At 69.3% G+C, this 113,505-nt stretch carries 107 protein-coding genes, 4 tRNA genes and 1 pseudogene (1 of these 112 only partly in view); 30 read left to right on the forward strand and 82 right to left on the reverse strand.

What is annotated here, in order from left to right:
- Window positions 1-157: 157 nt before the first annotated feature.
- The 14 genes from tuf to ACIBBB_RS19900 form a co-directional block, all read right to left on the reverse strand.
- Complete coding sequence (gene tuf, locus ACIBBB_RS19835; RefSeq protein ID WP_069627353.1) at window positions 158-1,351, reverse strand: elongation factor Tu; 1,194 nt, start codon at window positions 1,349-1,351, stop codon at window positions 158-160.
- Window positions 1,352-1,516: 165 nt separating this feature from the next.
- A complete protein-coding gene (gene fusA, locus ACIBBB_RS19840) occupies window positions 1,517-3,646 on the reverse strand; it encodes an elongation factor G (protein WP_398983648.1) in 2,130 nt (709 codons plus the stop codon).
- A gap of 38 nt (window positions 3,647-3,684) precedes the next feature.
- On the reverse strand, window positions 3,685-4,155 hold the full coding sequence (rpsG, locus tag ACIBBB_RS19845; RefSeq protein ID WP_023539364.1) for a 30S ribosomal protein S7: 471 nt from the start codon (window positions 4,153-4,155) through the stop codon (window positions 3,685-3,687).
- A gap of 3 nt (window positions 4,156-4,158) precedes the next feature.
- A complete protein-coding gene (gene rpsL / locus ACIBBB_RS19850; protein ID WP_003948652.1) occupies window positions 4,159-4,530 on the reverse strand; it encodes a 30S ribosomal protein S12 in 372 nt (123 codons plus the stop codon).
- Between the two features lie 318 nt (window positions 4,531-4,848).
- Window positions 4,849-8,754, reverse strand: coding sequence for a DNA-directed RNA polymerase subunit beta' (locus ACIBBB_RS19855; protein ID WP_398983651.1), 3,906 nt, complete (start codon window positions 8,752-8,754; stop codon window positions 4,849-4,851).
- 134 nt (window positions 8,755-8,888) lie between these two features.
- A complete protein-coding gene (gene rpoB, locus ACIBBB_RS19860; RefSeq protein WP_398983653.1) occupies window positions 8,889-12,371 on the reverse strand; it encodes a DNA-directed RNA polymerase subunit beta in 3,483 nt (1,160 codons plus the stop codon).
- Window positions 12,372-13,080: 709 nt separating this feature from the next.
- Window positions 13,081-13,464 carry a 50S ribosomal protein L7/L12 gene (rplL, locus tag ACIBBB_RS19865; protein WP_398983655.1) on the reverse strand — a complete coding sequence of 128 codons (384 nt, stop codon included), beginning with the start codon at window positions 13,462-13,464 and terminating at the stop codon, window positions 13,081-13,083.
- 84 nt (window positions 13,465-13,548) lie between these two features.
- A complete protein-coding gene (rplJ, locus tag ACIBBB_RS19870) occupies window positions 13,549-14,112 on the reverse strand; it encodes a 50S ribosomal protein L10 (RefSeq protein WP_330174163.1) in 564 nt (187 codons plus the stop codon).
- Window positions 14,113-14,427: 315 nt separating this feature from the next.
- Entirely contained in the window at window positions 14,428-15,378 is a 951-nt protein-coding gene (locus tag ACIBBB_RS19875) for a hypothetical protein (RefSeq protein WP_398983657.1), read from the reverse strand.
- Between the two features lie 142 nt (window positions 15,379-15,520).
- Complete coding sequence (gene rplA / locus ACIBBB_RS19880) at window positions 15,521-16,243, reverse strand: 50S ribosomal protein L1 (RefSeq protein ID WP_189107671.1); 723 nt, start codon at window positions 16,241-16,243, stop codon at window positions 15,521-15,523.
- A 97-nt stretch (window positions 16,244-16,340) separates the two neighbouring features.
- Window positions 16,341-16,775, reverse strand: a complete 435-nt coding sequence (rplK, locus tag ACIBBB_RS19885; protein ID WP_078075574.1) for a 50S ribosomal protein L11 — start codon at window positions 16,773-16,775, stop codon at window positions 16,341-16,343.
- 200 nt (window positions 16,776-16,975) lie between these two features.
- Window positions 16,976-17,899 carry a transcription termination/antitermination protein NusG gene (nusG, locus tag ACIBBB_RS19890; protein ID WP_398983660.1) on the reverse strand — a complete coding sequence of 308 codons (924 nt, stop codon included), beginning with the start codon at window positions 17,897-17,899 and terminating at the stop codon, window positions 16,976-16,978.
- An 80-nt stretch (window positions 17,900-17,979) separates the two neighbouring features.
- Window positions 17,980-18,267 carry a preprotein translocase subunit SecE gene (gene secE, locus ACIBBB_RS19895; RefSeq protein WP_398983662.1) on the reverse strand — a complete coding sequence of 96 codons (288 nt, stop codon included), beginning with the start codon at window positions 18,265-18,267 and terminating at the stop codon, window positions 17,980-17,982.
- Between the two features lie 108 nt (window positions 18,268-18,375).
- Window positions 18,376-18,448, reverse strand: a tRNA-Trp gene (locus ACIBBB_RS19900).
- 226 nt (window positions 18,449-18,674) lie between these two features.
- Between ACIBBB_RS19900 and ACIBBB_RS19905 the strand changes: the two genes are divergently transcribed.
- Together ACIBBB_RS19905 and ACIBBB_RS19910 are read left to right on the forward strand one after the other, a co-directional pair.
- The gene (locus ACIBBB_RS19905) at window positions 18,675-19,901 is read left to right on the forward strand and encodes a pyridoxal phosphate-dependent aminotransferase (protein ID WP_398983664.1); all 1,227 of its coding nucleotides are present in this window, start codon (window positions 18,675-18,677) and stop codon (window positions 19,899-19,901) included.
- A 127-nt stretch (window positions 19,902-20,028) separates the two neighbouring features.
- On the forward strand, window positions 20,029-21,078 hold the full coding sequence (locus ACIBBB_RS19910) for an adenosine deaminase (RefSeq protein WP_398983666.1): 1,050 nt from the start codon (window positions 20,029-20,031) through the stop codon (window positions 21,076-21,078).
- A gap of 22 nt (window positions 21,079-21,100) precedes the next feature.
- Here ACIBBB_RS19910 and ACIBBB_RS19915 read toward each other — a convergent pair whose 3' ends face one another.
- Complete coding sequence (locus ACIBBB_RS19915; RefSeq protein ID WP_398983668.1) at window positions 21,101-21,703, reverse strand: TetR/AcrR family transcriptional regulator; 603 nt, start codon at window positions 21,701-21,703, stop codon at window positions 21,101-21,103.
- Between the two features lie 113 nt (window positions 21,704-21,816).
- Here ACIBBB_RS19915 and ACIBBB_RS19920 point away from each other — a divergent pair, with 113 nt between their 5' ends.
- Window positions 21,817-22,452, forward strand: coding sequence for an NAD(P)-dependent oxidoreductase (locus ACIBBB_RS19920; RefSeq protein WP_398983670.1), 636 nt, complete (start codon window positions 21,817-21,819; stop codon window positions 22,450-22,452).
- Window positions 22,453-22,528: 76 nt separating this feature from the next.
- On the opposite strand, the gene ACIBBB_RS19925 is transcribed toward ACIBBB_RS19920, so the two are convergent.
- The 8 genes from ACIBBB_RS19925 to ACIBBB_RS19960 form a co-directional block, all read right to left on the reverse strand.
- Window positions 22,529-23,584, reverse strand: coding sequence for a UDP-N-acetylmuramate dehydrogenase (locus ACIBBB_RS19925; protein ID WP_398983672.1), 1,056 nt, complete (start codon window positions 23,582-23,584; stop codon window positions 22,529-22,531).
- An 82-nt stretch (window positions 23,585-23,666) separates the two neighbouring features.
- Window positions 23,667-25,118, reverse strand: coding sequence for an MFS transporter (locus ACIBBB_RS19930; protein WP_398983674.1), 1,452 nt, complete (start codon window positions 25,116-25,118; stop codon window positions 23,667-23,669).
- Between the two features lie 81 nt (window positions 25,119-25,199).
- Entirely contained in the window at window positions 25,200-25,853 is a 654-nt protein-coding gene (locus ACIBBB_RS19935; protein ID WP_398983676.1) for a TetR/AcrR family transcriptional regulator, read from the reverse strand.
- Between the two features lie 123 nt (window positions 25,854-25,976).
- The gene (locus ACIBBB_RS19940; protein ID WP_398983678.1) at window positions 25,977-26,405 is read right to left on the reverse strand and encodes a MaoC family dehydratase; all 429 of its coding nucleotides are present in this window, start codon (window positions 26,403-26,405) and stop codon (window positions 25,977-25,979) included.
- 5 nt (window positions 26,406-26,410) lie between these two features.
- The gene (locus ACIBBB_RS19945; RefSeq protein WP_398983680.1) at window positions 26,411-26,863 is read right to left on the reverse strand and encodes a MaoC family dehydratase N-terminal domain-containing protein; all 453 of its coding nucleotides are present in this window, start codon (window positions 26,861-26,863) and stop codon (window positions 26,411-26,413) included.
- Between the two features lie 130 nt (window positions 26,864-26,993).
- Window positions 26,994-27,158 carry a 50S ribosomal protein L33 gene (gene rpmG / locus ACIBBB_RS19950; RefSeq protein ID WP_003956487.1) on the reverse strand — a complete coding sequence of 55 codons (165 nt, stop codon included), beginning with the start codon at window positions 27,156-27,158 and terminating at the stop codon, window positions 26,994-26,996.
- 89 nt (window positions 27,159-27,247) lie between these two features.
- Window positions 27,248-27,320 (reverse strand) — tRNA-Met (locus ACIBBB_RS19955).
- Window positions 27,321-27,367: 47 nt separating this feature from the next.
- Window positions 27,368-27,440 (reverse strand) — tRNA-Thr (locus ACIBBB_RS19960).
- Window positions 27,441-27,755: 315 nt separating this feature from the next.
- Between ACIBBB_RS19960 and ACIBBB_RS19965 the strand changes: the two genes are divergently transcribed.
- Together ACIBBB_RS19965 and ACIBBB_RS19970 are read left to right on the forward strand one after the other, a co-directional pair.
- Window positions 27,756-29,000, forward strand: a complete 1,245-nt coding sequence (locus tag ACIBBB_RS19965) for an amidohydrolase family protein (RefSeq protein WP_398983682.1) — start codon at window positions 27,756-27,758, stop codon at window positions 28,998-29,000.
- A gap of 104 nt (window positions 29,001-29,104) precedes the next feature.
- The gene (locus tag ACIBBB_RS19970; protein ID WP_398983684.1) at window positions 29,105-29,764 is read left to right on the forward strand and encodes an NAD(P)H-binding protein; all 660 of its coding nucleotides are present in this window, start codon (window positions 29,105-29,107) and stop codon (window positions 29,762-29,764) included.
- A 60-nt stretch (window positions 29,765-29,824) separates the two neighbouring features.
- On the opposite strand, the gene ACIBBB_RS19975 is transcribed toward ACIBBB_RS19970, so the two are convergent.
- Window positions 29,825-29,906: transfer RNA gene (locus tag ACIBBB_RS19975), tRNA-Tyr, on the reverse strand.
- A 226-nt stretch (window positions 29,907-30,132) separates the two neighbouring features.
- Here ACIBBB_RS19975 and ACIBBB_RS19980 point away from each other — a divergent pair.
- A complete protein-coding gene (locus ACIBBB_RS19980) occupies window positions 30,133-30,621 on the forward strand; it encodes a YajQ family cyclic di-GMP-binding protein (RefSeq protein WP_398983686.1) in 489 nt (162 codons plus the stop codon).
- A gap of 124 nt (window positions 30,622-30,745) precedes the next feature.
- Complete coding sequence (locus tag ACIBBB_RS19985; protein WP_398983688.1) at window positions 30,746-31,405, forward strand: alpha-ketoglutarate-dependent dioxygenase AlkB family protein; 660 nt, start codon at window positions 30,746-30,748, stop codon at window positions 31,403-31,405.
- Between the two features lie 6 nt (window positions 31,406-31,411).
- On the opposite strand, the gene ACIBBB_RS19990 is transcribed toward ACIBBB_RS19985, so the two are convergent.
- Entirely contained in the window at window positions 31,412-31,681 is a 270-nt protein-coding gene (locus ACIBBB_RS19990; protein WP_398983690.1) for a GlsB/YeaQ/YmgE family stress response membrane protein, read from the reverse strand.
- A gap of 86 nt (window positions 31,682-31,767) precedes the next feature.
- On the opposite strand from ACIBBB_RS19990, the gene ACIBBB_RS19995 reads away from it, so the two are divergent.
- Window positions 31,768-33,015: an APC family permease gene (locus tag ACIBBB_RS19995; RefSeq protein ID WP_398983692.1), complete on the forward strand. Its 1,248-nt coding sequence runs from the start codon at window positions 31,768-31,770 to the stop codon at window positions 33,013-33,015.
- Window positions 33,016-33,017: 2 nt separating this feature from the next.
- Here ACIBBB_RS19995 and ACIBBB_RS20000 read toward each other — a convergent pair whose 3' ends face one another.
- From ACIBBB_RS20000 to ACIBBB_RS20055, 12 genes are all read right to left on the reverse strand, one after another.
- The gene (locus ACIBBB_RS20000; protein WP_398983694.1) at window positions 33,018-33,410 is read right to left on the reverse strand and encodes a YccF domain-containing protein; all 393 of its coding nucleotides are present in this window, start codon (window positions 33,408-33,410) and stop codon (window positions 33,018-33,020) included.
- Window positions 33,407-34,270: a zinc metalloprotease HtpX gene (htpX, locus tag ACIBBB_RS20005; protein WP_398983696.1), complete on the reverse strand. Its 864-nt coding sequence runs from the start codon at window positions 34,268-34,270 to the stop codon at window positions 33,407-33,409. The genes ACIBBB_RS20000 and htpX overlap by 4 nt, the downstream gene beginning before the upstream one ends.
- Window positions 34,271-34,457: 187 nt before the next feature.
- On the reverse strand, window positions 34,458-36,059 hold the full coding sequence (locus tag ACIBBB_RS20010; protein WP_398983698.1) for an NADH-quinone oxidoreductase subunit N: 1,602 nt from the start codon (window positions 36,057-36,059) through the stop codon (window positions 34,458-34,460).
- A complete protein-coding gene (locus ACIBBB_RS20015; protein ID WP_398983700.1) occupies window positions 36,056-37,651 on the reverse strand; it encodes a NuoM family protein in 1,596 nt (531 codons plus the stop codon). Before ACIBBB_RS20015 ends, ACIBBB_RS20010 begins: the two co-directional genes overlap by 4 nt.
- 3 nt (window positions 37,652-37,654) lie before the next feature.
- A complete protein-coding gene (locus ACIBBB_RS20020) occupies window positions 37,655-39,661 on the reverse strand; it encodes an NADH-quinone oxidoreductase subunit L (RefSeq protein ID WP_398983702.1) in 2,007 nt (668 codons plus the stop codon).
- Entirely contained in the window at window positions 39,658-40,068 is a 411-nt protein-coding gene (gene nuoK, locus ACIBBB_RS20025) for an NADH-quinone oxidoreductase subunit NuoK (protein WP_398983704.1), read from the reverse strand. Before nuoK (ACIBBB_RS20025) ends, ACIBBB_RS20020 begins: the two co-directional genes overlap by 4 nt.
- Window positions 40,068-40,616 carry an NADH-quinone oxidoreductase subunit J gene (locus ACIBBB_RS20030; protein ID WP_398983706.1) on the reverse strand — a complete coding sequence of 183 codons (549 nt, stop codon included), beginning with the start codon at window positions 40,614-40,616 and terminating at the stop codon, window positions 40,068-40,070. Before ACIBBB_RS20030 ends, nuoK (ACIBBB_RS20025) begins: the two co-directional genes overlap by 1 nt.
- Window positions 40,613-41,200, reverse strand: coding sequence for a NuoI/complex I 23 kDa subunit family protein (locus tag ACIBBB_RS20035; protein WP_398983708.1), 588 nt, complete (start codon window positions 41,198-41,200; stop codon window positions 40,613-40,615). The genes ACIBBB_RS20030 and ACIBBB_RS20035 overlap by 4 nt, the downstream gene beginning before the upstream one ends.
- Window positions 41,201-42,169, reverse strand: coding sequence for an NADH-quinone oxidoreductase subunit H (locus ACIBBB_RS20040; RefSeq protein WP_398983710.1), 969 nt, complete (start codon window positions 42,167-42,169; stop codon window positions 41,201-41,203).
- Window positions 42,166-43,104 (reverse strand): NADH-quinone oxidoreductase subunit C, encoded by a 939-nt coding sequence (locus ACIBBB_RS20045; protein ID WP_398983712.1) that lies wholly within the window; start codon window positions 43,102-43,104, stop codon window positions 42,166-42,168. Before ACIBBB_RS20045 ends, ACIBBB_RS20040 begins: the two co-directional genes overlap by 4 nt.
- Complete coding sequence (locus ACIBBB_RS20050; protein WP_398983714.1) at window positions 43,104-43,706, reverse strand: NADH-quinone oxidoreductase subunit B; 603 nt, start codon at window positions 43,704-43,706, stop codon at window positions 43,104-43,106. Before ACIBBB_RS20050 ends, ACIBBB_RS20045 begins: the two co-directional genes overlap by 1 nt.
- Window positions 43,697-44,098 (reverse strand): NADH-quinone oxidoreductase subunit A, encoded by a 402-nt coding sequence (locus ACIBBB_RS20055; RefSeq protein WP_398983716.1) that lies wholly within the window; start codon window positions 44,096-44,098, stop codon window positions 43,697-43,699. Before ACIBBB_RS20055 ends, ACIBBB_RS20050 begins: the two co-directional genes overlap by 10 nt.
- Before the next feature lie 256 nt (window positions 44,099-44,354).
- Here ACIBBB_RS20055 and ACIBBB_RS20060 point away from each other — a divergent pair, with 256 nt between their 5' ends.
- The 6 genes from ACIBBB_RS20060 to rarD all read left to right on the forward strand — a co-directional run bounded on the left by ACIBBB_RS20060 (window position 44,355) and on the right by rarD (window position 52,552).
- The gene (locus tag ACIBBB_RS20060; RefSeq protein WP_398983718.1) at window positions 44,355-45,560 is read left to right on the forward strand and encodes a sensor histidine kinase; all 1,206 of its coding nucleotides are present in this window, start codon (window positions 44,355-44,357) and stop codon (window positions 45,558-45,560) included.
- Between the two features lie 183 nt (window positions 45,561-45,743).
- Window positions 45,744-47,060: a sensor histidine kinase gene (locus tag ACIBBB_RS20065; RefSeq protein ID WP_398983949.1), complete on the forward strand. Its 1,317-nt coding sequence runs from the start codon at window positions 45,744-45,746 to the stop codon at window positions 47,058-47,060.
- 283 nt (window positions 47,061-47,343) lie between these two features.
- Window positions 47,344-48,015 (forward strand): response regulator transcription factor, encoded by a 672-nt coding sequence (locus tag ACIBBB_RS20070; protein WP_078075602.1) that lies wholly within the window; start codon window positions 47,344-47,346, stop codon window positions 48,013-48,015.
- Window positions 48,016-48,288: 273 nt separating this feature from the next.
- A complete protein-coding gene (locus ACIBBB_RS20075) occupies window positions 48,289-50,253 on the forward strand; it encodes a 2-oxoacid:acceptor oxidoreductase subunit alpha (protein WP_398983721.1) in 1,965 nt (654 codons plus the stop codon).
- Window positions 50,246-51,304, forward strand: coding sequence for a 2-oxoacid:ferredoxin oxidoreductase subunit beta (locus tag ACIBBB_RS20080; RefSeq protein WP_398983723.1), 1,059 nt, complete (start codon window positions 50,246-50,248; stop codon window positions 51,302-51,304). Before ACIBBB_RS20075 ends, ACIBBB_RS20080 begins: the two co-directional genes overlap by 8 nt.
- A 186-nt stretch (window positions 51,305-51,490) precedes the next feature.
- The gene (gene rarD / locus ACIBBB_RS20085) at window positions 51,491-52,552 is read left to right on the forward strand and encodes an EamA family transporter RarD (RefSeq protein WP_398983725.1); all 1,062 of its coding nucleotides are present in this window, start codon (window positions 51,491-51,493) and stop codon (window positions 52,550-52,552) included.
- 169 nt (window positions 52,553-52,721) lie between these two features.
- Here the strand turns inward: rarD and ACIBBB_RS20090 are convergent, their stop codons facing one another.
- Window positions 52,722-53,345: a CGNR zinc finger domain-containing protein gene (locus ACIBBB_RS20090; protein WP_398983727.1), complete on the reverse strand. Its 624-nt coding sequence runs from the start codon at window positions 53,343-53,345 to the stop codon at window positions 52,722-52,724.
- A gap of 21 nt (window positions 53,346-53,366) precedes the next feature.
- On the opposite strand from ACIBBB_RS20090, the gene ACIBBB_RS20095 reads away from it, so the two are divergent.
- Window positions 53,367-53,816 carry a VOC family protein gene (locus ACIBBB_RS20095; RefSeq protein ID WP_398983729.1) on the forward strand — a complete coding sequence of 150 codons (450 nt, stop codon included), beginning with the start codon at window positions 53,367-53,369 and terminating at the stop codon, window positions 53,814-53,816.
- Between the two features lie 43 nt (window positions 53,817-53,859).
- Here the strand turns inward: ACIBBB_RS20095 and ACIBBB_RS20100 are convergent, their stop codons facing one another.
- Window positions 53,860-54,354 (reverse strand): tyrosine protein phosphatase, encoded by a 495-nt coding sequence (locus ACIBBB_RS20100; protein WP_398983731.1) that lies wholly within the window; start codon window positions 54,352-54,354, stop codon window positions 53,860-53,862.
- Between the two features lie 140 nt (window positions 54,355-54,494).
- Between ACIBBB_RS20100 and ACIBBB_RS20105 the strand changes: the two are divergent.
- Window positions 54,495-55,460 (forward strand): annotated as a pseudogene (locus tag ACIBBB_RS20105) (M28 family metallopeptidase); the annotation flags it as partial.
- A gap of 33 nt (window positions 55,461-55,493) precedes the next feature.
- On the opposite strand, the gene ACIBBB_RS20110 reads toward ACIBBB_RS20105, so the two are convergent.
- From ACIBBB_RS20110 to ACIBBB_RS20125, 4 genes are all read right to left on the reverse strand, one after another.
- The gene (locus tag ACIBBB_RS20110; protein WP_398983733.1) at window positions 55,494-56,447 is read right to left on the reverse strand and encodes an ABC transporter permease; all 954 of its coding nucleotides are present in this window, start codon (window positions 56,445-56,447) and stop codon (window positions 55,494-55,496) included.
- Window positions 56,434-57,384 (reverse strand): ATP-binding cassette domain-containing protein, encoded by a 951-nt coding sequence (locus tag ACIBBB_RS20115; protein WP_398983735.1) that lies wholly within the window; start codon window positions 57,382-57,384, stop codon window positions 56,434-56,436. Before ACIBBB_RS20115 ends, ACIBBB_RS20110 begins: the two co-directional genes overlap by 14 nt.
- A gap of 176 nt (window positions 57,385-57,560) precedes the next feature.
- A complete protein-coding gene (locus tag ACIBBB_RS20120; protein WP_398983737.1) occupies window positions 57,561-58,847 on the reverse strand; it encodes an outer membrane lipoprotein carrier protein LolA in 1,287 nt (428 codons plus the stop codon).
- 237 nt (window positions 58,848-59,084) lie between these two features.
- Window positions 59,085-60,095, reverse strand: coding sequence for a polyprenyl synthetase family protein (locus ACIBBB_RS20125; RefSeq protein ID WP_398983739.1), 1,011 nt, complete (start codon window positions 60,093-60,095; stop codon window positions 59,085-59,087).
- 318 nt (window positions 60,096-60,413) lie between these two features.
- Between ACIBBB_RS20125 and fahA the strand changes: the two genes are divergently transcribed.
- Window positions 60,414-61,637 (forward strand): fumarylacetoacetase, encoded by a 1,224-nt coding sequence (gene fahA / locus ACIBBB_RS20130; protein WP_398983741.1) that lies wholly within the window; start codon window positions 60,414-60,416, stop codon window positions 61,635-61,637.
- Window positions 61,634-61,933, forward strand: coding sequence for a hypothetical protein (locus ACIBBB_RS20135; protein WP_398983743.1), 300 nt, complete (start codon window positions 61,634-61,636; stop codon window positions 61,931-61,933). The genes fahA and ACIBBB_RS20135 overlap by 4 nt, the downstream gene beginning before the upstream one ends.
- Window positions 61,934-62,001: 68 nt before the next feature.
- Here the strand turns inward: ACIBBB_RS20135 and nuoN are convergent, their stop codons facing one another.
- The 14 genes from nuoN to ACIBBB_RS20205 are packed head-to-tail and all read right to left on the reverse strand — an operon-like array spanning window position 62,002 to window position 78,041.
- The gene (gene nuoN, locus ACIBBB_RS20140; RefSeq protein ID WP_398983745.1) at window positions 62,002-63,654 is read right to left on the reverse strand and encodes an NADH-quinone oxidoreductase subunit NuoN; all 1,653 of its coding nucleotides are present in this window, start codon (window positions 63,652-63,654) and stop codon (window positions 62,002-62,004) included.
- On the reverse strand, window positions 63,651-65,246 hold the full coding sequence (locus ACIBBB_RS20145) for an NADH-quinone oxidoreductase subunit M (RefSeq protein WP_398983747.1): 1,596 nt from the start codon (window positions 65,244-65,246) through the stop codon (window positions 63,651-63,653). The genes nuoN and ACIBBB_RS20145 overlap by 4 nt, the downstream gene beginning before the upstream one ends.
- A 4-nt stretch (window positions 65,247-65,250) precedes the next feature.
- Complete coding sequence (nuoL, locus tag ACIBBB_RS20150; RefSeq protein WP_398983749.1) at window positions 65,251-67,146, reverse strand: NADH-quinone oxidoreductase subunit L; 1,896 nt, start codon at window positions 67,144-67,146, stop codon at window positions 65,251-65,253.
- A gap of 14 nt (window positions 67,147-67,160) precedes the next feature.
- Window positions 67,161-67,460 (reverse strand): NADH-quinone oxidoreductase subunit NuoK, encoded by a 300-nt coding sequence (gene nuoK / locus ACIBBB_RS20155; protein WP_023539425.1) that lies wholly within the window; start codon window positions 67,458-67,460, stop codon window positions 67,161-67,163.
- Entirely contained in the window at window positions 67,457-68,281 is an 825-nt protein-coding gene (locus tag ACIBBB_RS20160) for an NADH-quinone oxidoreductase subunit J (protein WP_398983751.1), read from the reverse strand. Before ACIBBB_RS20160 ends, nuoK (ACIBBB_RS20155) begins: the two co-directional genes overlap by 4 nt.
- The gene (nuoI, locus tag ACIBBB_RS20165; protein WP_398983753.1) at window positions 68,278-68,955 is read right to left on the reverse strand and encodes an NADH-quinone oxidoreductase subunit NuoI; all 678 of its coding nucleotides are present in this window, start codon (window positions 68,953-68,955) and stop codon (window positions 68,278-68,280) included. Before nuoI ends, ACIBBB_RS20160 begins: the two co-directional genes overlap by 4 nt.
- Window positions 68,930-70,318, reverse strand: coding sequence for an NADH-quinone oxidoreductase subunit NuoH (gene nuoH / locus ACIBBB_RS20170; RefSeq protein ID WP_398983755.1), 1,389 nt, complete (start codon window positions 70,316-70,318; stop codon window positions 68,930-68,932). The genes nuoI and nuoH overlap by 26 nt, the downstream gene beginning before the upstream one ends.
- A complete protein-coding gene (locus ACIBBB_RS20175) occupies window positions 70,315-72,837 on the reverse strand; it encodes an NADH-quinone oxidoreductase subunit G (RefSeq protein ID WP_398983757.1) in 2,523 nt (840 codons plus the stop codon). Before ACIBBB_RS20175 ends, nuoH begins: the two co-directional genes overlap by 4 nt.
- On the reverse strand, window positions 72,834-74,189 hold the full coding sequence (nuoF, locus tag ACIBBB_RS20180) for an NADH-quinone oxidoreductase subunit NuoF (RefSeq protein ID WP_398983759.1): 1,356 nt from the start codon (window positions 74,187-74,189) through the stop codon (window positions 72,834-72,836). The genes ACIBBB_RS20175 and nuoF overlap by 4 nt, the downstream gene beginning before the upstream one ends.
- Window positions 74,189-75,004 carry an NADH-quinone oxidoreductase subunit NuoE gene (gene nuoE / locus ACIBBB_RS20185; protein WP_398983951.1) on the reverse strand — a complete coding sequence of 272 codons (816 nt, stop codon included), beginning with the start codon at window positions 75,002-75,004 and terminating at the stop codon, window positions 74,189-74,191. Before nuoE ends, nuoF begins: the two co-directional genes overlap by 1 nt.
- 32 nt (window positions 75,005-75,036) lie before the next feature.
- Window positions 75,037-76,359 carry an NADH-quinone oxidoreductase subunit D gene (locus ACIBBB_RS20190; protein WP_398983761.1) on the reverse strand — a complete coding sequence of 441 codons (1,323 nt, stop codon included), beginning with the start codon at window positions 76,357-76,359 and terminating at the stop codon, window positions 75,037-75,039.
- Window positions 76,356-77,051, reverse strand: a complete 696-nt coding sequence (locus ACIBBB_RS20195; protein WP_398983953.1) for an NADH-quinone oxidoreductase subunit C — start codon at window positions 77,049-77,051, stop codon at window positions 76,356-76,358. Before ACIBBB_RS20195 ends, ACIBBB_RS20190 begins: the two co-directional genes overlap by 4 nt.
- A 56-nt stretch (window positions 77,052-77,107) precedes the next feature.
- Complete coding sequence (locus ACIBBB_RS20200; RefSeq protein ID WP_006133126.1) at window positions 77,108-77,662, reverse strand: NADH-quinone oxidoreductase subunit B family protein; 555 nt, start codon at window positions 77,660-77,662, stop codon at window positions 77,108-77,110.
- A gap of 19 nt (window positions 77,663-77,681) precedes the next feature.
- The gene (locus ACIBBB_RS20205) at window positions 77,682-78,041 is read right to left on the reverse strand and encodes an NADH-quinone oxidoreductase subunit A (protein WP_023539436.1); all 360 of its coding nucleotides are present in this window, start codon (window positions 78,039-78,041) and stop codon (window positions 77,682-77,684) included.
- A gap of 759 nt (window positions 78,042-78,800) precedes the next feature.
- Here ACIBBB_RS20205 and ACIBBB_RS20210 point away from each other — a divergent pair.
- Together ACIBBB_RS20210 and ACIBBB_RS20215 are read left to right on the forward strand one after the other, a co-directional pair.
- A complete protein-coding gene (locus tag ACIBBB_RS20210; protein WP_398983764.1) occupies window positions 78,801-79,622 on the forward strand; it encodes a C40 family peptidase in 822 nt (273 codons plus the stop codon).
- Window positions 79,623-79,860: 238 nt separating this feature from the next.
- Window positions 79,861-80,421 carry a glycoside hydrolase family 25 protein gene (locus tag ACIBBB_RS20215; protein ID WP_398983766.1) on the forward strand — a complete coding sequence of 187 codons (561 nt, stop codon included), beginning with the start codon at window positions 79,861-79,863 and terminating at the stop codon, window positions 80,419-80,421.
- A 43-nt stretch (window positions 80,422-80,464) separates the two neighbouring features.
- On the opposite strand, the gene ACIBBB_RS20220 is transcribed toward ACIBBB_RS20215, so the two are convergent.
- The gene (locus ACIBBB_RS20220; RefSeq protein WP_398983768.1) at window positions 80,465-81,748 is read right to left on the reverse strand and encodes a geranylgeranyl reductase family protein; all 1,284 of its coding nucleotides are present in this window, start codon (window positions 81,746-81,748) and stop codon (window positions 80,465-80,467) included.
- Window positions 81,749-81,893: 145 nt separating this feature from the next.
- Between ACIBBB_RS20220 and ACIBBB_RS20225 the strand changes: the two genes are divergently transcribed.
- Entirely contained in the window at window positions 81,894-82,415 is a 522-nt protein-coding gene (locus tag ACIBBB_RS20225; RefSeq protein ID WP_398983955.1) for a GNAT family N-acetyltransferase, read from the forward strand.
- Here ACIBBB_RS20225 and ACIBBB_RS20230 read toward each other — a convergent pair.
- From ACIBBB_RS20230 to ACIBBB_RS20250, 5 genes are all read right to left on the reverse strand, one after another.
- Window positions 82,390-83,097: a demethylmenaquinone methyltransferase gene (locus ACIBBB_RS20230; RefSeq protein WP_398983770.1), complete on the reverse strand. Its 708-nt coding sequence runs from the start codon at window positions 83,095-83,097 to the stop codon at window positions 82,390-82,392. The two genes, ACIBBB_RS20225 and ACIBBB_RS20230, sit on opposite strands and share 26 nt — an antisense overlap.
- 34 nt (window positions 83,098-83,131) lie before the next feature.
- Complete coding sequence (locus tag ACIBBB_RS20235; protein ID WP_398983957.1) at window positions 83,132-83,788, reverse strand: hypothetical protein; 657 nt, start codon at window positions 83,786-83,788, stop codon at window positions 83,132-83,134.
- 10 nt (window positions 83,789-83,798) lie between these two features.
- Complete coding sequence (gene mqnC, locus ACIBBB_RS20240) at window positions 83,799-84,998, reverse strand: cyclic dehypoxanthinyl futalosine synthase (protein WP_398983772.1); 1,200 nt, start codon at window positions 84,996-84,998, stop codon at window positions 83,799-83,801.
- 92 nt (window positions 84,999-85,090) lie between these two features.
- Entirely contained in the window at window positions 85,091-86,845 is a 1,755-nt protein-coding gene (locus ACIBBB_RS20245) for a serine/threonine-protein kinase (RefSeq protein ID WP_398983775.1), read from the reverse strand.
- A 117-nt stretch (window positions 86,846-86,962) separates the two neighbouring features.
- A complete protein-coding gene (locus ACIBBB_RS20250) occupies window positions 86,963-87,856 on the reverse strand; it encodes a menaquinone biosynthetic enzyme MqnA/MqnD family protein (RefSeq protein ID WP_398983777.1) in 894 nt (297 codons plus the stop codon).
- A gap of 319 nt (window positions 87,857-88,175) precedes the next feature.
- Between ACIBBB_RS20250 and ACIBBB_RS20255 the strand changes: the two genes are divergently transcribed.
- Complete coding sequence (locus tag ACIBBB_RS20255; protein ID WP_017948713.1) at window positions 88,176-88,379, forward strand: cold-shock protein; 204 nt, start codon at window positions 88,176-88,178, stop codon at window positions 88,377-88,379.
- Window positions 88,380-88,501: 122 nt separating this feature from the next.
- On the opposite strand, the gene ACIBBB_RS20260 is transcribed toward ACIBBB_RS20255, so the two are convergent.
- The 8 genes from ACIBBB_RS20260 to ACIBBB_RS20295 form a co-directional block, all read right to left on the reverse strand.
- On the reverse strand, window positions 88,502-90,451 hold the full coding sequence (locus ACIBBB_RS20260; RefSeq protein ID WP_398983959.1) for an AMP-dependent synthetase/ligase: 1,950 nt from the start codon (window positions 90,449-90,451) through the stop codon (window positions 88,502-88,504).
- Window positions 90,452-90,663: 212 nt separating this feature from the next.
- Window positions 90,664-91,311 carry a TetR/AcrR family transcriptional regulator gene (locus ACIBBB_RS20265; RefSeq protein WP_398983961.1) on the reverse strand — a complete coding sequence of 216 codons (648 nt, stop codon included), beginning with the start codon at window positions 91,309-91,311 and terminating at the stop codon, window positions 90,664-90,666.
- Window positions 91,312-91,544: 233 nt separating this feature from the next.
- Window positions 91,545-92,912, reverse strand: a complete 1,368-nt coding sequence (locus tag ACIBBB_RS20270; RefSeq protein ID WP_398983780.1) for a dicarboxylate/amino acid:cation symporter — start codon at window positions 92,910-92,912, stop codon at window positions 91,545-91,547.
- Between the two features lie 370 nt (window positions 92,913-93,282).
- The gene (locus ACIBBB_RS20275; RefSeq protein WP_398983782.1) at window positions 93,283-93,573 is read right to left on the reverse strand and encodes a DUF4229 domain-containing protein; all 291 of its coding nucleotides are present in this window, start codon (window positions 93,571-93,573) and stop codon (window positions 93,283-93,285) included.
- 148 nt (window positions 93,574-93,721) lie between these two features.
- Window positions 93,722-94,246, reverse strand: a complete 525-nt coding sequence (locus ACIBBB_RS20280) for a GNAT family N-acetyltransferase (protein ID WP_398983784.1) — start codon at window positions 94,244-94,246, stop codon at window positions 93,722-93,724.
- Between the two features lie 106 nt (window positions 94,247-94,352).
- Window positions 94,353-95,516: an aminofutalosine synthase MqnE gene (gene mqnE, locus ACIBBB_RS20285; RefSeq protein ID WP_398983963.1), complete on the reverse strand. Its 1,164-nt coding sequence runs from the start codon at window positions 95,514-95,516 to the stop codon at window positions 94,353-94,355.
- A gap of 100 nt (window positions 95,517-95,616) precedes the next feature.
- Window positions 95,617-96,072, reverse strand: coding sequence for an Lrp/AsnC family transcriptional regulator (locus ACIBBB_RS20290; protein ID WP_023539462.1), 456 nt, complete (start codon window positions 96,070-96,072; stop codon window positions 95,617-95,619).
- Between the two features lie 78 nt (window positions 96,073-96,150).
- Window positions 96,151-96,855: a UbiX family flavin prenyltransferase gene (locus tag ACIBBB_RS20295; RefSeq protein ID WP_398983965.1), complete on the reverse strand. Its 705-nt coding sequence runs from the start codon at window positions 96,853-96,855 to the stop codon at window positions 96,151-96,153.
- 144 nt (window positions 96,856-96,999) lie between these two features.
- Between ACIBBB_RS20295 and ACIBBB_RS20300 the strand changes: the two genes are divergently transcribed.
- Window positions 97,000-97,605: a rhomboid family protein gene (locus ACIBBB_RS20300; RefSeq protein WP_398983786.1), complete on the forward strand. Its 606-nt coding sequence runs from the start codon at window positions 97,000-97,002 to the stop codon at window positions 97,603-97,605.
- A 49-nt stretch (window positions 97,606-97,654) separates the two neighbouring features.
- Here ACIBBB_RS20300 and mqnP read toward each other — a convergent pair whose 3' ends face one another.
- Window positions 97,655-98,608 carry a menaquinone biosynthesis prenyltransferase MqnP gene (mqnP, locus tag ACIBBB_RS20305; RefSeq protein WP_398983788.1) on the reverse strand — a complete coding sequence of 318 codons (954 nt, stop codon included), beginning with the start codon at window positions 98,606-98,608 and terminating at the stop codon, window positions 97,655-97,657.
- On the reverse strand, window positions 98,605-100,062 hold the full coding sequence (locus ACIBBB_RS20310; protein WP_398983790.1) for a menaquinone biosynthesis decarboxylase: 1,458 nt from the start codon (window positions 100,060-100,062) through the stop codon (window positions 98,605-98,607). The genes mqnP and ACIBBB_RS20310 overlap by 4 nt, the downstream gene beginning before the upstream one ends.
- Window positions 100,063-100,149: 87 nt before the next feature.
- Here ACIBBB_RS20310 and ACIBBB_RS20315 point away from each other — a divergent pair, with 87 nt between their 5' ends.
- The gene (locus ACIBBB_RS20315) at window positions 100,150-100,593 is read left to right on the forward strand and encodes a PLD nuclease N-terminal domain-containing protein (RefSeq protein WP_398983792.1); all 444 of its coding nucleotides are present in this window, start codon (window positions 100,150-100,152) and stop codon (window positions 100,591-100,593) included.
- Between the two features lie 81 nt (window positions 100,594-100,674).
- Here the strand turns inward: ACIBBB_RS20315 and ccsB are convergent, their stop codons facing one another.
- The 7 genes from ccsB to hemL all read right to left on the reverse strand — a co-directional run bounded on the left by ccsB (window position 100,675) and on the right by hemL (window position 108,595).
- A complete protein-coding gene (gene ccsB / locus ACIBBB_RS20320) occupies window positions 100,675-101,766 on the reverse strand; it encodes a c-type cytochrome biogenesis protein CcsB (RefSeq protein WP_398983794.1) in 1,092 nt (363 codons plus the stop codon).
- Window positions 101,763-103,640, reverse strand: a complete 1,878-nt coding sequence (locus ACIBBB_RS20325; RefSeq protein WP_398983796.1) for a cytochrome c biogenesis protein ResB — start codon at window positions 103,638-103,640, stop codon at window positions 101,763-101,765. The genes ccsB and ACIBBB_RS20325 overlap by 4 nt, the downstream gene beginning before the upstream one ends.
- Before the next feature lie 4 nt (window positions 103,641-103,644).
- On the reverse strand, window positions 103,645-104,382 hold the full coding sequence (locus ACIBBB_RS20330) for a cytochrome c biogenesis CcdA family protein (protein ID WP_398983798.1): 738 nt from the start codon (window positions 104,380-104,382) through the stop codon (window positions 103,645-103,647).
- Between the two features lie 31 nt (window positions 104,383-104,413).
- Window positions 104,414-105,043, reverse strand: a complete 630-nt coding sequence (locus ACIBBB_RS20335) for a TlpA family protein disulfide reductase (RefSeq protein ID WP_398983800.1) — start codon at window positions 105,041-105,043, stop codon at window positions 104,414-104,416.
- Window positions 105,044-105,183: 140 nt separating this feature from the next.
- Window positions 105,184-106,437, reverse strand: a complete 1,254-nt coding sequence (locus ACIBBB_RS20340; protein WP_398983802.1) for a hypothetical protein — start codon at window positions 106,435-106,437, stop codon at window positions 105,184-105,186.
- 158 nt (window positions 106,438-106,595) lie between these two features.
- Window positions 106,596-107,273 carry a histidine phosphatase family protein gene (locus ACIBBB_RS20345; RefSeq protein WP_398983804.1) on the reverse strand — a complete coding sequence of 226 codons (678 nt, stop codon included), beginning with the start codon at window positions 107,271-107,273 and terminating at the stop codon, window positions 106,596-106,598.
- A complete protein-coding gene (gene hemL / locus ACIBBB_RS20350; RefSeq protein WP_398983806.1) occupies window positions 107,270-108,595 on the reverse strand; it encodes a glutamate-1-semialdehyde 2,1-aminomutase in 1,326 nt (441 codons plus the stop codon). The genes ACIBBB_RS20345 and hemL overlap by 4 nt, the downstream gene beginning before the upstream one ends.
- A gap of 271 nt (window positions 108,596-108,866) precedes the next feature.
- Here hemL and ACIBBB_RS20355 point away from each other — a divergent pair, with 271 nt between their 5' ends.
- A complete protein-coding gene (locus tag ACIBBB_RS20355) occupies window positions 108,867-109,460 on the forward strand; it encodes a hypothetical protein (RefSeq protein WP_398983967.1) in 594 nt (197 codons plus the stop codon).
- A gap of 215 nt (window positions 109,461-109,675) precedes the next feature.
- Window positions 109,676-110,218, forward strand: coding sequence for an NUDIX domain-containing protein (locus tag ACIBBB_RS20360; protein WP_398983808.1), 543 nt, complete (start codon window positions 109,676-109,678; stop codon window positions 110,216-110,218).
- On the opposite strand, the gene ACIBBB_RS20365 is transcribed toward ACIBBB_RS20360, so the two are convergent.
- On the reverse strand, window positions 110,215-111,000 hold the full coding sequence (locus tag ACIBBB_RS20365; RefSeq protein ID WP_398983810.1) for a hypothetical protein: 786 nt from the start codon (window positions 110,998-111,000) through the stop codon (window positions 110,215-110,217). The two genes, ACIBBB_RS20360 and ACIBBB_RS20365, sit on opposite strands and share 4 nt — an antisense overlap.
- Window positions 111,001-111,073: 73 nt before the next feature.
- Window positions 111,074-111,598 (reverse strand): helix-turn-helix domain-containing protein, encoded by a 525-nt coding sequence (locus ACIBBB_RS20370; RefSeq protein WP_398983812.1) that lies wholly within the window; start codon window positions 111,596-111,598, stop codon window positions 111,074-111,076.
- A 273-nt stretch (window positions 111,599-111,871) separates the two neighbouring features.
- On the opposite strand from ACIBBB_RS20370, the gene ACIBBB_RS20375 reads away from it, so the two are divergent.
- From ACIBBB_RS20375 to ACIBBB_RS20390, 4 genes are all read left to right on the forward strand, one after another.
- Complete coding sequence (locus tag ACIBBB_RS20375; protein WP_398983814.1) at window positions 111,872-112,261, forward strand: ATP-binding protein; 390 nt, start codon at window positions 111,872-111,874, stop codon at window positions 112,259-112,261.
- Between the two features lie 184 nt (window positions 112,262-112,445).
- The gene (locus ACIBBB_RS20380; RefSeq protein WP_398983816.1) at window positions 112,446-112,655 is read left to right on the forward strand and encodes a hypothetical protein; all 210 of its coding nucleotides are present in this window, start codon (window positions 112,446-112,448) and stop codon (window positions 112,653-112,655) included.
- A 53-nt stretch (window positions 112,656-112,708) separates the two neighbouring features.
- Complete coding sequence (locus tag ACIBBB_RS20385) at window positions 112,709-113,170, forward strand: hypothetical protein (protein ID WP_398983818.1); 462 nt, start codon at window positions 112,709-112,711, stop codon at window positions 113,168-113,170.
- Window positions 113,171-113,180: 10 nt separating this feature from the next.
- Window positions 113,181-113,505, forward strand: partial view of a hypothetical protein gene (locus ACIBBB_RS20390; RefSeq protein WP_398983820.1) — the start only. It continues 479 nt past the right edge of the window; 325 of the gene's 804 nt are visible here — the first part of the coding sequence; it begins with the start codon at window positions 113,181-113,183; its stop codon lies off the right edge, out of view.

The raw sequence follows: 113,505 nt of genomic DNA on the forward strand, positions 1-113,505 counted from the left end.
ACCACGCCCTCCCGCCCCCCGGGCCGCCCGCCCCCCCCCCCCCCCCCCCCCCCCCCCCCCCCCCCCCCCCACCCCCCCCCGGCCCCCCCCCCCCCCGGGGGGGGGGGCCCCCCACTTCTTGGTTGCTCGTGTGGGAGCTACCAGGTCAGATCGGCGATTACTTGCTGATCTTGGTGACCTGGCCGGCGCCCACGGTCCGGCCACCCTCGCGGATGGCGAACTTCAGGCCCTCCTCCATGGCGACCGGCTGAATCAGCGAGACCGTCATGAGGGTGTTGTCGCCCGGCATGACCATCTCGGTGCCCTCGGGGAGGGTCACGACGCCGGTCACGTCAGTCGTACGGAAGTAGAACTGCGGGCGGTAGTTGTTGAAGAAGGGGGTGTGACGACCACCCTCGTCCTTCGACAGGATGTAGGACTGGGCCTCGAACTCGGTGTGCGGCGTGACCGAACCGGGCTTGATGATGACCTGGCCGCGCTCGACATCCTCGCGCTTGATGCCACGGAGAAGCAGACCGACGTTCTCACCGGCCTGGCCCTCGTCGAGCAGCTTGCGGAACATCTCGATGCCGGTGACCGTGGTGGTGGTCTTCTCGGTCTTGATACCGACGATGTCGACGGTCTCGTTGACCTTGAGCACACCACGCTCGATACGACCGGTGACGACCGTGCCACGGCCGGTGATCGTGAAGACGTCCTCGATGGGCATGAGGAACGGCTTCTCGACGTCACGCTCGGGCTGCGGGATCGACTCGTCGACGGCCTTCATCAGGTCGAGGACGGTCTGGCCCCACTCCTTGTCGCCTTCGAGCGCCTTGAGCGCCGAGACCTTGACGACCGGCAGGTCGTCGCCCGGGAACTCGTACTCGGAGAGGAGCTCACGGACCTCGAGCTCGACGAGCTCAAGGATCTCCTCGTCGTCCACCATGTCGGCCTTGTTCAGCGCGACGACGATGTACGGCACGCCGACCTGGCGGGCCAGGAGCACGTGCTCCTTGGTCTGCGGCATCGGGCCGTCGGTCGCGGCGACAACGAGGATGGCGCCGTCCATCTGCGCCGCACCCGTGATCATGTTCTTGATGTAGTCCGCGTGACCGGGGCAGTCGACGTGCGCGTAGTGACGCGACTCCGTCTGGTACTCGACGTGCGCGATGGAGATGGTGATACCGCGCTGGCGCTCCTCAGGAGCCTTGTCGATCTGGTCGAAGGCCGAGGCCTCGTTCAGGTCCGGGTACGCGTCATGCAGCACCTTGGTAATGGCGGCCGTGAGGGTCGTCTTACCGTGGTCGATGTGACCGATGGTGCCGATGTTGACGTGCGGCTTAGTCCGCTCGAACTTCGCCTTCGCCACTGGGGTCCTCCTGGAGTGGTTCTGTACGCCTTACTCATCGGCGCCAGGTGATCTTTGCTGGGATGCCGGGGCCCGGGGCACCGGACACTCGCACGGTCTCCCGTACGCGTTGTCCGGCGGCCCCAGGGCTTGCCGGTGACAAGCCTAAAGCGTGCTCGGGACGAGCTACTCGCCCTTGGCCTTCGCGATGATCTCCTCAGCGACGTTCCGGGGAACCTCGGCGTAGGAGTCGAACTGCATCGAGTAGCTTGCGCGACCCGAAGTCTTGCTGCGGAGGTCTCCGACGTAGCCGAACATCTCCGAGAGGGGCACGAGGCCCTTCACGACGCGAGCGCCGCTGCGCTCCTCCATGGCCTGGATCTGGCCACGGCGGGAGTTGAGGTCGCCGATGACATCGCCCATGTAGTCCTCGGGCGTGGTGACCTCGACGGCCATCATCGGTTCGAGAAGTACGGGCGATGCCCGGCGGGCGCCGTCCTTGAACGCCTGCGAACCGGCGATCTTGAAGGCGAGTTCCGAGGAGTCGACCTCGTGGTAGCCACCGTCGAGAAGGGTGACGCGTACGCCCACCATCTCGTAACCGGCCAGGATGCCGAACTGCATGGCCTCCTGCGCACCCGCGTCCACCGAGGGGATGTACTCACGGGGGATACGGCCACCGGTCACCTTGTTCACGAACTCGTAGGTCGCGTCGCCGCCCTCGATGGGCTCCAACGCGATCTGCACCTTCGCGAACTGGCCGGTACCACCGGTCTGCTTCTTGTGCGTGTAGTCGATACGCTCGACGGCCTTGCGGATCGTCTCACGGTAAGCGACCTGCGGCTTACCGACATTCGCCTCCACGCGGAACTCGCGCTTCATGCGGTCGACAAGCACTTCGAGGTGAAGCTCGCCCATACCACCGATGATGGTCTGGCCGGTCTCCTCGTCCGAGTGAACCTGGAAGGAGGGGTCCTCCTCCGCGAGGCGCTGGATGGCGACACCCAGACGCTCCTGGTCACCCTTGGACTTGGGCTCGATCGCGACCTGGATCACCGGCGCCGGGAAGTCCATGGACTCCAGGATCACCGGGTTCTTGTCGTCGCTCAGCGTCTCACCGGTGGTGGTCTGCTTCAGGCCCATGACGGCGACGATGTCACCGGCGCCCACCGACTCGATCTCCTCACGCTTGTTCGCGTGCATACGGTAGATCTTGCCGATGCGCTCCTTCTTGCCCTTCACGGAGTTCAGCACCGCGGTGCCGGCCGTGAGGCGACCGGAGTAGATCCGGACGAAGGTGAGCTTGCCCAGGTGCGGGTCGCTCGCGATCTTGAAGGCGAGGCCGGCGAACGGCTCGTCGTCGGAGGGCTTGCGCCTGACGACCTTCTCCGGGTCCTTGACGTCGTGGCCTTCGATGGCGTCGACGTCGAGGGGAGAGGGGAGGTAGCGCACGACCGCGTCGAGCAGGGGCTGAACGCCCTTGTTCTTGAACGCGGTACCGCAGAAGACGGGCGTGACGGTGATGGAGTCGGCCGCGCCCTTGGAGGCGAGCGTGATACGGCGGATCGCCGTGTGCAGCTGCTCCTCGGTGGGCTCCTGGCCCTCCAGGTACAGCTCCATCATCTCGTCGTCGTTCTCGGACACGACCTCAAGGAGCTTGCCGCGCCATTCCTCGGCGGCCTCGGTGTGCGTGTCCGGGATGTCGACGACGTCGTACATCTCGCCCTTGGTGGCCTCGGCGGACCAGACGAAGGCCTTCATCGACACGAGGTCGACGACGCCCTTGAAGTCCGCCTCGGCACCGATCGGAAGCTGCATCACGATCGGGACCGCGCCAAGGCGGTCCGAGATCATGTCGACGCAGCGGTGGAACTCCGCACCGGTCCGGTCGAGCTTGTTGACGAAGCAGATACGCGGCACGCCGTAGCGGTCCGCCTGACGCCAGACGGTCTCGGACTGCGGCTCAACGCCCGCCACACCGTCGAACACGGTGACAGCGCCGTCGAGGACGCGGAGCGAACGCTCCACCTCGACGGTGAAGTCGACGTGACCCGGGGTGTCGATGATGTTGATCGTGTGATCGACATCATCGAGCGGCCAGTGACAGGTCGTCGCGGCAGACGTGATCGTGATGCCGCGCTCCTGCTCCTGCTCCATCCAGTCCATCGTGGCAGCGCCGTCGTGGACTTCACCGATCTTGTAGCTCACACCGGTGTAGAACAGGATCCGCTCGGTGGTGGTCGTCTTGCCCGCGTCGATGTGGGCCATGATCCCGATGTTGCGGACCTTGGCCAGGTCAAGCGAAGTGGTGGCCATAAGGCTCAATCTTCTCTCGGTCTCGATGTGGGCGCTGACTACCAGCGGTAGTGCGCGAAGGCCTTGTTGGACTCGGCCATCTTGTGCGTGTCCTCACGCTTCTTGACCGAAGCGCCGAGGCCGTTGGAGGCGTCGAGCAGTTCGTTCATGAGGCGCTCGGTCATGGTCTTCTCGCGACGGGCGCGGGAGTAACCGACCAGCCAGCGCAGCGCGAGGGTGGAGGCGCGACCGGGCTTGACCTCGATCGGCACCTGGTAGGTGGCGCCGCCGACGCGGCGGGACTTGACCTCAAGAGACGGCTTGACGTTCTCAAGCGCGCGCTTCAGCGTGATGACCGGGTCATTGCCGGTCTTCTCGCGGAGGCCTTCCATGGCGCCGTAGACGATCCGCTCGGCGGTGGAACGCTTGCCGTTGAGCAGAAGCTTGTTGATCAGCGACGTGACAAGAGGAGAACCGTAGACCGGGTCGATGATGACCGGGCGCTTCGGGGCAGGGCCCTTACGAGGCATTGTTTACTTCTCCTTCTTGGCGCCGTAGCGGCTGCGGGCCTGCTTGCGGTTCTTGACACCCTGGGTGTCCAGGGAACCGCGGATGATCTTGTAGCGAACACCCGGCAGGTCCTTCACACGGCCACCACGCACGAGCACGATGGAGTGCTCCTGCAGGTTGTGTCCCTCACCCGGAATGTAAGCCGTGACCTCGATACCGGAGGTCAGCCGCACACGCGCGACCTTCCGCAGGGCGGAGTTGGGCTTCTTCGGGGTGGTCGTGAACACACGCGTGCAGACGCCGCGGCGCTGAGGGGAACCCTCGAGGGCAGGCGTCTTGTTCTTCTCGACCTTGTCCTGCCGGCCCTTCCGGACCAGCTGCTGGATCGTAGGCACTACTTCTCCGGTTTCTGTGTGCCGTCGGTAAAACTAACCTGGAACATTCGCCGACCCACGCGGTCGGGTGTGTCGAATACTGCAAGATCCCGCTGGAGGCGAGGAAAGCGCAGATCGCGGTGGCCTTTGTCCGAACTCACCATGCGGCTGAGGACACGCACAGGAGCCCAGGCACACCCCAGGCACAAGGTCTGAGCGTACCTACCTCATCGACTCCGGTCAAAAAAGATGCGCCGCACCTGGTTTCGAACGCCTCACGCACGGCCGATGGGCGGCCACCCCCACCGGGATGACCGCCCATCGGACCGCACTCACGTCTTACTGGTTGTACGGACCGTAGTCGTAGTCCTCCAGCGGAACGGCCTGGCCGGAGCCCGTACCGAACGGTGAGTAGTCGATGTCGTCGTAGCCGACGGCCGAGTACATCGCGGCCTTGGCCTCCTCGGTCGGCTCCACCCGGATGTTGCGGTAGCGGGAGAGACCCGTACCCGCCGGGATGAGCTTTCCGATGATGACGTTCTCCTTGAGGCCGATCAGGGAGTCCGACTTGGCGTTGATCGCCGCGTCGGTCAGGACCCTGGTCGTCTCCTGGAAGGACGCCGCCGACAGCCACGACTCCGTGGCCAGCGAGGCCTTGGTGATACCCATCAGCTGCGGACGGCCGGAGGCCGGGTGGCCGCCTTCCGTGACCACGCGACGGTTCTCGGTCTCGAACTTCGAGCGCTCGACGAGCTCGCCCGGCAGCAGTTCCGCGTCGCCGGACTCGATGATCGTCACGCGGCGCAGCATCTGCCGGATGATGATCTCGATGTGCTTGTCGTGGATCGACACACCCTGCGAGTTGTAGACCTTCTGGACCTCGCCGACCAGGTGGACCTGGACCGCGCGCTGACCGAGGATCCGCAGCACGTCGTGCGGGTTGGTGGCACCGACGGTGAGCTTCTGGCCCACCTCGACACGGTCACCGTCGCCCACGAGCAGCCGGGCGCGCTTGGAGATCGGGAACGGCGTCTCCTCGCTACCGTCGTCCGGGGTGACGACGAGCTTCTTCGTCTTCTCGGTCTCCTCGATGCGGACGGAGCCCGCGGCCTCGGAGATCGGCGCGACGCCCTTGGGCGTACGGGCCTCGAAGAGCTCGACGACACGCGGCAGACCCTGCGTGATGTCGTCGCCCGCCACACCACCGGTGTGGAAGGTACGCATCGTCAGCTGGGTGCCGGGCTCACCGATGGACTGGGCGGCGATGATGCCGACCGCCTCACCGATGTCGACCAGCTTGCCGGTGGCCAGCGAACGGCCGTAGCAGAAGGCACAGGTGCCCACCGCGGACTCACAGGTCAGGACCGAGCGGGTCTTGACCTCCTCCACGCCGGCCGCCACGACCGCGTCGATCAGGACATCGCCCAGGTCGACGTTGGCCGGTGCGATGACCTTGCCGTCCACGACGACGTCCTCGGCGAGCATCCGCGCGTACACGGACGTCTCGACGTCCTCCGCCTTGCGCAGGACACCGTCCTCGCCGCGCTCCGCGATCCGCAGCTTGAGGCCGCGGTCGGTGCCGCAGTCCTCCTCGCGGATGATGACGTCCTGCGAGACGTCCACCAGACGACGGGTCAGGTAACCCGAGTCGGCGGTACGCAGGGCGGTGTCGGCCAGACCCTTACGGGCACCGTGCGTGGAGATGAAGTACTCCAGCACGGACAGGCCTTCACGGAACGACGCCTTGATGGGACGGGGAATCGTCTCGTTCTTGGCGTTGGACACCAGACCACGCATACCGGCGATCTGACGCATCTGCATCATGTTTCCACGAGCACCCGAGTTCACCATCATGAAGATGGGGTTGGTCTTCGGGAAGTTCGCGTTCATCGCCTCGGCGACCTCGTTGGTCGCCTTGGTCCAGATCGCGATGAGCTCCTGGGTGCGCTCGTCCTTGGTGATCAGACCGCGCTCGTACTGCTTCTGGACCTTCTCGTCCTGGACCTCGTAACCCTGGACGATCGCCTTCTTCGCCTCGGGCACGACGACATCGGAGATGGCGACGGTGACACCGGAGCGGGTCGCCCAGAAGAAGCCGGCCGCCTTCAGGTTGTCGAGCGTCGCCGCCACGATGACCTTGGGGTAGCGCTCGGCGAGGTCGTTGACGATCTCGGAGAGCTGCTTCTTGCCCACCGAGTAGTCGACGAAGGGGTAGTCCTCGGGCAGCAGCTCGTTGAAGAGCGCGCGGCCCAGGGTCGTACGCAGCCGGAACGGGTCGCCCTGCTGCCACTCGGGGTTCGTCTCGCCGTCCTCGCCGACCGGCGGGGTCCAGCCGCGCGGCGGGATGGTGCCCACCGGGAAGCGGATGTCGACCTTCGCCTGGAGCGAGAGCTCGCGGTTGTCGAACGCCATCGTGGCCTCGGCGCTGGAGCCGAAGGACCGGCCCTCGCCGATGACCTCGCGCTCCTCCTCGTCCGTGGTGAGGAAGAAGAGGCCGAGCACCATGTCCTGGGTGGGCATGGTGACGGGACGGCCGTCGGCCGGCTTGAGGATGTTGTTCGAGGACAGCATCAGGATGCGGGCCTCGGCCTGCGCCTCCGCGGAGAGCGGCAGGTGGACGGCCATCTGGTCACCGTCGAAGTCCGCGTTGAACGCGGTGCAGACGAGCGGGTGGATCTGGATGGCCTTGCCCTCGACCAGCTGGGGCTCGAAGGCCTGGATGCCGAGGCGGTGCAGGGTCGGAGCACGGTTCAGCAGCACCGGGTGTTCGGCGATGACCTCTTCGAGGACGTCGTACACGACGGTGCGGCCACGCTCGACCATGCGCTTGGCCGACTTGATGTTCTGCGCGTGGTTCAGGTCCACCAGGCGCTTCATCACGAACGGCTTGAAGAGCTCCAGCGCCATGGCCTTCGGCAGACCGCACTGGTGCAGCTTGAGCTGCGGTCCGACGACGATCACGGAACGGGCCGAGTAGTCGACCCGCTTGCCGAGCAGGTTCTGGCGGAAACGGCCCTGCTTGCCCTTCAGCATGTCGCTGAGGGACTTCAGGGGCCGGTTGCCGGGACCGGTGACCGGGCGACCGCGGCGGCCGTTGTCGAACAGCGCGTCGACGGCCTCCTGCAGCATCCGCTTCTCGTTGTTCACGATGATCTCGGGGGCACCGAGGTCAAGGAGACGCTTGAGGCGGTTGTTGCGGTTGATCACACGGCGGTACAGGTCGTTCAGGTCGGAGGTCGCGAAGCGGCCACCGTCCAGCTGCACCATCGGACGCAGGTCCGGCGGGATCACCGGCACGCAGTCCAGCACCATGCCCTTGGGGCTGTTGCTGGTCTGCAGGAACGCGGAGACGACCTTGAGGCGCTTGAGCGCACGGGTCTTCTTCTGGCCCTTGCCGGTACGGATGATCTCGCGGAGCCGCTCGGCCTCTTCGTTCAGGTCGAAGGACTCCAGGCGCTTCTGCAGAGCGGCCGCGCCCATGGAACCGTCGAAGTACGTGCCGAAGCGGTCACGCAGCTCGCGGTAGAGCAGCTCGTCGCCCTCCAGGTCCTGGACCTTGAGGTTCTTGAAACGGCTCCACACCTCGTCGAGCCGGTCGATCTCGCGCTGCGCACGGTCGCGCAGCTGCTTCATCTCACGCTCAGCACCTTCGCGCACCTTGCGGCGCACGTCGGCCTTGGCGCCCTCGGCCTCCAGCTCGGCCAGGTCGGTCTCGAGCTTCTTGGCGCGGGCTTCGAGGTCGGAGTCGCGACGGTTCTCGACCTGCTGACGCTCGACGGAGACATGCGCCTCCAGCGACGGCAGGTCACGCGTACGGCGCTCCTCGTCCACGAACGTGATCATGTACGCGGCGAAGTAGATGACCTTCTCAAGGTCCTTCGGCGCGAGGTCGAGCAGGTACCCCAGCCGGGACGGAACTCCCTTGAAGTACCAGATGTGGGTGACGGGCGCGGCAAGCTCGATGTGGCCCATCCGCTCACGGCGCACCTTGGCGCGCGTGACTTCGACGCCACAGCGCTCACAGATGATGCCCTTGAAGCGGACACGCTTGTACTTGCCGCAGTAGCACTCCCAGTCCCGGGTCGGACCGAAGATCTTCTCGCAGAAGAGTCCGTCCTTCTCGGGCTTGAGCGTGCGGTAGTTGATGGTCTCCGGCTTCTTCACTTCGCCGTGGGACCAGGTCCGGATGTCGTCCGCGGTGGCGAGGCCGATCCGCAGCTCGTCGAAGAAGTTGACGTCGAGCACTTGTCGTCAATCCCTCTTTCGGGGTCGAGTCTCAATCAATGGTCTGAAGGGGGTCCCGCCCGAGCCCACCAGGGCGCGAGGGGAGGGTCCGGGAGGAGCCGGCCGCCCCGAGACAGGAGCGGCCGGACAACCCGTCAGACCTCTTCGACGCTGCTCGGCTCTCGCCGGGACAGGTCGATACCGAGCTCCTCCGCCGCGCGGAAGACGTCCTCGTCCGTGTCGCGCATCTCGATGGACATACCGTCCGAGGACAGCACCTCCACGTTGAGACAGAGCGACTGCATTTCCTTGATGAGCACCTTGAAGGACTCGGGAATGCCGGGCTCGGGGATGTTCTCGCCCTTGACGATGGCCTCGTAGACCTTCACGCGGCCGGTCACGTCGTCGGACTTGATGGTCAGGAGCTCCTGGAGGGCGTAAGCGGCGCCGTAAGCCTCCAGCGCCCACACCTCCATCTCACCGAAGCGCTGACCGCCGAACTGGGCCTTACCACCCAGCGGCTGCTGGGTGATCATCGAGTACGGACCGGTCGAGCGGGCGTGGAGCTTGTCGTCGACCAGGTGGTGGAGCTTCAGGATGTACATGTAGCCGATGGAGACCGGCTCGGGGAACGGCTCACCGGAGCGGCCGTCGAACAGGCTGGCCTTGCCGGAGGCCTTGACCATCCGCTCGCCGTCGCGGTTCGGGATCGTGGCCTCGAAGAGGCCGGAGATCTCGTCCTCGCGCGCACCGTCGAAGACGGGTGTCGCGACGTTGGTACCGGCGGCGACCTCGTCGGCGCCGATGGCCTTCAGCCGCTCCATCCACTCCTCGCTGCCCTCGACCTTCCAGCCCTGGCTGGCGAGCCAGCCGAGGTGGATCTCCAGGACCTGTCCCGGGTTCATCCGGGACGGGACGCCGAGGGGGTTGAGGATGATGTCGACCGGGGTGCCGTCCTCCAGGAACGGCATGTCCTCGATCGGCAGGATCTTGGAGATGACGCCCTTGTTGCCGTGCCGGCCGGCGAGCTTGTCACCGTCGGTGATCTTGCGCTTCTGGGCGACGTAGACGCGGACCAGCTGGTTCACGCCCGGAGGAAGCTCGTCGCCCTCCTCACGGTCGAAGACGCGGACACCGATGATCTTGCCGGTCTCGCCGTGCGGCACCTTCAGCGAGGTGTCGCGGACTTCACGGGCCTTCTCACCGAAGATCGCGCGGAGCAGACGCTCCTCCGGCGTCAGCTCGGTCTCACCCTTGGGCGTGACCTTGCCGACGAGGATGTCCCCGGCCGTGACCTCGGCACCGATACGGATGATGCCGCGCTCGTCGAGGTCCGCGAGGACCTCTTCGGAGACGTTCGGAATGTCCCGGGTGATCTCCTCCGGGCCAAGCTTGGTGTCACGGGCGTCGACCTCGTGCTCCTCGATGTGGATCGAGGAGAGGACGTCGTCCTGCACCAGCCGCTGGCTGAGGATGATCGCGTCTTCGTAGTTGTGGCCCTCCCACGGCATGAACGCCACGAGGAGGTTCTTGCCGAGCGCCATCTCGCCACGCTCGGTGGCGGGACCGTCGGCGAGCACCTGGTTCTCGACGACCCGGTCACCCTCGGAGACGATGACCTTCTGGTTGACGGAGGTGCCCTGGTTGGAGCGGGAGAACTTGGCGATGCGGTACGTGGTGTACGTGCCGTCGTCGTTGGCGATGGTGATGTAGTCCGCGGAGACCTCCTGGACCACACCCTCCTTGTCCGCCTTGATGACGTCACCGGCGTCGACCGCGCAGCGGTACTCCATGCCGGTGCCGACGAGCGGCGCCTCGGAGGTGATCAGCGGCACGGCCTGGCGCATCATGTTCGCGCCCATGAGGGCGCGGTTGGCGTCGTCGTGCTCCAGGAACGGGATCATCGCGGTCGCGACCGACACCATCTGGCGCGGCGAGACGTCCATGTAGTCGACGTCGTCACCGGGGATGTAGTCGACCTCGCCGCCACGACGGCGGACCAGGACGCGCGGCTCGGTGAACCGCATCTCCTCGGACAGCGTCGCGTTGGCCTGCGCGATGACGAAGCGGTCCTCCTCGTCGGCGGTCAGGTAGTCGACGTCGTCGGTGACGACACCGCCGACGACCTTGCGGTACGGCGTCTCGACGAAACCGAACGCGTTGACCCGGCCGTACGACGCGAGCGAGCCGATCAGGCCGATGTTCGGGCCTTCGGGGGTCTCGATCGGGCACATGCGGCCGTAGTGCGAGGGGTGCACGTCACGGACTTCGAAGCCGGCCCGCTCACGGGACAGACCACCGGGGCCGAGCGCGTTGAGCCGGCGCTTGTGGGTCAGACCCGACAGCGGGTTGTTCTGGTCCATGAACTGCGACAGCTGGCTGGTGCCGAAGAACTCCTTGATGGAGGCGACGACCGGCCGGATGTTGATCAGGGTCTGCGGCGTGATCGCCTCGACGTCCTGGGTCGTCATGCGCTCACGTACGACGCGCTCCATCCTCGCCAGACCCGTACGGACCTGGTTCTGGATGAGCTCGCCCACGTTGCGCAGACGGCGGTTGCCGAAGTGGTCGATGTCGTCGGTCTCGACCAGGATCTGGGTGCCGCTCTCGCCGACCGTCTCGGTCTCACCGGCGTGCAGCTTCACCAGGTACTTGATCGTGGCGATGATGTCGTCGGTGGTGAGCACACCGGCGTCCAGCGGCTCCGCCGCGCCGAGCTTCTTGTTCACCTTGTAGCGGCCGACCTTCGCGAGGTCGTAGCGCTTGGGGTTGAAGTAGAGGTTCTCGAGCAGCGTCTGGGCCGCCTCGCGCGTCGGGGGCTCGCCCGGACGCAGCTTGCGGTAGATGTCGAGCAGCGCGTCGTCCTGGCCCTGGGTGTGGTCCTTCTCCAGGGTGGCGCGCATCGACTCGTACTCGCCGAACTCCTCCAGGATCTGCTCGGTCGTCCAGCCGAGAGCCTTGAGCAGAACGGTCACGGACTGCTTGCGCTTACGGTCGATACGGACACCGACCATGTCGCGCTTGTCGATCTCCATCTCCAGCCAGGCACCCCGGGACGGGATGATCTTGGAAGAGAAGATGTCCTTGTCGGACGTCTTGTCGATCGAGGAATCGAAGTACACACCCGGCGAGCGGACGAGCTGGGTCACCACGACACGCTCGGTGCCGTTGATGACGAAGGTGCCCTTGTCCGTCATGAGCGGGAAGTCGCCCATGAAGACCGTCTGGGACTTGATCTCGCCGGTCTCGTTGTTGGTGAACTCGGCGGTGACGAAGAGCGGGGCCGCGTACGTGAAGTCGCGCTCCTTGCACTCGTCGATCGAGTTCTTGGGCGGCTCGAAGCGGTGGTCGCGGAAAGTCAGCGACATCGACCCGGAGAAGTCCTCGATCGGAGAGATCTCCTCGAAGATCTCCTCCAGCCCCGACTTCCTGGGGACGTCCTGGCCGCTCTCAAGAGCTGCCTCGACACGCGCCTTCCAGATGGCATTGCCGAGCAGCCAGTCGAAGCTCTCGGTCTGCAGCGCGAGAAGGTTCGGAACCTCGAGGGGCTCCTTGATCTTTGCAAAGGAGATGCGCAGCGGGGCGGTGCTGGCGCCGTTGTTCGTATTCGTGGTCGAGGCGTTGCGCGAGGCGGCCAAGAGGGGGTCCTTCCGAGGGCTCGGACTCACTACGCGCGTACCGGTCCCGAGCTGGACACGCCGGATGACAGGCCCCTAAAAGGGCTGGTCGGCCGACGATGTCTTGCATGGGGGTGCCCCTGGTGACGGGCAGGGAGCAGCTAACAGGCAGCGCAAAGGGTCAGTGTAGCCACTTGGCACACTGATGTCCAGGCCGGGTTTTGCGAGACCCTCGTTGTACTCAACACCTTGTCTCAACTGCGTTCGGACCCACGCCGTAGGCGCACATCGATCCTGCCCTCTTCGTCGCCGATCCATGCCTCGGATTCGGATCGATTATGGCGACGCGTCCTGAGAATTGCGCGCTGCGTGCGGTTCGTCAAGGCCCCCCGCCCCGTACGGATCGTCACCGGTCGTACGGAAGGCACGGCGATGATCACCATACTCGCAGCCGGACGAAGAGCAAGGAACCCCTCACGGCAACGGAGAAGGGGGGGGGCCCCCCCCGGGGGCCCCCCCCCCCCGCCCCCGCCCGGCGCCCCCCCCCCCCCGGGGCGGCCCCCCCCCCCCCCCCACCCCCCCCCCCCCCCCCCCGGGGGGGCCCCCCGGGGGGGGCCCCCCCCCTTCTCGTCAACGTCCTGCGCCTCGCTCGGCGCGGTCGCCGTCACACCCGCCCCGCGAGAGCCGTCGCGGCTCCCGTGGGGCGGGTGATCAGCGGGGTCCTACGAGGTCACTTGACCTCGACGGAGGCGCCGGCGGCCTTGAGGGACTCGGCAGCCTTCTCGGCGGCCTCCTTGGCGACCTTCTCGACGACGGGCTTGGGAGCGCCGTCCACGAGGTCCTTGGCCTCCTTGAGGCCCAGCGAGGTGAGCTCACGCACGACCTTGATGACCTGGATCTTCTTCTCGCCGGCACCCGTGAGGATGACGTCGAACTCGTCCTGGACATCTTCGGCCTCGGCGGCGACAGCGGCACCACCGGCAGCGGCGGCGGCGACCGGGGCGGCGGCCTTGACGTCGAACTTGGCCTCGAAGGCCTTCACGAAGTCGGAGAGCTCGATGAGGGTCAGGGTCTCGAACTGCTCGAGCAGCTCGTCCTGGGACAGCTTCGCCATGATGGCGTCCTTCCACTATGTCGGCAGGTGCCGGATGTATATGACGGCGGGCGTACGGGGGGCCCGCTGCGACGCGGCGCCGAACTACTCGGCGTCGGCCTCGGCGGGAGCCGGCGTACCGGCACCGCCCTGCTCGGCCTCACGCTTGGCGCGAAGGGCATCCGCGGTGCGGACGAACTCCGACAGCGGGGCCTGGAACGTCGCCGCGGCCTTGGCCATCGACGCCTTGATTCCACCGGCCACCTTGGCGAGCAGCACCTCGCGGGACTCAAGGTCCGCGAGCTTCTTGAACTCGTCGGCGCTGAGCGCCTTGCCATCAAGGACTCCGCCCTTGATGACGAGATTCGGGTTGTCCTTGGCGAAGTCACGAAGACCCTTCGCCGACTCCACCGGGTCACCGGTGACGAAGGCAACCGCCGTCGGACCCGCGAACAGGTCGTCCAGCGTGTTGATCCCGGCCTCGTTGGCCGCGATCTTGGTCAGCGTGTTCTTCACCACGGCGTACTGGGCGTTCTCACCGAGGGAACGACGCAGCTCCTTGAGCTGCGCCACGGTGAGACCCCGGTACTCGGTCAGCACTGCGGCGTTCGAACTGCGGAACTGTTCCGTCAGCTCGGCCACCGCGGCAGCCTTGTCGGGCCTTGCCATGAGCGTCGGCCTCCTTCCGGGTGATGAGGACCGCTCAGAAGGGGCCGGAGAAAACGAAACGCCCCGGCGCAGGCGCACGGGGCGTAGCTCAACCGGGACGAACCCGGGAACTCTCCTCGGTCACCTACGCGGGTCGTCCGCTTGCGGCGGATCCTTCGGTCGCCTCACCCTCTTGCGAGAGCACGGCGACGACCAGCGGTCTTTGGCTTCATGTGAAGAGTACGTGATGCGGTTACCCGCAGGCAAATCCGGTCACCGGGGCCGTAAACCCGCCCCGGTGACGGAATGTGGGAAGTGGACCCCCGACTTCGAGGATCAGATCCCGGAGCCCTCGGCGCCCGCGCCGAGGTCGCCCAGCATCTTGAACAGGTCGACGGTGTCGGCGGCCGGCGGCGTCTGGACGGAAGCCTTGGCCCCGTAGTCGCTGTAGTGCGCGCTGATCTTCATCTCGCCCTGCGGCGAGTCCATCGCGACATCCATCTTGACCGGGTAGTCGTCCTCGTTGACCCAGACCTCGGTGTCGTAACCCTTGATGCCCGACTTCTTGATGTTGTCGAGGAGGTCCTTGCGCTCCTTCTCGCTGAGCACGTCGAGGCCCTCGTTCGACTCCATCATCTCGGCGACCGTGAGCGTGCCCTTGTAGTGCTGCGCCTCGACCCCGTCGATCTTCTCGGAGCCGACGTGCTTCACATTCGGCGAGTCCAGGAGCAGCGCGAGCTGCTGCGCCGGGTCCTGGTTCATGTTCTCCATGCCGCCGGTGAGCTCCCGGGCGGCCGCCGGGTCGCCCGAGGCCTCCGCGGCCGCGGCCAGGTCCAGCATCATCCAGCGCTTGCCGTCCATGTCCTTGGCCGCCTCGGCGCCCATGTCCATGTACATGGCGTTCTTGACCCACACCATCCGGATCTTGTCCGGGGCGTCGGGCTCGGCCTGGAGCATCGAGCCGGACATGGTCATGTCCATCACCATGGGGTCCCATCCCATGACGCCGGTCATCTCCATGTCGCCCGCCTCGGCCCCCGTCGCGGCGGCCGGCATCGACATCGTCATCGTGACCTTGGCGGACTTCGCCGCCGCCGTCTTCTCGTACGCCGCCGTCAGAACGTCCGTCACCGCGGAACGCGACTGCGGCTCGCCCTTGGCCGCCGAACTCCCGGCCTTCTTCTTCGTGTCCGCGTCCGAGTCACCGCTCTGACAGCCGGCGACACCCGCCACGACAGCCACTGCCGTCAGCGAGACGCCGACGCGCCCCCATGTCGACATGGTCATACCCCACCCCTTTTTCCGATGTTCCTAGTTGAACGGTATCGCACGGATATGACAGCCCGCGCATGCGAAAGCCGGTCCCGGCGCCTCAACAGAGGTGCCGGGACCGGCTCTTGACAGACAGCTACTCGACTGCCGCCCGGAATCAGACGGAGGCCGGGTCCTCCTCGACGAGGAGGTTACGAGTGCGGTTGGCGTCCAGCGGAATGCCGGGGCCCATCGTCGTCGCCAGGGTCGCCTTCTTGATGTAACGGCCCTTCGCGGCAGACGGCTTGAGACGGAGGATCTCCTCCAGCGCCGCGGCGTAGTTCTCGACCAGCTTCGTCTCGTCGAAGGAGACCTTGCCGATGATGAAGTGCAGGTTCGAGTGCTTGTCGACGCGGAACTCGATCTTGCCGCCCTTGATGTCGTTCACGGCCTTCGTGACATCGGGGGTGACGGTGCCGGTCTTCGGGTTCGGCATCAGACCACGCGGGCCGAGGACGCGGCCGAGGCGGCCGACCTTGCCCATGAGGTCCGGGGTGGCGACGACGGCGTCGAAGTCGAGACGGCCCTTCTGGACCTCTTCGATCAGCTCGTCCGAGCCGACGATGTCGGCGCCCGCGGCGCGCGCTGCCTCGGCACGGTCACCGGTCGCGAAGACCAGGACCCGGGCGGTCTTGCCGGTGCCGTGCGGAAGGTTCACGGTGCCACGGACCATCTGGTCCGCCTTGCGCGGGTCGACGCCCAGACGCATGGCGACCTCGACGGTGCCGTCGAACTTGGTGGTGTTGGTGTCCTTGGCGATACGGACGGCTTCGAGCGGAGGGTACGTACGCTCCGCGTCGATCTTCGCGTCCGCGCTGCGGAGTGCCTTGCTGCGCTTCACTTCTTCTCCTGGTGGTTCATTCAGGTGTGGAGTTCGTGGTGCGGGCCGCGCATGGCCCTTCCACTTGGCGCGCCCGAGAGGGCCCGCCGGGCGGGACTCAGCCCTCGACCGTGATGCCCATCGAACGGGCGGTGCCGGAAATGATCTTCTCGGCGGCGTCCAGGTCGTTGGCGTTCAGGTCGGGCATCTTGGTCGTGGCGATGTCACGGACCTGCGCACGGGTGAGCTTGGCGACCTTCTTGACGTGCGGCTCGCCTGAGCCCTTGTCCACACCGGCGGCCTTGAGGATCAGCTTGGCGGCCGGCGGAGTCTTGGTGATGAAGGTGAAGGAGCGGTCCTCGTAGACCGTGATCTCCACCGGCACGACCATGCCACGCTGCGACTCGGTCGCGGCGTTGTAGGCCTTGCAGAACTCCATGATGTTGACGCCGTGCTGACCGAGCGCGGGGCCGACCGGCGGAGCCGGGTTGGCCGCGCCGGCCGAGATCTGGAGCTTGATGAGCCCCGTGACCTTCTTCTTCTTGGGAGGCATGTGCTCTCTCCGGGTCCTAGTGAGAGTGTTCCGGCCCGGTCATCCGGTCATCCGGATGCGGGCATACCGCGCAACGATAACGGGTACAGCTGCACGGCCAAAAACCGAGCAGGTCAGACCCTCTCCCGCGCGTGGGGAAATCCCCTGCGAGAGCCTGTCTGACCTGGTCGGAACTGGCTTTGGAGCGCGCGAACCGCGCGTCAGTTCTTCTGGATCTGGTCGAAGCTCAGCTCGACCGGAGTCTCGCGGCCGAAGATCTCGACGAGGCCCTTGACCTTCTTCGAGTCGGCGTTGATCTCGTTGATCGTCGCCTGGAGCGTCGCGAACGGGCCGTCGGTGACGGTGACCGAGTCGCCGACCTCGAAGTCCAGCACCTGGACCTCGACCTTGCGGGACGGAGCCGGCTTGCCCTCGGCCTCGGCCGCCTCGCGCGCGGCCTTCTCCTCGGCCTCGGGGGCGAGCATCTTGACGATCTCGTCCAGGGTCAGCGGGTACGGGTCGTAGGCGTTGCCGACGAAGCCGGTGACGCCCGGCGTGTTCCGTACGACACCCCAGGACTCGTTCGTCAGATCCATCCGCACCAGGACGTAGCCCGGGAGCTTGTTCTGGCGGACGTTCTTTCGCTCGCCGTTCTTGATCTGGACGATCTCTTCCTCGGGCACCTCGGCCGAGTAGATGAAGTCCTCGACGTTGAGCGAGACGGCGCGCTGTTCCAGGTTGGCCTTCACGCGCTTCTCGTAGCCCGCGTACGTGTGGATGACGTACCACTCGCCGGGCAGCCCGCGCAGCTCCTCGCGGAGCGCGGCGACGGGGTCGACGGCGGGCTCCTCGACGAGCTCGATGTCCTCGCCGTCCTCGGAACCGGCTTCGGTGTCCTCGGCGTCATCAGTGGCGTCGGCGTCGGCCGCCGCGTCCTCGGCGGAAGCGGACTCCGCGGAAGCGTCCTCGGCGTCCGCCGCCACGTCCTCGGCGTGCAGCGCCGACTCCTCGGCCGGCTCGCCGGCCTCGGCGTCAGCGGCTTCGGCCTGGTCTGGCTCGACAGCGTCCGCCGCCTCCACGATGTCGGTCTCGTCCTCGCGGGACTCGACCGCCTCGTTGGCGTCGTTCAGGTTCGGGTCAGACACGTTGGCTGCTTCTTCCTGGCTTCACGATGGGTGGAACATGCGGAAAGGGACGCCTGTGGGCGCCCTCCGCCTCCGCGGCTTTAGCCGAAGACGTACTTGACTACTCTCTGGAAGCCGTAGTCCATCACGGTCACCAGACCGATCATGACGACGACGAAGACGATCACAACAGTCGTGTAGGTCGTCAGCTGGTTGCGAGTCGGCCAGACGACCTTGCGCAGCTCCGCGACGATCTGACGGTAGAAGAGCGCGAGACGGCCCAGAGGGCCCTTCTTGCCGCGCTTGCCACCCTTGCGGGTCTTCTTCGACTCGGAGGTCTCGTCATCGTCAGCATCAGGCTTGTCGATGGAGCCCACGGCGTCCGTCACGCTCTCTCACCTGATTCCGGGTCGTGGCCGTGCCGCGCCCGGTGGAGCCGCACGGCAGTGCTTTTGAAGTACGTACACGCGCACACATCCTGGCGAAGGAGTGTGTAGCAGGGCCGGAGGGACTTGAACCCCCAACCGCTGGTTTTGGAGACCAGTGCTCTACCAATTGAGCTACGACCCTTTGCGTTTTCCCCAACCTACCGCATCCGACCGGAAGCACGGTGTGTGCGGATCGGCGGTGGCGGCTGAGGGCCAACGACCAGTGAGTGTACGTGCTCGGGGGCCCGGCGTCGAACAGGTAACGCCGGACCGGCTCCTGTCCGAACCTGTCCGCTCTCTGTCCACGGGCTGTCCAGTCGGCGAAACCCCTGTGCCCGGGTCTCCGGAGGTCTGGGACCATGGCCCGCATGAGCGCTGCAATTCCTCCGACCGAGCGCCGGGTCTCCGCCCGAGTCGGCGCAATCTCCGAGTCCGCCACCCTTGCCGTCGACGCCAAGGCCAAGGCCCTCAAGGCCGCCGGCCGGCCGGTGATCGGCTTCGGGGCCGGTGAGCCCGACTTCCCGACGCCCGACTACATCGTCGAGGCCGCGAGTGAGGCCTGCCACAACCCGAAGTACCACCGCTACACCCCGGCCGGCGGGCTCCCCGAGCTGAAGGCCGCGATCGTCGCGAAGACGCTGCGTGACTCCGGTTACGAGATCGACCCCGCCCAGGTCCTGGTGACCAACGGCGGCAAGCAGGCGATCTACGAGGCCTTCGCCGCGATCCTCGACCCGGGCGACGAGGTCATCGTCCCGGCGCCGTACTGGACGACGTACCCCGAGTCGATCCGGCTGGCCGGCGGTGTCCCGGTGGACGTGGTGGCCGACGAGACCACCGGCTACCGGGTCTCCGTCGAGCAGTTGGAGGCCGCGCGTACGGAGCGTACGAAGGTCGTGCTCTTCGTCTCGCCGTCCAACCCGACCGGCGCCGTCTACAGCCGCGAGGACACCGAGGCCATCGGCCGCTGGGCCGTGGAGCACGGCCTGTGGGTCATGACGGACGAGATCTACGAGCACCTCGTCTACGGGGACGCCCGGTTCACCTCGCTGCCCGCGGTGGTGCCGGAGCTGCGCGACAAGTGCGTCGTCGTCAACGGTGTGGCCAAGACGTACGCCATGACCGGCTGGCGGGTGGGCTGGATCGTCGGCCCCAAGGACGTGGTGAAGGCCGCGACGAACCTCCAGTCGCACGCGACGTCGAACGTGGCCAACGTCTCGCAGGCCGCCGCGCTCGCCGCCCTCACCGGGAGTCTCGACGCGGTGGAAGAGATGCGGACCGCCTTCGACCGGCGCCGGGGCACCATCGTCCGGATGCTCAACGAGATCGACGGCGTGGTCTGCCCGGAGCCCGAGGGTGCCTTCTATGTCTACCCGTCGGTGAAGGCGCTGCTCGGCAAGGAGATCCGCGGGCAGCGCCCCGCGAGCTCCGTCGACCTCGCCACCCTGATCCTGGAAGAGGCCGAGGTCGCGGTCGTACCGGGTGAGGCATTCGGTACGCCGGGGTATCTGCGGCTGTCGTACGCCCTGGGCGACGAGGACCTGGCCGAGGGCGTGGCCCGGCTCCAGAAGCTGCTGGCCGAGGCCCGCGACTGAAGAACCACGAATCGGCAGGAAGACACGGGTCCCCGGCGGTGTCCGGGGACCCGTTCTTATCTTCGGACAAGGGCCCGAAGGTGGAAAGGGACTCCCGGACTCCATGTGAGTACGGCAAGATCCATGGATGGAGAACGTTTCCGGCCCCCCGCACGACGACCGCGCCACCCGCGACATCCGTCTGCTGCCCAAGGCCCATCTGCATCTGCACTTCACCGGCTCGATGCGGCCCACGACCCTGCTGGAGCTCGCCGACAAGTACGGGGTCCATCTCCCCGACGCGCTCACCGGCGGCGAGCCGCCCGAACTCCGCGCGACCGACGAGCGGGGCTGGTTCCGCTTCCAGCGGCTCTACGACATCGCCCGGTCGTGTCTGCGCGCCCCCGAGGACATCCAGCGGCTGGTCCGCGAGGCCGCGGAGGAGGACGTACGGGACGGCTCCGGGTGGCTGGAGATCCAGGTCGACCCCACCTCGTACGCCCCGCTGCTCGGCGGGCTGATCCCGGCGCTGGAGATCATCCTGGACGCGGTGGACGCGGCGTCACGCGACACCGGGCTCGGCATACGCGTCGTGGTCGCGGCGAACCGGATGAAGCATCCGCTGGACGCCCGCACACTGGCGCGGCTCGCCGTGCGGTACGCGGACCGGGGCGTCGTCGGCTTCGGTCTGTCGAACGACGAACGCCGGGGCATGGCACGGGACTTCGACCGGGCCTTCGCCATCGCCAGGGAGGGCGGGCTGCTCGCGGCGCCGCACGGCGGTGAGCTGAGCGGGCCCTCGTCGGTGCGGGACTGCCTGGACGACCTGCGGGCGAGCCGGATCGGGCACGGCGTACGGGCGGCCGAGGACCCGCGGCTGCTGCGCAAGCTGGCCGATCGCGGGGTGACCTGTGAGGTGTGCCCGGCGTCGAACGTGGCGCTGGGCGTCTACGAGAAGCCCGACGACGTACCCTTGCGCACTCTGTTCGAGGCGGGGGTGCCGATGGCGCTCGGCGCGGACGACCCGCTGCTCTTCGGCTCGCGGCTCGCGGCGCAGTACGAACTGGTGCGCAGGTACCACGGGTTCACGGACATCGAGCTGGCCGAGCTGGCGCGGCAGTCGGTACGGGCCTCGGCGGCGCCGGCCGGGACGCGCGACAAGCTGCTGGCGGGGATCGACGGGTGGCTGGAGGACTGAGGAGACTCGCTTGGCGGGGCCGTTACGGGCTGAGCGCGGACAGGACCGTCCGCACCAGGGCCGGGGCGAACTCGTCGAGCGGGGGGACTTGTTCGCCGTCGGGGAATGCCTTCAAAAAGGCCCGCTGGAGGCACGCGCCGAGCAGCAGTGAGGCCACGGCGTCGACGTCGGCGCCGGCCCGTACACGCCCGGCCTCGCGTTCGGCGCGCAGATATCCGGCGAGCGCGCGCAGCGGCCACCGGGGGCCCGCGCCCAGGGCGGTGATCCCCTCGGCGTGCCTGCGCAGCAGCGCCGGTTCGGCGAAGAGCGACGCGCCGATCGGGAAGGTCGCCTCGTAGAACAGGGCCGCCTGGCGGACGACTTCGGTGAGATTCTCCTCGACGCTGTTACGGGCGTTCGCACCGAAGGGCCCTTCCCCGAGCTCGGAGAGCAGCGGGCCGAGGCGGGGCATCCGTTCCTCCAGTACGCGCAGGAAGAGCTCCTCCTTGCCGGAGAAGTACTTGTAGAGCGCGGCCTCCGAACACCCGGCCGCACGGGCGATCTCCTTGGTGGTGGCGCGTGCCAGCCCGATGGTGCCCATCAGCTGGGCGGCGGCGTCCAGGATGCGGGCCCGCGCGGGCTTCATGTGCGCTCCGATCGCCGTGAGGTGGCCTGACGAGGGTTGACGAGGAGTGGGTGGATACTCACCATAGGGGTGAGTGAATACTCACCCACCATGGAGCGGAAGAGGCGAGGGCGATGAAGCTCACCGTGTTCGGGGCGACCGGGGGCGTCGGCCGGGAGATCGTGCGGCAGGGACTGGCGGCGGGCCACCGGGTCACGGCGGTGGTGCGGGACCCGGCGCGGCTGGAGGTGACCGGGGACCGGCTCGACGTGTTCACCGCGGCCTCGTTCGACGACCCGGAGTCACTGCGGGCCGCCGTGGCGGGCCGCGACGCGGTGCTGTCGGGCGTCGGTCCGCGCGGGCGCAAGGACGCGGGGATCACCGCGCCGGTGACCCGCTCGATCCTGCGGGCGATGGACGCGGAGGGGGTGCGCCGGCTGCTGGTGGTGAGCGCGGCCCCGGTCGGCGAGGTGCCGCGGGACGAGCCGCTGCTGGGGAAGGTGGCCATGGGCGTGGTCAAGGTCGTGCTCAAGCCCGTCTACGTCGACCTGGCCCGGATGGAGGAGGAACTGACCCGCAGCGCGACCGACTGGACCTCGGTCCGGCCTCCGCAGCTCCTGGACAAGCCGGTGACGGGCGTCTACCGCGCGGTGGTGGGCGCGAACCCGCGCGGCGGCAGCAAGATAGGCCGCCCGGACCTGGCCCACGCGATGCTGGCGATGATCGACGACCCGGCGACCGTGAGGCGGCCGGTGGGGGTCGCGTACTGAGGTGCGGGGCTTGGGACTTGAGGGCCTGAGGCCCTGCGGGCCGGGGCGGGTTTGCGGCGGGGGGCGGGGGCGGGCCTCAGAGGCTGACGCCGACCGTCACCGGCTCGTTGACCAGCGTGATCCCGAACGCCTCGCGCACCCCGGCGACGACCTCCCGCGCGAGCGCGAGCAGGTCCTCGGTGGTGGCGTCGCCCCGATTGGTCAGGGCGAGCGTGTGCTTGGTGGAGATGCGGGCCGGGCCGCCGCCGTACCCCTTGGTGAAGCCCGCACGGTCGATCAGCCACGCGGCCGAGGTCTTCGTGCGGCCCTCCCCCGCCGGATACGCCGGCGGTGTGACGTCCGGGCCCAGCCGCTCCGCCGCGCGGGCGAGGAAGGCCGCGTACGCCGTGTCGTCGAGGATCGGGTTGGTGAAGAAGGAGCCGGCCGACCAGGTGTCGTGGTCCGCCGGGTCGAGCACCATGCCCTTGCCCGCGCGCAGTCCGAGCACCGTGCGGCGGGCTGTGTCCACCGGGACGCGGTCGCCGGGTTCGACACCGAGCGCGCGGGCCGTCTCGGCGTACTTGAGCGGGGCCGAGAGCCCGCCCGCGTCCTCCAGGACGAACCGGACCCGCAGGACGACGTAGCGCTCGGGGTGCTCCTTGAAGCGGCTGTGACGGTACGAGAAGGCGCACTCGGAGTTGGCGAGGGTCAGGATCTCGCGGGTGGCGCGGTCGTAGGCGACGACCTCGGTGATGGTGCTGGACACCTCCTGGCCGTACGCGCCGACGTTCTGGATCGGCGTGGCGCCGGCCGAGCCGGGGACGCCGGCCAGGCACTCGATGCCCGCGAGACCCGCCTCGACCGTACGGGCGACGGCGTCGGTCCAGGTCTCGCCGGCGGCCAGTTCCAGCGTCGTACCCGCGAGGTCGAAGCCGCGCGTGGCGATCCGCAGGGCGGTGCCCTCGAAGCCCTTGTCGCCGATGACCAGATTGCTGCCGCCGCCGATGATCAGCAGCGGCGTGCCCGCGTCGTCCGCCTCGCGCACGGCTGTGACGACCTCGGCGTCGGTGGTCGCGGTGATCAGCCGGGTGGCCGGGCCGCCGAGGCGGAAGGTGGTCAGCGGGGCGAGGGGGGCGTCCTGGAGTTCCTGCACGGGACAAGACTACGGTCCGGTCCGGAGACGAATCGTCTCCGGACCGGACCGGACCGGACCGCGCGTGCCGCGCCGGGGGCCGTCAGACACCCACCGTCTCGCGCTCCCCTTCCGCCTCCATCCGCGACTCCCGCACCACCGCGGTCTTCGCCCGCGCCCGGCGGCCCGGCATGGCCAGTGCCGCCAGGGCCGCGACTCCCACGACCGCCGAGCCGATCCACAGGGCCGGGACCGTGCCGTCGACGAAGATCCGCGGAGTCTCGTAGCCGCCTCGCGCGGAGAACACCGCCCCGAGGACCGCGACACCGAGCGCTCCGCCGACCTCGCGCAGCGCGTTGTTGGCGCCGGACGCGACCCCCTGCTCCTCGGGCCGGACGCTGGACATGACCAGGCTGGCGGCGGGGGCGAAGTACAGGGCCATGCCGATCCCGCTGATGATCAGGGCCGGCAGCTGCGCCGCGTACGACACACCGGGCTCGATGACCATCGCGAACAGGGCGAGACCGACGGCCTGGAGGGCGAGGCCCGCGGTGACGACGGGCCGGCCGCCGATCCGGTCGGAGAGGATCCCGGCGAGCGGCGCGACGATCAGCGGCATCGCGGTCCAGGGCAGCATCCGCAGGCCGGCCTCGGTGGGCGAGTATCCGGCGACGCCCTGCATGAACTGGCTGAGCAGGAAGATCGAGCCGAACATGCCCAGGAACATCAGCAGGCTCGCGGCGTTGATCCCGGCGAAGGTGCGGTCCTTGAACAGCCGCATGGGCAGCATCGAGTCGGGCCGGTGGAAGCCGTGGTGCACGAAGCCGACGATCAGGGCCGTGCCGACGATCAGCCCGGTGAGGACGAGCGGGCTGGTCCAGCCCTCGTTGTTGGCGGTGCCCAGGGCGTACACGATGCCGAAGAGGCCGCCGCTGATGAGCAGGGTGCCGGGGATGTCGATACGGGCGTTCGGGGCGTACGACTCCTTGAGCCGCGTCCTGGCGAGCGGCAGCAGCAGGAGGCCGACCGGGACGTTCAGCCAGAAGATCCACTCCCAGGAGATGTGCTCGGTGAGGCTTCCGCCGACGAGCGGGCCCGCGGCCACGGCGATGCCGGTGACGGCGCTGAAGATGCCGAGGGCGGCGCCGCGCCTCGCGGCCGGGACCGCCGCGGTGAGCAGAGTGAGTGCGAGCGGCATCATGATCGCCGCGCCGACTCCCTGGACGGCGCGTGCGGCGATCAGGCTGTTGATGCCGGGCGCGAGGGCCGCCGCGGCGGACGCCGCGGTGAAGATCGAGAGACCGCCGACGAAGAGCCTGCGGCGGCCGAACCGGTCGCCGAGGGCCGCGCCGAACATGAGCAGCACCGCGAAGGTGAGCGTGTAGGCGTTGACCGTCCACTCCAGGTCGGCGAGCTTGCCGCCGAGGTCCTCGCGGATGGACGGCAGGGCGGTGGTGACGACGAGGTTGTCGAGGGCCGCCATGAAGCCCGCGGTTCCGGTGATGACGAGGGCCCAGGTGGCGTTCGCGCCGCCGCGGGCCGCTGGCTGGTTCATCGTTCTCCCCATTCGATTAGTTATTGATGACTAACTTTCATGCTCATGAAGAGAGCGAGCGATGTCACCGCTCGCTTCGGCTCAGTTGCCGGACGGCTCGGCCGTCGGGTCGATGGGTGGGGCGGCGGGTGGGCCGGCCGTCGGGTCGGCCGGGTCGGCGGGCGGGTCGGTGGGTGGGCCGCCGACCGGGCGCGCCGAGTCGTAGAAGCCGGTCCAGACGCGATGGCCGGCCGGAAACCCCATCGCCACCAGGGTGTTGACCAGCATTCCGTACGCCAGGAACGTCGTGGTCTCGTTCGGGTCCGCGCCGAGCGTCAGATGCACGGAGTCCCAGAGCACCTCCCACGCGGCCCGTACGGAGCGGCCGAACTCGTGATCCCCCGCCGACTCGGCCGCGGCCACCGCGACGTACGTCTGCATCTGCATCATCAGCTTGTCCGGGTCTTCCGAGATGAGCCGCTGATAGGCCGTGGCCATGGCATGGACGGCCGCCTCGGGGTCGAGGCCCTCCGACGCGCTCTCGAAGATGCGCCGGACGTCGAAGAGGCAGCGCTCCGACGCCGCGAGGAAGATGGCCTGCTTGTTCGGGAAGAGCCGGAAGAGGTACGGCTGCGAGACGCCCACCCGACGGGCGATCGCCTCGGTCGAGGTGCCGTGATATCCAGTGCGGGCGAATTCGGCGATCGCCGCGCGGACGACACTCTCGCGTCGCTCTTCTGCGCTCATCCTGACCATGAGAATAAGTTATTGATTGATAACTTACCTGTCAAGCCCGGAGGATGGCATCTGATCCCAGGCCCGGTGCCGGACGGGCCGCGGATGCGGGTCGTCCGGCACCGGGCCGCAGACTGGGGGCGCTCAGGCGAGTTGGACGACGGCGCGGGACATCCCCAGCACCTTCTTGCCCTCGCTGGTCGCCGTCAGGTCCACGCGTACGCGGTTGTCGTCGAGCTTGGCGCCGATCTTGGCGGTCACCTCGATGACCGCGCCCTTGTCGTCGTTGGGCACGACCACGGGTCTGGTGAAGCGGACGCCGTATTCGACCACGGCTCCCGGGTCCCCGACCCAGTCGGTCACCACCCGGACGGCCTCGGCCATCGTGAACATGCCGTGCGCGATGACGTCGGGCAGCCCGACCTCCCGCGCGAACTTCTCGTTCCAGTGGATCGGGTTGAAGTCCCCGGAGGCGCCCGCGTAACGCACCAGGGTGTCGCGCGCGACCGGGAACGTCCCGGCCGGCAGCTCCGTACCGATCTCGACGTTGTCGTAGGCGATCCGCGTGGCCATCGGCGTCACTCCCCCTCGGCGGCGCGCGCCACCAGCTTGGTCCACGCGGTCACGACATGCGCGCCCGCCTCGTCGTGCACCTCGCCGCGGACGTCGAGGATGTCGTTCCCCGCCATGGACTTGATTCCCTCGATGGTGGAGGTGACCGTCAGCCGGTCACCCGCCCGTACGGGACGGGTGTAGACGAACTTCTGGTCGCCGTGCACGACCCGGCTGTAGTCCAGGCCGAGCTGCGGATCGGCGATGGCCTCCCGCGCCGCCTTGAAGGTGATCGCGAAGACGAAGGTCGGCGGGGCGATCACGTCGAGGTGACCGAACGCCTTCGCCGCGTCCGGATCGACGTACGCCGGATTGGTGTCGCCCACCGCCTCGGCGAACTCGCGGATCTTCTCCCGGCCGACCTCGTACGGCTCGGTCGGCGGATACGTCCGCCCGACGAAGGACTGGTCGAGCGCCATGGACTCGTTCCCTCCTGATGAGACTGCCCTGAGACTGCCCTGATGAATGGTGCCCAACTATGGATCGGGCGGGGCAAACGACACGAGGCCGCCCCCCGGTTAAGGGGGCGGCCTCGGGTACGAGCCTGGTTCAGCGCGTTTCGCGGTGAGCCGTGTGCGAGTTGCAACGAGGGCAGTGCTTCTTCATCTCAAGACGGTCCGGGTTGTTGCGCCGGTTCTTCTTGGTGATGTAGTTCCGCTCCTTGCACTCCACGCAGGCCAGCGTGATCTTCGGGCGGACGTCGGTGGCAGCCACGTGAGTGCTCCTTGGACGGACAGATTGACGGGTTAACGCATAAAAGAGTAGCCGATCGAAGGATCGCCCCCACCATCGGCTACCGTGTGTAGCGGTGACCGGACTTGAACCGGTGACACAGCGATTATGAGCCGCTTGCTCTACCGACTGAGCTACACCGCTGTGATGTCGGATCCCCTCACCCGGAGGCGAGGAGGACCGAGCACCAGAGCCCCAATACGGAATCGAACCGTAGACCTTCTCCTTACCATGGAGACGCTCTACCGACTGAGCTATTGGGGCGAGCGATGAAGACATTACACGGTCCGTCGCCGTTCGCCCAAATCCGTTTCCCGGCCTCTCGTCCCACCTGTCCCTTCCGTCTCGGGGTCCTTCTCGGGGCGGATGCCGGGCGCGGGTGGGGACTGCGCGGCGACGGCGGTGGGCGGGGCGGTGGACGGGCGGCGGGCCGCGTTCCGTAGGCCGGGAAGAGCCACGCCGGTATGACTATTTCCTTCCTCCTCGAAGCCCGCGCGGGGCGCCTCTAGGCTCGACGCACGCTGCGTGATCTTGCACGCCAGAGCCTCACAGCCCACCCAGGAGCCCACCAGGAGCACGATGCCCGACAGCCAGCCGCAGCCGTCAGACGGCGTGACGGCCAATGCCACCGCGCTGCTGCTGCGCGGGGCCCGCCTCACCGACGGCCGGGCCGTCGACGTACGGCTGAGCGGCGGCCGGATCGAAGCCGTCGGCACCGCCGGCAGTCTCCCCGCGCTCGGCGCCTGCCTGGACCTCGACGGGCATCTGCTCCTGCCCGCCCCCGCCGAGCCGCACGCGCACAGCGACACCGCGCTGAGCGCCGTCACGTCCGACGGGCCCGTCTCGCACGAACCCGAGGACATCCAGCGCCGTGCGACCGAGGCCGCGCTGCTCCAGGTCGGACACGGGGCGACGACGCTGCGGACGCATGTGCGGATCGGTGACGCGCAGGAGTTGGCGCCCATGGAGGCGGTGCTCCAGGCACGGCGTTCGCTGCGCGGGCTCGGGGATCTGACGGTCGTCGCCGTACCGCGCCTGCTGACCGGGGTCGCGGGCGCCGACGGGCTGGCGATGCTGCGGGACGCGGTGAAGATGGGCGCGGGTGTGGTGGGCGGCTGTCCGGACCTCGACCCCGATCCGGCCGGATACGTGGAATCGGTGCTGACCGTGGCCGCCGAGCACGGCTGTCCGGTCGACCTCCATACGGACGGCGGTGACCCGGCCCGCCTCGCGCGCCTCGCGGCGATGGCGGGCGGGCTGCGGCCCGGCGTCTCGATCGGGCCCTGCGCGGGGCTGTCCCGGCTGCCGTCGGACACGACGGGCCGGGCGGCCGACCAGTTGGCGGCGGCCGGTGTGACGGTCGTCTGTCTGCCCCAGGGCGGCTGCGGCGGTGTCGACCAGCGGGGTGTGGCGCCCGTGCGGGTGCTGCGTGCCGCCGGGGTGCGGGTGGCGGCGGGCAGTGGGGCCGTACGGGACGTGGCGAACCCGGTGGGGCGCGGGGACCCTTTGGAGGCGGCGTATCTGCTGGCCTCCCAAGGAGGACTGCGCGCGGCGGAGGCGTACGACGCGGTGAGCACGGCCGCGCGTGAGGCCATGCGGCTGCCGGAGGTACGGCTGGAGGCGGGCTTTCCGGCCGAGTTGCTCGCGGTGCGCGGGGACCGGCTGGAGGGGGCGCTGTCGCTGGCGTACAGCCGGATCGTCATTCACCGGGGCCGGGTGGTGGCCCGGACGAACGCGGTACGGGAGTACTGCGACTCGGCGGTGGCCGCGTCGCTGGACCTGCCGCGGCAGGGACGGCAGGGGCGGCCGGAGACGCGGCCGTGAGGCGCGTTGCGCAAGCACCCGCCGTGTGCCGGCCGCCGGGAATCGCTCCTCCTACGGAGGTGCCGCGTGAGCGGTGACGGCCCGTCGGACGTACCGTCGTGAGCATGCGAATTGTCATCGCCGGAGGACACGGTCAGATCGCCCTGCGGCTGGAGCGGCTGCTCGCCGCGCGCGAACACGGGGTCGCGGGCATCATCCGCAAACCCGAACAGGCGCAGGCTCTGCGGGAGGCGGGCGCCGAAGCCGTCGTGCTCGACCTGGAGTCGGCCTCGGTGGACGAGGTCGCCGCCGTCCTGGAGGGCGCGGACGCGGCGGTCTTCGCCGCCGGAGCGGGACCGGGCAGCACCACGGAACGCAAGGACAGCGTCGACCGGGGCGCGGCGGTCCTGTTCGCGGACGCGGCGGAACGGTCGGGCGTACGGCGCTACGTGATCGTCTCGTCCATGGGCGCCGACCCGGACCACCAGGGCGACGACGTCTTCGACCACTACCTGCGGGCCAAGGGCGCGGCGGACGCGTACGTCCTGGCCAAGGAGGGGCTCGACACGACCGTCCTGCGCCCCGGAATGCTCACGAACGACGCGGGCACGGGCCTCGTGAACCTCGCGCCGTCGACGGGCCGTGGCCCGGTGCCACGGGACGATGTGGCCGCGACGCTGCTGGAGTTGGCGGAGACACGGGCGACGGCGGGCCTGACGCTGGAACTGATCAGCGGGACGGTGCCGGTCGCTGAGGCGGTGAAGAACGTGGCGTCGTCCGCCTGATGGGTGACGACGATGGCCCCTGGTCCGCGTCTCCGCGGGCCAGGGGCCATCGTTTCCGTGTGGCGGCGCCAGGATTCGAACCTGGGAAGGCTAAGCCGGCGGATTTACAGTCCGCTCCCATTGGCCACTCGGGCACACCGCCATGGGATGTCGTCGCGGGACCGGCGCTGTGGGCGCTGCTCCGTGGCAACGACATAAACGATACCCGATGCCCGGGGGTGCTCCGCCACCGGATTGATCAGGCCGGGAGCGGGCCGGGATGACTAGGCTTTGCCGGAGCGGGCCGGGGGCCCGGCCGTACTTTCGGCATCAGTCGCGGCGTGGGTCGCGGCACTCTTTCCAGCACCCGATTCAAGGAGCCACAGGACATGGCCGACTCCAGTTTCGACATCGTCTCGAAGGTCGAGCGGCAGGAGGTCGACAACGCCCTCAACCAGACCGCGAAGGAGGTCTCCCAGCGGTACGACTTCAAGAACGTCGGAGCCTCGATCGCCTGGTCCGGCGAGAAGATCGTCATGCAGGCCAACAGCGAGGAGCGGGTCAACGCGATCCTCGACGTCTTCCAGTCCAAGCTGATCAAGCGGGGCATCTCGCTGAAGGCGCTGGACGCGGGCGAGCCGCAGCAGTCCGGCAAGGAGTACAAGATCTTCGCGTCGATCGAGGAGGGCATCTCCCAGGAGAACGCGAAGAAGGTCGCCAAGATCATCCGCGATGAGGGCCCCAAGGGCGTCAAGGCGCTCGTGCAGGGCGACGAGCTGCGGGTCAGCTCGAAGAGCCGGGACGATCTTCAGGCCGTACAGGCGCTGTTGAAGGGGCAGGACTTCGACTTCGCGCTGCAGTACGTCAACTACCGCTGACCAAAGGGCCGGCCGGGTGCGGGTGTCGCCGGTCTGCCACGAGCACGGCACAACGAGGGCGGGCGGCCGGGGACTTTCCCGGCCGCGGCCCTTGTTGCGTTCTCCTCCCAAGGAGGCGGTTCGGATGAGTGACGCGTTGTTTCCGCGGGAGCGGGCTGTTCTCGGGGAGGGGGCCGTGCATGTGCCCGGGTGGCTGGGTCGGGCGCGGCAGCGGGAGTTGGTGGAGGCTTGTCGGGAGTGGGCCCGGGGGCCCGTGCCCATGCGGCATACCAGCTTGCCCAACGGGGGCGTGATGTCCGCGCGGACCGTCTGTCTGGGGTGGCACTGGCAGCCGTACCGCTACACCCGTACCGCCGGGGACGTGAACGGCGCCCGGGTCGTGCCGTTTCCGGGGTGGCTCGGGGAGTTGGGGCGGGCGGCGGTCGATGAGGCGTACGGGGCGGGGGCCGGGGACCGCTACGCGCCCGACACCGCGCTGGTCAACTTCTACGAAGGCGACGCCGGGATGGGCATGCACCAGGACAAGGACGAGAAGTCCCGCGCGCCCGTGGTGTCGCTGAGCATCGGTGACAGCTGCGTCTTCCGGTTCGGCAACACACGGACGCGGACGCGTCCTTATACGGATGTCGAGTTGGCGTCCGGCGATCTCTTCGTCTTCGGCGGGCCGTCCCGGCTCGCGTTCCACGGTGTGCCCAAGGTGTGTCCGGGGACGGCCGACCCGGCGAGCGGGATGCGCGCCGGGCGGCTGAACATCACGCTCCGCGAGACCGGGCTCGACGGCTGAGACGCGTCAGCGGGAGCGGGAGTGGCCGAAGAGGAGGCGGTAGATGATCAGCAGTACCAGTGCGCCGCCGATCGCCGCTCCCCAGGTGGCCGCGTCGTAGAAGTCGGTGTCGATCGGGCGGTCCAGCCAGCGGGACGATATCCAGCCACCGATGAAGGCGCCGGCGATACCGATGAGGGTGGTGCCGATCAGGCCGCCCGGGTCCCGGCCGGGCAGCAGGATCTTGGCGACGGCTCCGGCGAGGAGTCCGAGGACGAGCCAGCCGATGATGGTCATGCCGTGAACCTGCCTTTCGTGCTGTGTTCTGCGGAAAGACGCCCGGAAGGCGGGCCGCGGTTGCGGACGTCGATAGCGTGCGGCGTATGACACAGCAGCTGCGTCGCACACTGGGCCTCTTCGACGCCGTGGTCGTCGGGTTGGGGGCGATGCTCGGGGCGGGCGTCTTCGTCGCGCTCGGGCCCGCCGCCGGGGCGGCCGGAACCGGCCTGCTGTGGGGGCTGGCGGTGGCGGCCCTGGTGGCGTACTGCAACGCGATGTCGTCGGCCCGGCTCGCGGTCGACTACCCCGCTTCGGGCGGCACATACGTGTACGGCCGTGAGCGGCTGGGCGCGTTCTGGGGGTGGCTGGCGGGCTGGGCGTTCGTGGTGGGCAAGACCGCCTCGTGCGCGGCGATGGCGCTGACGGTCGGGGCGTACGCCTGGCCGGGACAGGCGCACGCGGTGGCCGTCGCGGCGGTGGTGGTCCTGACCGCGGTGAACTACGGCGGCGTGCGGAAGTCGGCGACGCTGACGCGGGTCATCGTGGCGGTGGTGCTGGGGGTCCTCGCCGCCGTCGTGGTCGTGGCTCTCGGATCGGACGCGGCCGACGCGGGTCGGCTGGGGCTCGGCCTCGGTACGGAGGCCGACCCGGAGGCAGGGCCGGTTTCGGCGCACGGGGTGCTGGGGGCGGCCGGGCTGCTCTTCTTCGCCTTCGCCGGATACGCCCGCATCACCACGCTCGGCGAGGAGGTGCGCGACCCCGCCCGTACGATCCCGCGCGCCGTCCCGCTGGCACTGGGCCTCGTGCTTGCCGTCTACGCGTGCGTGGCGGTCGCGGCGCTGTCGGTCCTCGGTGCCGGGGAATTGGGGCGTTCAGAGGCCCCTCTGGCCGATGCCGTACGGGCCGCGGGGGCGTCCTGGCTGGTGCCAGTGGTGCGCGTCGGGGCCGCCGCGGGGGCGCTCGGGGCGCTGCTGGCCCTGATACTCGGGATCTCCCGCACGACGCTCGCGATGGCGCGGGACGGGTACCTGCCGCGCGGGCTGGCCGCCGTGCACCCCCGCTTCCAGGTGCCGCACCGGGCCGAGCTGGCGGTGGGCGGGGTCGTGGCCGTGCTGGCGGCGACCGTGGACGTGCGCGGGGCGATCGGCTTCTCGTCCTTCGGGGTGCTGGCGTACTACGCGATCGCCAACGCGTCCGCGTGGACGCTCGGTTCCGGGCTGGTGCGGATACGGGCAGCGGTCGGGCTCGTGGGCTGTGTCGTGCTGGCCTTCGCGCTGCCCGGCCCGTCGGTCGTGTCAGGGGCCGCGGTGCTGCTGCTGGGGGCGGCCTGGTACGCCGTACGGCGGCGCTGAGGTCACCAGCCCGCGAACGCCTCGTCCGTACGGACGATGTCGCGGCCGAAGGGCAGCAGCGAGACGGGGATCAGCTTGAAGTTGGCGATGCCCAGCGGGATGCCGATGATCGTCACACAGAGGGCGAGCCCGGTGAAGATATGGCCGAGGGCGAGCCACCAGCCGGCCAGGATCACCCACAGCACGTTGGCGACGAACGACGGGGATCCCACGTCGCGGCGCTCCACCGTCGTGTAGCCGAACGGCCACAGCGCGTACCGGCCGATACGGAACGCGGCCACCCCGAAGGGGATGCCGATGATCGTGACGCACAGAAGCAGCCCCGCGAACATGTAACCGAGGAACAGCCAGAAACCACTCAGAACCAGCCAGATGATATTGAGGATTGTCTTCATGGACGGCCACCTGCCATCTGTTCTAGTCGGGCGATGCGCTCCGCCATCGGCGGATGCGTGGAGAACATTCTCGATACACCCTGCCCAGGACGGAACGGATTAGCGATCATCAGGTGGCTCGCCGTCTCGATCCGTGGCTCCGGCGGCAGCGGCAACTGCTTCGTACCGGCTTCGAGCTTGCGCAGTGCGCTCGCGAGGGCCAGCGGATCGCCGGTGAGCTGCGCGCCGGACGCGTCCGCCTCGTACTCCCGGGAACGGCTCACGGCGAGCTGGATCACCGAGGCCGCCAGCGGTCCGAGGAGCATCACCAGGAGCATGCCGACGAGGCCGGGGCCCTCGTCGTCGTCCGAGCGGCCGATGGGGATGAGCCAGGCGAAGTTCACCAGGAACATGACGACCGAGGCGAGGGCGCCGGCGACGGAGGAGATGAGGATGTCGCGGTTGTAGACATGGCTGAGCTCATGACCGAGCACTCCGCGCAACTCCTGCTCGTTCAGGATCTGCAGGATCCCGTCCGTGCAACAGACGGCTGCGTTACGGGGATTGCGGCCGGTGGCGAACGCGTTGGGGGCCTGGGTCGGCGAGATGTAGAGCCGCGGCATCGGCTGCCGCGCGGTCGTGGAGAGCTCGCGGACGATGCGGTAGAGCTTCGGCGCCTCGAACTCGCTGACCGGGCGTGCGCGCATGGCGCGCAGGGCGAGCTTGTCGCTGTTCCAGTAGGCGTACGCGTTCGTCGCGAGCGCGATCACGACCGCGATGATCAGCCCCATCCTGCCGAAAATACTGCCGATGACGATGATGAGTGCGGACAGTCCCCCGAGGAGTGCGGCGGTCCTCAACCCGTTGTGCCGGCGGTGCACGGAGCGCCCTCCAAATCGTGCGGCAGGGGAACCCTTTACGTGATGCTGCTCCACTCTCCAGTGGACCCTTCCTTACTGGTCAACGCCAGGCGAGGGTCACGGGTTCCCTGGCGCGCCCGCGCGGGCGTGTACGCCGTACGGGTGGTGGAGGGTGCGCGTGGGGCGGGTTCCAGGGCCGGAGAGCGCCTCAGAAGAGACTTTCGGCGGCGAAGCGGAGGACCAGCTGGGGCGCGCCCGACAGGGCGACGCCCGCGACGGCGGTCAGGCCGATCGCGACGAGCACGGGGGCCGGGGCGCGCCGGGCGACCAGGGTGCCGGCGGGCTGGATGACCGGGGCCGGCGCCTCCGCCTCCGGGCGGCCGTCCTCGGCCGTCTCGGGGGCGCGGAAGATGACCGCCGTCCACTGAAGGTAGTAGAAGAGCGCGATGACGACGTTGACGGCCATCACGACGGCCAGCCAGCCGAGGCCCGCGTCGACGGCCGAGGAGAAGACCGTGACCTTCGCGAAGAGGCCGACGATGCCGGGCGGCAGGCCGGCGAGGCAGAGCAGGAAGAATCCCATGGCGAGCGCGACGAGCGGGCGCTCGGAGGCGAGACCGCGGTAGTCCGCGAGACGGTTCAGGGGCTTCGTACGGGCGACCAGGGCGGCGACGGCGAAGGCGCCGAGGTTCACGACGGCGTACATCAGGGCGTACGCGACGGTGGAGCCGATCTGGTCCGTGCCGGCGTACGCCGCCGCCGCGACCGGCACCAGCAGATAGCCGGCCTGGGCGACGGACGACCACGCGAGGAGGCGCACCGCGCTCCACGCGCGCGTGGCCGACTGGCGCAGCGCGGCGACGTTGCCGACGGTCATCGTGAGCGCGGCGAGCACCGCGACAGCCGGGCCCCAGACGTCGGAGTGGCTCGGGAAGGCGATGACCGTCACCAGGATCAGGCCGGAGAAGCCGACGGCCTTGCTGACGACGGAGAGGTACGCGGCGATGGGCAGGGGCGCGCCGACGTAGGTGTCGGGGACCCAGAAGTGGAAGGGCGCGGCGGCGGCCTTGAAGGCGAAGCCGACGAGGGTCAGCGCGACGCCCGCCGATGCGAGGGTTTCGAGCTTTCCGGGGACGTCGTCGAGCCCGGCGGCGATCTCGGTGAGGTGCAGGGAGCCGGTGGCGGCGTACACGAAGCTGACGCCGAGCAGCATGACGGCGGTGGCCGTCACGGAGGAGAGGAAGAACTTCAGCGCCGCCTCGGACGAGAGACGGTCGCCGCGCTTGAGGCCGACCAGCGCGAAGGCGGGGAGGGTGGCGACTTCGAGGGCGACGACGAGGGTCGCGAGGTCGCGGGCGGCGGGCAGGAGAGCGGCGCCGGCGGCCGAGGAGAGCAGCAGGAACCAGAATTCGCCCGCCGGGAGCTTCCGGCCGGTGTCGCCGCTCCTGCCCCCGTCGAGTTCGTGGACGGAGAGCAGCGCGGTGAGCAGCGCGCCGCCGAGCACCAGGAGCTGGATGACGAGCGTGAAGTGGTCGGCCGTGTAGCTGCACACCTCGGGCTCCGCCGTCAGGCAGAAGGTGGACCGGTCGCCGGCGCGGAGCGGGATGAGCAGGAGGAGCGCGGCGGCGAGGCCGGCGACGGAGACGGCGCCGAGAAGCGGCTTACGGCGTTCCGGGACGAACAGGTCGGCGATCAGGACGGTGAGGGCGACGGCGGCGGTGAGGGCCGGGGGCGCGATGGCGAGCCAGTCGACGGACTGGACGAGATTCGCGGCGCTGTCGGCGGCGCCCTGGGCAGCGGCCACGGTCACGACTTGCCTCCTGCGAGGAGCTTCTGCACGGCCGGGTCGGTGAGGCCGAGGAGGACGGCGGGCCAGAGTCCGGCGAGGACGGTGAGGGCGACGAGCGGGGTCCAGGCGGCGAGTTCGTAGCCGTGGACATCGGCGAGTTCGGGCGTCGGGGACTCTTCCGCCGCCCCGGCCTGCTGGACGGCGCCCATGCAGACGCGGCGGACCACGATCAGCAGATACGCGGCGGTGAGGAGCGTGCCGAAGCAGGCGATCGCCGTGAAGGTGACGAAGGCGGGGCGGCTGAGGCCGTCCGCGGGGTCGAAGGCGCCGAACATGGCGAGCATCTCGCCCCAGAATCCGGCGAGACCGGGCAGCCCGAGCGAGGCGACGGCGGCGAAGGCGAGCAGACCGCCGAGGCGTGGTGCGCGGCCGTAAAGCGCCGCGCCGGTGGCGCCGGCGAGGGTGTCGAGGTCGGCGGTGCCGTAGCGGTCCTTGAGCGCTCCGACCAGGAAGAAGAGCAGGCCGGTGATGAGGCCGTGGGCGACGTTGGCGAAGAGCGCGCCGTTGACGCCTGTGGGGGTCATGGACGCGATGCCGAGGAGCACGAAGCCCATGTGGCCGACGGAGGAGTACGCGATCAGGCGCTTGAGGTCGCCGCCCGCGCCCTGCCGGGCGAGGGCGAGGCAGGCCAGGGAGCCGTAGATGATTCCGGCGACGGCGAAGGCGGCGAGGTACGGCGCGAAGGTCCGCGTCCCGTCGGGCGCGACAGGCAGGACGATACGGACGAACCCGTACGTACCCATCTTGAGCATGACCCCGGCGAGAAGGACGGATCCGACGGTCGGGGCGGCCGTGTGGGCGTCCGGGAGCCAGCTGTGCAGCGGCCACATCGGCGTCTTGACCGCGAGCCCGATCCCGATCGCCAGAACGGCCGTGATCTGCACGGATGTACTCAGCCCACGGCCGTTGTCAGTGGCGAGTGCCACCATGTCGAATGTGCCCGCGTGCAGCCCGACGAGCAGCAGGCCGAGCAGCATGACCACGGAGCCGAGCAGCGTGTAGAGGATGAACTTCCAGGCGGCGGCCTGCCGTTCCTCACCGCCCCAGCGGGCGATGAGGAAGTACATCGGGATGAGCACCATCTCGAAGGCCAGGAAGAAGAGCAGCAGGTCGAGTACGGCGAAGGTCGCGAGGGTGCCGGATTCGAGGACGAGCAGCAGGGCGACGAAGGCCTTCGGGGAGGGGCCGGCGGGAAGCTTGAAGTAGCTGTAGAGCGCGCAGAGGAAGGTCAGCAGCGCGGTCAGGACCAGAAGGGGGAGAGAGATGCCGTCGACACCGAGGTGGATCCGCACGTCGAGTGCGGCGATCCAGCTGATGTCCGTCGTGGCCTGCATCCTCGACGGCTGGTCGTGGTCGAAGCCGAGCGCGAGGACGATCGCGGCGATGAGGATCGCGCCGGTCACGGTCACGCCGTGGCGCAGGACGGCCTGGTCGGGGCTCTTGCCCCGGAGTCCGGGCGGGGCGGGCAGCAGCGCGGCCGCCGCGCCCAGGAGGGGAGCCCCGACGATGAACGCGAGAAGGAACTGCATCACGGACGTGCTGATATCGATCATGGCTCACGCTCCGGCTGCGACGAGTACGGCGGCGATGGCCAGGACGACCGTTCCGGCGAGCAGGGCACCCAGGTAGGTCTGGACGTTGCCGGTCTGCGCGCCGCGTACCGCGATGCCGAGCCAGCGGGTGCCGGTGCCCGCTCCGCGTACGTAGGTGTCGACGACCTCGCGGTCGAGGAAGCGGACCAGCCCGGCCGCGGCCAGGACCGGCCGCTGGAAGAGGACGCGGTAGAGGGCGTCCAGGTGGAAGCCTGCGGCGGCGTGGCCGTGGAGCCTGCCCAGCAGGAGCCGGCCGGGGTCGGCGGGGTCGGGTGCCGAGGCGATGTCGCCGTAGGCGGGGGCGTGGCTGGCGATGGCCTCGGCCTCGGAGAGCGCGGGCTCGGCGTCCGGGTGCGCGGCGACGGCGCCCATCGGGGTGCGGGCGGCGAGTGCCGTGGTGTGGCTCCAGGCGCCGTAGGTGACCAGTCCGCCGACGAGGGCGACTCCCGTGCCGAGTACGGAGGTGGTGACCGTCGGGGCGAGGGTCTCGGCGTCCAGCCAGGGGGCGATGACGCCGACGGTCAGGCCGAAGGCGAGGGAGGGGACGGCGAGCACCCACAGGACGGTGGTCATGGCGAGGGGCTCTCTGCCGTGGTCGGCCGCTTCGGGGCCCCGGCCCCGGAAGGCGAGGAGCCACAGGCGCGTCGCGTAGGCGGCGGTGAGGAGGGCGGTGAGCAGACCGGCGACCAGCACGATCCAGCCGGCGGCGCCGGGCGCGATGTCGGACTCGCCGAAGGCGGTGTGTTCGGCGGCGACGAGGACGGCTTCCTTGGAGAAGAAGCCGGCGAAGGGCGGGATGGCGGCGAGCGCGAGCAGCGCGATCGTCATCGTCCAGTAGGCGTCGGGGACGCGTTTGGCGAGGTCGCCCATCCGGGACATGGCGGCGAGCGAGTTGGTGCCGGCGGCGTGGATGATCACGCCGGCGCCGAGGAAGAGAAGCGCCTTGAAGGCGCCGTGCGAGATGAGATGGAAGACGGCGGCGCCACGGTCTCCCACGGCCAGCGCGCCGGTCATGTAGCCGAGTTGGCCGATGGTCGAGTAGGCGAGGACGCGTTTGATGTCGTCCTGCGCGAGGGCGGCGAGCGCGGAGCCGACCATGGTGATCGCCGCCAGCACGGCGAGTACGCCGAGGGCCGCCGCCGAGGCGGCGAAGACGGGGAGGAGACGGGCCACGAAGTAGACACCGGCGGCGACCATCGTCGCCGCGTGGATCAGCGCGGAGACGGGGGTGGGGCCGGCCATCGCGTCGGGCAGCCAGGTGTGCAGCGGGAATTGGGCCGACTTGCCCGCGACGCCGGCGATCAGCAGCAGCGCGATCAGGAGGGGGTGGTCGAGCCCGTCGTTCGCGACGGCGTCGAGGACGCCGGTGATCCGGAACGTGCCGGTGTCGACGGCGAGCGCGAACAGACCGAGCAGGAAGGGGACATCGCCGAGTTTGGTGACCAGGAAGGCCTTCAGGGAGGCGGCGCGCGCCTCGGGCGTCTCCCAGTAGTGGCCGACGAGGAAGTACGAGCAGATGCCCATGATCTCCCAGCCGACCAGCAGCACCATCAGGTCGCCGGAGTAGACGACGAGCAGCATCGCGGAGGTGAAGAGGGAGACCAGAGCTGCGTACGAGGGATAGCGCGGGTCGTCGCGCAGATAGCTCGTCGAGTAGATCTGCACGCACGTCGCGACGGTGCCCACGAGGATCGCGACGAGCGCGGCGAAGCCGTCGATGTGCAGGGCGAGATCGATCGGGACCGAGCCGGTGGGGGTGAGCTGGGTCGCGGCGTCGATCGGTGCGCGGGGGCCGTCGGGCCCGTTGCTCTGGCGTACGGCGACGATCGCGGCGAGTACGGCGGCGGCGAGCGGCGGCAGCACGGCCAGCGGCCGGACGAAGCCGGGGGCCGTACGGCCGAGGAGCAGTCCGGCGACCGCGCCGAGGAACGGCAGGAGGGGGACGAGGACGGCCAGGGTGGTCGTGGTCACGCGGTGGCCTCAGCCTTCTTTGCCCGGGCGTCGGCTTCGGTCCGGGCGGACTCGGCCGCCGCGTCTTCGGCGGACGTGGCCGCGGCCTCGTCGGTCGCGTCGCTCTCGACGCTGTCGCGGAGGCGGTCGACGTCGGCGGTGCCGCGGGAGCGGTAGACCATCAGGACGATCGCCAGACCGATGCCGATCTCGGCGGCGGCGACGGCGATCACGAAGAGGGTGAGCGCCTGGCCGGCGTGCAGGGTGTCGCGCAGCCAGACGTCGAAGGCGACGAGGTTGAGATTGACGGCGTTGAGCATCAGCTCGACGGACATGAGGACGAGGATCGCGTTGCGGCGGGCGAGCACCCCGTACAGACCGGTGCAGAACAGCAGCGCCGCGAGCACGGCGGGATAGGCGAGATGCATCAGCGCTGCTCCTTGCCGCTCTTGCGGGACAGGACGATCGCGCCGATCAGCGCGGCGAGCAGAAGGACGGAGAGCGCTTCGAAGGGCAGGACCCAGTGCCGGAAGAGGAACTGCCCGGAGACCTCGGTGGACCCCTGGGCGGGGCCGTCGAGGTCGATCCAGGTCGTACGGAACGCGTCGACGACCACCCACACCAGCGCGACGGCCGCGGTGATCGCCACCGCGAGCGCGACCATGCGGTTCTCCGAATCCGCGTCGGGGGAACGGCCGATGGGCGCCTTCGTCAGCATCAGCCCGAACAGAAGGAGGACGACGACGGAGCCGACATAGATCAGGACCTGCACCCAGGCGATGAACTCGGCGGTCAGCAGCAGGTATTCGACGGCCAGGCCGCCGAGCGCCACGACGAGCCACAGGGCGGCGTGCACCAGTTGTCTGGTCGTGACGGTGATGACGGCCGCGCCGAGGGTGACGAGACCGACGAGGAGGAAGGCGATCTCGACGCCGGTCGGGGAGAGGAAGCCGGGGTCGGCCGCGAGGGTGGTCACTCGCCGCCCTCCCGCTCCTGGGGCGCGGAGGGCGCGGACGCGGCGGCCCGCGCCGCGGCTTCGGCCGCCGCCAGCTTGTCGGCCGTCTTGCGGGCGGCGCCGATCTCCTTCGGCTCCTCGGCGCCCGGGTCGAGGGCGGGCGGGGCGGGCACGGTCCACATCCACTCGCGGAGTCTGTCGCGCTCGTGGGTGAGTTCCAGGATGTCCGTCTCCGCGTACTCGAACTCCGGTGACCAGAACAGCGCGTCGAAAGGACAGACCTCGATACAGATACCGCAGTACATGCAGAGAGAGAAGTCGATGGCGAACCGGTCGAGGACGTTCCGGCTGCGCTCGCGCCCGCCCGGGGCGGCGGCGGGAAGCGTCTCCTTGTGGGAGTCGATGTAGATGCACCAGTCGGGGCACTCACGGGCGCAGAGCATGCAGACCGTGCAGTTCTCCTCGAACAGGCCGATCACGCCCCGGCTGCGGGGCGGGAGTTCGGGCTGGGTGTCCGGGTACTGCGCGGTGACGGACTTCCTGGTCATCGTACGAAGGGTGACGGCCAGCCCCTTGGCCAGGCCGCTACCGGGGATCGGAGCCACTTACTGGATCACCACCTTGACGATGCCGGTGAGGGCGATCTGGGCGAGGGCGAGGGGGATGAGCACGGTCCACGCGAGCTTCTGGAGCTGGTCCTCGCGCAGCCGCGGATAGCTGACGCGCAGCCAGATGACGACGAAGGCGAGGATGAACGTCTTGAGGAGGGTCCAGAGCCAGCCGAGGTCGTCCCCGCCGAACGGGCTGTGCCAGCCGCCGAGGAACAGGACGGTGGTCAGTCCGCACAGGACGACGATGCCCGCGTACTCGGCGAGCAGGAACAGCGCGAACCGCAGACCGGTGTACTCGGTGTAGGCGCCGAAGATGATCTCGGAGTCGGCGACCGGCATGTCGAAGGGAGGGCGCTGGAGTTCGGCGAGGCCGGCGACGAAGAAGACGAGGGCGCCGACGATCTGCCAGGGCACCCACCACCACTCGAAGGCGTCGAGGATGCCCGGCAGCGAGACCGTGCCTGCCGCCATGGCGACGGAGGCGGCCGTGAGCAGCATGGGCAGTTCGTACGCGAGCAGTTGGGCGGCCGTGCGCAGACCGCCGAGCAGGGAGAACTTGTTGGCCGACGCCCAGCCCGCCATGAGCGAACCGAGCACGCCGACGCCCATCACGGCGAGCACGAAGAAGATGCCCGCGTCGACGACCTCGCCGACGGCACCTTCCTGGGGGCCGATCGGGATCACGACCAGTACGAGGAGGTAGGGCAACAGGGCGACGGCCGGGGCGAGCTGGAAGATCCGGCGGTCGGCGGCGGCCGGGACGATGTCTTCCTTCTGCGCGAACTTCACGCCGTCGGCGACGAGTTGGGCCCAGCCGTGGAAGCCGCCGACATACATGGGGCCGAGACGGCCCTGCATGTGGGCCATGACCTTGTGCTCGGTCTGTCCCACGACCAGGGGCAGGAGAAGGAAGGCGGCGAAGACGATGACCAGCCGAATGGCGACGTCGAGCACGTCGTTCACGCGTCTCCTCCGGGGCGCTCGGAGCCGGGGGCGGGGTCGTTGCCGGGGTCGTGCTCTGCCTCGGGCTTCGTCGCGCCGGGCTTCGCCGGCCCAGGCTTCGTCGCGCCGGGTTTCGCCGGCTCGGGCGTCGTCGCGCCGGTCGCCGGGTCGTCGAAGGCCGGGCGCGGATCGTGCCAGGGCGCCGGCCCGCCCTTCGGCGCGGGCGCCGCTTCAGGCGCCGCTTCGAGCCCAGGTTCGGGCGCCGACGGCTGCTGGCTCGCGGAGCCCTCCGAGACGCTGCGGGCGCGGCGGACCGGGCGGTCCCCCGCCGCGCGGGGCGTGCGGACCGGCCGGGCCGGGGCCGGCGGCAGCTGGCCCTTGAGCGGGCCCCAGTCGTTCGGGTCCGGTACGCCCGGCGGCAGCATCTGGCGGCGCTTGGGTCCCGTGTGGCCCGGCGCGGACTCCCCCGGCTCCTTCGCGCCCGGCCAGGCCTTCGCGACCCGGGCCGCCAGGACGAAGTCCTTGCGCAGCGGGTGCCCTTCGAAGGTCTCCGGCAGCAGCAGACGCACCAGGTTGGGGTGGTCGGTGAAGGTGATGCCGAACATCTCGTACGTCTCGCGCTCGTGCCAGCCCGCGCCCGCGTAGACCCCGAGGGCGGTGGGCAGTACGGCGGCCTCGTGCGGAACGGTCGTGCGGACCAACAGCCGCCGTACAGCCCCGCGTTCGACCGACGCGACGTGTGCGCTGACGCGGAAGCCGGTGCCGGGTTCGTCGACGGCGCTCAGCCAGTCGAAGTAGGTACAGCCCAAGTCGTCACGGGCGGTTTCGAGCGCGGCCAGCCAGGAGGCGGCGGGGACGTCGACCGTCAGGAGGTCGTACGCGCGCTCCGCAGTGGCGTCCGCGCCGAAGATCTCCGCGACGGCGTCGGGCAGGCCGTCGTACGCGTCCGAAGTCATCAGGTGCTCTCCCCCGGAGTCGGCGGGGCCGCGATCAGCCCGCTGCGCAGCGCGGCGGTGCTCGGCCGGCGGCCCTCGGAGCCGTAACGCTCACCCAGCGACTCGCGGGAGATCTTCTCCTGGAGCTTGAGGATCCCCTGGAGCAGGGCCTCGGGGCGCGGCGGGCAGCCCGGTACGTAGACATCGACCGGAATGATCTGGTCGACGCCCTTCGTGACGGAGTACGAGTCCCAGTACGGGCCACCGCAGTTGGAGCAGGCGCCGAAGGAGATCACGTACTTGGGCTCGGGCATCTGCTCGAACAGCCGCTTCACCGCCGGTGCCATCTTGTCCGTCACCGTGCCGGACACGACCATCAGGTCCGCCTGCCGCGGGCCCGGTGCCAGGGGGATGACGCCGAGCCGGATGAAGTCGTGCCGGGCCATCGAGGCGGCGATGAACTCGATGGCGCAGCAGGCGAGTCCGAAGTTGAAGACCCAGAGGCTGTAGCGGCGGCCCCAGTTGAGGATCACCTTCATCGGCTGGGGCGCGAGGCGCGAGAGCACGCCCAGGCGCTGGGGGTTGGGCAGCTCGACCGGTGCGGCGGCGGGGGTCACGTCCATTCCAGGACGCCCTTCTTCCATGCGTAGAGAAGTCCTACGGCCAGGAAGCCGAGGAAGATGAACATCTCGACGAGCGTCGTCGCGCCGTACCCCGGGGCCGCGAAGACCGTCGCCCATGGGAAGAGGAAGATCGAGTCGACGGCGAAGATGACGTAGAGGAAGGCGTAGACGTAGTAACGGACCTGGGTGTGTGCCCAGCCCTCGCCCACCGGGTCGACGCCGCATTCGTACGTGAGCAGCTTCTCCGGCGTCGGTACCACCGGCCGGAGCAGCCTGCCCGCTCCGAAGGCCACGGCGACGAAGAGTACGCCGACGACCGCGAGCAGTCCGACCACCGAGTAGCTCTGGAAGTAGTCCGACGCGAGAACGGTCGGTTCCGGCACGTGCGTCACCCGCCCCTCGCTCCGCCGATCGGTGTGTCTCTGGATCCTGGTCGCTGATCTGTACGCACGGGAGTCTAGGCCCTGCTAAAGGGACCGTAAGCAGTCGGTCGCGCATCAAGTCATGGCGGGGTCATGGATGGGTCCCACACGCGTCCGCTCAGATGCTGGTCGGGCGCTTTCCGAGTTGGTGGTGGGGTTAACCCCACCCGCACTCCCCCAGCCACCCCATGGCGTGCGCCCCCGTGGCCGTGCAGGCTAGAGCCTTATGACCGCCCGTAACAGCCTTTTCGACGACGAACGGCCCCCGCCGCGTTTCGCCTTTGACCGGCACACCTGGAAGGAGATCGCCCATCTCCTCGCCAATCTGCCGCTGTCGATCGCCGGCTTCGTCTACGTCGCGTTCGTGGTGCCCGCCGGCGTCTTTCTGTCCGTCACCGTGATCGGTCTGCCCCTGCTCGCCGGCGGCCTGTCCGGGGCGCGACTGCTGGGGAAGGCCGAACGGGCGCGGGCGCGTGCCCTGCTGGGGGTCCGGATCGACGAGCCGAGCCCGCTCCGCGGCCGCGGCCGCCGGGAGCGGCGGGCCCGCGGCACCGAGGGGTTCTTCTCCTGGCTGTGGACGGGGCTGAGGGACCCGGTGGGCTGGCGGACCGTCCTGTACGCGTTCATCCGGCTGCCGTGGGGAATCCTGACCTTCACGATCACCACGGTCAGCCTGTTCGTCTTCTGGCCGGTGCTGCCCTTCATCGCGCGCGGTCTGACCAACGTCGACCGCGCCCTGGTCCGCGGGCTGCTCTCGCCCTCGGACGAGCTGGAGAGCCGGATCGCGGAGCTGGAGTCGGACCGGGGCGTCGTCGTGGACACGGCCGCCGCCGATCTGCGCCGTATCGAGCGCGATCTGCACGACGGCGCGCAAGCCCGGCTGGTCGCCCTGGCCATGGGGCTCGGCCTCGCGAAGGAGAAGCTGCTGGACGACCCGGAGACGGCGGCGAGCATGGTCGACGAGGCGCACGGCGAGGTGAAGCTGGCCCTCCAGGAGCTGCGCGACCTCGCGCGCGGCATCCATCCGGCCGTACTGACGGACCGGGGTCTGGACGCCGCGCTCTCCTCCGTCGCCTCACGCTGCACGGTCCCGGTCAAGGTCGAGGTCGAGCTGGCGGAACGCCCGGCGGCGGCCATCGAGGGCATCGCGTACTTCACGGTCTCGGAGCTCTTGCAGAACGTCAGCAAGCACAGCGGGGCGAGTACCGCCAGCGTCGAGGTGTGGCGGGCGAAGGACCGGCTGCTCATCCAGATCGAGGACGACGGGCGCGGGGGCGCCCGGCTGGACGGCGGGACGGGTATGGCGGGGCTGGCCGAGCGCCTGGGTGCGGTCGACGGTCTCTTCGTACTGGACTCGCCGGTCGGAGGGCCGACGATCGTCACGGCCGAACTCCCCTGGCGTGAGCGTGAGCGTGAGCCGGCCCCGGAGTAGGCCGGGGCCGTGCCGTACGCGCGCGGACGCCCGGGGGCCGGGGGCCTGAAACCGCACCACCGAAGGTGGGGAAAACCCCAGGGCGAAGACGGTAACCGCCCTCATGGTGCGGGCGCGGCCGGCGGATGAGCATGGAGATACGACATGAAGCACGACCGCCCCGCTCGCAGAACGGACGACACGATGGCCACGGATTACGGCACGCGGACACCGCCACAGCGCCACACCCTTCATCCGGCACTGCGCGCTCCGTTCTCGGGCCGGGCGTGGAAGGAGTTCGCCTATCTCCTTCTCAACCTTCCGATGGGCATCCTCTTCTTCGTCTACGCGGTGACGACCGTCTCGCTCAGCGCGGGGCTCCTCGTGACCTTCGTCGGCATTCCGCTGCTGGCCGCCGCGCTCGTCGGCTGCCGGGGCCTGGGAGCGGTCGAGCGGACAAGGGCGCGGGCCCTGCTCGGCCTGGAGATAGCGAGCCCGCTGCCCGTCCGGGGGAAGAAGTCAGGTCTGATGTCCTGGGTCGGCGCGGTCCTCAAGAGCGGCGTTTCCTGGCGGCATCTCCTCTACGGCTTCCTGCACTTCCCGTGGGCGCTGTTCTCCTTCGTCACGTCCGTGACCTTCGTGGTCACCGGCTGGAGCCTCTTCCTCTATCCGCTGTGGCAGTGGGTCTTCCCCGAGTACACGGACCAGGACGGCATCGCGCTCTTCAGTGACGGCACCAACGACTTCTACCTGGACACCCCGTTCGAGACGGCCGCCACCAGCGTCGTCGGTCTGGTCCTCGTCCTCGCGTCGCCGTGGCTGATCCGTGGACTGACTGCTGTGGACCGGCTGTTGGTCGTCGGTCTGCTCGGCCCGTCCAAGCTGGCGACCCGGGTCTCGGAGCTGGAGTCGGACCGCGGGGTCGTGGTCGACACCGCCGCCGCGGACCTGCGGCGTATCGAGCGTGACCTGCACGACGGCGCGCAGGCCCGGCTGGTGGCCCTGGCCATGGACCTGGGCCTGGCGAAGGAGAAGCTGCTGGTCGATCCGGAGGCGGCGGCGCGGATGGTCGACGAGGCGCACGGCGAGGTGAAGGTCGCCCTCCAGGAGCTGCGGGATCTGGCACGGGGCATCCACCCGGCGGTCCTCACCGACCGGGGCCTGGACGCCGCGCTCTCCTCCGTCGCCTCCCGCTGCACCGTGCCCGTCCAGGTCGAGGTCGACCTGGACCAGCGCCCGGCGGCGGCCATCGAGGGCATCGCCTACTTCACCGTCTCCGAGCTCCTGCAGAACGTCAGCAAGCACGCCCGGGCCGGGCGCGCCTCGGTGGACGTGTGGCGGATGCAGGACCGGCTGATGCTCCAGGTCGCGGACGACGGCCGGGGCGGTGCGAACACCTCGTCGGGCAGCGGCCTGGCCGGTCTCGCGGAGCGGCTCGACGCGGTGGACGGGATCCTGGTCGTGGACTCACCGGTCGGCGGGCCGACGACGGTGACGGCGGAGCTGCCCTGGCGCAAGTGACGCCGCGAAGGACCGGCCGACGGGCGAGCCGTACGAGGCTCCGCAGGACCCGAGAGACACGGGAGACACGGGACGGGCGGGACACAGACGCGGCCACGGCGCACCGGACATCGTCCGGTGCGCCGGAGTCGCGTCTTCGGCTCTCCTCCGGTGCGCCGGAGTCACGTCTCTCGCTTTGATCAGTTCCCGGTCAGTGGACGCACGGGGATACGAATACTGGGATGCTGGGACCGCAGGGCGGACGCGGAGCGCGTACGCACATCGACATGGGGGCGGCAGGGTTGTGGAGGACAGGGTACGAGTGGTCATCGCCGAGGATTCGGTGCTCCTGCGGGAGGGCCTGACCCGGCTGCTGACCGATCTCGGGCATGACGTCGTCGCCGGTGTCGGGGACGGTGAGGCGCTGATCAAGACCGTCGGCGACCTGGCCCGTGAAGGTGCGGCGCCGGACGTGGTGGTGGCCGACGTACGGATGCCGCCGACCCATACCGACGAGGGGGTCCGGGCCGCGGTCCAGCTGCGCAAGGACCATCCGGGCATCGGCGTGCTGGTGCTGTCCCAGTACGTGGAGGAGCAGTACGCGACGGAACTGCTCGCGGGCAGCAGCCGGGGGGTCGGCTATCTGCTCAAGGACCGGGTGGCCGAGGTCCGCGAGTTCGTGGACGCGGTCGTACGGGTGGCGAGGGGCGGCACCGCGCTGGACCCCGAGGTGGTGGCGCAGTTGCTCGGCCGTAGCCGTAAGCAGGACGTGCTGGTCGGTCTGACGCCCCGGGAGCGCGAGGTCCTGGGCCTGATGGCGGAGGGGCGGACGAACTCGGCGATCGCCAGGCAGCTGGTCGTGAGCGACGGCGCGGTGGAGAAGCACGTCAGCAACATCTTCCAGAAGCTGGGCCTGTCGCCGAGTGACGGAGATCACCGCCGGGTGCTGGCGGTACTGACCTATCTCAACTCATGACGGCGGCCGGCCGGGTCGGACGCTGCGGTCATGTGGGGGGCACGTAATGGGTCCTAGTCCAAAAGACTGAGTTCAAAGCGGCACAGACAGGGATGAACACAGAGCGCCCGGGGGCGGAGAAAACATGGCAAATTGCCACAACGAAGCGTCTCAAAAAGACGTCCACCATACGAGCGGTCCAGGGAAGGCGACCCTTACCGACGTAGGGTGGCCCCTGGGTGTACCGGTCGTACCGGTCAGCCCAAGCAGCCGCCTCGAGGGAGGTCCAGTTCAGTGACCAGCCAGGTCAGTAGCCCAGCCGAGCAGGCCGACGGGGCTGACGACACGAGTGGTTCCGTCGTCGGCGAACAGCTCACCCCGCACGGCGCGTCCGGCGTGCCCGGCTCGAAGGAAGTCCGCCGTCTGGACCGGGTGATCATCCGTTTCGCGGGTGACTCCGGTGACGGCATGCAGCTGACGGGTGACCGGTTCACCTCGGAGACGGCGTCGTTCGGGAACGACCTGTCGACGCTGCCGAACTTCCCCGCCGAGATCCGCGCGCCCGCAGGCACCCTGCCGGGTGTGTCCTCGTTCCAGCTGCACTTCGCCGACCACGACATCCTCACCCCCGGCGACGCGCCGAACGTACTGGTCGCGATGAACCCGGCCGCGCTCAAGGCGAACATCGGCGACGTGCCGCGGGGCGCCGACATCATCGTCAACACCGACGAGTTCACCAAGCGCCCCATGGCGAAGGTCGGTTACACGACCTCGCCGCTGGAGGACGGCTCGCTGGAGGCGTACCAGCTCCACCCGGTCCCGCTGACGACGCTGACGATCGAGGCGCTGAAGGACTTCGGGCTCTCCCGCAAGGAGGCCGAGCGTTCGAAGAACATGTTCGCGCTGGGTCTGCTCTCGTGGATGTACCACCGGCCGACCGAGAGCACCGAGCAGTTCCTGCGGACGAAGTTCGCGAAGAAGCCGAACATCGCCGAGGCGAACGTCGCGGCGTTCCGGGCGGGCTGGAACTTCGGCGAGACCACCGAGGACTTCGCCGTCTCCTACGAGGTCGCGCCTGCCACGAAGGCGTTCCCGACCGGCACGTACCGCAACATCTCCGGGAACCTGGCGCTGTCGTACGGGCTGATCGCCGCCTCCCACCAGGCGGACCTTCCCCTCTACCTCGGGTCGTACCCGATCACGCCGGCGTCCGACATCCTCCACGAGCTGTCGCGCCACAAGAACTTCGGCGTCCGCACCTTCCAGGCGGAGGACGAGATCGCCGCGATCGGCGCGGCGCTCGGCGCGTCCTTCGGCGGTTCCCTCGCCGTGACGACGACCTCCGGGCCCGGCGTGGCCCTGAAGTCGGAGACGATCGGCCTGGCGGTCTCGCTGGAGCTGCCCCTGCTGGTGGTGGCGATCCAGCGCGGCGGGCCCTCGACCGGTCTGCCTACCAAGACCGAGCAGGCCGACCTGCTCCAGGCGATGTACGGCCGCAACGGCGAGGCGCCGGTGCCGATCGTCGCCCCGCAGACCCCCGCGGACTGCTTCGACGCGGCCATCGAGGCGGCCCGGATCGCGGTCACGTACCGCACGCCGGTCTTCCTGCTCTCCGACGGCTACCTCGCCAACGGCTCGGAGCCCTGGCGGATCCCCGAGCAGGACGAACTGCCGGATCTGGGTGTGCAGTTCACCACCGCGCCCAACCACCAGCTGCCCGACGGCACGGACGTGTTCTGGCCGTACAAGCGCGACCCGCACACCCTGGCCCGTCCGTGGGCCGTGCCCGGCACGCCCGGTCTCGAACACCGCATCGGCGGCATCGAGAAGCAGGACGGCACGGGCAACATCTCCTACGACCCGGCCAACCACGACTTCATGGTCCGCACCCGCCAGGCCAAGATCGACGGCATCGAGGTGCCGGACCTCGTCGTGGACGACCCGGACGGCGCGCGCACGCTGGTGCTGGGCTGGGGCTCCACGTACGGCCCGATCACCGCCGCCGTCCGCCGGCTGCGCACCAACGGCCACCCGATCGCGCAGGCGCATCTGCGCCACATCAACCCGTTCCCGCGGAATCTGGGCGAGGTGCTGAAGCGGTACGACAAGGTCGTGGTGCCGGAGATGAACCTGGGTCAGCTCGCCACGCTCCTGCGGGCGAAGTACCTCATCGACGCGCACTCCTACAACCAGGTCAACGGTATGCCGTTCAAGGCCGAACAGCTCGCCACGGCTCTCAAGGAGGCCATCGATGCCTGAGGTCAACGAGCTGCTTTCCCTCGTCCCCAAGGCCGAGGCCAAGCAGTCCATGAAGGACTTCAAGTCCGACCAGGAAGTCCGCTGGTGCCCCGGCTGCGGTGACTACGCCGTGCTGGCCGCCGTCCAGGGCTTCATGCCGGACCTCGGGCTGGCCAAGGAGAACATCGTGTTCGTGTCGGGGATCGGCTGCTCCAGCCGCTTCCCGTACTACATGAACACCTACGGCATGCACTCCATCCACGGACGTGCGCCGGCCATCGCCACCGGACTCGCGACCTCGCGCCGCGATCTGTCCGTCTGGGTCGTCACCGGTGACGGCGACGCGCTGTCCATCGGCGGCAACCACCTCATCCACGCGCTCCGGCGCAACGTCAACCTGAAGATCCTGCTGTTCAACAACCGGATCTACGGGCTGACGAAGGGGCAGTACTCGCCCACCTCCGAGGTCGGCAAGATCACCAAGTCGACACCGATGGGCTCGCTGGACTCGCCCTTCAACCCGGTGTCGCTGGCGATCGGCGCCGAGGCGTCCTTCGTGGCCCGGACCGTCGACTCCGACCGCAAGCACCTCACGAGCGTGCTGCGCCAGGCGGCCGACCACCCGGGCACGGCGCTCGTGGAGATCTACCAGAACTGCAACATCTTCAACGACGGTGCCTTCGAGGCGCTGAAGGACAAGGACCGCGCTCTGGAGGCGGTCATCCGCCTGGAGCACGGGGAGCAGATCCGGTTCGGGGCCGACAACTCCAAGGGTGTCGTACGGGACCCGTCCACCGGCGATCTCGTCGTCGTACCGGTGACGGCGGACAACGAGCACCAGATCCTGGTGCACGACGCGCACGCCACCAGCCCCACCACGGCGTTCGCGCTCTCGCGCCTCGCCGACCCGGACACGCTGCACCACACGCCCATCGGTGTGCTGCGCAGCGTGAAGCGGCCGGTCTACGACACGCTGATGAGCGATCAGCTCGACGCGGCCGTCGAGCAGAACGGCAAGGGCGACCTGTCGCAGCTGCTCGCCGGCAACGACACGTGGACGGTGGCCGGCTGACCCGGCCGACCGCGTCCGTACAACCCGGGGCCCGGGTCTCGTTCCTCCACGAGACCCGGGCCTCGTCGTGTCCCCGGTCATTCCCGGGGTCCGCCGCTGTCATGACCGTATGCCGATACGGACATGACAGCCCGGCCCGCCCGGCGCTACCGTCGTCGAACTGATGTATGCGGTTCGGGAGGGCCAGTGAAGTCGGACGGCGAGCAGCGGGCGGGATTGCTGTACGGGATCGGCGCCTACGGCATGTGGGGTCTGGTCCCGCTCTTCTGGCCGCTGCTCAAGCCCTCCGGAGCGGTCGAGATCCTGGCCCACCGGATGGTCTGGTCGCTGGCCGTCGTCGCGATCGCGCTGCTCGTGGTACGCCGCTGGGCGTGGGTTCGGGAGTTGCTGGCCCAGCCCCGGAAGCTGGGTCTGCTGGTGGTGGCCGCCACGGTCATCAGCGTCAACTGGGGCCTGTACATCTGGTCGGTCAACAGCGGCCATGTCGTCGAGGCGTCCCTCGGCTACTTCATCAACCCTCTCGTCACCATCGCCATGGGAGTCCTGCTCCTCAAGGAGCGGCTGCGGCCCGCCCAGTGGGCGGCGGTCGGCGTCGGTCTCCTCGCCGTGCTGGTGCTGGCGATCGGATACGGGCAGCCGCCCTGGATCTCGCTCACGCTGGCCTTCTCGTTCGCGACGTACGGCCTGGTGAAGAAGAAGGTCAACATCGGCGGTCTGGAGTCGCTGGCCGCCGAGACCGTGATCCTCTTCGTGCCCGCGCTCGGCTATCTGATCTGGCTCGGGGCCTCCGGTGACGCCACGTTCGGACCGGAGGGGGCGGGGCACGCCGCGCTGCTGGCGGCCACCGGTGTGGTGACGGCCGTGCCGCTGGTCTGCTTCGGGGCCGCGGCGATACGGGTGCCGCTGTCGACGCTGGGGCTGTTGCAGTATCTGGCGCCGGTGTTCCAGTTCCTCCTGGGGATCCTGTACTTCCACGAGGCGATGCCCGCCGAGCGGTGGGCCGGCTTCGCGCTGGTGTGGGCGGCGCTGACGATCCTGACATGGGACGCGCTGCGGACCTCCCGGCGTACGAGGGCGAAGGCGGAGGCGCTGCGGCGGGCGGAGGCGGAGACACGGGCGGAGACTTGGGCCGACACGCGGGTGGAGCCCGAGGCGCTGCCTCAGGCTCCGTCCACGATCCGCGCTCAGTCCGCCGACGGCGTCACGGCTGCGGGCCGGGCCGGGACGAGTACGTCCTCCGGCGAGTGAGGAGCGAGCCGCTTCCGGCGCCGTAGGCCCGTCGCCGTGATTGCGAGCCCCGGTCTGGACCGAGAAGCACCAGAACGAGATCGCGGCGTCGCGCGCGGAGTACGACGGGCGTGCGGCGGTGGAGGCGCGGGCGGCCGTCTGACGGCCGCTCACGCGGGCGCCCGGCCCGTCAGACGGCGCTCTGCCGGGCGCGATGGGCCCGGACCTTGTGGAGGTTCCCGCACCGCTCCATCGCGCACCAGCGTCTGCGGCCCGGCCGCGACGTGTCGACGAACAGCAAGTAGCAGTTGGGCGTGGAGCATTCGCGGATGCGGTCCGCGTACGGCCCGGTGAACAGGTCCACGGCGTCGCGCGCGACGGTCGACAACAGTTGCGCCCCGGTCGCCCCCGGGGCCCACTCGCGCGCCCCGCCCGCGCCCATCCGGGCGACGAGCGGGGGCTCGGCCGCCGCCGCGTTGAGGACGGCGAAGTCGGAGGCGTCGGCGGGGCGGTCGAAGCGGTGGCCCCGCGCGCGGTCGGCGGTGATCCGCAGCAACGCGTCACGCACCGCGTGCGCCGTCCGTACGTCGGCCTCGGCCACGGTGAGCAGTGGCTCCAGACCGGGCGCGAGCCGGCTCTCCCCCGCCCAGCGGACCAGTCCGGCCGGACCGTCCAGCACCTCGTGGCGCGTGAGCGCCCTCGGCCCGCCGGTCACCAGCAACTCCAGGCACAGCGCGCCGGGATCGAAACGGTAGGGACGCCCCTCGGGGTTCCGCAGGACCATCCCCGGCGTGTTCGTCGCGCGACCAGTCATGTAACCACTATAAACAGTTTCATGACCTTGCACTGGAAGCTCGTCATCGATACGACCGATCCGCACCGCCAGGCCGATTTCTGGGCCGAGGCGCTCGGTTACGAGGTCGAGGACAACAGTGCGCTGATCGAGCGGCTACTGGGCATCGGCGCCGTACCCATCGAGCAAACAGTGGATTCACACGGCCGCCGCGCCTGGCTCGATCTCATCGCCGTCCGCCATCCGGACGACCCGTTCGACCCCGACACGGGCGCCGGGACGGGCCGGCGAATCCTCTTTCAGCGCGTACCGGAGACGAAGGCCGGCAGAAGCCGCTTCCACCTCGACGTCCACGTCGGCGAAGACCGCCGACCGGCCGAAGTGGCCAGGCTTCAGGGCCTGGGGGCGAAGGTCCTCCACGAGGAGAACGTGCCGGAGGGCGTCTGGGTGACCATGACGGACCCGGAGGGCAACGAGTTCTGCGTGCAGTGAGACAGCGGGGCAGCGAGGGCGGGGCCGGGCGGCCGGGTCGGGCTCAGGTGGTGGCCGCCGTTGTCAGGCATAGCGTCCAGGCCCGCTGTGCGGGGGTGTCCGGGACCGCGAGGCCGCGGGCCTTTTCGAGGGCCTCCCACGCGGTGTCCGGGTCGGTGCCGCCCAGGATCAGGAGGGCGGCGGCCAGCAGGGACGCGCGGCCTATGCCGGCCCGGCAGTGGGTCACCACGTGGGCGCCGTCGGCAAGCCGGGCGGTCAGTTCGCGCAGGACCGGCAGGACCACCGCCAGGTCGGGGACGGTCCGGTCGGGGATGGGGACGCCGACGTAGCGCAGCCCGGCCGCCCCGGCCGCCCGTTCCTCGTCGGTCAGGCCCAACTCGTCGCGTTCGGCCCGGGTGAGGGCGCAGACCAGGACATCGGCACCCGCGTCGCGCAAGCCCCGCATCTCGTCCTCCAGCCAGTCGGCTCCCCGAGGTTTGGCCATGGTGCTCAGACGTCCGGGGCCGGGCAGGTCGACGGTGAACAGCGTAGGTCGCATGTCAGCAGCATAAGTATCCGGAGTGCGAACACCCGTGTCCGATTTCTGCTCTTGACGCTGAGTCAAGCGTGCACTGACCATCAGCACGCGTCGTGCGCACCACCTTCCGTCAGTCCCCGTACGGAATCCGGAGCCCCCACATGAAGCTCTCCACGCTCTCCGTTCCCGCACGTTCCCTCCTCGTCGGCGCGCTCGCGATCGGCGGGCTGCTCGCGTCCGGCGTTCCCGCCGCGACGGCGTCACCGGCCTCCGCGACGGCGCCCGCCACCGTCCTCGCCGCCCCCGACATATCCCTCACCAACGTCAAGGCGCACCTCACCCAGTTCTCCTCGATAGCCGCCGCCAACGGCGGCAACCGCGCCCACGGCCGACCCGGCTATCTGGCCTCGGTCAACTATGTGAAGGGCAAGCTGGACGCGGCCGGGTTCACCACCTCCGTACAGCAGTTCACCTCCGGCGGGCGCGTCGGCTACAACCTGATAGCCGACTGGCCCGGTGGCGACCCCAACCAGGTCGTGATGGCCGGTGCCCACCTCGACTCGGTGACATCGGGCGCCGGGATCAACGACAACGGGTCCGGCTCCGCCGCCGTACTGGAGACCGCGCTCGCGGTGTCGAGAGCCGGGCTGCAGCCGACGAAGCATCTGCGGTTCGGCTGGTGGGGCGCGGAGGAGCTGGGGCTGGTCGGCTCCCGCTACTACGCGAACAACCTGCCGTCCGCCGAGCGCGCGAAGCTCGACGGCTATCTCAACTTCGACATGATCGGCTCGTCGAACGCCGGCTACTTCGTCTACGACGACGACCCCGCCATCGAGCAGACCTTCAAGACGTACTTCGCCGGAATCGGCGTCCCGACGGAGATCGAGACCGAGGGTGACGGCCGCTCGGACCACGCCTCCTTCATGAGCATCGGCGTACCGGTCGGCGGGCTCTTCACCGGCGCCGGGCGTACGAAGTCGAGTGCCCAGGCACAGAAGTGGGGCGGCACGGCGGGACAGGCCTTCGACCGCTGCTACCACTCGGTCTGCGACACGACGGCGAACATCAACGACACCGCGCTGAACCGCAACAGCGACGCGGTCGCCTACGCCATCTGGGAGCTGGCGACCTGACCTGATCCGAGAGGACAGGTCCAGCCCTCACGCACTGATGTCCTTCGCCGTGAAACGCGCCCAGGCCGCCGAGCCGAAGACGGCCGCGTACCCGCCCTGCAGGCCGAGATTCTTCAGCACGTCGTCCCAGTAGAACGGCTCGCGGAGCAGATCGGCGAAGGACAGCCAGTAGTGCGGGAAGAGATACGGGTGGATCGCGTGCAGCTGCGGGATCGTGTCCAGGATCTGCACCGTGATCACCAGCCCGACCGTCGTGGCCATCGCCGCGATGCCGCTGTTGGTGAGGGTGGAGACGAACAGGCCGAGCGCCGCCAGCCCGATCAGTGAGGCGGCCACGACCAGCGCGATCAGCACCGCTCTGACCAGCCCGTCGCCGAACGAGATGCTCGTGCCCGAGATGGTCGTGACCTCGCCGAGCGGGAAGAGCAGCGCTCCCACGGCCAGCGCGGAGACCGCCACCGCCAGAGTGGCGGCCAGACAGAACACCAGCGTCGCCGCGTACTTGGCCAGCAGCAGCCGGGTCCGGCCCGCCGGCGCGACCAGCAGATAGCGCAGGGTGCCGCCGTTCGCCTCGCCCGCGACCGCGTCGCCCGCGATGACGCCGACCGCCATCGGGAGGAAGACCGGCAGCGTCGCGGCGAGCGCGGCGAAGACGAGGAACAGCCCGTTGTTGGTGATCTGGGTGAGGAAGGCGGGGCCGCCGCCCTCCGGCCCGCCGCCTCCGACCGAGCCGCCGTCGCTCGTCTCGATCTTGATGGCGATACCGATCAGGACCGGTACGGCGGCCAGCACGCCGAGCAGCGCGAGGGTGCGCCAGCGGCGAAAGGTGGTGGTCAGCTCGGAGCGGAAGAGTCCCAACGTCCAGAGCGGCGAGACGGGACGCGTCCCGGCACCCTCGTCCGTAGCGGCGCCCGCGCCCCCCGGACCGCTCAAAGGGTCGCCTCCCCCGTCGCCCGACTCCAGCACCTCAGCCCGCGACATCGAATCCCTCCCCGGTCAGCGCCACGAACGCGTCCTCCAGCGAGGCCCGTTCGACCCCGAAGGCCCGTACGCGCACCCCCGCCCGTACGAGCCCGGCGTTCAGATCCGCCGGATCGGCCGGCTCCCCCTCGTCGGACACGGCGAGCTCCCCGCTCACCCGGTCCCCGGCCACCGTCACATCGGTGACCCCCAGCTCCTTCAGCACCCGCGCCGCGTCCGCCGGATCGGGCGTCGTCACCGCCAGCCGGCCACGGGTGCCCGCCGCCAGCTCGGCGACCGTGCCCTGGGTCAGCAGCCGCCCCCGTGCCATCACGGCGGCGTGTGTGCACACCTGTTCGATCTCGTCCAGCAGATGCGAGGAGAGGAAGACCGTCGTGCCCTCCCCGGCCAGCTCCCGTACGAGCGCTCTGATCTCCCTCATGCCCTGCGGGTCGAGCCCGTTCGTCGGCTCGTCGAGCACCAGGAGCCTGCGCGGCTGGAGCAGCGCGGCCGCGAGCCCGAGCCGCTGCTTCATGCCGAGCGAGTACGCCTTCGCCTTCTTGCCGCCCGCCGCCGTGAGCCCGACCCGCTCCAGCGCCTGGCCCACCCGGGCCCGCCGGGTGCGCGGATCGGCCGTCGGGTCGGCGGAGTCGTACCGCAGCAGATTGTCGCGGCCGTTCAAGTATCCGTACAGCGCCGGGCCTTCGATCAACGTGCCCACCTGCGGCAGTACGGCCCTGGCCGCGCGCGGCATGGCGCGGCCGAGGACCGAGGCCGTGCCCGCGGTCGGCTCGATCAGGCCCATCAGCATGCGGATGGTGGTGGTCTTGCCCGAGCCGTTGGGGCCGAGGAAGCCGAAGACGCTGCCGGCCGGCACGGCGAGGTCGAGACGGTCGACGGCGAGCTGCCCGCCCCGGTAGCGCTTGGTGAGCCCGCGTGTCTCTATGACGACGGTCATCCCTCGCCCTTCCTCTCCCGACCGGTCCCGCCGGTCCTCCCTGTCCACCCGGCCGCTCCCGTCCCCGGAGTGCGGGCAGCGGGCCGCCCCGCCGTACGAGCGTACGACGGGGCGGCCCGCTCATGCGCGGTGTCATGGCGCCGCGCTCCCGCGGCGCCCGGGTCGTGTCCGGGGCGCTACTTCGCCTCGTTGGCCGCCTTGATCAGCGCGTCCTTGGTGACCGCGCCGACGAAGACCTTGCCGTCGTCCGTCATCAAGGCGTTCACCAGACGCGTCTTGAAGACCGTGCCCGAACCGAACTTCCCCTGGGCCTTGTCGCCCAGCGCGTCCATGAACTGCTGGGCCTCGGCCGGCATGTCCTTCGACGCGGCGGCCGTCGGGGCCTTGGCACCGGTGTCGAGCTGGACCACGGCGGTCCAGCCCTCGCCGATCACGTTCGGCTCCGAACCGAGGTCCTTGGCGTCCTTGGGCGCCTTGTGGGCCTGGTCCTTGCCCGCCGTCGCCTTCGACTGGTCGGCCTCCGTCACCTTCGCGCCCTTGGGGGGCGTGAAGTCGAAGGTGGACGCGGCCGGCCGGGAGAAGTCGACCTTGGTGAAGCCGACGTCGACCACGGCCTTGCCACCGCTGCTCGGCAGCAGCGTGAACTTCAGCGGCGTACCGGTCTTGGAGTCGACCGCCACCTTGATGGAGCCGACCGTCGAACCGGCCTGCTTGGGCTTGATCACCAGCTGATAGGCGTCACGGCCCGCGATCCGCGCCGTGCCGTCCACCGTCACCGAAGTCGTGTCGCCGGAAGCCTTCAGTGCCTCCCGCGCGAAGTCCCGCGGCGTGGCCGGCAGATCCTTCGGAACGGCCTGATCCTTGCCGTTCGTGCCGTTCTTGTCCTTACCGGTGCCCTTCGCCGCGTCCGCGGGAGCCTCGGCGTGGTACGCCTCGTTGGAAGCGCTGTCGTACGCCCACACCTCGCCGCCGTTGTGGATCAGGCTGTACTCGGCGGCGCTGTCGAGGATCGACAGCCGCTGCTTGTCGGGCCCGTCGGTGGCGACCCGCAGGGTGTGCTCGCCGGAGGCCAGGTCCATCAGCCTGCCGGTCGGCTCCGCGGCCGAACCGCCGTCCTTGCCGTTGTCGGCCCCGCCCTTCGGCGCGAGCGCTCCGGCGGCCGAACCGCCGAGGTCGCCGAGGCCGCCGAGCGACGGGATGCCGAGGTCCGTTGTGATCTTGACCGTGCCGGACAGCCGTTCCGTTTCGGACGCCGCCATCTTCTCGATCAGCTGCGCCGCGGTGATCTTCGGCAGGTCCGGGTCGCCCGACGCGGCGAGCGCGGGGACGAGTCCGATGGTCGCCGCGGCGACCGAGGCCACCGCGACCGGGACCACATAGCGCGCCGCTCTGCGACGGCCCGCCGGAAGGTCCTCGGCCTCGTCGTTCCCGCCGGTGATCTGTGCGCTGTCGTTCGGTGCCATGTGTGCCCTACCTCCGTGGTCGGCGGCTTCCGTCCTTCACACTCGTCCACCCCTTGCCGCCATTCTCACTCGAATTGGTCCGGGGTGGTGTTCTCCATAAGACCAAATCGGCTAATCGGAAGCGTCAGCCCGCGGGCCCAACCTCGCGTACTGCTCTGGGATGACGGGGGGAGCCACCGGATCCCCCATCCAGTAGGGGACGGCCGGACCGGGCGTCGGGGGCGTCAACAGGCGTACTCAGCCCGCCCGGTGGACCACCGCGTCGCACAGCTCCAGCAGCGCGGACTTCGCGTAGCACTCCGGCAGCGGCGCGAGGGACGCACGCGCCTCCTCGGCGTACCGGACGGTGTCCCGCCGTGCCTGCTCCAGCGCCGGGTGCGCGCGCAGCCTGTGCAGCGCCTCCGCGTGCCTGGCGTCGTCCGTCAGGTCTCCGTCCAGGAGTTCGACCAGCTCGATGTCCTCCGGGCGCCCGTGCGCCTCCGCCTGGGCCCGCAGCAGCAGCACCGGCAGCGTGGGAATGCCCTCGCGGAGGTCGGTGCCCGGTGTCTTGCCGGACTCGTGGGAGTCGCTGGCGATGTCCAGGACGTCGTCGGCGAGCTGGAAGGCGACGCCGAGCCGCTCACCGTACTGGGTGAGGATGTCGGTGACCGTCTCGTCGGCGCCGGACGTCAGGGCGCCGAAGCGGCCCGACACGGCGAACAGCGCGCCGGTCTTGCCGGCGAGCACGTCGAGGTAGTGGCTGACCGGGTCGCGCCCGTCGCGCGGTCCGGCCGTCTCCAGGATCTGACCCGTCACCAGCCGCTCGAACGCCTCGGCCTGGATCCGTACGGCCTCGGGGCCGAGGTCCGCCAGGATGTGCGAGGCGCGCGCGAAGAGGAAGTCACCGGTGAGGACCGCGACGGAGTTGCCCCAGCGGCTGTTGGCGCTGTCGACACCCCGGCGTACGTCCGCCTCGTCCATCACGTCGTCGTGGTAGAGCGTCGCCAGGTGGGTCAGCTCGACGACGACGGCCGCAGGGACGATCCCGGGGGCGTACGGGTCGCCGAACTGGGCCGCCAGCATCACGACCAGCGGCCGGAACCGCTTGCCTCCGGCGCGCACCAGATGCTGCGCCGCTTCCGTGATGAAAGGGACCTCGCTCTTGGTGGCTTCGAGGAGACCCGCCTCCACGGCCGACAATCCGCTCAGGACATCGGCTTCAAGAGCCGGGTCCCGCACGCTCAGCCCGAACGGCCCGACGACGGTCACGAGGGGTACTCCTGTCTGCTGACGATCACATGGATTGTCGATGTGTCGCTGCTGTCATTCAAGTCAGCGTATCCGGTCGGGTTTCGATCACCATGGGCGCCTTCCCGGCTCCACCAGTATGTTCTTGATCAGTAAATACGATCGGAACTGACCCCTTATGTCCGCACCCCCTGTCCGTTCGGGCTACCGCCGGTACGTTCCCCTAACTCCCGGCCACACTCGGGTTCTTTCGGTCATTGCGCGCTTTTCACCACTGCCGCCGCTGGGCAACACCGACGTAACGTGTCCCGCATCGATCCGGAAAGCGAGGCAGCACCCATGCCCGAGCAGAGCCCGCTCGAAGTCGCCGAGGGAGACCCCTTCGGTCCGCACAACCTCCCGTACGGCGTCTTCACCACGGCCGACGAGCCCGAGCGACGCCGGCTCGGGGTCCGCGTCGGCGGCCATGTGCTCGACGCGGGAGCCGCCGCGCACGCGCTGGGCTCCCCGTACGCCGCGCTGCTCGACCGGCCCAGCCTCAACCCGCTGATGGCCGCGGGACGCACGGCCTGGCGCGATGTACGCCGCGCGCTCACCGCCTGGGTCACGGTCCCCGCCCACCGGCCGGACATAGAGCCGCTGCTGCACCCGCTCGGCTCGGTGACGATGCATCTGCCGTACGAGGTCGCCGACTGGGTCGACTTCTACGCCAGCGAGAACCACGCCACCAATCTGGGCCGGATCTTCCGGCCCGACGGTGAGCCGCTGACCCCGAACTGGAAACATCTGCCGATCGGTTACCACGGCCGCGCGGGCACGGTCGTCGTCTCCGGTACCGACGTGGTGCGCCCGTCCGGGCAGCGCAAGGGGCCCGTCGACGCCGCCCCGGTCTTCGGGCCGTCGGTCAGGCTCGACATCGAGACGGAGGTCGGCTTCGTGGTCGGCACCCCGTCGGCGATGGGCGGCTCCGTGGAGCTGGCCGCCTTCGACGACCATGTCTTCGGTCTCTCGCTGCTCAACGACTGGTCGGCACGGGACATCCAGGGCTGGGAGAACGTCCCGCTGGGGCCGTTCCTCGGCAAGTCCTTCGCCACCTCCGTCTCGGCCTGGGTGACGCCTCTGGCGGCCCTGGACGCGGCGCGGGTCGCTCCCCCGCCCCGTACGCATCCGCTCCTGCCGTATCTGGACGACGCGGACGAGGAGGTGCCCGGCGGCTTCGACCTGCGGATCACGGTCACCCTCAACGGCCAGGTGCTCTCCGAACCGCCCTTCGCGGGCATGTACTGGACCGCGGCGCAGCAGCTGGCCCATATGACGGTGAACGGCGCCTCGCTCCGTACGGGCGATCTGTACGGCTCCGGCACGGTCAGCGGCCCCGAGCGCGACCAACGCGGCTCCCTGATCGAGCTGAGCTGGAACGGCACGGAGCCGATCGAATTCAGCGACGGCAAGCGGACGTTCCTGGAGGACGGCGACGAGGTCACCCTCACCGCCTGGGCGCCGGGCCCGGACGGCACCCGCGTGGGCCTCGGCGAGGTGACCGGCCGGATCGTCGCCGGGTGAGGGCCGCCCGCCGACCGCTCGTCCTGCTGGGCGTGCCGCTCCTGGTGGTGCTGACGGCCCTCGCACTCAGGGGCCGGAGCGAGGAGCCCGGCTACGCGGACGGCTACACCTTCGGCCGGGACAAGGGCCCGGCCGGCCACCTCGGCGGGGCGGACGCGTCCGACCGAGGGGCGGCCGAGTCCGAGTGCGGTGAGCACGCGGAGACCGACGGCGTGGAGACGAACGCCGACTGGATGGCCGGCTGCGTGGACGGCGCGCTGCGCCTCCCCGAGGCGCCACCGGAGTCCGGGTCCTGACAGCCGGGTGAGCGCCCCGGGGCCCGTCCGACACCGGTGGGGCCCCGAGGCGTTCACGGCTGTACGGGCTACCGCACGAAGACGCCCGCCTGGCTCGCCAGATCAAGGAAGTACTGCGGCGCGAGGCCCAGCACCAGCGTCACGGCGACGCCCACCCCGATCGTGGTCATCGTCAGCGGCGAGGGCACGGCGACCGTGGGGCCGTCCGCCTTCGGTTCGCTGAAGAACATCAGCACGATGACCCGGACGTAGAAGAACGCGGCGATCGCCGATGAGATCACACCGACCACGACCAGCGACCCGGCCCCGCCGTCCGCCGCCGCCTTGAAGACGGCGAACTTCCCCGAGAAGCCCGAGGTCAGCGGGATGCCGGCGAAGGCCAGCAGGAAAACCGCGAAGACCGCGGCCACCAGTGGCGAACGCCGCCCCAGCCCGGCCCACTTGGACAGATGCGTCGCCTCCCCGCCCGCGTCGCGCACCAGCGTGACGACGGCGAACGCGCCGACCGTGACGAAGGAGTACGCCGCCAGATAGAAGAGGACGGAGGAGATGCCCTCGTCCGTCATCGCGATGACACCGGCCAGGATGAAGCCCGCGTGCGCGATCGACGAGTACGCCAGAAGGCGCTTGATGTCCGTCTGGGTGATCGCGACGATCGCGCCGAACACCATGGTGGCGATCGCGACGCCGAACATCACCGGCCGGTAGTCCCAGCGCAGGCCCGGCAGAACCACGTAGAGCAGCCGCAGCAGCGCGCCGAACGCCGCCACCTTCGTCGCGGCGGCCATGAAGCCCGTGACCGGTGTGGGCGCGCCCTGGTAGACGTCCGGGGTCCACATGTGGAACGGCACCGCGCCGACCTTGAAGAGCAGGCCCATGAGGATCATCGCGCCGCCGATGAGCAGCAGCGCGTCGTTGCCCATGGTGTCGGCGAGCACCGGGTCGACCGTGCCGACGGAGCCGTCGACGACGGCGGCGATGCGCGCGTACGTCACCGAGCCCGCGTAGCCGTACAGCAGCGCGATGCCGAACAGCAGGAACGCGGACGAGAAGGCGCCGAGCAGGAAGTACTTCACCGCGGCCTCCTGCGACATCAGCCGCTTGCGGCGGGCGAGGGCGCAGAGGAGGTAGAGCGGGAGGGAGAAGACCTCCAGCGCGATGAAGAGCGTCAGCAGGTCGTTGGCGGCCGGGAAGACCAGCATGCCGGCCACCGCGAACAGCGCGATCGGGAAGACCTCGGTGGTGGTGAACCCGGCCTTGACCGCGGCCTTCTCGCTCTCGCTGCCGGGCACCGAGGCACCCTGGGCGGCGAACGAGTCGACGCGGTTGCCGTGGCTCACCGGGTCGAGCCTGCGCTCGGCGAAGGTGAACACGGACACGATCGCCGTCAGGATGATGACGCCCTGGAGGAACAGCGCGGGGCCGTCCACGGCGATCGCGCCCATCGCGGCGAGGTGCGCCTTGGTGCTGCCGTACCCGCCCGCCGCCAGGGCGACCACCGCGGCGAACGCGGCGGCCAGGGCGACGACCGAGAGGAAGAGCTGCGCGTAGTACCGCCCCTTCCTCGGGACGAAGGCCTCAAGCAGGATGCCCACGACGGCGGCGCCCAGCACGATCAGCACCGGGGCCAGCTGCGCGTATTCGATCTTGGGGGCCTGGATCTTGTCGATCCCCTCGGCCGCCGTCGTTGTCCACAGGCTGTGGACAGCTGTCGCACTCACGGTGCTGCCTCCACCTCGGGCTTGGGATCGGTCTTCTGTACGTCACTCATGGTGTGCTCCACCGCCGGATTCACGATGTCGGTCAGCGGCTTCGGGTAGACGCCCAGGAAGAGAAGGAGCGCGATCAGCGGGGTGACGACCGCCAGCTCCCGGAGCTTCAGGTCCGGCATGCCGCGGACCGACTCGTTCACCGGACCCGTCATCGTGCGCTGGTAGAGGACCAGGACGTACAGCGCGGCGAGCACGATTCCGGCGGTCGCGATGACGCCGATCACCGGATACACGCTGAACGTGCCGACCAGGACCAGGAATTCGCTCACGAACGGGGCGAGCCCCGGCAGTGAGAGAGTCGCCAGACCACCGATCAGGAACGTGCCGGCCAGGACCGGGGCGACCTTCTGCACACCGCCGTAGTCCGAGATGAGCCGCGAACCGCGCCGCGAGATCAGGAAGCCCGCGACCAGCAGCAGCGCCGCCGTCGAGATTCCGTGGTTGATCATGTAGAGCGTCGCGCCCGACTGGCCCTGGCTGGTCATCGCGAAGATGCCCATGATGATGAAGCCGAAGTGCGAGATCGACGCGTACGCGATGAGCCGCTTGATGTCGCGCTGGCCGACCGCGAGCAGCGCCCCGTAGACGATGCTGATCAGCGCCAGCACCAACACCACGGGGGTGGCCCACTTGGACGCCTCCGGGAAGAGCTGGAGACAGAAGCGCAGCATCGCGAACGTGCCGACCTTGTCGACCACCGCGGTGATCAGGACGGCGACGGGCGCGGTCGCCTCGCCCATGGCGTTGGGCAGCCAGGTGTGCACCGGCCACAGCGGCGCCTTGACGGCGAAGGCGAAGAAGAAGCCCAGGAAGAGCCACCTCTCCATGCCCGTCGACATGTCCAGCGTGCCGTTGGCCCTGGCTTCGGCGATCTCGGCCAGCGAGAAGGTCCCCGCCTGCACGAACAGACCGATGACGGCGGCGAGCATGATCAGGCCGCCGGCCAGGTTGTAGAGGAGGAACTTCACGGCCGCGTACGACCGCTGGGTGGCTCCCGCCTCGTCGCCGCCCGCGTGGGCCCGGTCCCCGAAGCCGCCGATGAGGAAGTACACCGGAATGAGCATGGCTTCGAACAGGATGTAGAAGAGGAAGACGTCGGTGGCCTCGAAGGAGAGGATCACCATCGCCTCGACCATCAGGATCAGGGCGAAGAAGCCCTGCGTCGGCCGCCAGCGGTAGCTCTTGCCCGCGGCGGAGCCGCTGTCGGACACAGCCGGCGGGTCGGCGTCGTGCCAGCCCGCGAGGATGACGAAGGGGATCAGCAGGGCGGTGAGCGCCAGGAGCGCCACCCCGATGCCGTCCACGCCCAGTTCGTATCTGACTCCGAAGTCGGAGATCCAGGCGTGGGACTCGGTGAGCTGATAGCGGTCACCACCGGGCTCGAAGCGGACCAGCGCGATCGCCGCCAGCACGAGCGTGGCGAGCGAGAAGGCCAGCGCGATCCACTTGGCCGCGGTGCGCCTGGCGGCCGGGACGGCCGCCGTGACGATCGCGCCGATCGCCGGGACGGCCGCCGTCGCCGTCAGAAGAGGGAACGACATCTGATTACACCGCCCTCATCAGCAGGGTCGCGGCGATGAGCACTGCCGTACCTCCGAACATCGAGACCGCGTAGGAGCGGGCGTAGCCGTTCTGCAGCTTGCGCAGCCGGCCGGAGAGCCCGCCGAACGACGCCGCCGTGCCGTTGACGACACCGTCGACCAGGGTGTGGTCGACGTACACGAGCGAGCGGGTGAGGTGCTCGCCGCCGCGGACCAGGACCACATGGTTGAAGTCGTCCTGGAGGAGATCGCGGCGGGCGGCGCGGGTGAGCAGCGAGCCGCGCGGCGCGACGACCGGGACCGGCTTGCGGCCGTACTGGAGATACGCGGCGCCGACACCGATGAGCAGCACCACGACCGTGGACGTGGTGACGGCCGCCGCGCTGATCGGCGAGTGGCCGTGGTCGAACTCGGTGACCGGCTCCAGCCACTTCACGAACGACTCGTTCAGCGAGAAGAGACCGCCCGCGAAGACCGAGCCGAAGGCCAGGACGATCATCGGGATCGTCATCGACTTGGGCGACTCGTGCGGGTGCGGCTCGTTGCCTTCGGCGTCGGGCTGCCAGCGCTTCTCGCCGAAGAAGGTCATCAGCATCACGCGCGTCATGTAGTACGCCGTGAGGGCCGCGCCCAGCAGGGTGACGGCGCCGAGGATCCAGCCCTCGGTGCCTCCCTTGGCGAACGCCGCCTCGATGATCTTGTCCTTCGACCAGAATCCGGAGAGACCGGGGAAGCCGATGATCGCGAGATAGCCGAGACCGAAGGTGACGAAGGTGACCGGCATGTACGTGCGCAGGCCGCCGTACTTGCGCATGTCCACTTCGTCGTTCATGCCGTGCATGACCGAGCCGGCGCCGAGGAACAGCCCCGCCTTGAAGAAGCCGTGCGTCACCAGGTGCATGATCGCGAAGACGTAGCCGATGGGGCCGAGGCCCGCGGCCAGGATCATGTAGCCGATCTGGGACATCGTCGAGCCCGCGAGGGCCTTCTTGATGTCGTCCTTCGCGCAACCGACGATCGCACCGAAGAGGAGCGTGACCGCTCCGACGACGACGACCACCAGCTGGGCGTCCGGCGACGCGTTGAAGATCGCGCCGGAGCGGGTGATCAGATACACGCCCGCGGTCACCATCGTCGCCGCGTGGATCAGGGCCGAGACCGGGGTCGGGCCCTCCATCGCGTCGCCGAGCCACGACTGGAGCGGCACCTGCGCCGACTTGCCGCAGGCGGCCAGCAGCAGCATCAGGCCGATGCCCGTGACCGTGCCGTCGCTCGCCTCACCGGTGGACTCCAGGACGGGCCCGAAGGCGAACGTGCCGAAGGTGGTGAACATCAGCATGATCGCGATCGACAGACCCATGTCGCCGACGCGGTTGACCAGGAACGCCTTCTTGGCCGCCGTGGCCGCGCTGGGCTTGTGCTGCCAGAAGCCGATGAGCAGGTACGACGCGAGGCCGACCCCCTCCCAGCCGAAGTACAGCAGCAGGTAGTTGTCCGCGAGGACGAGCAGCAGCATCGCCGCCAGGAACAGGTTCAGATAGCCGAAGAAGCGGCGACGCCGCTCGTCGTGCTCCATGTACCCGATGGAGTAGATATGGATCAGGGTGCCGACGCCGGTGATCAGCAGCACGAACGTCATCGACAGCTGGTCGAGCTGGAAGGCGATGTCCGCCTGGAAGCTCTCGACGGGCACCCAGCTGAACAGGTGCTGGTGCAGGGCGCGTTCCTCGCCGCCCTTGCCCAGCATGTCCGCGAACAGCACCACGCCGATCACGAAGGAGGCGCCCGCCAGGACCGTGCCGAGCAGATGCCCCACCCGGTCCAGGCGTCGCCCGCCGCACAGCAGTAGACCTGCTCCGAGCAGGGGCGCCGCGATGAGCAGCGCAATCAGATTCTCCACGATTCAGCGACCCCTCAGAGCTTCATCAGGCTGGCGTCGTCGACCGAGGCCGAGTGGCGCGAACGGAACACCGACACGATGATCGCGAGCCCGACGACGACTTCCGCTGCGGCGACGACCATCGTGAAGAAGGCGATGATCTGGCCGTCCAGATTGCCGTGCATCCGGGAGAAGGCGACGAATGCGAGGTTGCACGCGTTGAGCATCAGCTCGACGCACATGAAGACGACGATCGCATTGCGCCGGATCAGCACTCCGGCCGCGCCGATGGTGAACAACAGGGCGGCGAGATAGAGGTAGTTGACCGGATTCATTTGGTGACCCCATCCTCGCGGTCCCGGCGGTCCCCGCGGCCGAGGCGCTCGCTCGACCGCTGCTCCAGCGCCTTCAGGTCGGCCATGGCCTCGCCGGACACGTCCCGGATCTGGCCGCGGTCCTTGAGCGTCTTGTTGACCGTCAGCTCGGAAGCGGTGCCGTCGGGCAGCAGACCGGCGATGTCCACCGCGTTGTGCCTGGCGTAGACACCGGGCGCGGGCAGCGGCGGTACGTGCTTGCTGCGGATCCGCTGCTCGGACATCTCGCGCTGGGTCAGGGCCCGTTCGGTGCGCTCGCGGTGCGTGAGCACCATCGCGCCGACGGAGGCCGTGATCAGCAGGGCGCCGGTGATCTCGAAGGCGAACACGTACTTGGTGAAGAGCAGGGCGGCGATGCCCTCCACGTTGCCCCCGGCGTTGGCGACGCCGAGTCCGGTGAAGGTCGTCAGCGACGCATTGCCGATGCCGGCGATCAGCAGGACACCGAAGCCGAGCCCGCAGGCGGCGGCCCACCAGCGCTGGCCCTTGATCGTCTCCGTGAGCGAGTCGGCGGCGGTGACGCCGACGAGCATGACCACGAAGAGGAAGAGCATCATGATCGCGCCGGTGTAGACGACGATCTGCACGACGCCCAGGAAGTACGCCCCGTTGGCCAGGTAGAAGACCGCCAGGATGATCATGGTCCCGGCGAGACAGAGCGCGCTGTGCACGGCCCGCCTCATCAGGATGGTGCCGAGCGCGCCGATCACGGCGACGGTGCCGAGGATCCAGAACTGGACGGCCTCGCCGGTCGAGGTGAGGGAAGCGGCGAGCGTGTTCATCCGCCGATCACCTTCCTCGACGCCGGTTCGCCCTCGCCGAAGTCGGAGGCGCCTTCCTGCGAGCGCCCGTCCTTGGTGAAGGCGACCTGCCGGACCGTGCCGGGGGCGGCTTCGGTCACCAGGCCCCGGTAGTAGTCCTGTTCGTCCGTGCCGGGGAAGATCGAGTGCGGGGACTCGACCATGCCCTCCTCCAGACCGGCGAGGAGCTGCTCCTTGGTGTAGATGAGGCTCTCGCGCGTACTGTCCGCCAGCTCGAACTCGTTGGTCATCGTGAGCGCCCGGGTGGGGCACGCCTCGATACAGAGTCCGCACAGGATGCAGCGGGCGTAGTTGATCTGGTACACGCGGCCGTAACGCTCGCCCGGGGAGTAGCGCTCCTCCTCGGTGTTGTCAGCGCCCTCGACATAGATCGCGTCCGCCGGGCAGGCCCAGGCGCACAGCTCACAGCCGATGCACTTCTCCAGGCCGTCCGGATGACGGTTCAGCTGATGGCGGCCGTGGAAGCGCGGCGCCGTCACCTTCTCCGTCTCCGGATACTGCTCGGTCAGCCGCTTCTTGAACATGGCCTTGAAGGTCACGCCGAAGCCGGCGACCGGATTCAGCCGGCGCGCGCCGGGGTCGTCCCCCTTCGAACCTTTGGAAGCGTTGTCAGGCACCGTCAGCCTCCTTTCCATCACTCTCAGTATTGACCCCGCCACTGACAATCAGTTCGCGCTCACCGCGTGAGCGCCGGCGCGGCACGGGCGGCAGGGTCTGCCCCGGCAGCGGAGGCACCGGGAATCCACCGGCCATCGGATCGAACGGGGGCGGTGGTGGTTCGGCCGCGGCCGCGGCCTTCTCCTTCTTGTCCCGGAAGATGTCGGCGACGAAGGAGAGCAGCAGGATCGCGATGACGGCGCCGGCCACATAGAGCACGATGTCCTGGAAATCGTAGTTCTCGTTCCGCAGGGCACGCACGGTGGCCACCAGCATCAGCCAGACGACCGAGACCGGGATCAGGACCTTCCAGCCGAGCTTCATCAGCTGGTCGTAGCGCACACGCGGGAGCGTGCCGCGCAGCCAGATGAAGAAGAACAGCAGCAGCTGGACCTTGATGATGAACCAGAGCATCGGCCACCAGCCGTGGTTCGCACCCTCCCAGAATGTGGAGATGGGGTACGGGGCCCGCCAGCCGCCCAGGAAGAGCGTGGCGGAGACGGCGGAGACCGTGACCATGTTGACGTACTCGGCCAGCATGAACAGCGCGAACTTGATCGACGAGTACTCGGTGTTGAAGCCGCCGACCAGGTCGCCCTCGGACTCGGGCATGTCGAACGGCGCGCGGTTGGTCTCGCCGACCATCGTGACGATGTAGATGATGAAGGAGACCGGCAGCAGGATGATGTACCACCGGTCGGCCTGCGCGTCGACGATCGCCGAGGTCGACATCGACCCGGAGTAGAGGAACACCGAGGCGAACGCGGCGCCCATGGCGATCTCGTAGGAGATCATCTGCGCGCACGAGCGCAGACCGCCGAGCAGCGGGTACGTCGATCCGGACGACCAGCCGGCGAGGACGATGCCGTAGATGCCGACCGACGCGACCGCGAGGATGTAGAGCATCGCGATCGGCAGGTCGGTCAGCTGCATCGTCGTGCGGTGGCCGAAGATCGAGACCTCGTTGCCCGCGGGCCCGAAGGGGATCACGGCGATCGCCATGAAGGCGGGCACCGCCGCGATGATCGGCGCCAGGACGTAGACGACCTTGTCGGCCCGCTTGACGACGATGTCTTCCTTCAGCATCAGCTTGATGCCGTCGGCGAGCGACTGGAGCATGCCCCAGGGGCCGTGCCGGTTGGGCCCGATGCGCAGCTGCATCCAGGCGACGACCTTGCGCTCCCAGACGATGGCGATCAGCACGGTCACCATCAGGAACGCGAAGCAGAAGACGGCCTTGATGGCCACCAGCCACCACGGGTCGGTGCCGAACATCGAGAGGTCCTCGGCTGCGAGGACGCTCTGCGCGGGTGCCGCGCCGAGTTGGGCGAGGGCGGTCATGCGCGCACCTCCGGTGCTTCGGACTCCGGTGCGCCGGCCGGGGCCTGTGCCTCGGCGGGGCCGATCCGGACCAGCGTGCCCGGCCGGGATCCGGTGTCCGCGAGGACACCGCCGCCGACCGAGTTCAGCGGCAGCCAGACCACCTTGTCGGGCATCTCGGTGACGCTGAGCGGCAGTTCGACCGTACCGGCGGGGCCGGTGACGGCCAGGACGTCGCCGTCCTTGACGCCCGTCTCGGCCGCCGTGGCGGCGGAGAGCCGGGCGACGGCCGCGTGGCGGGTGCCCGCCAGGGCCTCGTCGCCGTCCTGGAGCCGGCCCTGGTCGAGCAGCAGCCGGTGACCGGCGAGAACCGCCTCGCCCGCGCCCGGACGGGGCAGCGGACGCGACGACTCGACGGGCCCTTCGGCGCGCGGGCCGTCCCAGTGGCCGAGCCGGTCCAGTTCGGTGTGTACGGCCTTCAGATCGGGCAGCGCCAGGGAGACGTCCATGGCGTCGGCGAGCATGTGCAGCACCCGCGCGTCGTCCGTGGCCAGCCGGCGCGTCATCTGCTCGGGCTTGAGCGCCGCCTCGAACATCCGCACCCTGCCCTCCCAGTTGAGGAAGGTGCCCGCCTTCTCGGCGACGGCCGCGACGGGGAAGACGACGTCGGCGTGGTCGGTGACCTCGCTGGGACGCAGCTCCATCGAGACCAGGAAGCCGACGGCCGCGAGCGCCTCACGCGCGCGCGGCGGGTCCGGCAGGTCGGCGACCTCGACGCCCGCGACGACCAGCGCGCCGAGTTCGCCGGTCACGGCGGCCTCGACGATCTGGCCGGTGTCCCGGCCGTGGCGGTGCGGCAGTTCGCGTACGCGCCAGACGTCGGCGACCTCCTCACGGGCCCGCGGGTCCGTGGCGGGACGGCCTCCGGGCAGCAGCGTCGGCAGCGCGCCGGCCTCGACCGCGCCGCGCTCACCGGCCCTGCGCGGCACCCAGACGAGCGAGGCGCCGGTCGCGGTGGCGGCCCTGGCGGCGGCGGTGAGCCCGCCGGGGACGGCGGCGAGCCGTTCGCCGACGACGATCACCGCGCCGCTCTCGCGCAGGGCGTCGGCCGCGCGGGTGCCCGCGCCTTCGAGGCCGGTCTGCGAGGCGAGCGCGTCGAGCCATTCGGTCTCGGTGCCGGGCGCGGCGGGCAGCAGAGTGCCCCCGGCCTTCTTCAGACCGGGCGTGGCGTGCGTGGCGAGGGAGAAGCTGCGCTGCCCGTGCTTGCGGTGGGCCTTGCGCATCCTCAGGAAGAGGCCGGGCGCCTCCTCCTCGGACTCGAAACCGACGAGCAGGACGGCCGGGGCCTTCTCCAGCGTCGTGTTCGTGATCCCCTTGCCGTCCACGTCGATGCCGTGACCGGCGACATGGGCGGCGAGGAACTCGGCCTCCTCGGCGCTGTGGACGCGCGCGCGGAAGTCGATGTCGTTGGTGTCGAGCGCGACCCGGGCGAACTTGGCGTACGCGTAGGAGTCCTCGACCGTCAGCCGGCCGCCGCTCAGGACCGCGGCCCGGCCGCGCGCGGCGGCGAGACCGGCGGCGGCGGCCTCAAGTGCCTCGGGCCAGCTCGCCGGTTCCAGCTCGCCGTCCGCGTTCCGTACGAGTGGCGAGGTGATCCGGTCCAGCCGCTGCGCGTAGCGGAAGCCGAACCGCCCCTTGTCGCAGATCCACTCCTCGTTGACCTCGGGGTCGTCGGCGGCCATGCGCCGCATGACCTTGCCGCGCCGGTGGTCGGTGCGCGTGGCGCAGCCGCCCGCGCAGTGCTCGCACACGCTCGGCGAGGAGACGAGGTCGAACGGGCGGGAGCGGAACCGGTACGCCGCCGAGGTCAGCGCGCCGACCGGGCAGATCTGGATGGTGTTGCCGGAGAAGTACGACTCGAACGGGTCGCCCACCCCGATACCGACCTGCTGGAGCGCGCCGCGCTCCAGGAACTCGATCACCGGGTCGCCCGCGACCTGGTTGGAGAAGCGGGTGCAGCGCGCGCAGAGCACGCACCGCTCGCGGTCGAGCAGCACCTGGGTGGAGATCGGTACGGGCTTCTCGAAGGTCCGCTTCTTGCCCTCGAACCGGGTGTCGGCCTGACCGGCGCTCATCGCCTGGTTCTGCAAGGGGCACTCGCCGCCCTTGTCGCAGACCGGGCAGTCCAGCGGGTGGTTGATGAGCAGCAGCTCCATCACACCGCGCTGCGCCTTCTCGGCGACCGGCGAGGTGATCTGCGACTTGACGACCATGCCGTCGGTGCAGGTGATGGTGCAGGAGGCCATCGGCTTGCGCTGGCCCTCGACCTCGACGATGCACTGCCGGCAGGCGCCGGCGGGGTCGAGGAGCGGGTGGTCGCAGAACCGGGGGATCTCGATGCCGAGGAGTTCGGCGGCGCGGATCACCAGGGTTCCCTTGGGGACCGAGATCTCGATGCCGTCGATCGTCAGCGAGACGAGATCTTCGGGCGGGACCGCCGCCTCGCCGCCGCCGGTGGGGGCGGAGGTGGTGACTGTCATGCGTTCACCTCCAGGTGCGCGTTTCCGTCGGCCCACAGGGTGGACCTCGCCGGGTCGAAGGGGCAGCCCTTGCCGGTGATGTGCTGCTCGTACTCCTCGCGGAAGTACTTGAGCGAGGAGAAGATCGGCGCCGCGGCGCCGTCTCCGAGGGCGCAGAACGACTTGCCGTTGATGTTGTCGGCGATGTCGTTCAGCTTGTCGAGGTCGGAGGGCACGCCCTTGCCGGCCTCGATGTCGCGCAGCAACTGGACCAGCCAGTAGGTGCCTTCACGGCACGGTGTGCACTTGCCGCAGGACTCGTGGGCGTAGAACTCGGTCCAGCGGGTGACGGCCCGCACCACGCAGGTGGTCTCGTCGAAGCACTGGAGCGCCTTGGTGCCGAGCATGGATCCGGCGGCGCCGACGCCCTCGTAGTCGAGCGGGACGTCCAGGTGCTCGTCGGTGAACATCGGGGTCGAAGAGCCGCCCGGCGTCCAGAACTTGAGCCGGTGGCCCGGCCGCATGCCGCCGCCCATGTCCAGCAGCTGGCGCAGGGTGATGCCGAGCGGGGCCTCGTACTGGCCGGGGCTGGCCACATGGCCGCTGAGCGAGTAGAGCGTGAAGCCCGCGGACTTCTCGCTGCCCATCGACTTGAACCAGTCCTTGCCGCGGTTGAGGATCGCGGGAACCGAGGCGATGGATTCGACGTTGTTCACCACAGTGGGGCACGCGTAGAGACCCGCGACCGCCGGGAACGGCGGGCGCAGCCGGGGCTGTCCGCGCCGTCCCTCCAGCGAGTCCAGCAGCGCGGTCTCCTCGCCGCAGATGTACGCGCCGGCCCCCGCGTGCACGGTGATGTCGAGGTCGATCCCGCTGCCGAGGATGTCCTTGCCGAGGTAGCCCGCCTCGTAGGCCTCACGTACGGCCTCGTGCAGCCTGCGCAGCACCGGCACGACCTCGCCGCGCAGATAGATGAAGGCGTGCGACGAGCGGATCGCGTAGCACGCGATGATCATTCCCTCGATGAGGGAGTGCGGATTGGCGAAGAGGAGAGGGATGTCCTTGCAGGTGCCCGGCTCCGACTCGTCGGCGTTGACGACGAGATAGTGCGGTTTGCCGTCGCCCTGCGGGATGAACTGCCACTTCATCCCGGTGGGGAAGCCGGCGCCGCCCCTGCCGCGCAGACCGGAGTCCTTCACGTACGCGATGAGGTCGTCGGGCGTCATGGCGAGCGCCTTGCGCAGCCCCTCGTACCCCTCGTGCCGCTTGTAGGTCTCCAGCGTCCACGCGTCGGGCTGGTCCCAGAACGCGGACAGGACCGGAGAGAGAAGCTTCTCCGGGCCGGTGTCGCTCATCTCGGGTGCGGTGGTCATCACTCCCCCTCCTCGGCCGCGGGGCCCGCGGGGTTCGCGGGGTCGGACGCGGCGGTCTTCTGCGGCGCGTCGTGCGAGCTGAGGTGCTCGGCGCCGGGCTGGGGCGTGTCCCGCGGGGCCGCTCCGTCGCGCGGGCGCGGCGTACGGGCCGGGATCGCCTCGCCCTTGGCGAGCTTCAGGCCGATCAGCGAGGCGGGGCCGGCGCCCCCGGTGGCGTCGACGGCGCCGGGGCGCTCGTCGGGGAAGCCCGCGAGGATCCGCGCGGTCTCCTTGTATGTGCACAGGGGCGCGCCGCGCGTCGGGGTGACCTGCTCGCCGGCCCGCAGGTCGTCCACGAGCCGCTTCGCCGACTCGACGGTCTGGTTGTCGAAGAACTCCCAGTTGACCATCACCACCGGCGCGAAGTCGCAGGCCGCGTTGCACTCGATGTGCTCCAGCGTGACCTTGCCGTCCTCGGTGGTCTCGTTGTTGCCGACGCCCAGGTGCTGCTTCAGCTCGTCGAAGATGGCGTCGCCGCCCATCACCGCGCAGAGCGTGTTGGTGCAGACGCCGACCTGGTAGTCGCCGGACGGCTTGCGCCGGTACATCGAGTAGAAGGTGGAGACCGCGGTCACCTCGGCTGTGGTCAGCCCCAGCATCTCGGCGCAGAATCGGACGCCGGTACGGGTGACGTACCCCTCCTCGGACTGCGTGAGGTGCAGCAGCGGCAGCAGGGCCGAGCGGCTGTCGGGGTAGCGGGCGATCACCTCCTTCGCGTCCGTCTCCAGCCGGGCGCGTACATCGGCCGGGTAGTCGGGGGCGGGGAGTTGGGGCATTCCGAGGCTGACCTCGGAATTCGGTGTGGTGGTCACCGGTCGACGCCTCCCATCACGGGGTCGATGGACGCGACGGCGACGATGACGTCGGCGACCTGGCCGCCCTCACACATGGCCGCCATGGACTGGAGATTGGTGAACGACGGGTCGCGGAAGTGGACCCGGTAGGGGCGCGTGCCCCCGTCGGAGACGACGTGCACGCCCATTTCGCCCTTGGGCGACTCGACGGCGGCGTACGTCTGCCCCGGCGGGACCCGGAAGCCCTCCGTCACCAGCTTGAAGTGATGGATCAGAGCCTCCATGGACGTGCCCATGATGTTCTTGATGTGGTCGAGCGAGTTGCCGAGGCCGTCCGGGCCGAGCGCGAGCTGGGCGGGCCAGGCGATCTTCTTGTCGGCGACCATCACCGGGCCCGGCTCCAGCCGGTCCAGGCACTGCTCGACGATCCGCAGCGACTGCCGCATCTCCTCCAGCCGGACGAGGAAGCGGCCGTAGGCGTCGCAGGTCTCGGCGGTCGGGATGTCGAAGTCGTACGTCTCGTAGCCGCAGTACGGGTCGGTCTTGCGCAGGTCGTGCGGCAGCCCGGCCGAACGCAGTATCGGTCCCGTGGCGCCGAGCGCCATGCAGCCGGCCAGGTCGAGATAGCCGACGTCCTGCATACGGGCCTTGAAGATCGGGTTGCCGGTGGCGAGCGCGTCGTACTCCGGCAGGTTCTTGCGCAGGGTCTTCAGCAGCTCGCGCAGATGGTCGACGGCGCCCGGGGGAAGGTCCTGGGCGAGGCCGCCGGGCCGGATGTACGCGTGGTTCATGCGCAGGCCGGTGATCAACTCGTAGGCGTCGAGAATCAGTTCACGATCGCGGAAGCCGTAGATCATGATCGTGGTCGCGCCGAGTTCCATACCGCCGGTGGCGATGGCGACCAGGTGCGAGGAGAGCCGGTTGAGCTCCATCAGCAGGACGCGGATGATGTTCGCCCGGTCCGGGATGTCGTCCTCGATACCCAGCAGCGTCTCCACGGCGCGGCAGTACGCCGTCTCGTTGAAGAACGACGTCAGGTAATCCATGCGCGTGACGAAGGTGGTGCCCTGCGTCCAGTTGCGGAATTCGAGGTTCTTCTCGATACCGGTGTGCAGATAGCCGATGCCGCAACGGGCCTCGGTGACGGTCTCGCCCTCGATCTCCAGGATCAGCCTGAGCACACCGTGCGTCGACGGGTGCTGCGGACCCATGTTGACGATGATGCGCTCGTCGTCCGACCTGGCCGCGGTCTCGACGACCTCGTCCCAGTCACCGCCGGTGACGGTGTAGACGGTGCCCTCGGTGGTGGCACGGGGAGTTGCGTGGGGGGTGGTCATGAGTACGACCTCCGCTGGTCCGGCGACGGGATCTGGGCGCCCTTGTACTCGACGGCGATGCCGCCGAGGGGATAGTCCTTGCGCTGCGGGAAGCCCTGCCAGTCGTCCGGCATCATGATCCGGGTGAGGGCGGGGTGGCCGTCGAAGATCAGACCGAAGAAGTCGTACGTCTCACGCTCGTGCCAGTCGTTGGTCGGATAGACCTCGACCAGGGACGGCACGTGCGGGTCGCTGTCCGGTGCGGACACTTCGAGGCGGATCAGCCGGCCGTGCGTCAGTGAACGCAGGTGATAGACGGCGTGCAGCTCGCGGCCCTTGTCGCCCAGGAAGTGGACGCCGGACACACCCGTACAGAGCTCGAAGCGGAGCGCCGGGTCGTCGCGCAGGGTCCTGGCCACCTGGACCAGATGCTCGCGGGCGATGTGGAAGGTGAGTTCGCCTCTGTCGACGACCGTCTTCTCGATGGCGTTCGCGGGGAGCAGGCCCTGCTCCTCCAGCGCGCCTTCGAGTTCGTCGGCGATCTCGTCGAAGACACCGTCGCGGCCGCCGTAGGGGCGGCTGGAGGCGCCCGGCAGGCTCACGGTCCTGACGAGACCGCCGTACCCGCTGGTGTCGCCGCCGCCGGTGTCGGTGCCGAACATGCCCTTGCGCACGCCGATGACCTCGGAGGCCTGTCCGCGCGCGGACGGAATGCCGGCCCCGGCCGGCTGGTCGTTCTCCGGAGAACTCCCGGATCGCTGCTCGTCACTCACCGCAGCAGCCCCTTCATCTCGATCGTGGGGAGCGCCTTGAGCGCCGCCTCCTCCGCCTCGCGGGCGGCCTCCTCCGCGTTGACCCCGAGCTTGGAGCTCTGGATCTTCTGGTGGAGCTTGAGGATGGCGTCCATCAGCATTTCCGGCCGCGGCGGGCAGCCCGGCAGGTAGATGTCGACAGGGACGACGTGGTCGACGCCCTGGACAATCGCGTAGTTGTTGAACATCCCGCCCGACGACGCGCAAACCCCCATGGAAATGACCCACTTGGGATTCGGCATCTGGTCGTAGACCTGCCTCAGGACGGGCGCCATCTTCTGGCTCACCCGTCCCGCCACGATCATCAGGTCCGCCTGGCGCGGCGAACCGCGGAAGACCTCCATGCCGAACCGGGCCAGGTCGTACCGGCCGGCGCCCGTCGTCATCATCTCGATGGCGCAGCAGGCGAGGCCGAAGGTCGCCGGAAAGACGGACGACTTACGCACCCAGCCCGCGGCCTGCTCGACGGTGGTCAGCAGAAATCCGCTCGGCAGCTTCTCTTCGAGTCCCATTGGTTGCCCCTCCGCGCCTTTAGTCCCATTCCAGACCGCCGCGCCGCCACACATACGCGTAGGCGACGAAGACGGTGAGCACGAAGAGCAACATCTCCACGAGCCCGAAAAGCCCCAGTGCGTCGAAGGTGACGGCCCAGGGGTAAAGGAAGACGACCTCGATGTCGAAAATGATGAAGAGCATCGCCGTCAGGTAGTACTTGATGGGAAAGCGGCCACCTCCGGCCGGCGTGGGAGTGGGCTCGATGCCGCACTCGTACGCTTCGAGTTTTGCCCGGTTGTACCTTTTCGGGCCGATAAGCGTGGCCGCCACCACGGAGAAGATCGCAAACGCGGCACCGAGAGCGCCGAGCACGAGGATTGGCGCGTAGGCATTCACGCTCCTCGCTCCTTCCAGTCGTCCCTGACCGTTGGTCCTCAACCGAGCTTCTGTGTCGCCGCCCCACGAAGATCACGCGTATGTGAGGCAGTTCACAAGCCGGACTGTCCCGCATCCTATGCCTCCCGGTCTGTGATCTGCGACACGGGGTGGGACAAGGAGTTTGTGATCTCCACCACCTGACGATCGATCATGTGTCGGAAGGCCGGTGGATCTTCGAACGGGCAGCGTCCGATCGGTCACTTGAGGTAACAATGCGGAGAGTTACCGCTGGTCGGAGGCCCCTCGGCTCTATCAAGACAACGCGGAGAGCAGCAAATTGGAGAAGAGCGCGGGCGGGTGATAGGCGCGTCCTCCACCCGCCCGAGGGAGATCCCGGGACGGAGGTGGACGGAGAGGGGCGGGGACATGAACGGGCGCGGAGCCGGTCGGACGCGGCGGACCGCGTGCACGTGTTCACGAGCGCGCGCCCATGAGCGTCCGGGGAGATCGCGCGTTCATCATTCTGTGACCTGCGCCACTCCACTCAACCTTCTCGAAAGTGGGGCTTGGCCACTGAAGCGAACGGATGGTAAGCAGCGGGCAATCCGGGCGATTCACCGAAACCCTATGATCACAGCCATGATCACGAGTGCCCGATATGACCGTTACGGCGTCAATAAGGGCCGACACTAAGCGGATTGATCTATTCCGAACGTAACTGTGGCGCAACACACGTTTCTTGAAGGGAACTGTAAAGCCCTGATAGCGATGGTCCTCATGTCCCACACCGCTCACATACCCAGCCACCGGAAGCCCCGCCGAAGCGCGTCGAAAACCGCGATCCGGTCCGGAGTTGCCGGTGGCGTCCTCAGCACCATCGCGCTGGCTGGTGCCGCCGCTCCGGCCAACGCCGAGCCGGTGACCGAGACCATCGAGATGCCCACGCTCACCTCCGGCATCGCCGGCAGCGTCGCGCAGTCCGCCGACGCCACCCAGCAGGTGGCGGTCGACCTCGAACTCCAGGCGCAGGAGAACGCCGCGGCGACCCACGCCGCGAAGGTGGCGAAGAAGGCCAAGGCCGACGCGGAGCGCAAGGCCGAGGCAGCGGCCAAGGAGAAGGCCGCCGAGGCCGCCCGTGCCAAGGCGGCGGCCGAGGAGCGTGCCTCGCGCTCCGAGGAGCGGACGACGCTCTCCGCCTCCTCCGGCTCCTCCTCCCAGACCTCGTACGGCACCACGCAGGCCACCGGCTCGGCGGCGGCCGTCCTTGCCTTCGCGCGCGCCCAGGTCGGCGACGCGTACATCCTCGGCTCCACCGGCCCCGGCTCGTGGGACTGCTCCAGCCTCGTGCAGGCCGCGTACCGCCAGATCGGCGTCGACCTGCCGCGCACCTCGCAGCCGCAGTCGACGTCCGGCACCCAGGTCTCCCTGGACAACCTCCAGCCCGGCGACATCCTCTACTGGGGCGGCGCGGGCAGCGCGTACCACGTGGGGATCTACTCCGGCGGCGGCAAGTTCATCGGCGCGCAGAACTCCGGTACGGGCGTGGTCGAGAAGACGCTGGACTGGGACCCGCCGAGCGGCGCGGTCCGTCTCCTCTGACCGACGGCACCTCCGCACGGTACGTACGACCCGCATGACACGCACAACCCGAGGGCCGTCGCTCCCCCGCCCGGGAGCGACGGCCCTCGGCCGTGCTCCGGCGCACAAGGGCGTATCGGGGCGGGTGCACCAACAGGCCCCGCGGACCCGGCTGTTCGTGAGTGCCCCCACGGCATCGCGGGCATCGGACAGACAACGGAACCTCTCCCCCACCCGCACCGCGCAGGAGGCACCACCGATGACCGTCAAGGGCGTCGACGTCGCGTCGTACCAGAGTTCGTCGTTCTCCACGAAGGGCCTCGACTTCGCCATCGTCAAGGCGACCGAAGGCACCTCGTACATCAACCCCCGTATGACCGCGCAGGCCGCGCACGCGCGGGAGGCCGGACTGGTCGTCGGCTTCTACCACTTCCTGCGGCCCGGCAGCATGAAGGCACAGGCGAAATACTTCGTGGACAAGGCCGCCGAGCGCGCGGGCGACCCGCTGTTCGCCGACTGGGAGGACGCGGACGTCTCGTGCGCGTCGAAGGACGCCTTCCTGGCGGAGGTCCGGCGGCTGCGCGGCGCCGACCACCGCGTCGGGCTGTACTGCAACCGCGACTTCTGGCTCAATCGCGACACCACGAGCGAGGCGGGCGACGCGCTGTGGATCGCGGACTACGTGACCCCGGGCAAGCCCCGTATCAAGGCCGCGTGGAAGTTCCACCAGTACACGGACACCCCGCTGGACACGAACGTCGGCAGGTTCGCCGACGCCGCCGCCCTGCGGCAGTGGACCAAGGGCGACGGCGAGGCGTGAGATCCGGCCGTACCGTCGATGACGCGGTCGGCGGCCGGGGCCGCTACGACTTGGGCGCGACCTTGCTCAGACCGTTGATGATGCGGTCCATCGCGTCGCCGCCCGACGGGTCGGTCAGATTCGCCAGCATCTTCAGCGTGAACTTCATCAGCAGCGGGTGCGTGAGCCCCCGCTGTGTCGCGATCTTCATGACCTTCGGGTTGCCGATCAGCTTCACGAAGGCGCGGCCCAGCGAGTAGTAGCCGCCGTAGGTGTCCTTGAGGACCCGCGGATAGCGCTGGAGGGCCATCTCGCGCTGCCCCGGGGTCTGCCGGGACTGCGCCTGCACGATGACGTCCGCCGCGATCTGGCCGGACTCCATGGCGTACGCGATGCCCTCGCCGTTGAACGGGTTCACCAGACCGCCCGCGTCACCCACCAGCAGCAGGCCCTTGGTGTAGTGCGGCTGCCGGTTGAAGGCCATCGGCAGCGCGGCACCGCGAATGGGCATCGTCATGTTCTCGGGGGTGTAGCCCCAGTCCTCCGGCATCGACGCGCACCACGCCTTGAGCACCTCGCGCCAGTCCAGCTCCTTGAAGGCGGACGACGAATTGAGAATGCCCAGGCCGACGTTGGAGGTGCCGTCGCCCATGCCGAAGATCCAGCCGTAGCCGGGCAGCAGCCGGTCCTGCGGCCCGCGCCGGTCCCACAGCTCCAGCCACGACTCCAGGTAGTCGTCGTCGTGCCGGGGCGAGGTGAAATACGTACGGACGGCGACGCCCATCGGCCGGTCCTCGCGCCGGTGCAGCCCCATCGCGAGCGACAGCCGCGTGGAGTTGCCGTCCGCCGCGACGACGAGCGGGGCGTGGAAGGTGACGGGCGTCTTCTCCTCGCCCATCTTGGCGTTGACGCCGGTGATGCGGCCGGTGCGCGGGTCGATGATCGGCGCCCCGACGTTGCAGCGCTCGTGCAGCCGCGCCCCGGCCTTCTGCGCCTGCCGGGCCAGCTGCTCGTCGAAGTCGTCGCGCTTGCGGACGAGTCCGTAGTCCGGATAGCTGGCCAGGTCGGGCCAGTCGAGCTGGAGCCGTACGCCGCCGCCGATGATCCGCAGCCCCTTGTTACGGAGCCAGCCGGCCTCTTCGGAGATGTCGATGCCCATCCCCACCAGCTGCTTGGTGGCGCGCGGGGTGAGACCGTCGCCGCAGACCTTCTCGCGCGGGAACGCGGTCTTCTCCAGGAGCAGTACGTCCAGGCCCGACTTGGCGAGGTGGTACGCCGTGGTGGAACCGGCCGGGCCGGCCCCGACGACAATCACATCCGCGGTGTGTTCGGAGAGGGGCTCGGTCACAGCGGGATCTCCCGAAGACTCGTGGGACCCGGCTGGCGGGTCCCCTCATGGCGTACCGACGGCTGTGGACATGTTCGGCACTGGACAGGTGCAGTCTATGGGTGCGTACAGATCGACAAGTTGAAGGGCTGCCACCTTGAACGACATCACCCGACCGGTCCCCGTCGTGCGGCTGCGCGTTCCCACCGAGGAGGACGCGCGCCACTGGCACCGGCTCTTCGACGATCCGGACGTCATGGAGTTCCACGGCGGCCCCGCGCCGCTCGCAGAGTACGAGGAGTTCACCGCCCGCCAGCGGGGGCACGCTGCCGAACACGGCTTCTGCCTCTGGACGATGCTCGACGAGAACGACGACGTCATCGGCTTCACCGGCGCGCAGCCATGGCCCCACACGTCCTTCGGCCCGGTCGGCGAGATCGAGATCGGCTGGCGGCTCGGCCGCGCGTACTGGGGCAAGGGGTATGTGACGGCCGCCGCGCAGGCGACGCTGGAGCGGGTACGGGCGGCGGGCGTCCCCACCGTCGTGGCGATGGTCGACGCCCGCAACGAGCGCTCGGTCGCGGTCACCCGGCGCCTCGGCATGGACCTGGAGGAGACCTTCGTGACCCCGGTCGGGAAGCGTAAGGCGTACCGCTTCCGGCTCAGGCTTCAGCTGGAGCAGGCTTGACGCCCCGGTGCAGTGCCACGACCCCGCCGGTCAGATTCCGCCACGCGACCTTCGACCAGCCGGCCTTCTGGAGCAGACCGGCGAGACCGGGCTGGTCGGGCCAGGCGCGGATGGACTCGGCGAGGTAGACGTACGCGTCCGGGTTGGAGGACACGCTCCGTGCCACCGGCGGCAGCGCGCGCATCAGGTACTCCGTGTAGACGGTCCTGAAGGGCTCCCATGTGGGCTGGGAGAACTCACAGATCACGACCTGCCCGCCGGGCTTGGTCACCCGGTACAGCTCACGCAGCGCGCTGCCCGTGTCGTGGACGTTGCGCAGACCGAAGGAGATCGTGACCGAGTCGAAGACGTCGTCCCGGAAGGGCAGCCTGGTCGCGTCCCCGGCGGTCAGCGGCAGCCAGGGGTGGCGCTTCTTGCCCTCGCGCAGCATGCCCAGCGAGAAGTCGCAGGGCACGACGTAGGCGCCGGTGGCGGCGAAGGGCATCGAGGAGGTGGCGGTGCCCGCGGCGAGGTCGAGGATCTTCTGCGCGGGGCGGGCGTTCACCGCTCTCGCGACTTCCTTGCGCCAGAGCCGCGCCTGCCCCAGGGAGAGCACGTCGTTGGTGAGGTCGTACTTCGCCGCCACGTCGTCGAACATCGAGGCGACTTCGTGCGGCTGCTTGTCCAGGGAGGCTCGGGTCACCCGTCCATTGAAGCAGTACGCCCCCGGCACGGGCTCAGGCACGTCGGTGGACGAGCCGCCCGTCGAGGACGGTGGCCACGCAACTGGCCGCGCCCGCCCGCCCCAGCGCGGCGTACGGATCGCCGTCGGCCGGCACGTCGAACACGGCGAAGTCGGCCTGGCGGCCTTCGAAGCCCAACGGCGGCAGCACGAAGGCCTCCTCGACCGGCCGGCCGGCCGCAAGAGGGTCCAGCGTCGGCGGGCCCGGCGGGTCGTCGAACCGCTCCTCGGAGCCGAGTCCCGAGCGCGCCACGGCGTCCGCCACCGTCTCCCGCCACAGGGTCCCCGCGACCGCGACGGTCCCGTGCGCCAGCATCCGCCGCACACCGCGCCGGGCGCTGGCCCCCCAGCGGCTCTCGGTCATCTCCAGCGCGGCGAGCGCGGCGCCGGTCAACGGCTCGGTGCCCAGTTCCTCGGCCTCGCGCGGGTCGGGGTGGTAGGCCCGCTCCAGCAGTTCGGGACCGTACGGATTGCACAGCCCCGGTGTGAGGACGCCGGGCCACCGCCGGACCCGGGCGGCGGGACGTGCCGCCGCCACCTCCTCGTACGGGCCGACGGCCCCGATGCTCTGTCCGTCGACCAGGACGGCGCCGCCCGGCACGGGCGCGCGCCCGGCGCCGGGCAGCAGCAGGTCCGCCCGGTGAATCGTCAGTGCCACCCGGTCAGTTGGCGTCGAGCAGCTTGAGTTCCGGGTGCGCCGTGCCGCCCGCGATCGCCGTGGAGGAGAAGTGCGAGACGACGCGCTCGTCGACCGGGTCGTCCGCCGGGTCGTCGTGCACGACGATGTGCTCGTACGTCGTGGCGCGCTGCGCCGGCACCCGACCCGACTTACGGATCAGGTCGATGATCTCCAGCCGGTTGGAGCGGTGCTTGGCGCCCGCCGAGGAGACGACGTTCTCCTCCAACATGATCGAGCCGAGGTCGTCCGCGCCGTAGTGCAGGGAGAGTTGGCCGACCTCCTTGCCCGTGGTCAGCCAGGAGCCCTGGATATGGGCGACGTTGTCGAGGAAGAGCCGGGCGATGGCGATCATCCGCAGATACTCGAAGAGAGTGGCCTGCGTCTGGCCCTTCAGCTTGTTGTTCTCCGGCTGGTAGGTGTACGGGATGAACGCCCGGAAACCGCCCGTCCGGTCCTGTACATCGCGGATCATCCGCAGATGCTCGATCCGCTCGGCGTTCGTCTCGCCGGTGCCCATCAGCATCGTGGACGTCGACTCGACGCCGAGCCCGTGCGCGGTCTCCATGATCTCCAGCCACCGCTCGCCCGACTCCTTGAGCGGTGCGATCGCCGTACGCGGCCGGGCCGGCAGCAATTCGGCGCCGGCGCCCGCGAACGAGTCGAGACCCGCCGCGTGGATCCGGCGGATCGCCTCCTCGACGGTGACGTCCGAGATACGGGCCATGTGCTCGACCTCGGACGCGCCGAGGGAGTGGATGACCAGCTGCGGGAAGGCGGACTTGATGGCGCCGAAGTGCTTTTCGTAGTACTCCACGCCGAAGTCGGGGTGGTGTCCGCCCTGGAACATGATCTGGGTGCCGCCGAGTTCGACGGTCTCCGCGCAGCGGCGCAGGATGTCGTCGAGGTCGCGGGTCCAGCCCTTGTCGGTGTCCTTGGGGGCCGCGTAGAAGGCGCAGAACTTGCACGCCGTCACGCACACGTTGGTGTAGTTGATGTTCCGCTCGATGATGTACGTCGCGATGTGTTCCGTGCCGGCGTACCGGAGGCGGCGCGCGCTGTCGGCGGCGGAGCCGAGCGCGTGGAGAGGCGCCGAGCGGTAGAGGTCGAGCGCCTCTTCGGGGGTGATCCGGCCACCCTCGGCAGCGCGGTCGAGGACAGACTGCTGGTCGGCCTTCTCGGTCACCGGGGCGTCACCTTTCGGCGGTGTATCAGTGGATCTACGGACCGATCCAGCGTACGCCAGGGGTCCGGGCGGACCGGCCGCGCCTCCGCCGGCTACTGCTTCCTCAGGGTGCCGGTCGGGTTGCCCGCGGCCTCCTCCTTCGAGACGAAGCTCAGATCGCCCTTGTCGGTGAGCGTGAATGTCAGCGCGGCGGCCTCCGTGTTCGTGCACAGCCCCGCCTCGCCGGCCCGGTCGGGATCGGTCGACTCCTCGATCCGGATCTCCTCAGCGGTGGCCGAGACAAGCGTGCCCACGCCGTAGCACTTGGCCTCCACTCCGAGCAGCGAGAGGAAGCTGGTCGAGCGGAGCACCTTGTCGCCCTTGCCGCCCGCGGTGATCTCGACCGTGTAGTCGCCGTGCGGCAGGCCGTTCTCCTCGGTCGTCGGTCCCTTCCAGGTTCCGACGAACCCCTCGGGCACCTCCGCGACCGCGCCGGTGGCGGCGTCCTTCGTGGCCGACGCGCTCGGGCTCCGGTCGGCTCCCGCCGAGTCCTTCGCGTCGGAGGAGTCCGCGAACTGGTCGACGAGCAGCGTCCCGCCCAGCGTGACGGCGGCCAGCGCTCCCGCCACGGCGAGGACGACGGTGCAGCTCACCTTGCGGCGGCGCGGCCCGGTGCGCCCCGCGGTGACCGAGAGGGACATCCGGGGGTCGTGGGCGTCCTGGCCGTCCCGGGGACTGCCGCCGGCCGTACGGGGTCCGGGCGGGCCGGCCGGCTGTGCTCGCGCGTCGTACGTGGGCGCCCCGAACTCACCGAGCGGCGGGGCCTGATGCCCGGCCGTCGGCGGATGCCCGGCCGTCGGCAGATGCCCGGCCGTCGGCGGGGGCGTGTCGGGACCGGGGGGCGTGCTGGGACCGGGCGGCGTGGGCCAGTGCACCGGCTGCCCGGGAGCGCTCCGTACGGGCTCCGCGGCCTCCAGGTCCAGGAGCTGTACGGCCGCCCGGCTGACCTCGCGCACCAGCGGATCCGGCAGCCAGCCCGCGTCCACCAGCAGGACCGCCCCGCCGGGGGCGGGCGCGAGCCGCGCGGCGACCTCCGCGGGAGCGGGCCGCGCGGCCGGGTCCTTGGCCAGGCAGTGCGCGACCAGGTCCCTCAAGTCGCCGTCCAGCAGGCCGAGTTCGGGCTCCTCGTGGACCACCTTGTAGAGCAGCGCGGCGGACGAGTCACCGGGGAAGGGGCTCACCCCGGCGGCGGCGTACGCGAGCACCGCGCCCAGCGAGAAGACGTCGGCCGCGCCGGTGACACCCTTGCCGAGTATCTGCTCCGGCGCCATGTAGCCGGGCGAGCCGACGGAGACGCCGGTGGAGGTGAGCGAGGCGGTGCCGTCCGTGGCGCGCGCGATGCCGAAGTCGATGAGCCGGGGGCCGTCGAGGGCCAGCAGGACGTTCGACGGTTTGACGTCGCGGTGGACGAGGCCCAGCTCATGGACCGCGCCCAGCGCCTCCGCGAGCCCGGCTCCCAGCGCCCGTACCGTCACCGCGGGCAGCGGGCCGTGACCGGCCACCGCCTGCGTCAGGGAGGGGCCCGCGACATAGCCGGTGGCGACCCAGGGCGTCGCCGCCTCCGGGTCGGCGTCGAGCACCGGCGCCGTCCAGGCGCCGCCGACCCGGCGGGCCGCCGCCACCTCGCGGCGGAACCGGGCCCGGAACTCCTCGTCCAGCGCGAGGTGCGGGTGGATGACCTTCACGGCGACCGTCCGGCCACCCTCCGACCTGGCCAGATAGACCCGGCCCATGCCACCGGCGCCGAGCCGGCCCAGCAGCCGGTACGCGCCGATGGTGCGAGGCCCGTCCGCGTCGAGCGGCTGCATACCCGTCCCCTCCCCGTTCCCCGTCCCCGTACGTGCTGCCCCATAGGGGGTGTCTGTCCGATCCCGCCGGGCTCGCGGTCCCTGATCCGGCCTGATCGGACAGACACCCCTACCTTCTCAGGACGGGAGCAACTCGACGTGCGGGTCGGCGGGATAGCCGGTCGTGGGTCCGGTGCGCCGCGCGAACTCCCGTACGCCCGCGAGCTGGTCGGGCCCGAAACGGAAGTCGAGCGTCGTGAAGTAACGCTCCAGCAGTTCCGCGTCGAAGGTCTCCCAACGCGCCGCCTGCTCCGCTACCTTGGCGACCTCCTCCAGCGACACGTCACGGGAGGCGAGGAACGCCTGGTGCACCAGGCGTACGGTCTCCGGCTCGCGCGCCAGGTACTCCTTGCGCGCCGCCCACACGGCGAAGACGAACGGGAGTCCCGTCCAGTCCTTCCACATCTGCCCGAGGTCATGGACCTGGAGCCCGAGGCGGGGAGCGTCGTGCAGCGAGGCGCGCAGGGCCGCGTCGCCGATCAGTACGGCCGCGTCCGCCTCCTGCATCATCAGCCCGAGGTCGGGCGGACACGTGTAGTAGTCGGGGGTGACCTCGTACTTCTCGGCGAGCAGGAGCTGTGCGAGCCGTACGGCGGTCCGCGAGGTCGAGCCGAGGGCGACCCGCGCCCCGTCGAGTTCTTCGAGCGGCACCTGCGAAACGATCAGGCAGGACATGACGGGGCCGTCACAGCCGACCGCGAGATCGGGGAATGCGACGAGGTCCTCGGCATTGCGCAGGAATTCGACCACGGTGACGGGACCGATATCGAGATCTCCGCGTACGAGGCGTTCGCTGAGCTTCTCCGGGGTGTCCTTCGTCAGCTCAAGATCGAAGAGTGCTCCTGTTCTGCCGAGGCCCCAGTAAAGGGGGAGGCAGTTCAGGAACTGGATGTGACCGACGCGCGGCCGGACGCGGGGGTGATCGCTTCCGCCCGCCTCGCCGCCTGCTGTGCTTTCAAGGGAGCTGTCCACACCGCGAGGCTAGACCCGCCCCGGCGGTTGGGCGCCTCGGGGGGTGCCGGACGGGGGGTCGGCGGAGGTCTCCTTCGCACGTCAGGACCCCCGTCACGTCAGCCCGCCGGAGCCCTCTTCAAACGTCCGGGTGAGCTGATCTTTCGGTGATCTTTCCCCTACCGCTGGCCGTGAGACGCGTGCTAGGCTCGACGCAAGTTGCAGTTTGGTTTCCCTTGCAGTACAGAGCCTGCGGAGCATGTGACCCGCAGGCTTTTGTAGTTTTCAGACTTGTTTGCAGGTTCTGGAGCAGGGCAACCCTTTGGCCCAAGGAGGGCTTATGGCTACCGGAACCGTCAAGTGGTTCAACGCTGAAAAGGGCTTCGGCTTCATCGCCCAGGACGGCGGCGGCCCGGATGTCTTCGTCCACTACTCCGCGATCAACGCGACCGGATTCCGCTCCCTCGAGGAGAACCAGGTCGTGAACTTCGACGTCACCCAGGGCCCGAAGGGCCCGCAGGCGGAGAACGTAACCCCGGCCTAGTTGCCCGGGTCGGAAGATCGCGCACGGAAAAAGCACTATCAAGGAGCCCTGTCCCCGCACGCCCAGTGCGGGGAGCAGGGCTCCTGCCCTGTCCGGCCGCTGTTCCGCCGGAACTCCGGGGACTACGCGTACAGCTCGTCGATCTCCGCCGCGAACTCCTCCACGACCGCCGCCCGCCGCACCTTCAGCGACGGCGTCAACTGCCCGCTCTGCTCGGTGAAGGAGACGGGCAGCACCCGGAAGCGGCGGATCGACTCGGCCCTGGACACCAGCCGGTTGGCCTCGTCGACCGCCCGTTGCAGCACGGAGAGCAAGTCCTCGTCCAGGACCAGCTCGTCCCGCGTCAGGTGCTCCTTCTTCTTCATCTGGCACCAGTGCGCGAGCCCGTCCGCTTCAAGGGTGATCAGCGCCGTGACGTACGGGCGGGTGTCGCCAAGCACCAGGGCCTGGCCGATCAGCGGGTGGGCCCGCAGCCAGTCCTCCAGCGGGGCCGGGGCGACGCTCTTGCCGGCCGAGGTGACGATGATGTCCTTCTTGCGGCCGGTGATCGTGAGATAGCCCTCGTCGTCCAGCGCCCCCAGGTCGCCGGTGGCGAACCAGCCGTCGTCCAGGGCCGGTACGGGCTCGCCGTGCTCCATGTCCCAGTAGCCGGTGAACACCTGGCCGCCGCGCAGCAGCACCTCGCCGTCGTCGGCGATCCGTACGGAGGTACCGGGCAGCGGCCAGCCGACCGTGCCCAGACGGGGTTTGAGCGGAGGCGTCACCGTGGCGGCCGCGGTGGTCTCCGTCAGGCCGTACCCCTCGAAGATCGTGATCCCCGCGCCCGCGTAGAAGGCGGCGAGCGGGCGCCCCAGCGGGGAGCCGCCGCAGATCGCCTGCACCACCTTGCCGCCGAGCGCGGCCCGTATCCGCCGGTAGACCAGCGGGTCGTAGAGCGCGCGGGCGGCTCTGAGCGGCAGCCCGGGGCCGGGGCCGGTACCGGCCGCGGCGGCCTCGACGGCCGTCCCGTACCGCCGCGCGATCCTCGCGGCGCGGTCGAAGGACGCGGCGCGGCCCAGCTTCTCGGCGGTGGCGCGGCCGGTGTTGAAGACCTTCTCCAGGACGTACGGGATGGCCAGCAGGAACGTCGGCCTGAAGCCCGCGAGATCGGCGATGAGGTCGTCGGTGCGCAGCGACGGCGCGTGCCCGAGCCGCACCCGCGCGCGCAGACAGCCCACCGAGACCATACGGCCGAAGACATGGGAGAGCGGCAGGAAGAGCAGGGTGGAGGCGGGCTCCTTGCTCACCGACTTGAAGACGGGATGCAGCAGTTCGATGCAGTTGTCCACCTCCGCGAAGAAGTTGGCGTGCGTCAGGACGCAGCCCTTCGGGCCTCCCGTGGTGCCGGAGGTGTAGACGAGAGTCGCGACCGAGTCGGGCGAGAGCGCGGCCCGGCGCGCGTCGAGTTCCGCGTCGGAGACGTCGGCGCCCGCCGCACGCAGCGCGTCCACGGCGCCGGTGTCGAAGGTCCAGAGGCGGCGGTCCAGGTCCGGCAGTTGCTCGGAAGCGATCAGCCGGGCCTGCTCCTCGCTCTCGACCGCGCAGGCGACGGCGCCCGAGTCCTGGAGGATCCAGCGGGCCTGGAAGGCGGAGGAGGTCGGGTAGACGGGGACGGTGACCAGACCGGCGGCCCAGGCCGCGAAGTCGACCAGCGTCCACTCGTAGGTCGTACGGGCCATGATCGCGAGCCGGTCGCCGGGCCGCAGCCCTTCGGCGATCAGGCCCTTGGCGACGGCGCGGACCTCGTCGGCGAAGGCCGCGGCGGTGACGTCACGCCAGCGGCCGTCCGCGTGCTTGCGGCTGAGGACCGCCTCGTCCGGGGCGTACCGGGCGTTGTCGAAGGGGATGTCGGCGAGCGAACCTTCGGGGACGGGCGGCACGAGCGGCGGTACGGAGACCTGCCGTACGACTCCGTCCACCCAGAGCTTCTCGGGCTCGACGTGCGCCCGCCGCGGCGGTGAGGTGGCCGCGGGCGTGGCCGGGGACGGCGACGGGCCCGCGGGGGCGGACGCGGGCTCGGTGGGCGGCGGCAGCGGCAACTGCCATGACGCCTGCGGTGATATCTCCGACGGGGTGGCCCGCGTCGAGGACGCCTCGGCATCGGCGGGCTCGTCTGCGGACACGCGCTGTTCCCTCATCTCTGCACGGAGTGCGGGGCTCCGGTCCGGGCGAGTAAAGCGGGCCCCGGTCGCGAAATCAAGACAGCGGCACGCCACCGGGCTCCCGGCCCACCGCGACCGCCCGACTACCGCCGCCCCACCGACGAGTTGCCCGCGGACCAACGTTCGCCGTCCATCAGTCTTCCCAGGCCCGTCCAGGCGAAGTTCATCAGCGTCGAGGCGGCCTCCTTCGCCGTGACGTCCGGCGTCTCGTTCGCCCACCCGGCCAGCGCCTCGGCGGCGCCGACCAGCGCCTGCGCGACGCCGACGACATCCCGGTCCCCCAGGTCCGCCAGATCGGCCGAAGCGGGTGTCGCACGGGCCGCTTCCCGCAGCAGCCCCGTCACGAAGGAGACCAACTCCTCCCGCATTCCGGCCACTTCGACGGCGAACCGCTCCCCGTGCGTACGGGCCTGGCGGTGCAGCACCGACCAGGCGTCGGGGTGCTCCGCGGTGTGCGCGAAGAACGCGGTGAGCCCGGCCCACAGTTGCTGGTCGGGCGCGCGCCCCGGCTCGACGACACCGGCGCGTACGGCCGCGAGGAGCGCGTCGGCCTCGCGGCGGATGCACGCGGTGAACAGCTCCTCCTTGGAGTTCAGATACAGATACACCAACGGCTTGGAGACTCCGGCCAGTTCGGCGATCTCGTCCATCGAGGCCGCCCGGTAGCCCCGCTGCCCGAAGGTCGCCACCGCGGCGTCCATCATCTGCCGCTCGCGCACCTCGCGCGGCATCCGTCTGCTCTTCCCCGCGTCTGCGGAACCCACCTGGTCTTCCCCCTCGCCCCATGTGCCCCGAACCGGCGTAAGCCTACGGTCGGAGTCCGCGCCCGATCGAGCCGAACGACCGCTCCCGGCCACCCGGGGCGCGCGCGGAACACGACTCGGCGGCGCCCCCGGCCGTAAAGACCGCGGACGCCGCCAGGACGTGAGAGGTGTTCAGTTGCCGGGCCGCTCGGGCCGCCGCATCACGCGGCGACCGGGACCGCCGTCTCGCGGTCGCTCGTCCCCGGCTCTTCGAGCGGGGACGCCGAGGCGGAGTTGTACTTGTCGTGGTCCAGGATCTTCTCCCGCGACGCGACGATGACCGGGACCAGAGCTTGTCCGGCGACGTTCGTGGCCGTACGCATCATGTCCAGGATCGGGTCGATCGCGAGCAGCAGACCCACGCCCTCCAGCGGCAGACCCAGCGTGGAGAGAGTCAGGGTCAGCATGACCGTCGCACCGGTGAGACCGGCGGTGGCCGCCGAGCCGACCACCGAGACGAAGGCGATCAGCAGGTAGTCCTGGATGCCGAGTTGGACGTCGAAGATCTCCGCGATGAAGATCGCCGCCAGCGACGGGTAGATCGCGGCGCAGCCGTCCATCTTGGTGGTGGCGCCGAAGGGGACGGCGAAGCTCGTGTACTCCTTCGGCACACCGAGCCGCTCGGTCACCCGCTGGGTGACGGGCATCGTGCCCACCGAGGAGCGGGAGACGAAGGCCAGCTGGATCGCGGGCCAGGCGCCCTTGAAGAACTGGAGCGGGCTGACCTTGGCGACCGTCGCGAGCAGCAGCGGGTAGACACCGAAGAGGACGATGGCGCAGCCGATGTACACGTCGGCGGTGAAGGTCGCGTAGTCGCCGATCAGGTCCCAGCCGTAGTCCGCGATGGCGTAGCCGATGAGGCCGACGGTGCCGATCGGGGCGAGGCGGATGACCCACCACAGGGCCTTCTGGAGCAGTTCGAGCACGGCCTCGCTGAGGCTGAGGATAGGCGCGGCACGGTCACCGAGCTTGAGGGCGGCGACGCCCGCGACGGCGGCCAGGAAGACGATCTGGAGGACGTTGAGCTCGGTGAACGGGGTGATGACGTCCGTCGGCACGATGCCGGTGAGGAAGTCGATCCAGGAGCCGGAGCCCTCGGGCTTCGCGCCGTCCTTCGGGGTGAGGCCGGTGCCGGAGCCGGGGTTGGTGATCAGACCGATCACGATGCCGATGACGACGGCGATCAGTGAGGTGATCAGGAACCAGAGCAGCGTGCGTCCGGCCAGCCTGGCGGCGTTGTTGACCTTACGGAGGTTGGTGATCGACACGAGGATCGCGAAGAAGACCAGTGGGGCGACGGCCAGCTTCAGCAGCTGGACGAAGATGCCGCCGATCTTGTCGAGCGTGGTGTAGAGCCAGTCGATGTCCTGGCTGCGGGCGAGCCAGCCGAGCAGGACGCCGAGTACGAGACCGGCGACGATCTGGGCCCAGAACGGGACCTTGGGTATGGAGAGACCTGGGCCTGGGCCGGCCGGCTTGTCGGCCTGGTCGGCCTTGCCGGTGGTGGCGGGCTCGGAATTCGCGGACACGGACACACTCCAGTTGGGCATACGGAGATACGGGGACGAGAGGGAAGGGGTGGAACTGGGGGGTGCGGCGCCCGTGATTCAGAAGCGGCGCCGCCGCATGATGCCGATTCGGATCAGTGCGAGCGGCAACAGACCGCGGACATGCAGCGGCAGAGATCGACATGCAGGCGCGCCACGAGCGCGAGGCTCACGGCGTGATGGCGCACTGCTGTCTTCATGGCCCGTACATTAACACCGGGTCTTATGGATACTCAAAGGTCTGCTTTGAGGTATCGGTGCGCGAAGACCCCGGACACGACCGAAGCCCCAGCGTGGAGGCCGCTGGGGCGTGGTGGACCGGCGTACGGGTGTGATGAAACTTACGCGGCGCTTATGCGCCGTCCTCCTGCGTGCGGTTGGACTCCAGCTTGGCCTTCGCCGAGTCGACCCTGTCGACGAGCTGGGCCGACATCTCGTCGCGCTGCTTGCGCAGCAGGACGAAGCTGAGCGGCGCGGAGACGACGAGTGCGAGCAGCAGCACCCAGATGAAGTTGGAGTCCCCGAGGCCCTTGGGCAGGGCACCGAACTGGACCAGGGCGGCGACGACGACGAAGCAGCCGACGAAGATGCCCAGGCGCATCGCGGTGTAGCGGATCGTGGCGCTCGTTCTGGCGGCGTTCACAGCGGCCCCTCTCCTCGTGGCGACGTGCCCGGTCGGCGTGTCCGGCTCGGCTCGTCCGGCGGCGTACGCGTCCAGTGAAGCACGCCGCCCGCTGTCCCATATAAGGGGGTTGACCCCGGGCGCCCGCGGGCCCGCCCCGCCCGCCGGCTCAGTGCAGCGGCAGCAGCATCGTGATGTCGTCGCGGTCGTCGCCGGGCGCCACCCGTATCGCGTCCGGCACCCGGCCCACCTCCTTGTAGCCGCACGACTCGTAGAAGCGGTCCACGCCCGTGCCGCCGCGGCAGGTGAGCCGTATCGCCTCGATGCCGTCGATCCCGCGGGCGGCCTCGGCCGCCGCGTCCATGAGGTCGCGGCCGTACCCCTTGCCCTGGTGCCGTGGGTGGACCATCACCGTGTAGAGCCAGAGCCAGTGCCGCATCAGCCGGTGGGTGTTGTGGGTGAGGAAGACCGTGGCGGCGACGGCACCCTCCTCGTCCACCCCCACGAGCAGCCGGGCCCGGCCCTCGGCCATCGACACGAAGTGCTTGACCAGCTCCGCCCGTACGTCGTCCGGATTCACCGGCGGTACGAAGCCGACGGCGCCGCCCGCGTCGGAGACCTCGGTCCAGAGCGTGACGAGGCCGTCGCGCAAGGCGCGGTCGACGGGCGGGTCCAGGATGAATGTAAGCGGCATTTCTTTACCGTAGCCATTACCCGTCCATGCGCTCAAACCCGTTCCAGAACCCGAGAAGCCCCAGCTCAGCGAGCTGGGGCCGGTTCGGCGAAGGTGCGCCGGGGCGTCAGAGCCGCATCGGCTGCGGCGTCTCGCGCCTGGCCGCGTCCGGGCCCGGGTACTCCCGGATGATCTCGTAGCGTGTGTTCCGCTCGACCGGCCGGAAGCCGGCGTCGCGGATCAGGTCGAGCAGATCCTCACGGCCGAGCTTGTTCGGCGTGCCGTAGTTGTCCGCGTCGTGCGTGATCTTGTACTCGACGACCGAGCCGTCCATGTCGTCCGCGCCGTGCTGGAGCGCGAGTTGGGCGGTCTGCACGCCGTGCATCACCCAGAAGACCTTGACGTGTTGGACGTTGTCGAACAGCAACCGGGAGACGGCGAAGGTCTTCAGCGCCTCGGCGCCGGTGGCCATCGTCGTACGCGCCTGGAGACGGTTGCGGACCTTGCCGTCCTGCATGTCCACGAAGTCGTGCTGGTAGCGCAGCGGGATGAAGACCTGGAACCCGCCGGTCTCGTCCTGGAGTTCACGCAGCCGCAGCACGTGGTCGACCCGGTGCCTGGGCTCCTCGATGTGGCCGTACAGCATCGTGCACGGGGTCTTGAGGCCCTTCTCGTGCGCGAGGCGGTGGATCCGCGACCAGTCCTCCCAGTGCGTGCGGTGGTCGACGATGTGCTGCCTGACCTCCCAGTCGAAGATCTCGGCGCCACCGCCCGTGAGCGATTCGAGGCCGGCGTCGATCAGCTCGTCGAGGATCTCACTGGCCGTCAGCCCGGAGATCGTCTCGAAGTGGTGGATCTCGGTGGCCGTGAACGCCTTCAGCGAGACCTCCGGCAGCGCCTCCTTGAGAGCCTTCAGCGAGCGCGGGTAGTAGCGCCAAGGGAGCGTCGGGTGGAGCCCGTTGACGATGTGCAGCTCGGTGAGGCTCTCGCCGCGCATCGCCGTGGCGAGCCGGACGGCCTCCTCGATGCGCATCGTGTAGGCGTCCTTCTCGCCCGGCTTGCGCTGGAACGAGCAGTAGGCGCACGACGCGGTGCAGACGTTCGTCATGTTGAGGTGACGGTTGACGTTGAAGTGGACGACGTCACCGTTCTTGCGCGTCCGCACCTCGTGCGCGAGACCGCCCAGCCAGGCCAGGTCGTCCGACTCGTAGAGGGCGATGCCGTCCTCACGGGTCAGCCGCTCGCCGGCCCTGACCTTCTCCTCCAGCTCGCGCTTGAGCCCCACATCCATGACAGATGCAGTCATGCGGCGCCTCCCACTGTCTGTGCCGACTTTCGTGCCGGATATCTGCCGAACGCCCACGTGTCGCCAGGCTCCACCAACCGTACGCCTAGGTTTCGTCGGGAAGTTCGCCGACCCGGTTCTCCCACTTGGTGGAGAGCACGATGGTCGTGCGGGTCCGCGAGACGCCCTTCGTACTGCCGAGGCGGCGGATCGTCTTCTCCAGACCGTCGACGTCGCCGGCGCGGACCTTGAGCATGTACGAGTCGTCGCCGGCGATGAACCAGCAGTCCTCGATCTCGCTCAGCCCGCGCAGCCGGTGCGCGACGTCCTCGTGGTCGGCGGCGTCCGAGAGCGAGATACCGATCAGCGCGGTGACACCGAGACCGAGCGAGGCCGAGTCGACGGTGGCGCGGTAGCCGATGATGACGCCCGCCGCCTCCAGCCGGTTGATGCGGTCCGTGACGCTGGGCCCGGAGAGCCCGACGAGCCGGCCGAGCTCGGCGTACGAGGCTCTGCCGTTCTCCCTGAGGGCCTGGATGAGCTGCCTATCCACGGCGTCCATATGCCTGAAGCCTTCCATTGTTCAGCAATCTCGCAAGTTGATATATGCAATCAGAGGCAGTGCGGTGATATGGCGGTTCTACGCGGGCTCCGGCCCGGTCCGGGGTGTTCCGGGGTCCGGATCGAGGCCCGTACGGGAGCCGCCGAGCTCCCCCTCCCAGCGGCGGTACAGCCGGTGCGCCACCCCCGCCGCGTCCAGCACCCGCCCGGCGACGAAGTCCACCAGATCCTGGATGTGCGTCGCCCCCGCGTAGAAACCCGGGGACGCGGGCAGCACGACGGCGCCCGCCTCGTCCAGGGTCACCAGATGTTTGAGGGTCCCGCCGCCCAGCGGGGTCTCCCGGACGGCGACCACCAGTGGGCGGCGCTCCTTGAGCGTGACGCTCGCCGCGCGTTGCAGCAGGTCCTTCGACAGCCCGAGCGCGACGCCCGCCACACAGGCCGTGGAGGCGGGGACGATGAGCATCCCCTTCACCTGGTACGACCCCGAGGACGGCCCGGCCGCCAGATCACCGGCGGCCCAGTGCCGTACGTCCGACACGTCGGGGGCGAAGGTGTCCGGCTTGCCGTCGGCGCCCCTGGCCAGCCAGGTGCGCAGATCCTCCCGCCAGTGCGCGTCCCGGAAGGAGATCCCCGTCTCGTCGAGCAGTGTGAGGCGGGACGCGCGGCTGACGATCAGATCGACGCTCTCGCCAGCGTCGAGCAGCCCGCGCAGCACGGCCGCCGCGTACGGGGTCCCCGACGCGCCGGAGACTCCGACGACCCAGGGCCGCCGGGGCCCCACCGTGGGCCGCTCGGTGTGCCGCTGGTCCTCGTGGTCCGATCCGGGTTTCACGCGTCCGACCCTATCCGGCGTACGGAAGCAGGAACCGGGGACGGTACCTCGCGCGTTCCAGGGGTGGGAGCACGACGACCCTTGGGGGGCGACATGCCGGATTCTTCCATCGACACGAGCGCGGTACGCCGTATCAAGGCGGCGGCCGCTCTGATGCTGGGCTGGCTGGCGCTGCTCTGGGTGCTGGAGGCCGTGGACTCCTCGACCGGGGCGCTTCAGACGTACGGCCTGAGCCCGCGTGACGCGGGCGAGCTGCGCGATGTCATCCCGATGGCGTTCCTGCACCACGGCTTCGACCATCTGGCGGCCAACGCGCTGCCGCTGCTCGTGCTCGGCTTCCTCGCGGCGCTCAGCGGGATAGGCCGCTTCCTGCGGGTGGTCCTCACGATCATGGTGGTCGGCGGCCTGGGTGTCTGGCTGACGGCCGCGGACAACTCCGTCACGGCGGGGGCGTCCGGTGTGGTCTTCGGACTGCTCGGCTATCTGCTGGTCCGCGGCTTCGTCAATCGCCGGGCGGTCGACATCGTGGTGGGGCTGCTGGTCCTGGTGATGTACGGCTCGGCGCTGTGGGGCGTTCTGCCGACGAATCCGACGGTGAGCTGGCAGGGGCATCTCTTCGGGCTGATAGGCGGCGTGCTGGCGGCGTTCATGTTCCGCCGCCCGCGGCGCCGGGCCCCGGCGGGCGCGCTCATACCCTGACCGGCGCCCCCGCCGTCCTGCGTGCCCACCGTCCGGCCCCGCCGGAGGGTCAGACGGTCAGGCCGCGTACGAGCAGGTCGAGCAGCGCGCAGATGAAGAGCGCCATCCCGATGAAGCCGTTGACGGTGAAGAACGCCCGGTTGAGACGGGACAGATCGTTGGGCTTCACGACCTGGTGCTCGTAGAGGAACGCGGCGGCGACGATCAGCAGACCGATCCAGAAGAAGAGACCCGCGTCGGTGGCGACGGCGTACCAGACCAGCAGCGCCGTGGTCACGGCGTGCGCGACGCGCGCGCCGTACAGCGCGGCCGGGATGCCGAAGCGCGCCGGTACGGACTTCACTCCGTGCGCGCGGTCCGCCTCGACGTCCTGGCTGCCGAAGATCAGGTCGAACCCGCCGATCCAGATGCCGACGGCGAGACCGAGGATGACCGCGTCCCAGGACCACTTGCCGGTGATGGCGATCCAGGCGCCGATCGGGCCCATCGCCTGGGCGAGACCGAGGATGGCGTGCGGGAAGTTCGTGAACCGCTTGCCGTACGGATAGACGACCATCGGCACCACGGCGACAGGAGAGAGCACCAGACAGAGAGGATTGAGCAGGGCCGCGGCGCCCAGGAACACCGCGAGGGCGACGAGCGCGCCCGTCCACGCGGAGCGCACCGACATCGCGCCGGTCACCAACTCGCGGTTCGCGGTACGGGGGTTACGGGCGTCGATCTCGCGGTCGATGATCCGGTTGCAGGCCATCGCGAAGGTCCGCAGACCGACCATGGCGACCGTGACGAGCAGCAGCCGGCCCCAGTGGATGTTCCGGTCGAGCTGGAACATGGCCGTCAGCGCGGCGATGTAGGCGAACGGCAGCGCGAAGACCGAGTGCTCGATCATCACCAGCCGCAGGAACGCCCGCGTCCTGCTGCCGGACGGTGCGGGTCCCGGCCCTGAGCGGCCCTGTCGGCCCTGTCCGACAAGTCCGTCGGCTCCCTCGGCGGCGCTGCTCACAGGCCGTACTCCCTCCAACGCTTCGTCACCCGGTCCGCGGTCTCCGGGTCGGACTCGACCATCTCCGGCCAGCCGCCGTCCCGCGTGTACCCCTCCTCGGGAAGTTTGCGCGTGGCGTCGATGCCGGCCTTGCCACCCCAGAACTGCTGGTACGAGGAGTGGTCGAGGTGGTCGACCGGGCCCTCGACGACCGTCAGGTCCCGCGAGTAGTCGGTGTTCCCCAGCGCCCGCCAGGACACCTCGTGCAGATTGTGCACGTCGCAGTCGGCGTCCACGACCACGATCAGTTTGGTGAGCGACATCATGTGGGCGCCCCAGATGGCGTGCATCACCTTCTGCGCGTGCTTCGGGTACTTCTTGTCGATCGAGACGATCGCGCAGTTGTGGAAGCCGCCCGACTCCGGCAGGTGGTAGTCCACGATGTCGGGCACGATGATTTTGAGCAGCGGCAGGAAGAACCGTTCCGTCGCACGCCCCAGCGGCCCGTCCTCCGTCGGCGGCCGGCCGACCACGATCGACTGGAGCAGCGGACGCTTGCGCATCGTCACGCAGTCGATGGTCAGCGCGGGGAACGGCTCCTGCGGTGTGTAGAAGCCGGTGTGGTCGCCGAACGGCCCCTCGGGCAGCATCTGCCCCGGCTCCAGCCAGCCCTCGATGACCACTTCGGCGTTGGCGGGCACCTGGAGCGGCACCGTACGGCAGTCGACCATCTCGATCCGCTTGCCCTGGACGAAGCCGGCGAAGAGGTACTCGTCGATGTCACCGGGCAGCGGGGCCGTGGAGGCGTACGTCACGGCGGGCGGACAGCCGAAGGCGATCGCGACGGGCAGCCGTTCACCGCGCTTGGCGGCGACCTGGTAGTGGTTGGCGCTGTCCTTGTGGATCTGCCAATGCATACCGATGGTGCGCTTGTCGTGCCGCTGGAGCCGGTAGAGCCCGAGGTTACGGACGCCGGTCTCCGGGTGCTTGGTGTGTGTCAGACCGAGGTTGAAGAAGGAGCCGCCGTCCTCGGGCCAGGTGAAGAGCGCGGGCAGCCGGTCCAGATCCACGTCGTCACCGGTGAGGACCACCTCCTGCACCGGCGCACTGCCGGGCTTCACCTTCTTCGGCGGCACGTGCGTCATCGTGCCGAGCTTCCCGAAGGCCTCGCGTACACCCACGAAACCCTGCGGCAGCTCGGGCTTGAGCAGCCCGCCGATCTTGTCGCTGATGTCCGTGTACGCCTTGAGGCCGAGCGCCTTGAGAAGCCGGCGGTCCGTCCCGTACACGTTCATCGCCAAAGGCATGTCGGAGCCCTTGACGTTCTCGAAGAGGAGCGCGGGCCCGCCGGCCTTGTTCACCCGGTCGACGATCTCGCCGATTTCCAGATACGGATCGACCTCGGCCTTGACGCGTTTGAGGTCGCCGTCGCGCTCCAGCGCCCGGAGCAGCGAGCGAAGATCGTCGTATGCCATACGGTCCAGTATCGGTTACTCGCTACCCTGGTCCTGTAACCGGGGCCACCGCTCCGTACTCGATCTCCACGCACAGGGGGACCGCCCATGCTTCGGGTGCTGATGATTCTGGTGCCGCTGGCTCTCAGCATCTATGCCTTCATCGACTGCATCACCACCGACGAGAAGGACATCCGTCATATCCCCAAGCCCATCTGGGCGATCCTTGTACTGCTCTTCCCGCTGGTCGGTTCGATCGCGTGGCTGATGGTGGGCAGGAAGCCCGGTACCGGTGCGGGCTCGGCGGGCCGCCGGGGCGGGTGGGTCGCTCCGGACGACAACCCCGACTTCCTCAAGTCCCTTGAGAAGGACGGCAAGAGCGATGAGGGCGGCAAGGACGACACGGGTGAAGCCGCCAAGGACGAGGCGGAGCCGGACGCGGACGCCGTGGCCGAACTGGAGCGGCGTGAGGCCGATCTGCGGCGCCGAGAGGCGGAGATCGAGCGCCGCGAGAAGGGCGGCAGCGCCGACGACGCCCCGCCGGCGGGCTGAGCCGCGTCACGCACGCCTCGTACGACGAGAGCGGCGCGCCCCGGGAGGACCGGGGCGCGCCGCTGTTTCGTTCCCGCGCGGTCACACGCCCGCGTACGAGTGCTTTCCGGTGACGAAGATGTTGACGCCGTAGTAGTTGAACAGCCAGCAGCCGAAGGCGACCAGCGCCAGCGTCGCCGCCCTGCGGCCCTTCCAGCCCGCCGTGGCGCGCGCGTGCAGGTAACAGGCGTACGCGACCCAGGTGATGAAGGACCAGACCTCCTTGGGGTCCCAGCCCCAGTAGCGGCCCCAGGCGTCGCCGGCCCAGATCGCGCCCGCGATGATCGTGAAGGTCCAGAGCGGGAAGACCGCGGCGTTCACGCGGTACGAGAACTTGTCGAGCGTGGCGGCGGCGGGCAGCCGCTCCATGACGGAGGACCACGCGCGGCCGACGGTGACGCCCCGGGCGATCTTGGACTCGTACACGTCGCGCAGCAGGTAGAAGAGCGTGCCCACGGCGCCGAGGTAGAAGACCGCGCCGCAGAAGATCGCGGTGGAGACGTGGATCCAGAGCCAGTACGAGTGGAGCGCGGGGACCAGTTGGTCGCTGTCCGTGTAGAGCACGGTCGTCGCGATGCCCAGGTTGAGCAGGACCGTGGTGACCAGGGGCAGTCCGATCCAGCGGACGTTCTTCTTCGTGAGGAGGAAAGCGAGGTACGTGCCGACCGCCACCGTCGAGAAGGTGGTGGAGAACTCGTACATGTTGCCCCACGGCGCGCGCTGCACCGCCATCGCGCGGCTGATGACACCGGCGGCCTCCAGCAGGAAGCCGAGTGCGGTCATCGAGACGGCGATACGTCCGTACAGGTCGCCCTTCAGCGAACCGCCCGCCGCGCCCGGACCGTCGGGCACGTCGCGGCGCCCGGCCGCCGCGCGGGTGATGACCTTGGGCCGCTCCAGGACGGCGGTGCCGCCGCCCTTCTCCTTCTCCGCCGTGCGCACCTCGACCGTGGCGGAGGCCTTCGCACCGGCGCCGGTCAGCGCGGCGGCGGTACGGCCGACCTTGCTGCGGCTGCCCAGGACCCATTCGGCGATATGGGCGAAGAAGGCCAGGGTGTAGACGGCCATGGACGAATAGACCAGCACGTTGGCGGTGTGCGCCAAGCTCTCGTTGGTGGTGGCGGCGAGGATCACTTCTCAGCCCCTTCGACAGGCTCTCCGGTAGTGGCGGCGGCGGTGGATGTGTCTGAAACGTCCGTGTTCTCTTCTGCCTCTTCGGGCGCGGATGCGGTCGGCGCCGTCGGCGCCTCGGCATCTGCCTCTTCGGGCGCGGATGCGGTCGGCGCCGTCGGCGCCTCGGCGTTGAGCGTCAGTGCCAAGTCACCCAGTTCCTCCGGGAGCTTCGCCGACTCGCTGCGCCCCAGGCCGGCCATCTCCACGACGGTGACGCCGTCCGCGCCCCGTACCGCGCGGACCCAGATCCGGCGGCGCTGGATGAACAGCGAGCCCACGAGGCCGAGCACCGCCCCGATCGCACCGGCGAGGGCGAGCCCGTTGCCGGGCTGCTGCGAGACCGTGAAGGTGGCCCACTCCTTGATGTCCTTCTCGAAGGTCACCGAGCCCGCGCCGCCCGGCAGTTTCATCGTCTCGCCGGGCAGCAGCCGCGCCGCGAGCTTGTTGCCGTCGGCGTCCTTGAACTGTTTCATCTTGCTGGTGTCCAGCTGGTACACGTTCTGCGGCAGACCGGAGTCGACGCCGAGGCTGCCCACGTAGCCGGTGAGCGCCAGCACGGGATAGTCCAGTTCGGGGAACTGGGAGAACATGCTCCCGTTGCCCTTGCCCGCGAACGTCGGGACGAAGAAGGCGTTGAAGCCGAGCTGCTGCTTCTTGCCCTTGCTGTCGCGGTAGCCGTCCATCACCTTGATGGCGCCGGTCGACGTGATGTTGTTGTCGATCGGCAGGAGCGGGGTCGCGCCCTTGAAGACGACCTTGCCCTTGCCGTCCCGGACGGTGAGTACGGGGGCGTAGCCGTGGCCGATCAGATAGACCTTCGAACCCTTGACCTCCAGCGGTTCGTTGACCTCGATGACCGCCTCGCGCTCCTTGCCGCCCGCCTCCGTCGTGTAGCTGACGTGGGCCTCGAACTCTCGGGCGGTGCCGACCTGCGGTCCCTTGCGCTCGAAGGTGCCGACGAACTTGTCGAGGTTGAAGCTGAACGGCTCCAGGTTGTCGGTGTCGTACATGGAGCCCGACTTGAAGTCGTCGTACTGCGTGAGGGTGTTGGAGAAGCCGTCGCCCTCCAGGATCAGCTTTCCGCCCTCGGACTTGAAGAGCTGCCCGGTGGCGAAGGCCACCAGCATGACGATCAGCGCGATGTGGAAGAGCAGATTGCCCGCCTCGCGGAGGTAGCCCTTCTCGGCGGCGACCGCGTCTCCGACGGTGTGCGCGCGGAAGCGCCGCCGCTTGAGAATGGCGAGCGCGGCCTCGCGGGCCTCCTCCGGCTCGGCGGTCGTACGCCAGGTCGTGTACGCGGGAAGCCTGGTGAGCCGTTTGGGGGCGGCCGGCGGGCGGCCGCGCAGCTGCCCGACGAACTGCCAGGTGCGCGGGACGATGCAGCCGATGAGCGAGATGAAGAGGAGCAGGTAGATCGCGGAGAACCACACCGAGCTGTACACGTCGAACAGCTGGAGCTTCTCGTAGATCGGGGTGACCGTCTCGTGCTTCTCCTGGAACGTCTGGACCTTGAGCTCGTCGACGCTGTTCTGCGGGATGAGCGAGCCGGGGATGGCGGCGAGCGACAGCATGAAGAGCAGGATCAGCGCGACGCGCATCGAGGTGAGCTGACGCCAGAACCAGCGGATCCAGCCGATCGGTCCGAGGCTGGGGCCGCCGACGGCGGACTCCTCGCGGGGCGCGGTGGACAGCTGCGATCCGGCGGCGCCGAGTTCGCGGGCCTCTTGTGCCTCGGGTGTGAGGGACGTCTCACCGGCGCTCCCGGCGGCGGCCGTGGTCTCCGCCGTCTCCGCGCTCTCGGCGGTCTCCGCGGTTGTCGTCTCTGTCTTGCTCATGGAACTAGATCCCCACCGTGAAGCCGTTGGTCCACGTCTGCATGTCTTGCATGATGCTGTCCCACACGCCGGTCACCAGCAGCACCCCGGTCGCGATCATCATCACGCCGCCGGTCCGCATCACCCACACGTAGTGGCGCTTGACCCAGCCGAACAGCCCCAGCGCCTTGCGGAACGCCACGGCGGCGAGCACGAAGGGCACCCCGAGACCGACGCAGTACGCGACGGTCAGTATGGCCCCTCGTCCCGCGGTCGCCTGGTCGAAGGCCAGCATGTTCACGGAGGTGAGCGTCGGGCCGATGCACGGCGTCCAGCCGACCCCGAACAGCGCGCCCAGCACCGGGGCGCCGACCAGACCCGACACCGGCCGCTTGTGGAGGCGGAATTCGCGCTGCGTGAGCCAGGGCAGCAGCCCCATGAAGAAGACGCCCATCGCGATCATGAGCACACCGAGGATGCGGGAGATGACCGTCCGGTTGTCCTGGAGGGTGCTGCCGAAGTAGCCGAAGAGCGCGCCGCCGGAGACGAAGACCGCGGTGAAGCCGACGATGAACAGGACCGCGCCGGCGACCATCCGCCCGCGTCGGGCGTCACCCAGATCGGTGCCGCTGATGCCGGTGACGTACGAGAGATAGCCGGGTACGAGCGGGAGCACGCACGGCGAGAAGAACGAGACCAGACCGCCCAGCAGCGCGATCGGCAGCGCGAGCAGCAGAGCCCCGCTGAAGACCGTCTCATTCATGCCGGGAACCGCGGCGAGAACCTCCACGGGATCACTTCTCCGCGATCAGCGGGTCGATCATCTCGCGCAGCTTCTTGTCGTCGAGCGCCTTGAGCGAGCGGGCCGCGATCTTCCCGTCCCGGTCGAGCACGATCGTGGAGGGGATGGCCTGCGGATTGAGGCTGCCCTTCGGGAAGCCGTTGACGATGAGCTTGCCCGCCGGGTCGTAGATGCTCGGATACGTGACGCCGTAGTCCTTCTCGAAGGCTATGGCCGAGCCCTTGTTGGCGTCGCGGGCGTTGAGACCGACAAACGCGATGTCCTGCCCCTTGGCCTCGGTCTCCTTGGCGACCTTCGCGAAGTACGGCGCCTCGGCGCGGCAGGGTCCGCACCATGAACCCCAGACGTTCAGCACGACGACCTTGCCCTTGAGGTCGGCCACGTCGAGCTGCTTGCCTTCGAGCGTCTCGCCGGCGATCTCGTTGACCGGCTTGCGGTCGGCCTTGGCGACGGTCTGCACCCCGCCGGTGTTCATCACGAAGTTGGTGTCACCGCCGCCGCCGGACGTGGCGCCACCGCCGCACGCCGCCAGGGTGAGCATGGCCGCCGACGCGACAACGGCCGGGAGTGCGGCGCGTGGGCGTCGGTTCGAGCGGCTTGGGAGGGCTCGGCCAAGGTTCATGTGAAAAGTTTCGCATGGGCCATTCAGGGATCTTGTTCGCCCCCCTCGCTCCCGGGAAACACCCTGTCGGCGGCCCGTTCGAGGCGCCGCCGTGCCACGAGTCGCGGCTCGCGGGCGGCACGACAGCCGCTGCGCGGACCTCAGGCGGTTTTGAAGAAGGTGTTCCAGCCGCCGGCCGGAGCCTGGCCGATCTCCAGCGTACGGAGTTTGGTGAGCACCGCCGGGTCCTGGACGTCGAGCCAGTCCGTGAACTGCCGGAAGGACACCAGCCGTACGTCCTTCTTGCCCGCCATCCCCTTCAGCGCTTCTTCGACCGCGTCCATATATATGCCGCCGTTCCACTCCTCGAAGTGATTCCCTATGAAGAAGGGGGCGCGATTCGACTCGTACGCGCGGTTGAATCCGGAGAGATACGCTTCGGTGGCCTGTTTGCGCCAGCCCGGATAATTCGCGGGAACACCCTTGGTGGAATTTCCCGACTGATTGGCGAGGATGTTGTAGTCCATCGACAGGACTTCGAAGGAATGCCCGGGGAACGGCACACCCTGCAACGGCAGGTCCCACACGTCCTGCCGCTTGTCCGGCCACATCTGCCGGCCGCCGGGCGAGCTGGCGTCGTAGCGCCAGCCCATCTTGGCCGCCATGGGCAGCAGCTCGTCCTGGCCGAGCAGACAGGGCGTACGGCCGCCGACCAGCTCCTTGCGGTAGTCGAACGGCAGTGGGTCGAGGTCCTTCCAGCCGCTGTTGGTCTTCCATTCGGTGACGAAGCCGATGGCCTGTTCGGTCTCGTCGCGCCACTGCTTCGGCGACCAGTTGCCGACGGAGCCCGAGCCGGCGCAGAAGTGCCCGTTGAAGTGGGTGCCTATCTCATGGCCTTCGAGCCAGGCCCGGCGTATGTACTTCAGCGTGTCCTTGATGTGGGCGTCGGTGAGATAACCGATGTCGGAGGCGCCGACGGGGTTCCCCGGAGGGCGGTAGAGCGTCTTCTTCGACTCCGGCAGCAGATAGACGCCGGAGAGGAAGAAGGTCATCGCCGCGCCGTGATCCTTGGCGAGGTCGAGGAAGCGCGGGAAGAGGCCGTTGCCCACTTCGCCCGCGCCGTCCCAGGAGAAGACCACGAACTGCGGCGGGGTCTCGCCCGGTTCGAGCGGTACGGGCGCGGGCGGCTGGTGCGGCTGTTTTCCGGTGTCGGCCGTGGAACCGTCACCGATCATCCGCACATTCTTCTCACTCGGCTTGGCGCTCGGCCGGCCGCTTCCCTTGTCTCCCGTCCCACCCGTGTCCGAACCGGCGTTGCCGGACGTGCCCCCCTCGGTACCGCAGCCCCCGATTCCGATTGCGGCCGCCGCCCCAATTCCGGCTCCGAGCAGGTTCCTTCGGCTCATGCCGCGCATTTCGTCCCCATCCGCGCTCGCTCATGTCACGCCCGCCGGTCATGCGGACGACAACACGTTAGATGGCACAGGGAACTCACAGGTTCCAGGAATTGGTAAAGCGTTGACCTGTAACTGCGGATGTGACATTCACCCGCAAACCGTCGGCGATTGGCCGACTACGCACCGAAGGCTTTCGACGCGCCCTTCACCGGTTTGGCACCGGCGAGAAGGTGCGCGGGTACGAGATCGCGCGCCGGTTCCGTATAGGCGACGGAGACCAGCTTCTCCCCCTGGTAGGTGAACGTCGTCAGGGACGCGAGCGTGCACTGCCTGCGGCGCGGGTCGTGCCAGAGCCTGCGGCGCTCGAAGTAGCTGCGCACGATCCAGATCGGCAGCTGGTGGCTGACGCACACGGCCTCGTGTCCGAGGGCCCGGTCGCGCGCGTCCGCCAGGGCCTCCTTCATACGGGCGACCTGGTCGACGTACGCCTCTCCCCAGGAGGGCCGGAAGGGGTTGGTGAGATAGCGCCAGTTGGCGGGCGAGCGCAGGGCGCCGTCGCCGACCCCGAAGGTCTTGCCCTCGAAGACGTTCGCGGCCTCGATGAGGCGGTCGTCGGTGTGCAGGGTCAGGCCGTGGGACTTGGCGACGGGCAGCGCGGTCTCCTGGGCGCGCTCCAGCGGGGACGCCACGACATGGGTGATGTCGCGGCCCGCCAGGTGCTCGGCCACGCGGTCGGCCATCTGCCGGCCGAGTTCGGAGAGGTGGTAGCCGTCGCGGCGCCCGTAGAGGACCCCGTCGGGGTTGTGAACCTCTCCGTGCCGCACGACATGGACGACGGTGCTCTCGGCGCTCATGCGTCCGCTCCTCCCGTCGCTGTCGCTGTCGCAGCCGCGCGGGCGGCGGCCGGCAGGGCGGCGGCGACGCGCTCGATGGCGCGGTCGTCGTGGGCGGTGGAGACGAACCAGGACTCGAAGGCGGACGGCGGCAGATAGACGCCGTCGGCGAGCATCGAGTGGAAGAAGCCGGTGAAGCGGAAAGCCTCCTGCCGCTTGGCGTCCTCGTAGTCACGGACCTCGTCGGCGGTGAAGAACACCGAGAACATGTTGCCCGCCGTCTGCACCCGGTGCGCGACACCCTCCTTACTGAGGGCGTCGCTCACCAGTCCGCGGATCTCGGCCGACACGGCGTCGACCTTCGCGTACGCCGCGTCGTCGAGCAGCCGCAGCTGCGCGAGCCCGGCGGCGGTGGCGACGGGATTCCCGGAGAGCGTGCCGGCCTGGTAGACGGGACCGGCGGGCGCGAGGCGCGCCATGACGTCGGCTCGGCCGCCGAAGGCCGCCGCGGGGAATCCGCCGCCCATGACCTTGCCGAAGGTCATCAGGTCGGGCTCGACGCCGTCGATGCCGTACCAGCCGGCCTTCGACGTACGGAATCCGGTCATCACCTCGTCGGAGATGTACAGCGCGCCGCTCGCAGCGCACAGCGCCTTGAGCCCGGCGTTGAATCCGTCACGCGGCGGCACGACGCCCATGTTCCCGGGCGAGGCCTCGGTGATCACGCAGGCGATCTCACCGGGGTGCGCGGCGAACGCCGCACGGACGGCCTCCAGGTCGTTGTACGGCAGTACGACGGTGTCCGCGGCCTGCGCGCCGGTCACCCCGGGCGTGTCGGGCAGCCCGAACGTCGCGACGCCTGAGCCGGCGGCGGCCAGCAGCGCGTCCACGTGCCCGTGGTAGCAGCCGGCGAACTTCACGATCTTCGCGCGCCCGGTGAAACCGCGGGCGAGCCGGATCGCCGACATGGTGGCCTCGGTGCCGGACGACACGAGCCGTACCTGCTCGACGGGCGCGACCCGGGCGACGATCTCCTCGGCGAGCACGACCTCGCCCTCACCGGGCGTACCGAAGGACGTGCCGCGCGCGACGGCGGCCTGGACGGCCTCGATGACCTCGGGCCGCGAGTGCCCGAGAATCATCGGCCCCCAGGAACAGACGAGGTCGACATAGTCACGCCCGTCGGCGTCGGTGAGGTACGGACCGTCACCGGACACCATGAACCGGGGCGTACCGCCCACGGCCCGGAAGGCACGGACGGGAGAATTCACGCCGCCGGGCGTCACAATCGACGCACGGTCGAAAAGCGCCTGCGAAACGGGGGCTTCGTATGAATACGACACTTTGGTCCTGATCTGCGATTCGAGGTCGGGTGGCCGGGACGAAGGATCTCAGCCACAGATGAGCCGGGCGCGAGGTCTCCTCGTATTACATAAGGGCGTCAACGCCCTCGCGTCTGCGAAACTGGGGCGTCATAGGGGAAGCTCACGCAATCCATGGTGTCAGAGGCTTCGAAGTATCTGCGGACAGGTGTTTCACCGGTCGTCCGTGGGGGAGGTCACTGTCACGATGATCGGGTTGCGCGGCCGGGGCTGCGAGTGGTCGGGTGGAGATATGCATCGCGGTGGCGGACTGGGCGAGGGGACCGATGACCTCGGTCCCGACCCTGCCCGGCGGGGGAAACACCGGCGCCGCGAGCGAGAGGCCCGCGCGCAGCCTCCCGTCGGCAGGAGCGGCGGCGGCCGGCCTCCGGGAAGCGGGAGCGGCCGGGTGGGGGTGACGTACAAATACTTCGGCGCCCCGGACGGCGCGACGGCGGCCCGGGTCCCCATTTCGATGCGCCCTGAGGAGCTGGGCGGCGACGAACTGGGCATGGGCGGCATGTTCACCAAGATCAAGCCCGAGACGATAGCCGCGATGGTCCTCACCGGCATCCAGGGCATGCCCCTGAACAAGGTCCCCCCACTCGAACTGGTCGTCCTGCACCCGGACTACGCGGTGGTCAAACTCCCGATGACGGTGGTGGACCCCCTGCGCGGCATCGGCGAGGAATCGGTGGGAGCGGCGGCCTTCATCTGGTCCACGGTCCCGGACCGCGGCGGCCCGCGGGACGCGTTCAACGTCTACCAACTGCTCCACGAATGGCAGGACTTCAGCCACCGGCTGCATGAGGCGGGGCATCAGCCTTATTGCTTGGTGTGGCCGTGAGCCGAGGTTCGGTGACTACGGACGTCCTTCTCCTCGCGTGGGCGTCCCGGGTGTCTTTCAGATGGTCCGCCAGCCCACCAGTACGCTTTCAGGGCACATGAACGTCGCTCACCGCGTCAGCATTTCGCGAGCACCGGCCCGAAGTCGTCGATGGGCGGACGACTTCTCGTCCAAGTGACATTCTTGGGGGCACGGAAGCGAAAGGGAGTCGGCTCATGCGGTGGACGGTTCATGGTGAGCGTCAGATTTACAGCAACCCGTGGGTCAACCTGTGGCTCGTGGAGGTCCAGCAGCCGGACGGCCGACGCTGGGAGCATCACGTGGTCCGCATGCGGCATCTCGCCGTCGCCGCGGTGGTGGACGAGCAGAGGCGGGTGCTGATGATGTGGCGCCACCGGTTCATCACGGACACGTGGGGCTGGGAACTGCCGATGGGTCTGATCGAGGCCGACGAGACCCCCGAAGAAGCGGCGGCGCGGGAGGTGGAGGAGGAGACCGGATGGCGGGTGGAGTCCCTGAAGCCTCTGGTGTACGCGCAGCCGGCCAACGGCATCACCGACTCGGAGCATCACGTCTTCCGCGCCGACGCCGCCACCTACGCGTGCCCGCCGACCGAGCTGAACGAGACGGACCGCATCGAATGGATCCCACTCTCGGAAATTCGCGGCATGATCGACCGCCGCGAAGTGGTCAGCAGCGGCAGCCTGGTCGGGTTGCTGTACCTCCTGCTCGATGAGGCCACCAGCGCCGCTGGTTAACCGACCGCTACGCGCAGGCGCTGCTCGAACACGATCACCGGCGTCTCGCGCCCGTACGGGGCGAGGCGCTGGTGGAACTCCCTGACGTGGCCTGCTACTCGGGGCGAATCGAGGGACGCGCTGAGGTCCAGTGCAAGCCCGGCGCTGTCGCAAGCGTCCTCCAGCCGGCCCTGTTGGAGTTGGGCGGTGGCAAGCCAGAAGGCGTGGAAGGCACGGCCGCGTTGCTGCGCGCGGGTTTCCCGTCGAAGGCCCTCGGCGATCAACGGCTCGGCGCGTTCGGACTCGCCCAGCTTGGCGAGAGCGATACCTGTGTCGACGATCAGTTTGGTCTCGTCGAAGTAGCGGACCCAGGAAGGCGCCTCGCCTTCCCGCCCGCGGGCTTGCTCGTACGCGTCGCGAGAACGCCCGATGGCTTGGTGGCAGGAGGCGGCGTCGCGGAGCGTGGCATGCGCGAAGGCTTCGCGCATGTGGAGCATCGACATCACCAGCGGCTGCCCACCTGCGGTTCGGGCGGCGTCCTGGGCCTTGCAGGCCAGCGCCACCGCGTCCGAGGGCTGTCCGTCGTACGTGGCCTGCAGACTCAGGCAGGACAGAACATTGGCCATGAAGAGATAGTCGTCCTGCCCGTGCGAGAGCCGCAGGGCTTGGGTGAAGTGGGAGCGCGCGGTGCTGTACTGGCGGGCGTCGAAGTACGCCCATCCGGCGAGGCGGGCGAGTTCGGCGGCGAGCGACTGAAGATCGCGGCGCAGGGGGCCAGGGACGCTGTCCATCATCTGTGTCACGTATCGAAGGTGTCCCACGACCGCCGGGCGCATGGATGCGCCGCCGTGCTCGTCGTCACGGCGCCAGTAGTCCTCAACTGATGATCTGAGGGCGAGAAGCGTCGATCGTGTCACTCTGCCGTCGGCGAGCGTGAGCAACTCGTCCAGTACCTCGCGAGGTTCGGCTTCGCTGCTGTCCTGCTCGGAGCCAGGCGGCAGTCGCGGTTCTCTGGGCCGAACGCCGTTGGGGAGACTGCGCAGTTGTGGCCGGCGGAGGAATTTCCCAGGGTCGATGAGCAAGGCCGAGCATGGCGCCGGGGATGCGAAGTCCATCCGCGACCCGCTCAATGACGTCGATGTGAGCGAGCCTGCGACGCCCCGACATGATCTCCCCGACGCGGCTCGGAGTCATGCCGCACAAAGCAGCCACACGAGACGGGTAAATACCGGCCTTCACCTTCACGAGGCGGAACACGCTCGCGAAGTCACGCTGCTGACAGGCACGTTGCCACTCGGGGCTCGTGAGTAGTTCTGACGGGAGCCCTTGAGGCTGGGGTTCGGGCACAGCGCGCTCCTCTGCCGTACTGGGCGATCGAGTCCGGCGGTTGGTCAGCCACATTGCAGATTACCCACGTTGGGTAATCACTGTGACCTGATTGCGTGACGACTCATCGCGGTCAACTGGTTCTCCGACTGACCGCCCACGACGAGAGGGCGCGAGGTACATCACCTGACCTGGGCTCCCGAAGCCCCCAGGTTCCAGGATCCCGGAGGGAATTCCGTGTCTCTGACGCCACTGGCACAGTGTGCTGCTGCCTTCCCCCACCGGCGCTTACCGGTTCCTCCCGACACCAACCCGGAGGTTGACAAGACGGCGACTTGGAGACGGCCGATGAGGACTGCGCACGCGGTGATGTCGTTCGACGCACAGTCGAGGCATGTGGAGGTCGCGCGCCGCGTCACGGCCGCCGTGCTCGGTGAAGCCGGCGTCAGGGACCGCGACACCATCGGTACGGTGCAACTGCTGGTCAGCGAGATCGTGACCAACGCGATCATCCACGGCGACGCCAACTCGGTGTCGTTCCGGATCACTTGTGACACCGACGGTGAAGCGCTGATCGAAGTCGACGATCACTCGTCCGGCAGCCCGGAGGTACGGGAGGCGGGTCCGGAGGACGAGGGCGGGCGCGGCATGCGGCTCGTCACGTACTTCGCCCGTGACTGGGGCCGCAAGGGGACCTGCACGTGGTGCACGGTTCCGGTCGGAGCGGTGACGGTCTGATGGCCCATCGCGACGGGCGTCCGACGTTTGCCCTCGCTCCCAGCGCCCCTTCCGCAACCGGCGGCGGCGAGTCCGCGCATAGCTGTGGCGTCACCGAGCACGTCCCGAAGACTGACACCGAATTGCTGCGACTTCTGTTGGACTCCCTGCGCCGTTGGCAGACGGCGGAGCCGGTCGCCCCGTCGTGAGCCACAGGCCCGCTTCCCGTCCGCGTACCACGAAGCCCGAGCGGGCGGACCTCGGCTTCCGGACCCGTTCCCACGCCAGGACCGCTCTCGCCGCGCTCAAAGCCATTCGCCGGGAACACCCCGTACTGGTCCACGGCCTCTACACCTACCTCAGCGTCACAGGCCTCCTCCTCGCCCTGACCGCCGCCATCGCCATTCGGGGTTGAGCACCACCCCACGTGGTCAGCCCTCAATCACTCACGTACTCCCCGGAGATTCCATGGGCACCTCGACCGATGACGCGCACACCCACTACACAACACCCGTCCACGAGACCGCCGACGCCCTACGTGCCGCGTTGCGTGAGCACGGTCTCGACATCCCCGGCCTCTCGGTGGAGCGAGGCAGGGTCGACCTGGGCGACGTCACCGTCACCACCGCCGACCGGCTCGCACGCCTCCTGGGCGCACCAGCGCAGAAAGTCGAGCGGAACCTGGAGGAATGGCCCGAGGCACAGCAGGTCATGCGCCGACTCGGCGCCGCCTTCAAAGCAGCCACCGGCGGCGGGTTCCTCGATCTGTACTTCCATCACGACTGCGTCCGCTGCGACCGGGACGCCGCTCTGACGCTGAGCCCGATCGGCCTGCCGGAAGCCCAACGCCTCCTTTCCTCTCTGTCGGGAATGGCCTCTTTCCCCGGTCAAACGCGAGAGGCTACGGCGCACCAATCGCACGCACCATGAGGAGCAGTTCATGCCCGGCGTTCTGACGACCGATCACCCCGCCTGGATCGAGACGGGGGCCGGCGCCCGCGTACGAGCCGTTCGTACGGCTTCGGGTGTCTGGGTTCTGTCGTGGGATCAGGAGGGACTGCAGATGAGGTGCGTGCAGGGTGCCGAGGACGCGAAGCCGGTGTTCGTCACCACGGATCCTTCTTGTCTGCCCGGCAGCGTCCCCGACGAACTCAAAGCGGGACTTGATGATCTCGGCCCCACGCTGCGGCTGGCCAATCCCTGGCTGTGGGACGCCATCACCACCGCGATCCTGCGTCAGGTCGTACGCGCCGGGCAAGCCCGCA

Origin of the sequence: Streptomyces sp. NPDC051217 (assembly GCF_044455465.1) — a bacterium.
Taxonomy (GTDB): Bacteria; Actinomycetota; Actinomycetes; order Streptomycetales; family Streptomycetaceae; genus Streptomyces.

Bases quoted from the DNA above. Each gene is read 5' to 3' on its own strand.
- ACIBBB_RS19985 (WP_398983688.1), top strand. From the start codon at position 30,746: ATGAGTGACGCGTTGTTTCCGCGGGAGCGGGCTGTTCTCGGGGAGGGG.
- ACIBBB_RS20175 (WP_398983757.1), bottom strand. From the start codon at position 72,837: ATGACAGTCACCACCTCCGCCCCCACCGGCGGCGGCGAGGCGGCGGTC.
- ACIBBB_RS20355 (WP_398983967.1), top strand. From the start codon at position 108,867: ATGCATCGCGGTGGCGGACTGGGCGAGGGGACCGATGACCTCGGTCCC.
- nuoH (WP_398983755.1), bottom strand. From the start codon at position 70,318: ATGACCGCCCTCGCCCAACTCGGCGCGGCACCCGCGCAGAGCGTCCTC.
- ACIBBB_RS20360 (WP_398983808.1), top strand. From the start codon at position 109,676: ATGCGGTGGACGGTTCATGGTGAGCGTCAGATTTACAGCAACCCGTGG.
- ACIBBB_RS20080 (WP_398983723.1), top strand. From the start codon at position 50,246: ATGCCTGAGGTCAACGAGCTGCTTTCCCTCGTCCCCAAGGCCGAGGCC.
- ACIBBB_RS19945 (WP_398983680.1), bottom strand. From the start codon at position 26,863: ATGGCGCTCGACCAGTCCTTCGTCGGGCGGACGTATCCGCCGACCGAG.
- nuoI (WP_398983753.1), bottom strand. From the start codon at position 68,955: ATGGAAAGGAGGCTGACGGTGCCTGACAACGCTTCCAAAGGTTCGAAG.
- rplL (WP_398983655.1), bottom strand. From the start codon at position 13,464: ATGGCGAAGCTGTCCCAGGACGAGCTGCTCGAGCAGTTCGAGACCCTG.
- ACIBBB_RS19940 (WP_398983678.1), bottom strand. From the start codon at position 26,405: ATGGCCACGCGGATCGCCTACGACAACGTCGAGATCGGTACGGAGCTG.
- ACIBBB_RS20095 (WP_398983729.1), top strand. From the start codon at position 53,367: ATGACCTTGCACTGGAAGCTCGTCATCGATACGACCGATCCGCACCGC.
- ACIBBB_RS20045 (WP_398983712.1), bottom strand. From the start codon at position 43,104: ATGACTTCGGACGCGTACGACGGCCTGCCCGACGCCGTCGCGGAGATC.
- nuoE (WP_398983951.1), bottom strand. From the start codon at position 75,004: ATGCCCCAACTCCCCGCCCCCGACTACCCGGCCGATGTACGCGCCCGG.
- ACIBBB_RS20370 (WP_398983812.1), bottom strand. From the start codon at position 111,598: ATGTGGCTGACCAACCGCCGGACTCGATCGCCCAGTACGGCAGAGGAG.
- ACIBBB_RS20375 (WP_398983814.1), top strand. From the start codon at position 111,872: ATGAGGACTGCGCACGCGGTGATGTCGTTCGACGCACAGTCGAGGCAT.
- rplK (WP_078075574.1), bottom strand. From the start codon at position 16,775: ATGCCTCCCAAGAAGAAGAAGGTCACGGGGCTCATCAAGCTCCAGATC.
- rpsG (WP_023539364.1), bottom strand. From the start codon at position 4,155: ATGCCTCGTAAGGGCCCTGCCCCGAAGCGCCCGGTCATCATCGACCCG.
- ACIBBB_RS19980 (WP_398983686.1), top strand. From the start codon at position 30,133: ATGGCCGACTCCAGTTTCGACATCGTCTCGAAGGTCGAGCGGCAGGAG.
- ACIBBB_RS19995 (WP_398983692.1), top strand. From the start codon at position 31,768: ATGACACAGCAGCTGCGTCGCACACTGGGCCTCTTCGACGCCGTGGTC.
- ACIBBB_RS19875 (WP_398983657.1), bottom strand. From the start codon at position 15,378: ATGACCATGTCGACATGGGGGCGCGTCGGCGTCTCGCTGACGGCAGTG.
- ACIBBB_RS20100 (WP_398983731.1), bottom strand. From the start codon at position 54,354: ATGCGACCTACGCTGTTCACCGTCGACCTGCCCGGCCCCGGACGTCTG.
- ACIBBB_RS20115 (WP_398983735.1), bottom strand. From the start codon at position 57,384: ATGACCGTCGTCATAGAGACACGCGGGCTCACCAAGCGCTACCGGGGC.
- nuoK (WP_398983704.1), bottom strand. From the start codon at position 40,068: ATGCATCTCGCCTATCCCGCCGTGCTCGCGGCGCTGCTGTTCTGCACC.
- ACIBBB_RS20065 (WP_398983949.1), top strand. From the start codon at position 45,744: ATGGCCACGGATTACGGCACGCGGACACCGCCACAGCGCCACACCCTT.
- ACIBBB_RS20145 (WP_398983747.1), bottom strand. From the start codon at position 65,246: ATGTCGTTCCCTCTTCTGACGGCGACGGCGGCCGTCCCGGCGATCGGC.
- rplJ (WP_330174163.1), bottom strand. From the start codon at position 14,112: ATGGCAAGGCCCGACAAGGCTGCCGCGGTGGCCGAGCTGACGGAACAG.
- ACIBBB_RS19935 (WP_398983676.1), bottom strand. From the start codon at position 25,853: ATGGTCAGGATGAGCGCAGAAGAGCGACGCGAGAGTGTCGTCCGCGCG.
- ACIBBB_RS19905 (WP_398983664.1), top strand. From the start codon at position 18,675: ATGAGCGCTGCAATTCCTCCGACCGAGCGCCGGGTCTCCGCCCGAGTC.
- ACIBBB_RS20325 (WP_398983796.1), bottom strand. From the start codon at position 103,640: ATGAGCAAGACAGAGACGACAACCGCGGAGACCGCCGAGAGCGCGGAG.
- ACIBBB_RS20210 (WP_398983764.1), top strand. From the start codon at position 78,801: ATGTCCCACACCGCTCACATACCCAGCCACCGGAAGCCCCGCCGAAGC.
- ACIBBB_RS19990 (WP_398983690.1), bottom strand. From the start codon at position 31,681: ATGACCATCATCGGCTGGCTCGTCCTCGGACTCCTCGCCGGAGCCGTC.
- ACIBBB_RS20000 (WP_398983694.1), bottom strand. From the start codon at position 33,410: ATGAAGACAATCCTCAATATCATCTGGCTGGTTCTGAGTGGTTTCTGG.
- ACIBBB_RS20090 (WP_398983727.1), bottom strand. From the start codon at position 53,345: ATGACTGGTCGCGCGACGAACACGCCGGGGATGGTCCTGCGGAACCCC.
- nuoK (WP_023539425.1), bottom strand. From the start codon at position 67,460: ATGAATCCGGTCAACTACCTCTATCTCGCCGCCCTGTTGTTCACCATC.
- ACIBBB_RS20060 (WP_398983718.1), top strand. From the start codon at position 44,355: ATGACCGCCCGTAACAGCCTTTTCGACGACGAACGGCCCCCGCCGCGT.
- ACIBBB_RS19965 (WP_398983682.1), top strand. From the start codon at position 27,756: ATGCCCGACAGCCAGCCGCAGCCGTCAGACGGCGTGACGGCCAATGCC.
- ACIBBB_RS20110 (WP_398983733.1), bottom strand. From the start codon at position 56,447: ATGTCGCGGGCTGAGGTGCTGGAGTCGGGCGACGGGGGAGGCGACCCT.
- ACIBBB_RS20015 (WP_398983700.1), bottom strand. From the start codon at position 37,651: ATGATCGATATCAGCACGTCCGTGATGCAGTTCCTTCTCGCGTTCATC.
- nuoF (WP_398983759.1), bottom strand. From the start codon at position 74,189: ATGACCACCGCACCCGAGATGAGCGACACCGGCCCGGAGAAGCTTCTC.
- ACIBBB_RS20190 (WP_398983761.1), bottom strand. From the start codon at position 76,359: ATGACCACCCCCCACGCAACTCCCCGTGCCACCACCGAGGGCACCGTC.
- ACIBBB_RS19910 (WP_398983666.1), top strand. From the start codon at position 20,029: ATGGAGAACGTTTCCGGCCCCCCGCACGACGACCGCGCCACCCGCGAC.
- ACIBBB_RS20160 (WP_398983751.1), bottom strand. From the start codon at position 68,281: ATGAACACGCTCGCCGCTTCCCTCACCTCGACCGGCGAGGCCGTCCAG.
- ACIBBB_RS20050 (WP_398983714.1), bottom strand. From the start codon at position 43,706: ATGGACGTGACCCCCGCCGCCGCACCGGTCGAGCTGCCCAACCCCCAG.
- ACIBBB_RS20245 (WP_398983775.1), bottom strand. From the start codon at position 86,845: ATGCAGCCGCTCGACGCGGACGGGCCTCGCACCATCGGCGCGTACCGG.
- ACIBBB_RS20280 (WP_398983784.1), bottom strand. From the start codon at position 94,246: ATGCCGCTTACATTCATCCTGGACCCGCCCGTCGACCGCGCCTTGCGC.
- ACIBBB_RS19930 (WP_398983674.1), bottom strand. From the start codon at position 25,118: ATGAACCAGCCAGCGGCCCGCGGCGGCGCGAACGCCACCTGGGCCCTC.
- ACIBBB_RS20385 (WP_398983818.1), top strand. From the start codon at position 112,709: ATGGGCACCTCGACCGATGACGCGCACACCCACTACACAACACCCGTC.
- ACIBBB_RS20345 (WP_398983804.1), bottom strand. From the start codon at position 107,273: ATGAGCGCCGAGAGCACCGTCGTCCATGTCGTGCGGCACGGAGAGGTT.
- mqnE (WP_398983963.1), bottom strand. From the start codon at position 95,516: ATGGATGTGGGGCTCAAGCGCGAGCTGGAGGAGAAGGTCAGGGCCGGC.
- ACIBBB_RS20340 (WP_398983802.1), bottom strand. From the start codon at position 106,437: ATGCGCGGCATGAGCCGAAGGAACCTGCTCGGAGCCGGAATTGGGGCG.
- ACIBBB_RS20120 (WP_398983737.1), bottom strand. From the start codon at position 58,847: ATGGCACCGAACGACAGCGCACAGATCACCGGCGGGAACGACGAGGCC.
- ACIBBB_RS20315 (WP_398983792.1), top strand. From the start codon at position 100,150: ATGCTTCGGGTGCTGATGATTCTGGTGCCGCTGGCTCTCAGCATCTAT.
- fusA (WP_398983648.1), bottom strand. From the start codon at position 3,646: ATGGCCACCACTTCGCTTGACCTGGCCAAGGTCCGCAACATCGGGATC.
- ACIBBB_RS19920 (WP_398983670.1), top strand. From the start codon at position 21,817: ATGAAGCTCACCGTGTTCGGGGCGACCGGGGGCGTCGGCCGGGAGATC.
- ACIBBB_RS20330 (WP_398983798.1), bottom strand. From the start codon at position 104,382: ATGAATGAGACGGTCTTCAGCGGGGCTCTGCTGCTCGCGCTGCCGATC.
- ACIBBB_RS20200 (WP_006133126.1), bottom strand. From the start codon at position 77,662: ATGGGACTCGAAGAGAAGCTGCCGAGCGGATTTCTGCTGACCACCGTC.
- ACIBBB_RS20265 (WP_398983961.1), bottom strand. From the start codon at position 91,311: ATGCCGCGCGAGGTGCGCGAGCGGCAGATGATGGACGCCGCGGTGGCG.
- ACIBBB_RS20215 (WP_398983766.1), top strand. From the start codon at position 79,861: ATGACCGTCAAGGGCGTCGACGTCGCGTCGTACCAGAGTTCGTCGTTC.
- ACIBBB_RS20335 (WP_398983800.1), bottom strand. From the start codon at position 105,043: ATGAACCTTGGCCGAGCCCTCCCAAGCCGCTCGAACCGACGCCCACGC.
- ACIBBB_RS20300 (WP_398983786.1), top strand. From the start codon at position 97,000: ATGCCGGATTCTTCCATCGACACGAGCGCGGTACGCCGTATCAAGGCG.
- ACIBBB_RS19915 (WP_398983668.1), bottom strand. From the start codon at position 21,703: ATGAAGCCCGCGCGGGCCCGCATCCTGGACGCCGCCGCCCAGCTGATG.
- ACIBBB_RS20290 (WP_023539462.1), bottom strand. From the start codon at position 96,072: ATGGACGCCGTGGATAGGCAGCTCATCCAGGCCCTCAGGGAGAACGGC.
- ACIBBB_RS19970 (WP_398983684.1), top strand. From the start codon at position 29,105: ATGCGAATTGTCATCGCCGGAGGACACGGTCAGATCGCCCTGCGGCTG.
- fahA (WP_398983741.1), top strand. From the start codon at position 60,414: ATGCCCGAGCAGAGCCCGCTCGAAGTCGCCGAGGGAGACCCCTTCGGT.
- ACIBBB_RS20310 (WP_398983790.1), bottom strand. From the start codon at position 100,062: ATGGCATACGACGATCTTCGCTCGCTGCTCCGGGCGCTGGAGCGCGAC.
- ACIBBB_RS20255 (WP_017948713.1), top strand. From the start codon at position 88,176: ATGGCTACCGGAACCGTCAAGTGGTTCAACGCTGAAAAGGGCTTCGGC.